Annotated in this window: 101 protein-coding genes, 2 tRNA genes and 9 pseudogenes (2 of these 112 running past the window's edge); 72 read left to right on the forward strand and 40 right to left on the reverse strand. The window is 60.8% G+C overall.

The annotated features are described in order from the left end of the window. From WGT02_RS05090 to WGT02_RS05110, 5 genes are all read left to right on the forward strand, one after another. Positions 1–478, forward strand: partial view of a short-chain fatty acyl-CoA regulator family protein gene (locus WGT02_RS05090; protein WP_208248797.1) — the end only. 935 nt of this gene lie to the left of the window's left edge; only the last 478 of its 1,413 coding nucleotides appear in the window; its start codon lies off the left edge, out of view; it ends in the stop codon at positions 476–478. Between the two features lie 129 nt (positions 479–607). Then, on the forward strand, positions 608–1,708 hold the full coding sequence (locus WGT02_RS05095; RefSeq protein WP_208248795.1) for a polyamine ABC transporter substrate-binding protein: 1,101 nt from the start codon (positions 608–610) through the stop codon (positions 1,706–1,708). Between the two features lie 92 nt (positions 1,709–1,800). Further along, on the forward strand, positions 1,801–2,943 hold the full coding sequence (locus WGT02_RS05100) for an ABC transporter ATP-binding protein (RefSeq protein WP_208248793.1): 1,143 nt from the start codon (positions 1,801–1,803) through the stop codon (positions 2,941–2,943). 2 nt (positions 2,944–2,945) lie between these two features. After that, positions 2,946–3,857, forward strand: coding sequence for an ABC transporter permease subunit (locus WGT02_RS05105; RefSeq protein ID WP_208248790.1), 912 nt, complete (start codon positions 2,946–2,948; stop codon positions 3,855–3,857). A 2-nt stretch (positions 3,858–3,859) separates the two neighbouring features. Next, positions 3,860–4,678 carry an ABC transporter permease gene (locus WGT02_RS05110; RefSeq protein ID WP_024312968.1) on the forward strand — a complete coding sequence of 273 codons (819 nt, stop codon included), beginning with the start codon at positions 3,860–3,862 and terminating at the stop codon, positions 4,676–4,678. On the opposite strand, the gene WGT02_RS05115 is transcribed toward WGT02_RS05110, so the two are convergent. Next, entirely contained in the window at positions 4,679–6,559 is a 1,881-nt protein-coding gene (locus tag WGT02_RS05115) for an AsmA-like C-terminal region-containing protein (protein ID WP_208248788.1), read from the reverse strand. Between the two features lie 160 nt (positions 6,560–6,719). Between WGT02_RS05115 and WGT02_RS05120 the strand changes: the two genes are divergently transcribed. Next, positions 6,720–8,672, forward strand: a complete 1,953-nt coding sequence (locus WGT02_RS05120; RefSeq protein ID WP_208248786.1) for an acetoacetate--CoA ligase — start codon at positions 6,720–6,722, stop codon at positions 8,670–8,672. Between the two features lie 383 nt (positions 8,673–9,055). Here the strand turns inward: WGT02_RS05120 and WGT02_RS05125 are convergent, their stop codons facing one another. Beyond that, complete coding sequence (locus tag WGT02_RS05125; protein WP_024312965.1) at positions 9,056–12,799, reverse strand: PAS domain S-box protein; 3,744 nt, start codon at positions 12,797–12,799, stop codon at positions 9,056–9,058. A 214-nt stretch (positions 12,800–13,013) separates the two neighbouring features. Between WGT02_RS05125 and WGT02_RS05130 the strand changes: the two genes are divergently transcribed. Both WGT02_RS05130 and WGT02_RS05135 read left to right on the forward strand, forming a co-directional pair. Next, positions 13,014–13,463, forward strand: a complete 450-nt coding sequence (locus WGT02_RS05130; protein ID WP_024312964.1) for a phasin — start codon at positions 13,014–13,016, stop codon at positions 13,461–13,463. A gap of 127 nt (positions 13,464–13,590) precedes the next feature. Further along, positions 13,591–13,667 (forward strand) — tRNA-His (locus tag WGT02_RS05135). Positions 13,668–13,777: 110 nt separating this feature from the next. Here the strand turns inward: WGT02_RS05135 and WGT02_RS05140 are convergent. Together WGT02_RS05140 and WGT02_RS05145 are read right to left on the reverse strand one after the other, a co-directional pair. Then, positions 13,778–14,265, reverse strand: a pseudogene (locus WGT02_RS05140) (RidA family protein). Beyond that, positions 14,259–14,662, reverse strand: a pseudogene (locus WGT02_RS05145) (SDR family NAD(P)-dependent oxidoreductase); the annotation flags it as partial. The pseudogenes WGT02_RS05145 and WGT02_RS05140, both read right to left, overlap by 7 nt. Before the next feature lie 53 nt (positions 14,663–14,715). Here WGT02_RS05145 and WGT02_RS05150 point away from each other — a divergent pair. Continuing rightward, a complete protein-coding gene (locus WGT02_RS05150; RefSeq protein WP_339151147.1) occupies positions 14,716–14,922 on the forward strand; it encodes a LysR substrate-binding domain-containing protein in 207 nt (68 codons plus the stop codon). A 41-nt stretch (positions 14,923–14,963) separates the two neighbouring features. Here the strand turns inward: WGT02_RS05150 and ppk2 are convergent, their stop codons facing one another. Then, on the reverse strand, positions 14,964–15,881 hold the full coding sequence (gene ppk2 / locus WGT02_RS05155) for a polyphosphate kinase 2 (protein WP_024312961.1): 918 nt from the start codon (positions 15,879–15,881) through the stop codon (positions 14,964–14,966). A gap of 58 nt (positions 15,882–15,939) precedes the next feature. Continuing rightward, positions 15,940–17,540, reverse strand: a pseudogene (locus WGT02_RS05160) (inorganic phosphate transporter). Between the two features lie 722 nt (positions 17,541–18,262). On the opposite strand from WGT02_RS05160, the gene WGT02_RS05165 reads away from it, so the two are divergent. The 3 genes from WGT02_RS05165 to WGT02_RS05175 all read left to right on the forward strand — a co-directional run bounded on the left by WGT02_RS05165 (position 18,263) and on the right by WGT02_RS05175 (position 19,745). Next, positions 18,263–18,508, forward strand: coding sequence for a helix-turn-helix domain-containing protein (locus WGT02_RS05165; RefSeq protein ID WP_024312958.1), 246 nt, complete (start codon positions 18,263–18,265; stop codon positions 18,506–18,508). Positions 18,509–18,748: 240 nt separating this feature from the next. Further along, on the forward strand, positions 18,749–19,213 hold the full coding sequence (locus tag WGT02_RS05170; protein ID WP_024312957.1) for a hypothetical protein: 465 nt from the start codon (positions 18,749–18,751) through the stop codon (positions 19,211–19,213). 64 nt (positions 19,214–19,277) lie between these two features. Continuing rightward, on the forward strand, positions 19,278–19,745 hold the full coding sequence (locus WGT02_RS05175; protein ID WP_024312956.1) for a DUF4174 domain-containing protein: 468 nt from the start codon (positions 19,278–19,280) through the stop codon (positions 19,743–19,745). Between the two features lie 22 nt (positions 19,746–19,767). Here the strand turns inward: WGT02_RS05175 and WGT02_RS05180 are convergent, their stop codons facing one another. Next, on the reverse strand, positions 19,768–20,649 hold the full coding sequence (locus WGT02_RS05180) for a LysR family transcriptional regulator (protein WP_208248784.1): 882 nt from the start codon (positions 20,647–20,649) through the stop codon (positions 19,768–19,770). Beyond that, a complete protein-coding gene (locus WGT02_RS05185; RefSeq protein ID WP_208248782.1) occupies positions 20,646–20,960 on the reverse strand; it encodes a putative quinol monooxygenase in 315 nt (104 codons plus the stop codon). The genes WGT02_RS05180 and WGT02_RS05185 overlap by 4 nt, the downstream gene beginning before the upstream one ends. 191 nt (positions 20,961–21,151) lie before the next feature. Here WGT02_RS05185 and WGT02_RS05190 point away from each other — a divergent pair, with 191 nt between their 5' ends. The 10 genes from WGT02_RS05190 to WGT02_RS05235 all read left to right on the forward strand — a co-directional run bounded on the left by WGT02_RS05190 (position 21,152) and on the right by WGT02_RS05235 (position 29,929). Continuing rightward, the gene (locus WGT02_RS05190) at positions 21,152–22,648 is read left to right on the forward strand and encodes a CoA-acylating methylmalonate-semialdehyde dehydrogenase (protein WP_037069087.1); all 1,497 of its coding nucleotides are present in this window, start codon (positions 21,152–21,154) and stop codon (positions 22,646–22,648) included. 172 nt (positions 22,649–22,820) lie between these two features. Then, positions 22,821–22,952: a DUF898 family protein gene (locus WGT02_RS05195; RefSeq protein ID WP_225039795.1), complete on the forward strand. Its 132-nt coding sequence runs from the start codon at positions 22,821–22,823 to the stop codon at positions 22,950–22,952. Continuing rightward, entirely contained in the window at positions 22,953–23,159 is a 207-nt protein-coding gene (locus WGT02_RS05200; protein WP_375679161.1) for a hypothetical protein, read from the forward strand. Positions 23,160–23,248: 89 nt separating this feature from the next. Continuing rightward, entirely contained in the window at positions 23,249–23,734 is a 486-nt protein-coding gene (gene rirA / locus WGT02_RS05205) for an iron-responsive transcriptional regulator RirA (protein WP_024312952.1), read from the forward strand. Between the two features lie 332 nt (positions 23,735–24,066). Next, on the forward strand, positions 24,067–25,662 hold the full coding sequence (locus tag WGT02_RS05210) for an ABC transporter substrate-binding protein (RefSeq protein WP_208248780.1): 1,596 nt from the start codon (positions 24,067–24,069) through the stop codon (positions 25,660–25,662). 90 nt (positions 25,663–25,752) lie between these two features. Beyond that, a complete protein-coding gene (locus WGT02_RS05215; RefSeq protein ID WP_037114015.1) occupies positions 25,753–26,757 on the forward strand; it encodes an ABC transporter permease subunit in 1,005 nt (334 codons plus the stop codon). Positions 26,758–26,766: 9 nt separating this feature from the next. Further along, positions 26,767–27,657, forward strand: a complete 891-nt coding sequence (locus WGT02_RS05220; protein ID WP_024312949.1) for an ABC transporter permease subunit — start codon at positions 26,767–26,769, stop codon at positions 27,655–27,657. 1 nt (position 27,658) lies between these two features. Then, entirely contained in the window at positions 27,659–28,495 is an 837-nt protein-coding gene (locus WGT02_RS05225) for an ABC transporter ATP-binding protein (RefSeq protein ID WP_024312948.1), read from the forward strand. Then, positions 28,492–29,331 (forward strand): dipeptide ABC transporter ATP-binding protein, encoded by an 840-nt coding sequence (locus WGT02_RS05230; RefSeq protein WP_208248779.1) that lies wholly within the window; start codon positions 28,492–28,494, stop codon positions 29,329–29,331. The genes WGT02_RS05225 and WGT02_RS05230 overlap by 4 nt, the downstream gene beginning before the upstream one ends. A gap of 55 nt (positions 29,332–29,386) precedes the next feature. After that, a complete protein-coding gene (locus WGT02_RS05235) occupies positions 29,387–29,929 on the forward strand; it encodes a gluconokinase (RefSeq protein WP_208248776.1) in 543 nt (180 codons plus the stop codon). Positions 29,930–30,105: 176 nt separating this feature from the next. Here the strand turns inward: WGT02_RS05235 and WGT02_RS05240 are convergent, their stop codons facing one another. From WGT02_RS05240 to WGT02_RS05250, 3 genes are all read right to left on the reverse strand, one after another. Continuing rightward, the gene (locus tag WGT02_RS05240; protein ID WP_208248773.1) at positions 30,106–31,353 is read right to left on the reverse strand and encodes an FAD-binding oxidoreductase; all 1,248 of its coding nucleotides are present in this window, start codon (positions 31,351–31,353) and stop codon (positions 30,106–30,108) included. A 74-nt stretch (positions 31,354–31,427) separates the two neighbouring features. Further along, a complete protein-coding gene (locus tag WGT02_RS05245; protein ID WP_024312944.1) occupies positions 31,428–31,931 on the reverse strand; it encodes an isoprenylcysteine carboxyl methyltransferase family protein in 504 nt (167 codons plus the stop codon). Continuing rightward, complete coding sequence (locus tag WGT02_RS05250; protein ID WP_024312943.1) at positions 31,928–32,980, reverse strand: type III polyketide synthase; 1,053 nt, start codon at positions 32,978–32,980, stop codon at positions 31,928–31,930. The genes WGT02_RS05245 and WGT02_RS05250 overlap by 4 nt, the downstream gene beginning before the upstream one ends. 163 nt (positions 32,981–33,143) lie before the next feature. Here WGT02_RS05250 and WGT02_RS05255 point away from each other — a divergent pair, with 163 nt between their 5' ends. From WGT02_RS05255 to WGT02_RS05280, 6 genes are all read left to right on the forward strand, one after another. Then, on the forward strand, positions 33,144–33,722 hold the full coding sequence (locus WGT02_RS05255; protein ID WP_024312942.1) for a tetratricopeptide repeat protein: 579 nt from the start codon (positions 33,144–33,146) through the stop codon (positions 33,720–33,722). Between the two features lie 59 nt (positions 33,723–33,781). Then, positions 33,782–34,387 carry an RNA polymerase sigma factor gene (locus tag WGT02_RS05260; RefSeq protein ID WP_208248770.1) on the forward strand — a complete coding sequence of 202 codons (606 nt, stop codon included), beginning with the start codon at positions 33,782–33,784 and terminating at the stop codon, positions 34,385–34,387. Further along, on the forward strand, positions 34,384–35,169 hold the full coding sequence (locus tag WGT02_RS05265; RefSeq protein ID WP_024312940.1) for an anti-sigma factor: 786 nt from the start codon (positions 34,384–34,386) through the stop codon (positions 35,167–35,169). Before WGT02_RS05260 ends, WGT02_RS05265 begins: the two co-directional genes overlap by 4 nt. 222 nt (positions 35,170–35,391) lie before the next feature. Further along, positions 35,392–36,786: a selenium-binding family protein gene (locus WGT02_RS05270; RefSeq protein WP_024312939.1), complete on the forward strand. Its 1,395-nt coding sequence runs from the start codon at positions 35,392–35,394 to the stop codon at positions 36,784–36,786. A gap of 28 nt (positions 36,787–36,814) precedes the next feature. Continuing rightward, positions 36,815–37,447: a membrane protein gene (locus WGT02_RS05275; protein WP_024312938.1), complete on the forward strand. Its 633-nt coding sequence runs from the start codon at positions 36,815–36,817 to the stop codon at positions 37,445–37,447. Between the two features lie 731 nt (positions 37,448–38,178). Continuing rightward, entirely contained in the window at positions 38,179–38,661 is a 483-nt protein-coding gene (locus WGT02_RS05280) for an isoprenylcysteine carboxylmethyltransferase family protein (RefSeq protein ID WP_208248768.1), read from the forward strand. A gap of 31 nt (positions 38,662–38,692) precedes the next feature. Here the strand turns inward: WGT02_RS05280 and WGT02_RS05285 are convergent, their stop codons facing one another. The 4 genes from WGT02_RS05285 to WGT02_RS05300 form a co-directional block, all read right to left on the reverse strand. Beyond that, the gene (locus WGT02_RS05285; protein ID WP_208248765.1) at positions 38,693–39,367 is read right to left on the reverse strand and encodes a protein-L-isoaspartate(D-aspartate) O-methyltransferase; all 675 of its coding nucleotides are present in this window, start codon (positions 39,365–39,367) and stop codon (positions 38,693–38,695) included. Positions 39,368–39,745: 378 nt separating this feature from the next. Beyond that, on the reverse strand, positions 39,746–40,246 hold the full coding sequence (locus tag WGT02_RS05290; RefSeq protein WP_141652632.1) for an alpha/beta fold hydrolase: 501 nt from the start codon (positions 40,244–40,246) through the stop codon (positions 39,746–39,748). A 92-nt stretch (positions 40,247–40,338) separates the two neighbouring features. Then, positions 40,339–40,482, reverse strand: coding sequence for a hypothetical protein (locus tag WGT02_RS05295; protein ID WP_375679169.1), 144 nt, complete (start codon positions 40,480–40,482; stop codon positions 40,339–40,341). 292 nt (positions 40,483–40,774) lie between these two features. After that, positions 40,775–40,848 (reverse strand) — tRNA-Gln (locus WGT02_RS05300). 257 nt (positions 40,849–41,105) lie between these two features. On the opposite strand from WGT02_RS05300, the gene WGT02_RS05305 reads away from it, so the two are divergent. From WGT02_RS05305 to WGT02_RS05315, 3 genes are read left to right on the forward strand one after another with little or no spacing between them, the layout of a single operon-like run. Continuing rightward, on the forward strand, positions 41,106–42,647 hold the full coding sequence (locus WGT02_RS05305) for a Ppx/GppA phosphatase family protein (protein WP_024318875.1): 1,542 nt from the start codon (positions 41,106–41,108) through the stop codon (positions 42,645–42,647). Positions 42,648–42,656: 9 nt separating this feature from the next. Beyond that, complete coding sequence (locus WGT02_RS05310) at positions 42,657–43,376, forward strand: RlmE family RNA methyltransferase (RefSeq protein WP_024318876.1); 720 nt, start codon at positions 42,657–42,659, stop codon at positions 43,374–43,376. 58 nt (positions 43,377–43,434) lie between these two features. Next, complete coding sequence (locus WGT02_RS05315) at positions 43,435–43,818, forward strand: VOC family protein (protein ID WP_024318877.1); 384 nt, start codon at positions 43,435–43,437, stop codon at positions 43,816–43,818. Between the two features lie 3 nt (positions 43,819–43,821). Here the strand turns inward: WGT02_RS05315 and WGT02_RS05320 are convergent, their stop codons facing one another. Then, entirely contained in the window at positions 43,822–45,246 is a 1,425-nt protein-coding gene (locus WGT02_RS05320; RefSeq protein ID WP_208248761.1) for a DHA2 family efflux MFS transporter permease subunit, read from the reverse strand. Between the two features lie 217 nt (positions 45,247–45,463). On the opposite strand from WGT02_RS05320, the pseudogene WGT02_RS05325 reads away from it, so the two are divergent. From WGT02_RS05325 to WGT02_RS05345, 5 genes and pseudogenes are all read left to right on the forward strand, one after another. Beyond that, a pseudogene (locus WGT02_RS05325) lies at positions 45,464–46,455 on the forward strand (MBL fold metallo-hydrolase). A 178-nt stretch (positions 46,456–46,633) separates the two neighbouring features. After that, positions 46,634–48,118, forward strand: a complete 1,485-nt coding sequence (gene guaB, locus WGT02_RS05330; RefSeq protein ID WP_024318879.1) for an IMP dehydrogenase — start codon at positions 46,634–46,636, stop codon at positions 48,116–48,118. Between the two features lie 2 nt (positions 48,119–48,120). After that, positions 48,121–48,681 carry a hypothetical protein gene (locus WGT02_RS05335; RefSeq protein WP_024318880.1) on the forward strand — a complete coding sequence of 187 codons (561 nt, stop codon included), beginning with the start codon at positions 48,121–48,123 and terminating at the stop codon, positions 48,679–48,681. Between the two features lie 322 nt (positions 48,682–49,003). Beyond that, the gene (locus WGT02_RS05340; RefSeq protein ID WP_208248756.1) at positions 49,004–49,426 is read left to right on the forward strand and encodes an MAPEG family protein; all 423 of its coding nucleotides are present in this window, start codon (positions 49,004–49,006) and stop codon (positions 49,424–49,426) included. 98 nt (positions 49,427–49,524) lie between these two features. Then, positions 49,525–50,400 (forward strand): dienelactone hydrolase family protein, encoded by an 876-nt coding sequence (locus tag WGT02_RS05345; RefSeq protein WP_208248754.1) that lies wholly within the window; start codon positions 49,525–49,527, stop codon positions 50,398–50,400. On the opposite strand, the gene WGT02_RS05350 is transcribed toward WGT02_RS05345, so the two are convergent. Next, entirely contained in the window at positions 50,401–51,306 is a 906-nt protein-coding gene (locus WGT02_RS05350; protein ID WP_024317763.1) for a hydrogen peroxide-inducible genes activator, read from the reverse strand. 374 nt (positions 51,307–51,680) lie between these two features. Here WGT02_RS05350 and WGT02_RS05355 point away from each other — a divergent pair, with 374 nt between their 5' ends. Then, a complete protein-coding gene (locus WGT02_RS05355) occupies positions 51,681–52,313 on the forward strand; it encodes a TetR family transcriptional regulator (protein ID WP_024317764.1) in 633 nt (210 codons plus the stop codon). A 6-nt stretch (positions 52,314–52,319) separates the two neighbouring features. Here the strand turns inward: WGT02_RS05355 and WGT02_RS05360 are convergent, their stop codons facing one another. Then, positions 52,320–53,276 carry a LysR substrate-binding domain-containing protein gene (locus tag WGT02_RS05360; RefSeq protein WP_208248752.1) on the reverse strand — a complete coding sequence of 319 codons (957 nt, stop codon included), beginning with the start codon at positions 53,274–53,276 and terminating at the stop codon, positions 52,320–52,322. Positions 53,277–53,477: 201 nt separating this feature from the next. On the opposite strand from WGT02_RS05360, the gene WGT02_RS05365 reads away from it, so the two are divergent. Beyond that, complete coding sequence (locus WGT02_RS05365; RefSeq protein WP_024317766.1) at positions 53,478–53,777, forward strand: DUF1127 domain-containing protein; 300 nt, start codon at positions 53,478–53,480, stop codon at positions 53,775–53,777. An 87-nt stretch (positions 53,778–53,864) separates the two neighbouring features. Here WGT02_RS05365 and WGT02_RS05370 read toward each other — a convergent pair whose 3' ends face one another. The 5 genes from WGT02_RS05370 to WGT02_RS05390 form a co-directional block, all read right to left on the reverse strand. Next, positions 53,865–54,728, reverse strand: a complete 864-nt coding sequence (locus WGT02_RS05370) for a DUF937 domain-containing protein (protein WP_024317767.1) — start codon at positions 54,726–54,728, stop codon at positions 53,865–53,867. An 85-nt stretch (positions 54,729–54,813) separates the two neighbouring features. Beyond that, the gene (locus WGT02_RS05375) at positions 54,814–56,187 is read right to left on the reverse strand and encodes a glutamate--cysteine ligase (protein WP_208248750.1); all 1,374 of its coding nucleotides are present in this window, start codon (positions 56,185–56,187) and stop codon (positions 54,814–54,816) included. 149 nt (positions 56,188–56,336) lie between these two features. After that, a complete protein-coding gene (locus WGT02_RS05380) occupies positions 56,337–57,074 on the reverse strand; it encodes a 16S rRNA (uracil(1498)-N(3))-methyltransferase (RefSeq protein WP_024317769.1) in 738 nt (245 codons plus the stop codon). A gap of 13 nt (positions 57,075–57,087) precedes the next feature. Then, entirely contained in the window at positions 57,088–58,587 is a 1,500-nt protein-coding gene (locus WGT02_RS05385) for an inorganic phosphate transporter (protein WP_024317770.1), read from the reverse strand. 61 nt (positions 58,588–58,648) lie between these two features. Continuing rightward, positions 58,649–59,161 carry an NUDIX hydrolase gene (locus WGT02_RS05390; RefSeq protein WP_208250504.1) on the reverse strand — a complete coding sequence of 171 codons (513 nt, stop codon included), beginning with the start codon at positions 59,159–59,161 and terminating at the stop codon, positions 58,649–58,651. A gap of 255 nt (positions 59,162–59,416) precedes the next feature. Between WGT02_RS05390 and WGT02_RS05395 the strand changes: the two genes are divergently transcribed. Continuing rightward, positions 59,417–60,307: a LysR substrate-binding domain-containing protein gene (locus tag WGT02_RS05395; protein WP_029710343.1), complete on the forward strand. Its 891-nt coding sequence runs from the start codon at positions 59,417–59,419 to the stop codon at positions 60,305–60,307. A 92-nt stretch (positions 60,308–60,399) separates the two neighbouring features. Continuing rightward, complete coding sequence (locus tag WGT02_RS05400) at positions 60,400–61,557, forward strand: adenosylhomocysteinase (protein ID WP_208248747.1); 1,158 nt, start codon at positions 60,400–60,402, stop codon at positions 61,555–61,557. A 35-nt stretch (positions 61,558–61,592) separates the two neighbouring features. Here the strand turns inward: WGT02_RS05400 and WGT02_RS05405 are convergent. Further along, positions 61,593–62,267 (reverse strand): annotated as a pseudogene (locus WGT02_RS05405) (zinc-binding dehydrogenase); the annotation flags it as partial. A gap of 158 nt (positions 62,268–62,425) precedes the next feature. Here WGT02_RS05405 and WGT02_RS05410 point away from each other — a divergent pair. Then, positions 62,426–63,277 carry a LysR family transcriptional regulator gene (locus WGT02_RS05410; protein ID WP_208248745.1) on the forward strand — a complete coding sequence of 284 codons (852 nt, stop codon included), beginning with the start codon at positions 62,426–62,428 and terminating at the stop codon, positions 63,275–63,277. Positions 63,278–63,432: 155 nt separating this feature from the next. Here the strand turns inward: WGT02_RS05410 and WGT02_RS05415 are convergent, their stop codons facing one another. Then, a complete protein-coding gene (locus tag WGT02_RS05415) occupies positions 63,433–64,338 on the reverse strand; it encodes a LysR family transcriptional regulator (RefSeq protein WP_024317775.1) in 906 nt (301 codons plus the stop codon). A gap of 132 nt (positions 64,339–64,470) precedes the next feature. Between WGT02_RS05415 and WGT02_RS05420 the strand changes: the two genes are divergently transcribed. From WGT02_RS05420 to WGT02_RS05435, 4 genes are read left to right on the forward strand one after another with little or no spacing between them, the layout of a single operon-like run. Continuing rightward, on the forward strand, positions 64,471–65,910 hold the full coding sequence (locus tag WGT02_RS05420) for an FAD-linked oxidase C-terminal domain-containing protein (RefSeq protein WP_024317776.1): 1,440 nt from the start codon (positions 64,471–64,473) through the stop codon (positions 65,908–65,910). After that, positions 65,907–67,112, forward strand: a complete 1,206-nt coding sequence (glcE, locus tag WGT02_RS05425) for a glycolate oxidase subunit GlcE (RefSeq protein WP_208248743.1) — start codon at positions 65,907–65,909, stop codon at positions 67,110–67,112. The genes WGT02_RS05420 and glcE overlap by 4 nt, the downstream gene beginning before the upstream one ends. A gap of 4 nt (positions 67,113–67,116) precedes the next feature. Continuing rightward, complete coding sequence (glcF, locus tag WGT02_RS05430; RefSeq protein WP_208248740.1) at positions 67,117–68,430, forward strand: glycolate oxidase subunit GlcF; 1,314 nt, start codon at positions 67,117–67,119, stop codon at positions 68,428–68,430. Positions 68,431–68,466: 36 nt separating this feature from the next. Further along, entirely contained in the window at positions 68,467–68,907 is a 441-nt protein-coding gene (locus WGT02_RS05435) for a hypothetical protein (protein WP_024317779.1), read from the forward strand. 33 nt (positions 68,908–68,940) lie between these two features. Here the strand turns inward: WGT02_RS05435 and WGT02_RS05440 are convergent, their stop codons facing one another. Both WGT02_RS05440 and WGT02_RS05445 read right to left on the reverse strand, forming a co-directional pair. Next, on the reverse strand, positions 68,941–69,621 hold the full coding sequence (locus WGT02_RS05440; RefSeq protein WP_037069091.1) for a L,D-transpeptidase: 681 nt from the start codon (positions 69,619–69,621) through the stop codon (positions 68,941–68,943). Positions 69,622–69,756: 135 nt separating this feature from the next. After that, complete coding sequence (locus WGT02_RS05445) at positions 69,757–70,497, reverse strand: L,D-transpeptidase (protein ID WP_024317781.1); 741 nt, start codon at positions 70,495–70,497, stop codon at positions 69,757–69,759. A gap of 210 nt (positions 70,498–70,707) precedes the next feature. On the opposite strand from WGT02_RS05445, the gene WGT02_RS05450 reads away from it, so the two are divergent. Both WGT02_RS05450 and WGT02_RS05455 read left to right on the forward strand, forming a co-directional pair. Then, positions 70,708–71,337 (forward strand): DNA-3-methyladenine glycosylase I, encoded by a 630-nt coding sequence (locus WGT02_RS05450; protein ID WP_024317782.1) that lies wholly within the window; start codon positions 70,708–70,710, stop codon positions 71,335–71,337. Further along, the gene (locus WGT02_RS05455; protein WP_024317783.1) at positions 71,334–71,819 is read left to right on the forward strand and encodes a hypothetical protein; all 486 of its coding nucleotides are present in this window, start codon (positions 71,334–71,336) and stop codon (positions 71,817–71,819) included. Before WGT02_RS05450 ends, WGT02_RS05455 begins: the two co-directional genes overlap by 4 nt. Before the next feature lie 7 nt (positions 71,820–71,826). On the opposite strand, the gene WGT02_RS05460 is transcribed toward WGT02_RS05455, so the two are convergent. Beyond that, positions 71,827–72,531: an HAD family hydrolase gene (locus WGT02_RS05460; RefSeq protein WP_024317784.1), complete on the reverse strand. Its 705-nt coding sequence runs from the start codon at positions 72,529–72,531 to the stop codon at positions 71,827–71,829. 237 nt (positions 72,532–72,768) lie between these two features. Here WGT02_RS05460 and WGT02_RS05465 point away from each other — a divergent pair, with 237 nt between their 5' ends. Further along, positions 72,769–73,818: an aldo/keto reductase gene (locus tag WGT02_RS05465; RefSeq protein ID WP_024317785.1), complete on the forward strand. Its 1,050-nt coding sequence runs from the start codon at positions 72,769–72,771 to the stop codon at positions 73,816–73,818. A gap of 56 nt (positions 73,819–73,874) precedes the next feature. Here the strand turns inward: WGT02_RS05465 and WGT02_RS05470 are convergent, their stop codons facing one another. Continuing rightward, complete coding sequence (locus WGT02_RS05470; RefSeq protein ID WP_024317786.1) at positions 73,875–74,234, reverse strand: DUF305 domain-containing protein; 360 nt, start codon at positions 74,232–74,234, stop codon at positions 73,875–73,877. An 843-nt stretch (positions 74,235–75,077) separates the two neighbouring features. Between WGT02_RS05470 and WGT02_RS05475 the strand changes: the two genes are divergently transcribed. The 3 genes from WGT02_RS05475 to WGT02_RS05485 are packed head-to-tail and all read left to right on the forward strand — an operon-like array spanning position 75,078 to position 78,683. After that, positions 75,078–76,217: a TRAP transporter substrate-binding protein gene (locus tag WGT02_RS05475; RefSeq protein WP_024317788.1), complete on the forward strand. Its 1,140-nt coding sequence runs from the start codon at positions 75,078–75,080 to the stop codon at positions 76,215–76,217. A 58-nt stretch (positions 76,218–76,275) separates the two neighbouring features. Further along, positions 76,276–76,944 carry a TRAP transporter small permease subunit gene (locus WGT02_RS05480; RefSeq protein ID WP_024317789.1) on the forward strand — a complete coding sequence of 223 codons (669 nt, stop codon included), beginning with the start codon at positions 76,276–76,278 and terminating at the stop codon, positions 76,942–76,944. Continuing rightward, complete coding sequence (locus WGT02_RS05485) at positions 76,941–78,683, forward strand: TRAP transporter large permease subunit (protein ID WP_208248738.1); 1,743 nt, start codon at positions 76,941–76,943, stop codon at positions 78,681–78,683. The genes WGT02_RS05480 and WGT02_RS05485 overlap by 4 nt, the downstream gene beginning before the upstream one ends. A gap of 231 nt (positions 78,684–78,914) precedes the next feature. On the opposite strand, the gene WGT02_RS05490 is transcribed toward WGT02_RS05485, so the two are convergent. Then, positions 78,915–79,673, reverse strand: coding sequence for a hypothetical protein (locus WGT02_RS05490; protein ID WP_024317791.1), 759 nt, complete (start codon positions 79,671–79,673; stop codon positions 78,915–78,917). Between the two features lie 138 nt (positions 79,674–79,811). Here WGT02_RS05490 and hisS point away from each other — a divergent pair, with 138 nt between their 5' ends. The 3 genes from hisS to hisG are packed head-to-tail and all read left to right on the forward strand — an operon-like array spanning position 79,812 to position 83,162. Beyond that, positions 79,812–81,347 carry a histidine--tRNA ligase gene (gene hisS / locus WGT02_RS05495; protein WP_024317792.1) on the forward strand — a complete coding sequence of 512 codons (1,536 nt, stop codon included), beginning with the start codon at positions 79,812–79,814 and terminating at the stop codon, positions 81,345–81,347. Position 81,348: 1 nt separating this feature from the next. Continuing rightward, complete coding sequence (locus tag WGT02_RS05500; RefSeq protein WP_024317793.1) at positions 81,349–82,467, forward strand: ATP phosphoribosyltransferase regulatory subunit; 1,119 nt, start codon at positions 81,349–81,351, stop codon at positions 82,465–82,467. Continuing rightward, a complete protein-coding gene (hisG, locus tag WGT02_RS05505) occupies positions 82,467–83,162 on the forward strand; it encodes an ATP phosphoribosyltransferase (protein ID WP_024317794.1) in 696 nt (231 codons plus the stop codon). The genes WGT02_RS05500 and hisG overlap by 1 nt, the downstream gene beginning before the upstream one ends. Before the next feature lie 81 nt (positions 83,163–83,243). On the opposite strand, the gene WGT02_RS05510 is transcribed toward hisG, so the two are convergent. Next, positions 83,244–83,666 (reverse strand): DoxX family protein, encoded by a 423-nt coding sequence (locus WGT02_RS05510; RefSeq protein WP_024317795.1) that lies wholly within the window; start codon positions 83,664–83,666, stop codon positions 83,244–83,246. A 216-nt stretch (positions 83,667–83,882) separates the two neighbouring features. Here WGT02_RS05510 and WGT02_RS05515 point away from each other — a divergent pair, with 216 nt between their 5' ends. Then, positions 83,883–84,593, forward strand: coding sequence for a glutathione binding-like protein (locus tag WGT02_RS05515; RefSeq protein ID WP_024317796.1), 711 nt, complete (start codon positions 83,883–83,885; stop codon positions 84,591–84,593). Positions 84,594–84,659: 66 nt separating this feature from the next. On the opposite strand, the pseudogene WGT02_RS05520 reads toward WGT02_RS05515, so the two are convergent. The 3 genes and pseudogenes from WGT02_RS05520 to groES form a co-directional block, all read right to left on the reverse strand. Next, positions 84,660–85,105: pseudogene (locus WGT02_RS05520) on the reverse strand (hypothetical protein). A 684-nt stretch (positions 85,106–85,789) separates the two neighbouring features. Continuing rightward, complete coding sequence (gene groL, locus WGT02_RS05525) at positions 85,790–87,439, reverse strand: chaperonin GroEL (RefSeq protein WP_208248733.1); 1,650 nt, start codon at positions 87,437–87,439, stop codon at positions 85,790–85,792. A 73-nt stretch (positions 87,440–87,512) separates the two neighbouring features. Then, positions 87,513–87,809, reverse strand: coding sequence for a co-chaperone GroES (groES, locus tag WGT02_RS05530; RefSeq protein WP_004675403.1), 297 nt, complete (start codon positions 87,807–87,809; stop codon positions 87,513–87,515). 296 nt (positions 87,810–88,105) lie between these two features. Here groES and chrA point away from each other — a divergent pair, with 296 nt between their 5' ends. From chrA to WGT02_RS05545, 3 genes are all read left to right on the forward strand, one after another. Further along, on the forward strand, positions 88,106–89,566 hold the full coding sequence (chrA, locus tag WGT02_RS05535; RefSeq protein WP_208248731.1) for a chromate efflux transporter: 1,461 nt from the start codon (positions 88,106–88,108) through the stop codon (positions 89,564–89,566). A 103-nt stretch (positions 89,567–89,669) separates the two neighbouring features. Then, a complete protein-coding gene (locus tag WGT02_RS05540) occupies positions 89,670–90,518 on the forward strand; it encodes a TIGR01459 family HAD-type hydrolase (RefSeq protein ID WP_024314341.1) in 849 nt (282 codons plus the stop codon). Positions 90,519–90,545: 27 nt separating this feature from the next. Next, a complete protein-coding gene (locus WGT02_RS05545) occupies positions 90,546–91,529 on the forward strand; it encodes a bifunctional riboflavin kinase/FAD synthetase (RefSeq protein WP_208248728.1) in 984 nt (327 codons plus the stop codon). A gap of 75 nt (positions 91,530–91,604) precedes the next feature. Here WGT02_RS05545 and WGT02_RS05550 read toward each other — a convergent pair whose 3' ends face one another. Next, positions 91,605–91,874 (reverse strand): hypothetical protein, encoded by a 270-nt coding sequence (locus tag WGT02_RS05550; RefSeq protein WP_024314339.1) that lies wholly within the window; start codon positions 91,872–91,874, stop codon positions 91,605–91,607. A 230-nt stretch (positions 91,875–92,104) separates the two neighbouring features. Between WGT02_RS05550 and ileS the strand changes: the two genes are divergently transcribed. Beyond that, a complete protein-coding gene (gene ileS, locus WGT02_RS05555; protein WP_208248724.1) occupies positions 92,105–95,011 on the forward strand; it encodes an isoleucine--tRNA ligase in 2,907 nt (968 codons plus the stop codon). 133 nt (positions 95,012–95,144) lie between these two features. After that, the gene (locus WGT02_RS05560) at positions 95,145–95,774 is read left to right on the forward strand and encodes a hypothetical protein (RefSeq protein WP_024314336.1); all 630 of its coding nucleotides are present in this window, start codon (positions 95,145–95,147) and stop codon (positions 95,772–95,774) included. Positions 95,775–95,792: 18 nt separating this feature from the next. On the opposite strand, the gene WGT02_RS05565 is transcribed toward WGT02_RS05560, so the two are convergent. Both WGT02_RS05565 and WGT02_RS05570 read right to left on the reverse strand, forming a co-directional pair. After that, positions 95,793–96,095, reverse strand: a complete 303-nt coding sequence (locus tag WGT02_RS05565; protein ID WP_208248721.1) for a hypothetical protein — start codon at positions 96,093–96,095, stop codon at positions 95,793–95,795. Next, a complete protein-coding gene (locus WGT02_RS05570) occupies positions 96,085–96,522 on the reverse strand; it encodes a nucleoside deaminase (protein WP_024314334.1) in 438 nt (145 codons plus the stop codon). The genes WGT02_RS05565 and WGT02_RS05570 overlap by 11 nt, the downstream gene beginning before the upstream one ends. 90 nt (positions 96,523–96,612) lie before the next feature. Between WGT02_RS05570 and WGT02_RS05575 the strand changes: the two genes are divergently transcribed. From WGT02_RS05575 to WGT02_RS05585, 3 genes are read left to right on the forward strand one after another with little or no spacing between them, the layout of a single operon-like run. Then, on the forward strand, positions 96,613–98,592 hold the full coding sequence (locus WGT02_RS05575; RefSeq protein ID WP_208248719.1) for a pseudouridine synthase: 1,980 nt from the start codon (positions 96,613–96,615) through the stop codon (positions 98,590–98,592). Next, positions 98,573–99,133 (forward strand): 16S rRNA (guanine(966)-N(2))-methyltransferase RsmD, encoded by a 561-nt coding sequence (gene rsmD, locus WGT02_RS05580; RefSeq protein ID WP_024314332.1) that lies wholly within the window; start codon positions 98,573–98,575, stop codon positions 99,131–99,133. The genes WGT02_RS05575 and rsmD overlap by 20 nt, the downstream gene beginning before the upstream one ends. 23 nt (positions 99,134–99,156) lie before the next feature. Continuing rightward, positions 99,157–100,053, forward strand: coding sequence for a patatin-like phospholipase family protein (locus WGT02_RS05585; RefSeq protein ID WP_024314331.1), 897 nt, complete (start codon positions 99,157–99,159; stop codon positions 100,051–100,053). 47 nt (positions 100,054–100,100) lie between these two features. On the opposite strand, the gene WGT02_RS05590 is transcribed toward WGT02_RS05585, so the two are convergent. Beyond that, on the reverse strand, positions 100,101–101,909 hold the full coding sequence (locus WGT02_RS05590) for a monovalent cation:proton antiporter-2 (CPA2) family protein (protein WP_208248716.1): 1,809 nt from the start codon (positions 101,907–101,909) through the stop codon (positions 100,101–100,103). A gap of 118 nt (positions 101,910–102,027) precedes the next feature. Between WGT02_RS05590 and WGT02_RS05595 the strand changes: the two genes are divergently transcribed. The 6 genes from WGT02_RS05595 (at position 102,028) to lpxK (ending at position 107,836) form a co-directional block, all read left to right on the forward strand. Next, complete coding sequence (locus WGT02_RS05595; protein WP_024314330.1) at positions 102,028–103,374, forward strand: TldD/PmbA family protein; 1,347 nt, start codon at positions 102,028–102,030, stop codon at positions 103,372–103,374. 17 nt (positions 103,375–103,391) lie between these two features. After that, positions 103,392–104,201 (forward strand): 3'(2'),5'-bisphosphate nucleotidase CysQ, encoded by an 810-nt coding sequence (locus tag WGT02_RS05600; protein WP_024314329.1) that lies wholly within the window; start codon positions 103,392–103,394, stop codon positions 104,199–104,201. A gap of 61 nt (positions 104,202–104,262) precedes the next feature. Then, on the forward strand, positions 104,263–104,508 hold the full coding sequence (locus tag WGT02_RS05605) for a DUF4170 domain-containing protein (protein ID WP_024314328.1): 246 nt from the start codon (positions 104,263–104,265) through the stop codon (positions 104,506–104,508). A gap of 134 nt (positions 104,509–104,642) precedes the next feature. Further along, the gene (gene waaA / locus WGT02_RS05610) at positions 104,643–105,962 is read left to right on the forward strand and encodes a lipid IV(A) 3-deoxy-D-manno-octulosonic acid transferase (protein WP_208248715.1); all 1,320 of its coding nucleotides are present in this window, start codon (positions 104,643–104,645) and stop codon (positions 105,960–105,962) included. 13 nt (positions 105,963–105,975) lie between these two features. Beyond that, on the forward strand, positions 105,976–106,689 hold the full coding sequence (locus WGT02_RS05615) for an HAD family hydrolase (protein WP_208248713.1): 714 nt from the start codon (positions 105,976–105,978) through the stop codon (positions 106,687–106,689). A gap of 106 nt (positions 106,690–106,795) precedes the next feature. Then, positions 106,796–107,836 (forward strand): tetraacyldisaccharide 4'-kinase, encoded by a 1,041-nt coding sequence (gene lpxK, locus WGT02_RS05620; RefSeq protein ID WP_024314325.1) that lies wholly within the window; start codon positions 106,796–106,798, stop codon positions 107,834–107,836. A gap of 51 nt (positions 107,837–107,887) precedes the next feature. Here the strand turns inward: lpxK and WGT02_RS05625 are convergent, their stop codons facing one another. Together WGT02_RS05625 and mutL are read right to left on the reverse strand one after the other, a co-directional pair. Further along, positions 107,888–108,118, reverse strand: a complete 231-nt coding sequence (locus WGT02_RS05625; protein ID WP_007799169.1) for a DUF2093 domain-containing protein — start codon at positions 108,116–108,118, stop codon at positions 107,888–107,890. Positions 108,119–108,186: 68 nt separating this feature from the next. After that, positions 108,187–109,998 carry a DNA mismatch repair endonuclease MutL gene (gene mutL, locus WGT02_RS05630; RefSeq protein WP_208248709.1) on the reverse strand — a complete coding sequence of 604 codons (1,812 nt, stop codon included), beginning with the start codon at positions 109,996–109,998 and terminating at the stop codon, positions 108,187–108,189. Positions 109,999–110,174: 176 nt separating this feature from the next. Here mutL and WGT02_RS05635 point away from each other — a divergent pair. The 3 pseudogenes from WGT02_RS05635 to WGT02_RS05645 all read left to right on the forward strand — a co-directional run. Continuing rightward, positions 110,175–111,895 (forward strand): annotated as a pseudogene (locus WGT02_RS05635) (response regulator). Positions 111,896–112,120: 225 nt separating this feature from the next. Then, positions 112,121–112,501, forward strand: a pseudogene (locus WGT02_RS05640) (diguanylate cyclase domain-containing protein); the annotation flags it as partial. Beyond that, positions 112,496–112,982 (forward strand): annotated as a pseudogene (locus WGT02_RS05645) (putative bifunctional diguanylate cyclase/phosphodiesterase) (it continues 394 nt past the right edge of the window). The pseudogenes WGT02_RS05640 and WGT02_RS05645, both read left to right, overlap by 6 nt.

Here is a 112,982-nt window from a genome sequence, read left to right on the forward strand (position 1 = left end):
GGTCATGCTGCAGAGACCCGGCGCATCTGGCATTCCGTTCTTCATGATTGAAATCGATGCCGCCGGTCACCGGCTGCGGCGTGCCGGAGCTCAAGGGTTCCCGCATTCGCGTTTCGGCGGCGGCTGTCCTAAGCTGAACATTCATGCCGCCTTCCTGCAGCCGGGCCAGATTCTTGCCGAAACGGTCGAAATGCCAGATGGCGCCAGCTATCTCACAGTCTCCCGGACGCTCGAGGGGCCGAACGTGGCGTTTTGCGAGCGCGTCAGGCGCACCGCTCTGCTGATCGGCTGCGAAGCTGCTGCCGGCGAAGCATCGGTCTACGGCCAGGTTGCAACGGCTCAGCGGCCGGTCGCGATCGGACCTGCTTGCCGCCTTTGCGAACGGCGCGGTTGCCTTGCGCGCGCCGAGCCGCCCGTCACACGGCCGTTGGGCCTCGATGAGATGGTTGCGGGCCTCAGCAGCTTCGATTTTCAATGACTGTGAAATGATTGAGACTGCTGGTTTTTGCGCTTGTCGGCTCCCGAAAACCTTTCTAGTCTGCCTCCAAAACCAGAGGGCAGGGCGTCCGCAGAAGCGGCGCCGAACAAGAACAATACAGGAGATATCATGAGGGCAACAATCGCAAGACTTGCAGCAAGCGCCTTTGTATTCGCGTTCGCCGCTGCGCCGTCCCTTGCGCAGGAGCGTGTCGTCAACGTCTACAACTGGTCGGATTACATCGACAGCTCAATCCTCGAGGACTTCACCAAGGAAACCGGCATCAAGGTCATCTACGACACCTTCGATTCCAACGAGACGGTTGAAACCAAGCTGCTTGCCGGCGGCACCGGCTACGATGTGGTCGTGCCGAGCGGCGACTTCCTGCAGCGCCAGATCCAGGCCGGCGTCTTCCAGAAACTCGACAAATCCAAGCTGCCGAACCTCTCCAATATGTGGGACATGATCCAGCAGCGCACCGCCATGTACGACCCCGGTAACGAATACGCGGTCGACTACATGTGGGGCACCAACGGGATAGGCTACAACAAGAAGAAGCTCGCCGAAATCCTCGGACCAGACGCAAAGGAACCTGGCCTTGAAGCAATCTTCGATCCGAAGGTTGCGGAAAAGTTCAAGGATTGCGGCATCTATGTCCTCGATGCACCGAAGGACGTCATGCCGTCGGCCTTGACCTATATCGGACTTGACCCCAATTCGAGCAAGCCGGCCGATCTGCAAAAGGCCGGCGAACTGCTGGAAAAGGTACGGCCCTTCGTTCGCAAGTTCCATTCCTCGGAATATATCAACGCCTTGGCTAACGGCGACATCTGCATCGCGTTCGGTTACTCCGGCGACATCTTCCAGGCTGCCAACCGTGCGACCGAAGCCAAGAACGGCGTGGAGATCGGCTATTCCATTCCGCCACAGGGCGCGCAGATGTGGTTCGACATGATGGCGATCCCTGCTGATGCCAAGCATGTTGCTGAGGCGCATGAATTCCTCAACTACATGATGAAGCCGGAAGTCATCGCTAAGGCCAGCAACTACGTCTACTATGCCAACGGCAACAAAGCGTCGCAGCAGTTCATCGACAAGGCAGTCTTCGAAGACCCGTCGGTCTATCCGAGCGAGGACGTGATGAAGAAGCTCTATAGCGTCACTCCATGGGATCCGAAAACGCAACGCACCGCGACCCGGATCTGGACGAAAGTCGTCACCGGCCAGTAATTAAAATCAGGCCCGGTCGGCAACGTCCGGGCCTTTTCTTGCGCCGATCGCAGGGGACCGTCGGCTTCCAAAATAATACTTCGGGGCACAATATGAAGTCACTCGGCAATATCCGCCGCTCCTTCGCACCGTGGGCAGACCCTGTGTCGAAGCCCTTCATATCGTTCAACAACGTCACGAAGCGGTTCGGCGATTTCACGGCGGTCGACGACCTGTCGCTGAACATCTATCATCGCGAATTCTTTGCCCTGCTGGGGGCCTCGGGATGCGGAAAATCGACATTGCTGCGCATGCTTGCAGGCTTCGAACAGCTGACCTCGGGCGAAATCGTCCTCGACGGCACCGACCTCGCCGGAACGCCGCCGTACAAGCGACCCGTCAACATGATGTTCCAATCCTATGCGCTTTTTCCGCACATGACGGTGGAGAAGAATATCGCCTTCGGTCTGCGCCAGGATGGCATGCCGAAGGAGGAGATCGCCGAGCGCGTCCTGCAGATGCTCAAGATGGTGAAGCTGGAGAAATTCGCTGCGCGCAAGCCGAACCAGCTATCCGGCGGCCAGCGCCAACGTGTGGCCCTGGCGCGTTCGCTCGCCAAGCGGCCGAAGGTGCTGCTGCTCGACGAACCGCTCGGCGCGCTCGACAAGAAGCTGCGCGAAGAAACGCAATTCGAGCTCATGGATCTGCAGCAAAACCTCGGCATGACCTTTGTCGTTGTGACACACGACCAGGAAGAGGCGATGACCATGGCCGATCGCATTGCGGTCATGAGCCACGGAAAGGTGATCCAGGTCGCGACGCCGGCCGAGATTTACGAGGCGCCGAATTCCCGCTTCGTCGCGGACTTCATCGGCGACGTCAACATCTTCGACGGCAAGGTCGCCAGCGCGAACGACAGCACCGTCGAGATCGCCGTCGACGAGGATTTCTCGATCAGCGTCATCACCCCCGAAAAGCCGGCCATGGGCTCGTCGGTCGGTTTTGCGATCCGCCCGGAAAAGCTGAAAGTCTCACGCAAGCCGCCAGCCAATCCAAAGGTGAACGCGGCGTCTGGGGAGCTATGGGACATCGCCTATCTCGGCGATATGACGGTCTTCCACGTGAAGCTGAAGAACCGCAAGGTGGTGAAAGCCTCGCTCCTGAATGCCCAGCGCGCCGTCGACGACCCGTTCACCTACGACCAGGAAGTCTGGATCACTTTCGCAGAGGATGCCGGCGTCCTCCTCAAGGATTGAAAATGGGCAAGCTCGGTTCCGCCTTCTACAATCGCCTGGTCATAGTCATTCCATATGTCTGGCTGCTGCTGTTCTTCCTGGCGCCGTTCTTCATCGTCTTCCGTATCTCGCTGTCGACCACGGCAATCGCCATGCCGCCCTACGAGCCGGTTTTTTTCCTCGGCGACGGCTGGGCCGGATTCTGGGAGAAGGTGAGCAGCTTCTCCTTCGAGAACTACAGCTATCTGATCGATGATCCGCTCTATATGAACGCCTACATATCGAGTCTGGTGATCGCCGGGATATCGACCTTTCTTACGCTGCTGATTGCCTATCCGATCGCCTATGGCATGGCAAAGGCTCCACGCACCATCCGCCCGACACTGCTGATGCTCGTCATCCTACCGTTCTGGACGAGTTTCCTGATCCGTGTCTACGCCTGGATCGCAATCCTGAAGCCGGAGGGGTTGTTCAATCAGCTGCTGCTGTCGCTGCATGTCATCGACAGCCCGTTGATCATCCTGAACACGAATGTCGCGGTCTATATAGGCATCGTCTATTCCTATCTGCCGTTCATGGTCCTGCCGCTCTATTCCTCGCTGGAGAAGATGGACGGTACCCTGATCGAAGCCGCGCAGGATCTCGGCTGCACGCCGATCACCGCGTTCTGGCGCGTGACCTTCCCGCTGTCGCTGCCCGGCGTCGTGGCCGGCTGCATGCTGGTGTTTATCCCGGCGGTCGGCGAATTCGTTATCCCCGACCTGCTTGGCGGATCGCAGACGCTGATGATCGGCAAGACGCTGTGGAACGAGTTCAACGCCAACCGCGATTGGCCGGTGTCCTCGGCGGTGGCGACGATCCTGCTGCTGATCCTGGTGATCCCGATCGTGTTCTTCCAGAACGCGCAGGCCAAAGCCGACGAGCAAGGGAGATAGACATGTTGAGATGGACCCGCTTCAACGTCGCCTCCGTCGTGCTCGGCTTTGCGTTTCTCTATCTGCCGATCGTTCTTCTGGTCGTGTTTTCCTTCAACGAGTCGAAGCTCGTGACTGTCTGGGGCGGCTTTTCGACCAAATGGTACGCCTCGCTCCTGCACAATCAGGCTTTGCTCGATGCCGCCTGGGTAACTGTTCGCGTCGGCATACTCTCGGCCACCGCGGCGACGATCCTTGGAACGCTCGCTGCAATCACGCTGGTGCGCTACACGCGCTTCCGCGGGCGGATGTTGTTTTCCGGCATGGTCTACGCGCCGCTGGTCATGCCTGAAGTGATCACCGGCCTGTCGCTTCTGCTGCTGTTCGTGGCGATCGGCCTCGACCGCGGCTTCTGGACGATCACACTGGCGCATACGACGCTGACCATGTGCTTCGTTGCCGTCGTCGTGCAGTCGCGACTGCTGAGCTTCGACAGTTCGATCGAGGAAGCGGCACAGGATCTCGGCGCACCGCCGGTGAGGACCTTCTTCGAAGTGACGCTGCCGATCATTGCGCCTGCGGTGTTCTCCGGTTGGATTCTCGCCTTCACATTGTCGCTGGATGACCTCGTCATCGCGAGCTTCACCTCCGGTCCCGGGGCGACGACGCTGCCGATGAAGATCTACAGCCAGGTCCGCCTCGGGGTAACGCCCGAAATCAACGCGGTCTGCACCATTCTGATCGGGATCGTGGCGATCGGCGTCATCTGCGCCTCTTTGATCACGAAACGCCGCGAACTGCAGCGCGAGCGCGATGAGCGTGCAGCGGCAAACGCGCCGTGATTACTTGGTCGATCCCTGCTGCGTGACGGGAGCCGGCGAGATGACTGGCTCCGGCCAGGCGCCGCCAACGAAGAACGGCAGAGGCGGGAAGCTCGTTGACGCCGTCGGGTCCGTCGCTTCGATCGTTCCCGACAATGCCAATCCATTCGATTGGTACGGGATGACGCCGGAAAGGATTAACGTCTGCTGCGGTCCCTCGATCCGTCCGCCGTGGATTGTCGCCGCGCCATCCGCGAGATCGGCGGCGATGTCGAAATTGTCGAAGGCGAAGGCTCGGTGGGATACCGCGTTCAAAGGGAAGAAGTCGGCCCGTGCGGCCTCTTCGCGTACGGCCTCCGCATCGAAGCCCGGAAGCGAGCCCGAGCGCGCGCGGAAGGCGACCCTGCCGGTCACGTCGCCCGCGCCGGCCTTCCAGAGCGGCATTGTTGTCTTGAGCGACATGTCGAGAGAGCCGGTGGCAAGGGGCAGCGGTCCCTTTAGCTGAAGCCGCTCGATCAAGCCGGCAAAGTCGGCGCCGCGGATCGACAGTTGCAGCTTGCCGCCGCCGTCGAAATCCCCGCGCATCGCCTCCAGATGAGCGGACAGCGCGCCACCTTCAAACTGGCTGTCGCCGATGTCGAACTTCGCCTCGTTGCTGGAAACGATGATGCTCGCGCCGACATCCGAAAGCGTGAAAGGCTCGATCAGCGCTTGTTTCGCGGAAAGCCGGAGGTCGAGATCCAGCTTCTGCAGCGCACCGCCATCCGCTGGCCCATTTGCTTCCCCGGCCGCCAGGCGAAGTATGAACGCATCGAAGAGCGATCTGAAGTTCATCTGGTCGAAAGCCAGCGTGCCGCCAAGCTTGGCGCGTTTGCCTGGCGGAAAGGCCACGTCCATCACACCCCTCGCATTCGATCCGTTCATGCTCATGGTGACATTGTCGAAGCGAAATCCGTTCGGAACCGAAGCGACATCGGTCTCGATCGCGAAGGTCTTTAGAGTCGCGAGACCGGGCAGTGAACGGTCGGCCCATGTTAGAAGAGCAGGAAGATCGCCGATGCTGAGGGACATGTTGCCGGCAAGGTCGAAGAAGTGCGAAATGTTCGCCAATCCCTGGAACCGTGCCGTGAGCAGGCTCGAGGTCAGCGATGCGCTCATTTCGGCCTTGCTGCCGCCGAAGATGAGCAGCGGACTGGGGGATGAGAAATCGAGTTTGAGGTCCTGTCCGCTCGTCCGCGCGATCAGCACGGCAGTGATTGGACTCGATAGTTTGCGCCAGCTGACGTCGGCGGTCACGCCGTCGAAACGGTAGGTCCGGCCGCTTGCGACATCGGCGACATTGACCGTCCCGTCCTCAACGGTAATGGCGCCGACGCTGGCATCCAGTTTTTTGTCGAGGACCTCTCTCCCACCTTCTTCGCGTGCGCCTGCAATCGCCCGCGCCAGAAGCCCCTCATTGGTCCAGTCGATCACGCCGCTGCTTTCGCGGGTAAGCTGCAAGTTGGGGCGGAGAAGGTGGAACTCGTGGAAGCTCGCACGCCCCCTGATCGCATCAATCAGGCTGAACTCGGCGGATAGGCTTTCGATCGTTCCCAGGAGCTTGTTGCCGTTGCCTTGCTGATGAACCGAAATCTTGCTGAGGGTGATGCGAGGCGTCGGCCAGAATTCGATCACCGGCTTGCCGGCGATCTCCGCACGATAGCCGGCCCAATTGGAGAGCGCATCCTCAATGCCAGAGCGAACGAGGCCGGTGGAAATCAGATAGGGGGCGGCGACACGAAGTGCCACGAAGATCGACAGCACGACAAGCAGCGTGACCGTGGCCAGCCTCGCAAAGCTCGGCAGCCAGCGGATCACCGGCCTGATTTTTCTCCGCCATCGCGGTTGTCGTGACGTCCCCATACAATCCGCCAGTCTCTTCGGCCACTGCGCTTAATGCTCTGAAAGGCCGGATATATCAAATGCCGCCTGCTTGCAAATGCACGCCGCTGGCTATGCTCGTCACTCCCTTTATAAGCTGATATTGCATGGTATATAGGCGAACGAACAGGAGGAGTGTCGAATGCACGACGATAAGCCACTTTGGGTGCCCTCGCGAGCATCGATCGAGGCAAGTCCGATGTATGCCTTCATGCAGAAGTGCAATCGCGACTTTGGGCTCTCACTGGCAGGCTATGACGATTTGCACGCCTTTTCGGTCGCTGACAGGCAGCGGTTCTGGACATCAGTCTGGGAATTCTGCGGCGTCAAGGGCGAGCGAGGAACGTCTGCGCTCCTCAACGGCGATGCCATGCTCGATGCACGCTTCTTCCCCGACGCCACCCTGAATTTTGCTGAGAACCTGCTTTCCGGAGAAGGTGCAGGTGATGCACTGATCTTTCGGGGGGAGGACAAGGTTGCCGATCGCTGGAGCTGGGACAGGCTCCGTAGTCTGGTTTCCAGGCTGCAGCAAGCATTCAAGGCAATGGGTATAGGTGCCGGAGATCGGATTGCGGCGATGATGCCGAACATGCCGGAAACGGTGGCCTGCATGCTGGCGGCCGCTTCGATCGGCGCAATCTGGTCGTCCTGTTCGCCAGACTTCGGGGAGCAGGGTGTACTTGATCGTTTTGGTCAGATCGAGCCGAAGCTTTTCATCACCTGCGACGCTTATTGGTATGGCGGCAAGCTGCAGGACGTGAAGGCCAAGGTGGCGACTGTGACAAAGCAACTTGGCGCCCCATGCCTCGTCATTCGCTATGCCGGCGATGCCTCTGCCGTCGTCAACGAGACGCCCGGCGCGAAGACACTGGAAGACTTCATCGCGCCGTTCGAACCGCGTTCTATCGAGTTTGTACGCCTGCCATTCTCGCACCCTCTCTATATTCTCTTCTCGTCGGGAACGACCGGCGTTCCGAAGTGTATCGTTCATTCCGCCGGCGGCACATTGTTGCAGCATCTCAAGGAACACCGGCTGCATTGCGGAATTCAGCCTGGGGAGAAGCTTTTCTATTTCACCACATGTGGCTGGATGATGTGGAACTGGCTGGTGAGCGGTTTGGCGGCCGGCGCCACGCTTTGCCTGTTCGACGGTTCACCTTTCGCGCCAGACGGTAACGTCCTCTTCGATTTTGCGGCAGCCGAGAAGTTTGCCGTCTTCGGCACGTCGGCGAAATATATCGACGCGGTTCGCAAGAGCGGGCTGACACCGCGCACCAGCCACGACCTCTCCAGTCTTCGGCTGATGACGTCCACAGGGTCGCCACTCTCGCCTGAGGGCTTCACCTTTGTCTACGAAGGCATCAAGCAAGACGTGCAGCTCGCCTCCATTTCGGGTGGCACCGATATCGTCTCCTGCTTCGTTCTCGGCAATCCCTTGCAGCCGGTATGGCGTGGCGAAATCCAAGGGGCAGGCCTCGGCCTGGCAATGGATGTGTGGGACGACGAGGGCCAGCCGGTGTGCCAGGAGAAAGGCGAGCTCGTCTGTACAAAGGCCTTTCCGTCGATGCCTGTGATGTTCTGGAACGATCCCGACGGCGCGAAGTACAAGGCGGCTTACTTCGAGCGTTTCGACAACGTGTGGTGCCACGGCGACTTCGCCGAATGGACCGAGCACGGTGGCATCGTCATCCATGGACGGTCCGACGCTACGCTCAATCCTGGCGGCGTTCGCATTGGAACCGCGGAGATCTACAACCAGGTCGAACAGATGGGCGAGGTCGCGGAGGCGCTCTGCATCGGCCAGGAATGGGATGACGATGTCCGCGTGGTCCTCTTCGTGCGTCTGGCGCCCGGCGCAGCCCTTACCGACGAGTTGGTGAAGGCGATCAAGAACCGTGTTCGCACCGGCGCCTCGCCACGTCACGTTCCCGCAAAGATCATCGCCGTCAGCGATATTCCCCGCACCAAGTCCGGAAAGATCGTCGAGCTTGCGGTTCGCGAGGTCGTCCACGGCCGGGCGGTAAAGAACAAGGAGGCCCTCGCCAATCCGGAGGCGCTGGAACTCTTTGCGGGGCTTGCGGAATTGCGCGTGTGACCGACGGACCGCACCGGCTGATTACAAGCTTTCACCTTTGAGAGATTGAAGGCTGCGGCAACCTTTCGTTAATAAACGTTGGTCAGAAGTAAATCTAACTTGGGGCTGCATATGAACGAGGCAGCCGGAGCCTGTGGCTCCCAAAACATGATGTTAGATTGACTAAGCCCTTGTTGAACAGCACCCGAACTCTCAGGCAGCCTTTTGGCTGCCTTTTTTCGTGTGCGCTTAGTATGGGCGCACTCTTGCGGGTGCAAGTCTCACCGCCCGCAACAGGACAAACCGAATGCAGGGAAACCTCAACTCCTCGAACCGCCCGGTGCGGACGCGCATGCCGGGTGGTGTGGGAGGGGTGAAGCCGAGAGGCTTCCCCCTATCCCGATTCAGCCTGCCAGGACCCGCTGCGACGGGAAGGCGATCTCGACCAGCGTGCCTTCGTTGGGTGCGGAGCTGATCGCGAAGATTGCCCGGTTCGCGTCGACCATCGCCTTGGTCAGCGGCAGGCCGAGCCCCGTGCCGTCGCCACGGTGGCGCGACTGTGCGGAAACCTGACGGAACGGCTTCATGGCCTGGTCGAGTTCGCTCCGGGTCATTCCGACGCCGGTATCACGCAGTCGCAATACGACGCTGCCGTTTGCCTCGTAGGAGGTGGAAACGACAATTTGCCCACCCGCCGGCGTGAAGCGTATCGAGTTGGAGAGGATGTTGAGCGCGATCTGCTTGATCGAACGAAGGTCGGCAACGACATCAGGCACGGCTTGGGAGAGAGCGGTGCGGATGATCACGCGCTGGCTGTTGGCCTGCGGCTGGAGCAGCGAAACCGCCTCGGAAACCGCCTCGTTAAGATCAATGGCGCTGAAATCCAGGTCCATTTCGCCGGCCTCGATCTTCGAGATATCGAGCAGATCGTTGACGATATCGAGGACATGGCGTCCGGACCGACCGATGTCGTTGGCATATTCGACATAGCGCGGATGCCCGATCGGACCGAAACGCTCGGTTGCCATCATGTCGGAGAAGCCGATGATCGCATTGAGCGGCGTGCGGATCTCGTGGCTGACCCGCGCGAGGAAATCGGTCTTGTGTTCGTTGGCGGTCTCGGCTGCGCTCTTGGCGCTGCGCAGTTCGTCCTCCGTGCGTTTCCACTGGGTGATGTCGCGAATGACCGCGCAATAGCCGCTCGAGGAGGTGAGACGTCCCATCGTCATGAAGAGCGGCACGAAGCCGCCGCCGGCCTCGCGGCCGATGACTTCCCGGCCGTCGTTGAGCACGCTTGCGACACCGTGATCTGACAGACCGCCGAGGTAATCAAGCACAGCCTTCTGGCTCTCATGCGCAAAGAGCATGACGAACGGCTTCCCGCGGGTCTCTTCTTCGTCGTAGTTGAACAGCGCGCTCGCCGAGCGGTTCATCGAGCGGATGTCGCCCTCGGCGCCAATTGTGACGACCCCGTCGGTTGCCGTTTCCAGGATCGAACGCAGTTCTTCGACTTCCACCTGCAGCTTGGCGACCTTCTCCAGCATCCTGTCGAAGGAGCGGGGCTCTGCCGGCGGTGCGGGGCGCGCGGGAACCGCCGCGTCGATTGCTGCCGGCATCAGCGCGAGCATCAAGGCACTGCTTTCCTCCCAGCGAATGGACTGCAGCCGCGCCGTAACCGGAACGAGACTATCATCGACCGTTACCAGCATCATCGAGCCGGCACGGCTGGCACTTCCTTCGAGCTCGGAGCGCTGCAGCAGTGCATCGATACCGCCGACCTCGCTCAGTTCCTCCAGCGTCTTGTAGCCGGTCAGTCGCATGAATTCCGGGTTGGCGTGGATCAACTGGTCGCCCGCATGCACGAGGACGGCGACGGGCAACTGGTCGATCGTGGCGGCGGATAGCCCGGTGGCCATTTTGGCGCGCGGCGGGATGAAGCTCGCCAGCATGTCCATTTGGCTGACGGTTTCTTCCAGCCCTTCGGTCACACCGTCGTCGGACGCGGAGGTCGCATCGATCGTCTCGGGTTCGTCAGCTACAGCCTGTGCCTCGTCGGTTTGTTCCACTTCGGACGAGGCGTCGATGATGTCGTCTTGGAACCCGGGCGAATCATCATCGTGCGTGCCGACCGTCGGCATCTCCATCGCCGGGAGGTCGCGGTCTTCGGTCTCGCTCACCGCAGGCTCGTCGTCGCGCGGTTCCGGCTCGCGGACGCCAAAGGCTTCGAGACGCTTGGCGATCTCGCGGAAATTTGCCTGCTCGGCCGAGGTGAGCTGCGGTCCGGCGCCGTGGAGTTGCACGATCTTGTCGGTCAGGCGGCGGCTTGGATTTTCGACCATCCGCAGGGCCGGAGGCTCTGCAGGTGGTTGTGGCTTTGTCGGCTCGGTCGTCGTCTCGATGTCAGTTTCGGCGGTTGCAGCCTCTTCTGCAGGCGGCTCGGAAGCGGGGGCGACCGTCTCCGCCACTGTCGGGTCGCTGGTCGCCACTTCATCGGCGAGCGCTGACAACGCGGTGTCTTCGGAGGCCTCGACCGGCTGATCGAGTGCTGCCACGTCATTGATGATGCCGTTCGGGCCAAGTGTCAGTCCGAGCGCCAAGGGATCTTCGGCGGCATCGGACAGGCGCACGACGCCGAAGCCGCGAAAGCCGTCGAATTCCCGGCTTCGGGTGTAAGTGGGTAGAGCCGCGAGGTCGACCGGCACAGCCAGGCTGGTTCCTTCGATCGGCCAGTTGATCGTCTTGCCCGACCAGGTGTCGCGGCGCGCCAGGGCTTCGCTGATCTTGCCTTCCGGATCGAGGTTGAAGAGGGCCGAAATATCGCTGAACGGCGTGCCGATAATGTCAGCCGCATGCGGCCCCACCGCCTCGGCAAATTCATTCGACACTTCGCTGAACCGTCCTGCCGCGTCGATCTTCCAGACGAAACGGGTCGCGCGACTGTTCGGATTGAAAACGAAGACGCCCGCCTTGGCGACCGTTTCCGGCTCCGACTGCTCTGTGCCAAGGGCGACGACGGCATCCTGATCGGCTGCCGCGACATTTCCGGCAGCTGGTGCCTCCGCTGGACTATCTTCGACTGCGGCGGCCACTGCTTCATCGTCTAGGGCGGTCACAGCCGGTTCATCCGTCAGGCCGTCCGGCGTGGTCTCGATTGCATGTGCCTCCGTGTGTTCTGGGGAGGGCTGTTTGCCTGCGTCGTCCGTCGCCACCGCCGGCAGCTGTCCGTCTTCCTGGCTGACCTCCTCAGGTGCTGGCTCAGCGTCCATCGCTGCTTCGGCGATTGCGACAGCTTCCGTGGTCATCGCTTCGGCTGCATCGCTCTCATGGATGTCCTCTTCGGGAGGCTCTTCCATGTCTTCGATGCCGGCGATGGCATCGATTGCGTCGACGAAGCTTGCGGCTTGTGGCGCCCCGTTATGGTTAACGGCGGCTGTGGATAAGTCGTCTGCGGGGGCCGGCGCGTCGATCGGGTCGAGATGCCCGATGACGGTTTCAACGGCGAAAAGCAGATTGAGCACCGGCTCGTCACTGAGTCGTCCAACGGCGGCCGGAAGGTAGCCTTTGCCGGTGGCGACGGGTCGTTTCACCAATCGGTCGGCATGATCGCTGGCGAGCGTCGTCATGGCCTTGGCGGTCTGCTGCGTGACGCCGAGCGCGGCAAAGCCGGGCGAGGCGGCGATGATCTCGCCGTTAGCGCCAATCACGGCCATATGCGTATCGGGGTCGTCCAGTCCCTTGAGCATCTGTTCTGCGGAAGCTTTGATCGAGAGGGTGCGGGTCGCAATCGGCAGGGACAGAAGAACAGCACGCTCGCCCGAGGAAAGGCGGATCAGTTCGACTGTCGCCTGTGCGGCAACGCGCTGGAAGCCCCTGGCAATACGGATCACGAAGTTGCGGCTGTCGCCGACATCTGCAAGCTGCCGTGCCGTTGCCTCGAGCTGGCGAAAGGTGATGTTGGCTGCGTCTATGCCTTGGTCAAGCAGGTCGTAGACTGCCGATTGCCCGAAGAGTTCGGCGCCGGCGCCGTTTGCCCAGAGCGCGCGGCCGAGATCTGCCGACAGCAGGACCATAGCTTCGCCACGCGAAAAACGTTCCCGCACGCGTGGATGCACGGCGATGTCGATGAACGGATATTGGACTGTGGGCATGATCGAACCTTCAGCTTCGGTCATTGTGAAATTAATAGTCTATTAATAACGATAGGCCGGAATTGGGTCCAGAACAGCGCCCGGTTTTCGGCTGGAAAGGTTAACGCGTTGTGCGCCGCACAAACATGTTGCAATGCACAAAAATCTGCGCTATATAATGAACACCTAACCTACGAGGCAATCACGCATGCCGAGGCAAAAGGAGCGCAAACCAATGGCTAGCATAAAGATGGACGACGTTTTTTCAATGTCGTCTTTTGATCCTTCCAAGTTCACTGAATCCTTCCGCGATTTCGCGGAAAAGGGCGCGCAGCAGTCGCGTGAAGCCTACACGAAGATGAAGACCGCTGGCGAAGAAGCGAGCAAGACGCTTGAAGCGACTGTTCAGACCGCCCAGGCAGGCGCCATTGAGATCGGCCACAAGGCGATCGACGCTCTGCGCACGAACGCTGAAAACTCGCTGACGCATATGGAAGCGCTGCTTGCAGTCAAGTCGGTCGCCGAACTCGTCGAGCTGCAGACCACCTTCCTGCGCAAGCAGGTCGAGCTGACGATCGAGCAGGCCAAGACCATGCAGGAAACCTCCAAGCAGGTTGCCGAAAAGCTCGCGAAGCCTTCCAAGGAAGCAGCTGAAAAGGTCATGGCCTCCTTCAAGACGGCCTGATTTTTCGACACGATACACGAAGGGGCTGGACCATTTGTCCGGCCTTTTTGTATATTGGGGAGAGATAGGGCTTGAATTAATTTGCAAGTCCTCGTATGTGACCCCCGTCGCGTCGGACGCGATTTGTGCGGTTGTAGCTCAGTTGGTTAGAGCGCAGGTTTGTGGCACCTGAGGTCGGAGGTTCGAGACCCCCCAACCGTACCATTCTACTCCTCTCGTAAATATCTGAATTCCCAATGCGAAGTTCATCGCGTTTGTTCGCACAAGCGGACCGGGCGCGGAGTGAGACGTACCCGGCCGGAACGATGGACGGCTCAGTCTGCGACCGGGACCACCAGCTCGAATTCGACAGGCAGGCCGAGCGGAATGCTGACGACACCGAGGACCACTCGGCCGGAAAGCATGTCCGACCCCGAAGACCTTGGCGAGGATGTCGGAGGCACCGTCCGCGACCTTCGCATGGTCGCGGAAATCACCTACCGTCGCAATGCAGAGCCAAGCTTTGCCACCGCACTCACTTTGTCGAACGATCCGAGATGCGCCCGAATCGCCGCAACAGCGCTCAGGGCGGCAATTTCGACCGTCTTTCGTCCATCCTCCGCCGATAGCTCGGCGCCAACGCGGCCGATGACTTGCGGCTCGTGGCCGACGACGGACACCATTGCGCTCAGACAGGGGAGATTGCCGATCTTCACGCTCTCACGTAATTGCCAAAGGGCGTTGGCGCCGGAGGTAGCGTAATTCCGAGATCTTTCAGCCGCCGTTCTGCGCCAGCGGTGGACGCTTTGCCAGGGGTTACCATTTGCCCAAATGTGCGCCGCCGTCGACGTTCAGCACCTTCCCGGTTGTGCCGGAGCCTTCGTCAGAAACAGCACCGCGTCGACGATTTCGTCGACGCTGGAGATGCCCGCCATGGGTGACCGCGTCTTCAGGAAGTCTTTTGGGTTATCCTTGTGAAGCGGCGTCTCGACAACACCGGGCGCCACCGCACGCGGATCCCATTCTTGGCATATTCCATTGCGACGTTCGTCGAGATCGCCTGGATGCCGCCCTCGGTGAGCATCGCAACCGAGGCATTCATGCCGGCAATAGGATGATCGAGCAGCGGTGTGGGTGATGCTGACGATACTGCCGCGGGTCTTCTGCGCCAGCATCTGCCGGACAACGAGCTGCGTCAGATGGAGAAAGCCCTCGAGGTGTCCACGACCTCCAGTCCATCAGGGCTTTTGCCTGCAGGGGACACGGGATCAGTCTGCTGCCTTCAAACTATTGCGAGGATCAGATTGCCAGCGGCGATCTCGTCCGCGTCCTTCCGGAATGGTCGCCGCCGACGGTTTTCGTGCACCTCGTCTATCCCACCCGACGGTTTCTTCCGTCGAAGCTGCAGGTCTGCCTGGAGGAGCTGAAGCGCTGGAAAAGCCGGGCGGGACGCCGCTTCGATGACCGCGCTCGGGACTGACGGACGGACGCATGGACCGTCCGCCAGGAGGCGTTTATCGATCAATACTTCGATGGAACATAAAGCTGCGGCGGCAATACCTTACGCTCGTAGTCGGGATTGAAGACGCGGTCCGGCAGCGTGATTTCCTCGTGCGGAACGTCACCATAGGGGATCTGCTGCAGCAGGTGATCGATGCAGTTCAACCGCGCCCGCTTCTTGTCGTTGCCTTCGACGATATGCCAGGGCGCTTCGGGAATGTTGGTGCGCGCGAAGGTCTCTTCTTTTGCCTTGGTATAGCCTTCCCAGCGGACGCGCGATTGCAAGTCCATCGGCGAAAGCTTCCACTGCTTCAGCGGGTCGTGGATGCGCACAAGGAAGCGCATCTGCTGTTCTTCGTCGGTAATGGAGAACCAGTATTTAACGAGCCTGATGCCCGAGCGGACGAGCATGCGCTCAAACTCCGGCACGTCGTTGAAGAATTGGTCGACCTGATCCTCGGTCGCAAAACCCATGACCCGCTCGACGCCGGAGCGATTGTACCAGGAGCGGTCGAAGAGAACGATTTCGCCGCCGGCAGGCAAATGCGGCACGTAGCGCTGGAAGTACCACTGCGTCTTCTCGCGGTCAGAAGGGGCGGGCAATGCGACGGCACGAACGACGCGCGGATTGAGGCGCTGCGTGATGCGTTTGATCACGCCGCCCTTTCCTGCGGAATCGCGGCCCTCGAAGATCACGACGACCTTCTCCTTGTTGTAGACCACCCAATCCTGAAGCTTGATCAGCTCTGCCTGCAGCGACAGCAGCGCACGAAAATAATCGAGCCGCGGAATCGATGCCGGGTGCGCGGTGCGGTAGATTTTGCGGATCGCGTCGGAGAGCGCCGGCTCCGAGAGCTCCAGCTCATAATCCTCGTCGAGGGTGTCGGCCAGTTCGGCCTCGAGCCAATCGGACTGGTTGTTGTCGGATATGTTGTTCATGGACGTTTCCCCTCGATGCATTCGTGGCAAGATTTGAAATACAGGTACCTAGCCGGCGTCAGAACAACTGGCGCAAGACGACAAATAGAAGAAAGGCGATCAGGATCGAGGCTGGCAGCGTCAGAATCCAGGCCATCAGCATGTTCCTCACCGTCGACCACTGAAGCCCCGAGCCGTTCGCGGCCATCGTGCCGGCAACGCCTGATGAGAGTACATGGGTCGTGGACACCGGCAGGCCCAGAGGGTCTGCCGCGCCGATCGTCGCCATCGCCACGACCTCAGCCGCGGCACCCTGGTCATAAGTGAGATGCGTCTTGCCGATCTTCTCGCCAACGGTGACGACGATCCGCTTCCAGCCGACCATCGTGCCGAGCGCGAGCGCCAGGGCAACCGCGATCTTGACCCAAAGCGGAATGAACTTCGTCGCGTTGTCGACGGCCTTGTGATAGTTCGTCACTGCCTGCAAATCTGCGACATCCATGGGAAGAAGCTTTTTCTTGTCAATGAGTTTCGGCGCTTCGCCGATGAGATAGATGTCGTTGCGGACGTTACTGACAAGGCTGGTCGGAACCGCCTCGAGGCTCGGGAAGGCAGCAACCTCGGCGCTGGTGGCATGTATGAACTCTTGCAACGCAGGGGTGGTTTCATCCGTCCAGGTCTTGTTCTTGACGGCATTGCTCACTTCGGCTCGGTAGTCGGGGACCTGCACGCCGGGTCTGATGTACTTGCCAAGGGCCGTCTCGACCTGCACGGAAGCAGACTTGTAAGCCTCGAGATAGTTGACATCAGGCGTGCGGTTCAGGGCGAAGGCCGTCGGAACGAGACCGATCAGGATCAGCATGATCAGCCCCATTCCTTTCTGACCGTCGTTGGAGCCATGCGCAAAGCTGACGCCAGTGCATGTGAAGATGAGAAGGGCGCGGATCCACAGTGGCGGCGGGTTATTGCCTCTGGGCTCCTCGTAAAGGGCCTTGTTGCGGATCACGAACTTCATGACCAACAACAACAGCGCCGCCATACCGAAGCCGATGAGCGGAGAAATCAGCAGGGAAAGGCCGATATTCGTGGCCTGCGACCAGTCGACGCCACTCGTGGCGCTGCCGGTAGGCGCGAGGAACTGTTTGCGAGCCCGACACCGATGATCGAGCCGACGAGTGTATGCGAGCTCGATGAGGGAAGGCCGAGATACCAGGTGCCGAGATTCCAGACGATCGCTGCCAGAAGCAGCGCAAAGACCACGGCAAGGCCCGATCCCGAGCCGACCTGCAGGATCAATTCCACCGGCAGAAGCGCCAGGATGCCAAAGGCGACGGCGCCGCTCGACATCAGGACGCCGAGGAAATTGAAGACGCCCGACCAGACGACGGCCAGTTCCGCCGGCATCGAGCGGGTATAGATGACGGTGGCAACCGCGTTGGCGGTGTCATGGAAGCCGTTTACAAATTCGAAGCCAAGGGCAATTAACAGCGCTATCCCGAGCAGGATCCAGGGAACGGCAACTGCGCTCGTTAGGTCCCGGCCGAGAGCATAGGCAACATAGCCAAGTCCTACGAGAAGCAGGATCAAGAATACGGGGACGAACCATCGTCCTGAGCTTGTCCCCTCAAGTGGATGGCTGGGACGATCATGACGATGTTCTTCACCCTGAACTATTGTCATCTTCCGGCTCGCTCCCATCTCGCCTGGTCCTTAGTCGGGTCTATTCCCTTAGAATGAACCTCCTGTGACATTGGGTGCGTGGCTCGTGCATTGAGTTTGAAGAATTGCTCGCTTTATACGTGCGTTCGTCAATGGATCAGACATAGATAAATTGCGATATCGCTAACTGGACGCGGTTCGGCCACGTTCTTGCCGCGCTTTGTTCATTCTTTGCTAATAAATCGGTCCGCCGGGGCGGGTGATCTTCGCGCCGCGCGCTCGCATGATCCTCTGGCCTGGCGGTATCGTTGGATCCGACCTATATCCGCTGCTGCCAGACTTGCTTCGGGAAATGCCTCGCGCTTTCGAAGCAAATCCGGCGATGCTTCGGCTTTCGCCGATGCGCTTTGACGGAGGCCTCATCGCCCGAACCTTGTGGTCTCATTTGCCCAATTTCGATCGCAATGATTCGTCCTCAAGCCCATGCGGACGCCTAAAAATAGGTGACAAATCGCCGCGTGCGAGACGTTATTTGGACACATGGCTGCCTCTACGCGCAGGACGAGGCGGTCAGGCAAATGTGCTTTGCTTACAAAGGACAACGAAGTTTTGCGAACTTAACCGCGCTCCTGTCGCCGGGCTCTCGTCGATCACGGATTAACCATACTGCATTGCAATTCGTGATCGAGAGTGCCATTTTCCCGCCGGGGGCTAATTCAGAGTGATTTCAGAAGGAGACTTAAATGTCCATTTCGCTCAGCAATCTGGATGCATCCAAGGCTACCGCCGTTTCGGCCATGAATGTAGCCGCTGCTGTACGTGCCGCTCGTGAGGCGGTCGGCTATAGCGTCGATGACCTCGCAGTGACCTGCGGCCTGGTCGTCAATGAGATTGAGGAAATCGAGGGTGGCGAGGATGCTGATCCCGCCAAGCTCAAGCGGATCGCCGCTGCTTTGCAGGTGCCGCTCTCATCGTTGGTTCCGATGTGATCATGACCTCAGGGCCGGGCAGGCATTTGCCCGCCTGGCCTTGCCTTCCCTTCAAACTGCCTGAAACGACCTCCTTCATTTCTTTTTAACTATCCCCTCCGAACAGGCTGAATGCTTTTGCCCGCAAAGGGTAGTTTTACCGTCGCTGATTGTGCGGTGCGTTAGCAACTTCATAGCAAATGTCCCTCGAAGAGCCGAGCGCCTGTGCGCTGCGGCGGATTCCTGTATCGGGGAGATAGAATGAGCCGGGTTCGTCGCATTGGCGCCACGCGGATTGATTTGAACGAATTTATCAAGCGCAGCGCGCTTGCCGTCCTTTCCATTCTCGCGGTTTTGCTGCCGATCCTGAAGGTCAGCTTCACGAGCGAGTCGGACGAGATGGTTCTCGGGGATTTTCAGCTGCTCGGCGGGGCGGCTTATCTCTTGCCGGTGGCATTTCTCTGCGGTCTTGCGACCGTTGTCATCGATGGCATGCGGGCACACGCTCGCTTCATCGACATGGCCGGATTGATCATTGCGCTGGTGGCTGTCTCGCGCGGCGCATATGCTCTCGGCTCAAGCCTTATGCAGGACGTGGCGCCAGTTGATGAACCTTCGCAAAGGCTCGATCAATTGGCGCAAGTCTCCTTGTCCTACGGCAGCATTCCCTTGCTGCTGGTGCTCTTCGGCGCCTTTTGGCAATTGCGGAAGTCCTGGCGCAACTGAGCTGCATGCCTGCGGATGGAACCGCTCCCGCTCCCTAGACGTTTCGTCGATAGGAGAAATATACATGTCTAAAGCGCTTCTATATGGTGCGACCAAGGTGGACGAAGACAATAGCGCTTATTCCGCCATAGCAAGCCTCGAGCAATTCCAGTGGCGCAACCGCGTCCTAGTCGTCTTTGCCGACAAGAAAAACGCGCGAGCCGCGCGCCAGGAAAATCAGCTTCTCGCCAATCGCGATGCCTTGCAGGAACGCGATATCGTCATTCTCAAGATTACCGGCGGCAGTGTGAGGGTCCTCTTCGGAGCCGGCGAAAATCTCGATGCTGCGGCGATTGCAGGCGAGGTGGGCGATCCCACTGTCGGAGAGTTCGCGGCCTTTCTCGTGGGCAAGGACGGGACGGTGAAGCTCAAGGTCAGCGAACCGATCACCAGCGGCGAACTGTTCGCCATCATCGATGGCATGCCAGTGCGCGCAGCAGAAGTTGCCGCAGAGAAGCAGCAGACGAGCGAAGAGCCTGAGAAGCGCGGCTGATCCTTGTGCTGCTGAGCCTACATCACAGGAATATGTGGCGCTCGGCGGCGACGAGTTCCTGCAGGAAATCGGAAACGGTGCGTACCCGCACGAGTTCACGCGCACTTTCGTGAAACGTCGTCCAGTATGCCCGCCGGATCGAAATATCCGGCAGGATGCGCACCAGTTGGGGATGCTGCCGGGCAATATAATCGTGCAGGATCCCGATCCCGGCGCCCGAAAGTACAGCTTCAGTCTGCCCGGTCGCCGAGGAAATCTCGAAGGCCGCGTTCCAGTTGCGCATCACCTCGCCGGTGAAGTTCAGCGATTGGGAAAAGATCAGATCCTCGACATAGCCGATCCGCCGGTGCTGCTTCAGGCCCTCTGCGTCAGCAGGCAGGCCGTTGAGCTCGGCATAGCGTTGCGAGGCGTAGAGACCGAGCGTGTAGTCGGTAAGCTTGGCCGAGACGAGGCGGCCCTGTTCGGGCCGCTCCAGCGTGATGGCGATATCCGCCTCACGCTGCGACAGCGAGAAGGACCGCGGTACCGGCACGAGCTGGATCTTCAGTTCCGGATGGCGTTCGATCAGGCGGCCCATGCGGGGCGCGAGAAAGGAAACGCCGAAACCGTCAGGCGCGCCGACACGCACCGTCCCCGCGATCGCCGTATCGGTGCGGCCGAGATTGGCCTGCACGGACAGCATTTCGGTTTCCATCCGCTCCGCAGATGCGAGGAAAACTTCGCCCTCGGCCGTCAGCTCGCAGCCGTTTGTGCGGCGGACGAAAAGGCGGCTCTTCAGCGCCTCTTCCAACGAGGTGAGCCGCCGTGAGAGCGTGGCGTGGTTGAGCCCCAACCTTTTTGACGCGGCAAGGATTTGCCCAGTACGAGCAACCGCGAGGAAGATGCGGACGTCGTCCCAGTTCATGGCTTTGCTCGCATCATGACGGGTTCGACATCGACCAATGTCAGCGACGTCACCATCCCAGCAGTTCCGCTCTTATATTTGAGGAAATGCGGCGTCCTCAGATGCACCTCGTACGCCTTCGAGCTGGCATAGACCTCAAGGATGCGGATTTTGTGCGGACTATCCTTGATGGAGACCACATGCAGGGAAAGGACGCCGTCCTCCAATGTGACAGATGCCTCGATCTCCTCAGCCAATAGAGCGCGATAGGCTTCAAGCTGGTCCGGATCGATCTCGAGCTCCGCCATTCTGACGACAAGTTTGCCGCTCATTGAAGTACTGCCTCCTCTTGAGTTCGGTTTGCCCGCTGCGTGCCGGGCCAAGCCTCGGAATAGAACTTGGGAGAAGCATCGGCTCTCGGCTGAGCTTCAATTCATGCACAACGGTTGCTTATCTTAGCTTATTGATTTGTGCAAATTGAAGTGCGATTGTTGGTCATCCAAAAAAACAGGAGGAGCATCCTATGCGTGAGATTGGTCATTTCATCGGCGGTAAGCATGTCGCTGGCACCAGCGGCCGCACCAGCAACATCTTTAATCCGGCAACCGGCGAAGTTCAGGCGACTGTGGCGCTGGCAAGCGTCGAGGATTTGCGCGCCGCCGTCGAGAACGCCAAGGCCGCTCAGCCGAAGTGGGCAGCCACGAACCCGCAGCGCCGCGCCCGCGTCTTCTTCAAGTTCGTCGAGCTGCTGAACAAGCACATGGATGAACTCGCGACACTTCTGTCCACCGAGCACGGCAAGACTGTCGAAGATTCCAAGGGCGACATCGTCCGTGGTCTTGAAGTCTGCGAATTCGTCTGCGGTATTCCGCATCTGCAGAAGGGTGAATTCACGGAAGGCGCCGGTCCTGCTATCGACATGTATTCGATGCGTCAGGCGGTCGGTATCGGTGCGGGCATCACCCCGTTCAACTTCCCGGCCATGATCCCGATGTGGATGTTTGCGCCGGCAATTGCCTGCGGCAACGCTTTCATCCTGAAGCCGTCCGAGCGCGATCCGTCCGTACCGCTGCGTCTTGCAGAACTGATGATTGAGGCTGGCCTCCCGGCAGGCATCCTGAACGTGGTCAACGGCGATAAGGCTGCGGTTGACGCCATCCTGACGGATCCGGATATCGGCGCGGTCTCCTTCGTCGGTTCCACGCCGATTGCCCGCTACGTCTATGGAACGGCTGCCATGAACGGCAAGCGCGCACAGTGCTTCGGCGGCGCGAAGAACCACATGATCATCATGCCCGACGCCGACATGGACCAGGCCGTCAACGCTCTGATGGGCGCAGGCTACGGCTCTGCCGGCGAGCGCTGCATGGCGATCTCGGTCGCCGTCCCGGTCGGTGAGGATACCGCCAATCGCCTGGTGGAGAAGCTGGCGCCGAAGATCGAGTCGCTCCGCATCGGTCCTTACACCGACGAGAAGGCCGACATGGGTCCGCTCGTCACCAAGGAAGCCTATACCCGTGTCAACGGGCTTATCGACCGTGGCGTGGAGCAGGGTGCAAAGCTCGTCGTCGATGGCCGCGGCTTCAAGCTGCAGGGCTACGAGGACGGCTATTTCGTCGGTGGCACGCTGTTCGACCATGTCACGCCTGACATGGATATCTACAAGACCGAGATCTTCGGGCCGGTCCTCTCCGTCGTTCGCGCCAAGAACTACGAGGAAGCCCTGGATCTGCCGATGAAGCACGAATATGGCAATGGTGTCGCGATCTACACCCGTGATGGCGATGCCGCCCGTGACTTCGCCTCGCGCATCAATATCGGCATGATCGGCATCAACGTTCCGATCCCGGTTCCGCTTGCCTACCATTCCTTCGGCGGTTGGAAGGCATCGAGCTTCGGCGACCTCAACCAGCACGGTTCGGACTCGATCAAGTTCTGGACCAAGACGAAGACGATCACCGCCCGCTGGCCCTCGGGTATCAAGGACGGCGCCGAATTCGTCATGCCGACGATGAAGTAAGCGAACAACGATGTAATTGAATTGGGGGGCTTAGGCCCCCAATTTGCTCTTTTAAGTTGCTGAATTCGAGCGTGCGCGCTTCTCAATCCGCGACCGAATAGCTAGGTCCGACCTCGAGCCGTCAGTACGACTGGCCGAGGGGTAGGGAAAACACATGCTCTTTACGAATCAAATGCTGGCGGAAGCCCCAGCAAACCCGTTTGTACGCGCGAAATTCACCGGCAGCGCGTCTAAATATTTCGGCATCTGGATCGTCAACGTACTTCTGACAATCGCGAGAGAGCGGTCTTGTCGAGCGTGCTGAGTGCGATCAGTCGATCTCATGCGCAACGTAGGAATGGACCCGGTTGCGCTCGTTCGCTTCTTCGGCGCGCTCGAAGAGAAGCTCGCGGATCATTCCAGAACAAGCATGCTATCCACCCATCCTGGAACGCCGGACCGCAAGGACGCCATCCTGAAGTATCGGGCGGTTCGGACTGAAATAACCGTCGCGGCAATCCGTCTCACATAAGGTGAATATGAATTTCATATTTTGGAATTGTTCAAAACTACCAAAGCCACTATATAGACCACTTGCAACTGACGATTCTGGAGATCGGCATGCGTTTGACCAAGCAGACCAACTATGCGGTTCGCATGTTGATGTATTGCGCTGCCAATGATGGGCAGCTGAGCCGGATTCCGGAGATTGCCAGGGCATATGGCGTTTCTGAACTCTTTCTGTTCAAGATCTTGCAGCCTCTCAACAAGGCCGGCCTGGTCGAGACGGTTCGCGGCCGCAACGGCGGTGTGCGGCTCGGCAAACCGGCGAAGGACATTAGCCTCTTCGACGTGGTTCGCGTCACGGAAGATAGCTTTGCGATGGCGGAGTGCTTCGAGGACGACGGCATGGTCGAATGCCCGCTTGTCGACAGCTGCGGCTTGAACTCCGCCTTGCGCAAGGCGCTCAACGCCTTTTTCGACGTGCTGGCGCAATATTCGATCGACGATCTCGTCAAGGCGCGGCCGCAGATCAACTTCCTGCTGGGCCTGACGGGCGATCGTGAACCTCGTCGCAAGCCGACGATTGCCGCTCCGGCGGCCTAACCCGCGATGACGAATTTTTGATGCGACCGTGGCAGAGTTTCGTGCCGCGGTTGTTCTGTTTTAGGGGAGTTTGGGCTAAAAATTCGCGCGTGGCGTGTGCAGCAATGCTCTTGCCGACGCGAAATTATACCAAATGCGACAGGAATCGAGTTTATCCAGTCCGTTTATTTCTAAATGCGGCCCATTTTTGGCGGAAAATTACTAAAGTTGTCCATCTGGAAAAATTTTCCACTTCGGTCGTTGATTTCAGCAAATAAATGTCGTTCCATCTGCCGTCATTCCGGAGGGTTTCCGGGATCTCAAAGAAAAGAACAAACCTGGGAAACGATATCATGAAAAAGATGTCTGTCTTGTTGGCCGCGACGGTCCTGGCTTCGGCCATGGCATCCGCAGCCTGGTCCAAAACGCTCGTTTACTGCTCCGAGGGCTCGCCGGAAGGCTTCGATCCCGGCATTTACACTGCAGGCACCACTTTCGACGCTTCCTCGCGCACGGTCTACAGCCGTCTCGTCGAGTTCCAGCACGGCAAGACCGAAATCGAGCCGGGCCTGGCCGAAAGCTGGACGGTTTCCGACGACGGCATGGTCTACACCTTCAAGCTCCGTCCGGGCGCCAAGTTCCAGACGACCGAGTTCTTCACGCCAAGCCGCGATCTGAACGCTGATGACATCGTCTTCTCATTCGAGCGCCAGTTGAAGGCTGATAGCCCGTGGGCGAAGTATGTCGCTGGCGTTTCCTACGAATATGCGGCAGGCATGGGCTTCCCCGACCTCATCAAGTCGGTCGAGAAGGTCGACGACCTGACCGTCAAGTTCACGCTGAACCATCCGGAAGCACCGTTCCTCGCTGACCTCGCAATGGACTTCGCCTCCGTTCTGTCGAAGGAATATGCCGACAAGCTGCAGGCTGACGGCAAGATGGAGCAGATGAACCAGATGCCGCTCGGCACCGGTCCGTACACCTTCGTCGCCTACCAACCGGATGCCGTCATCCGCTACAAGGCCAACGAAACCTACTTCAAGGGCAAGGAAAAGATCGACGATCTCGTTTTCGCGATCACCCCGGACGCTTCCGTCCGTGCCCAGAAGCTGAAGGCCGGCGAATGCCACATCATGCCGTACCCGAACGCGGCTGACATCAAGGATCTGCAGACCGACTCGAGCCTGAAGGTTCTGGAACAGCCGGGCCTGAACGTCTCCTACCTCGCCTACAACACGCTTCAGGCTCCGTTCGACAAGGCCGAAGTGCGCAAGGCGCTGAACATGGCGATCAACAAGCAGGCGATCGTCGAGGCCGTCTTCCAGGGCGCCGGCCAGGTTGCCAAGAACCCGATCCCGCCGACGATGTGGTCGTATAACGACGCCATCAAGGACGACGCCTACAACCCGACCGAGGCCAAGGCCCTGCTCGAAAAGGCTGGCGTCAAGGATCTCAGCATGAAGATCTGGGCAATGCCGGTTTCGCGTCCGTACATGCTGAACGCACGTCGCGCCGCTGAACTGATGCAGGCTGACCTCGCCAAGGTCGGCGTCAAGGTCGACATCGTTACCCACGAATGGGCTGAATACCTGAAGCTCTCCAAGGACAAGGCCCGCGACGGTGCTGCGATCCTCGGCTGGACGGGTGACAACGGCGACCCGGACAACTTCCTTGATACCCTGCTCGGCTGCGAAGCCGTCGGCGGAAACAACCGCGCGCAGTGGTGCAACAAGGAATTCGACGACCTCGTGAAGAAGGCCAAGAAAACCGCTGACGTCGCTGAGCGCACCAAGCTCTACGAACAAGCTCAGGTCGTCTTCAAGAAGGAAGCTCCGTGGGCGACGATCGATCACTCCACGGAATTCGTACCGATGAGCGCCAAGGTTTCCGGCTACGTGCAGGATCCGGTTGGTGTTCACCGCTTCGACGGCGTTGATATCGCCGAGTAATCAAAATTATGCAAAGATGCCCGGCAATCCCGGGCTTGGCCGGCGGTCAGGTTTGATACCTGACCGCCGGAACACTATGGACACTTGCCAATGTTGCGATTTCTCATCGGACGCCTCGCGATCCTGATCCCAACCTTCATCGGCGTTTCGCTCATCGCCTTCTCGTTCATCCGTCTGCTGCCCGGCGATCCGGTCATGCTGATGTCGGGCGAACGTGTGATGGCGCCGGAACGTCATGCCCAGGTCATGCATGATCTCGGCCTCGATCGTCCGGTCTACGTGCAATACCTGGATTACCTCGGCAATGTGGTGCAGGGTGATCTCGGTTCGTCGATCGTCACCAAGCGCCCGGTTCTGCAGGAGTTCGGTTCGCTGTTTCCGGCGACGCTCGAGCTCTCGCTCTGCGCCATCCTGTTTGCCATCGTGCTTGGCATCCCCGCTGGCATCTTCGCAGCCGTCAAGCGGGGAACATGGTTCGACCAGGGTGTGATGGGCGTGGCCCTTGTCGGCTATTCGATGCCGATCTTCTGGTGGGGGCTGCTGCTCATCGTTCTCTTCTCGAATACGCTGCACTGGACCCCTGTGTCTGGCCGCATCTCGCTGATGTATTTCTTCAAGCCGGTCACCGGCTTCATGCTGATCGACAGCCTGCTGTCCGGCCAGGCCGGCGCATTCAAGTCCGCGTTCGTTTCGTTGATCCTGCCGACGATCGTTCTCGGAACCATCCCGCTTGCCGTCATCGCGCGGCAGACACGCTCGGCCATGCTTGAAGTGCTGGGAGAAGACTATGTTCGCACCGCACGCTCCAAGGGCCTCGCACCGATACGCGTCGTCGGCCTGCATGCGCTGCGCAACGCCATGATACCGGTTGTGACTTCGATCGGTCTGCAGGTCGGCGTCCTGCTCGGCGGCGCAATCCTGACGGAAACGATCTTCTCCTGGCCGGGTATTGGCAAATGGATGGTCGATGCCGTCTTCAAGCGCGACTACACCGTCGTTCAAGGCGGGCTGCTGCTGATCGCCGGCATCATCATGATCGTCAATCTGATCGTCGACCTCATGTACGGTCTCATCAACCCACGTATTCGTCACTAGGAGCGGCTTATGAGTGTGATAACCACCAAGTCGACCCAACCGTCGGGGCTCTCTGAGTTCTGGTACTACTTCTCTCGCAACAAGGGCGCCGTCATCGGCCTCGGCATCTTTCTGCTGGTCCTTTTTATGGCGATCTTCGCGCCGTTGATTGCCCCGCATGATCCGAACGTTCCTTTCGACGGCATGCAGCGCGTGCCGCCGGTGTGGTCGGAAAAGGGCAATTCGATGTTCCTGCTCGGAACGGATGCCGTCGGTCGCGATATGCTTTCGCGTCTGATTTATGGCACGCGCTTCTCGCTGTTCATCGGCCTCGTCGTCGCATCGCTGTCTGCTGTCGCCGGCGTCCTGCTCGGCCTCGTTGCCGGCTATTTCCGCGGTCGCGTCGACACCTTTATCATGCGCGTCATGGATATCATCCTGGCCTTCCCGTCGTTGCTGCTGGCCCTCGTGCTGGTCGCCGTCCTGGGTCCCGGCCTGCTGAACGCCATGATCGCCATCTCGATCGTCAATCAGCCGCATTTCGTGCGCCTGACGCGCGCTGCTGTGATCAGCGAGCGCGAGAAGGAATATGTCGTAGCATCACGCGTGGCGGGCGCCGGTACGTTCCGTCTCATGTTCAAGACCATTCTGCCGAATTGCTTGGCGCCGCTGATCGTCCAGGCGACGCTCGCATTCTCTGCCGCGATCCTGGATGCCGCGGCTCTCGGCTTCCTCGGCATGGGTGCCCAGCCCCCGACATCAGAGTGGGGCACAATGCTTGCCGACGCGCGTGAATTCTTCCAAAGCTCGCCATGGCTCGTTACTTTCCCGGGTCTCTGCATCCTCATCACCGTTCTCGCCATCAACCTGATGGGCGACGGTCTGCGCGATGCGCTTGATCCCAAACTGAAGAGGTCCTGAGATGGCACTTCTTGAAATTGAAAATCTCGCCGTCGAATTCCAGACGTCTACGGGTCCGTTTCGCGCCGTTGATGGTGTGTCGCTGAAGGTAGATGCTGGTGAAGTTCTTGCAATCGTTGGGGAGTCTGGCTCCGGTAAGTCGGTCTCGATGCTCGCAGCGATGGGGCTTCTGCCGTGGACGGCAAAGGTGACGGCCGACAAGATGGTCTTCGACGGCCGTAATCTGCTTGGCATGTCGGCAAGCGAACGACGCAAGATCATCGGCAAGGATATGTCGATGATCTTCCAGGAGCCGATCGCCAGCCTCAATCCCTGCTTCACGGTCGGCTTTCAGATCGAAGAGGTTCTGCGAATCCATCTGGGTCTCGACAAGGCTGCGCGGCGCAAGCGCGCGATCGAGCTGTTCGAGGCCGTTGGCATTCCCAACCCTGCCGAGCGGCTCGGCCATTACCCGCATCAGATGTCGGGTGGCCAGTGCCAGCGCGTCATGATCGCCATTGCGATCGCCTGCAATCCCAAGCTTCTGATCGCCGACGAACCGACGACTGCGCTCGACGTGACCATTCAGAAGCAGATCCTCGATCTCCTGATGCGGCTGCAGACGGAGCATCGGATGGGCCTCATCATGATTACGCACAATATGGGCGTCGTCGCCGAGACGGCCGATCGGGTGATCGTTCAATACAAGGGCCGCAAGATGGAAGAGGCCGACGTTCTGTCGCTCTTCGAGTCCCCCAAGAGCGATTATACCCGGGCACTGCTTGCCGCCCTGCCGGAGAATGCCACCGGCGACCGGCTGCCGACCATCGGCGAGATTTTCAAGGGAGCGGCCCAATGACGCCAGTCCTCGAAGCAAAGAACATTGTCCGCAACTATTATCTGCCGGGCGGCCTCTTCAAGAAGGAGAGAACCGTACATGCCGTCAAGGGCGTCAGCTTCAAGGTGGAGCAGGGCAAGACGCTGGCGATCGTCGGCGAAAGCGGTTGCGGCAAGTCTACCCTTGCCCGCATCGTCACGATGATCGATCCGGCGAGTGGCGGAGACCTGTTCATCGATGGAACGAAGGTCGATATCGCTGCGGGCGATATGACACCGGAAATTCGCCGCAAGGTCCAGATCGTCTTCCAGAACCCATACGGTTCGCTCAACCCGCGCAAGAAGATCGGCGACATCCTGATGGAGCCGCTGATCATCAACACCGATACGCCCGCCGCTGAGCGGCGCGAATTGGCGATGGCGATGCTCAAGAAGGTCGGCCTCCAGGAGATCCATTTCAACCGCTATCCGCATATGTTCTCCGGCGGCCAGCGTCAGCGCATCGCGATCGCCCGCGCTCTGATGTTGAAGCCGAGGCTCCTGGTTCTCGACGAGCCGGTGTCCGCGCTTGATCTCTCGGTCCAGGCACAGGTGCTCAATCTGCTCGCAGACCTGCAGGACGAACTGAACCTCACCTATGTCTTCATCAGCCACGACCTGTCGGTCGTCCGCTATATGGCCGACGATGTCATGGTGATGTATTTCGGAGAGGCTGTGGAATACGGCACGCGGGATCAGGTTTTCAATGATCCGCAGCACAGCTACACGAAGACATTGTTTGCGGCCACGCCGCGCGCCGATGTCGAAACCATCAGGGCGCGTATTGCCCGTAAGAATGCCGCCCTGGTAGCTTCGTAGGCAGGGTTCGCCAGCGTTGGCGGCACCGGTGCCGGAGTGATGAGCGAGATGAGCGATGCCAGAGACTAATGGGACCCCTTACGCCATCATCGTCATGGGTGTCAGTGGTTGCGGCAAATCGTCCATTGGCCTGAGAATTTCGGAAGCCCTCGGCATGCAATTTGTCGAGGGCGACCAGCTTCATCCGGCATCGAATGTCGAGAAGATGTCGAAGGGCATTCCGCTGACGGACGACGACCGCATGCCTTGGCTCGATCTGATCGGTCAAACGATGAAAGCGTCGCTTGATCGCGGACAGGGCGTTGTCGTTTCCTGCTCGGCGTTGAAGCGCACTTATCGCGACCGGCTGCGCAAGGCGGTGAATGGCAATCTGTTTTTCGTCTATCTGTCGGGCTCGAAGGAGCTGTTGACGAAACGAATGGGCGAGCGCAAGGGCCACTTCATGCCCCCATCGTTGCTGGAAAGCCAACTCGCGACACTCGAAGTGCCAACCGGTGAGCCCGGCGTCGTGACCGTCGATATCGACGATACGATCGGAGGGATCGCGGAGACAGCGCTCCGCGATCTCAATATCTTAAGCCGATGGCCTAAAATCTGAATCCTGATTTAGATAAAGAGATAGAGCAGGATTTCAGCGGAAAACCGCTCACACTTTCGGCATCCCGCTCTCGCCGTCGGTCCGTAGCAGGACTGTCTTCTCGAAGAAGAAATGCGGCCGCAGGCGGACCCCGATGACGTTGCCGGCAAATGCCGCCACTGCATAGCGGCTGCCCGCTATGCGTTGAAGCGCTGCGGCGAATAGGCAGAAATGTCGATGAACGGCGCCCCACCGGTGATCACTTCCGCTAGGACGCGGCCGGTGACCGGCCCGAGCGTCAACCCGTGATGTGCGTGGCCGAATGCGAACCATAATCCGTCGTGTCGGGGCGCCTTTCCAATGATGGGCAACATATCAGGCGTGCAGGGGCGGGCGCCCATCCATGGCTCCGGATCAAGCCTTTCGCCGAGCGGAAAGACCGTTCGTGCCACCTTCTCGGCACGGTCGAGCTGCACGGGTGTCTTCGGCGCATCCAGCGCGGCGAATTCAGCACCAGTCGTCAGCCGGATACCGCGGCTCATCGGTGCAAGGAAGTAACCCCGCTCAGCATCGAGCGTCCAGTTGTTGAGGGTCGCATTGTTTGCCGCGGCATAGTGCATGTGATAGCCGCGCTTGACGCCGAGCGGGAAGGCGTAGCCGAGCCGACGTGTCGCAACCGCGGCCCAGGGGCCGAGCGCCAGGACCACATCCTCCGCGTCCAGCGGGCCTTCGCTGGTCACCACCCGCCAGCTCGCGCCGGAGCGACCAAGGGAGTTGGCGTCACCGCTGACACACCTGCCGCCGAGGCTCTCGAAATAGGAGCGATAGGCTATCGTCAAGCCGTGCGGGTCGAGCACCGACCATGGATCACGCCACCGCAGGCCGCCGAGGAAATCTCCCTTGATATGGGGTTCGAGCCGCGCCACGGCGGCGGCGTCCAACTGCTCGTGCATGACCCCGAACTCGGCCCGCAGCCGCTCGGCCTCGGCGAATTCGGCATCGCGCCGGCCGGCCGTGCGGAAGATTTCCATCCAGCCATCCTTGCGGATCAGATGCTGCGCATTGGACGCTTCGATCAGATCGTTGTGCTCGGAAATCGAGTGCTCGATGAGCGGGGCATAGGCGCGGGAGATCATCTCGTGGCGCTTGGCATTGGAATTCCACCAGTAGCGGGCGAGGAAGGCAAGCTGCCCGGGCAACGCCGTGAGGTGATAGTGGGCGTCGATACGGTTGTTGAAGGCGTAGCGTATCAAAAGGCCGAACTGCTGCGGAAAGCCATATGGCACGACGCCTTCGCGCTGAATGAGACCGGCGTTGCCGAACGAGGTTTCATTGCCTGGCGCCTTGCGGTCGATCAACGTCACCTGCAGCCCCCGGCGCTGCATGTGAATGGCCGTCGATACGCCGACGATGCCGGCGCCAAGTACAATTGCGTTCTTTGTCATTGCAGGGCAGTCCACTTATTGCAAGCAATGAAAATGCCGCTCCGACGCGCTGCAAGCAAACGAAAAATCTCGTTTCATTTCAAAAACATTGTCGTTTTCAGCGCCTCGTTTTCGGCTTTGATGCGGACATAAAGCACTGCCGCGTTGAGCACCGAGAATATCGCCGCGTAGACGGGCATCCCGAAGGCTAGAGGAAGCACGGCGATCTCGCCTACCACGACAGCATAATTCGGATGGGCCATGAACCGGTAGGGACCGCTGCTGACAAGTGGAGCGCTCGGCAGCACGATAATGCGTGTCGTCCATCGCCCCTTGAGCGTGCCGATGACCCAGAGCCGGCCTGCCTGTAGAACGATGAAAATGGCAAACCATATCGGGTCGACCGGGCGGCCCATCGCCAGCAACCACAATCCGGCTATCCAGCAGCTATGCAGGGCCACCATGTAAGGATAGTGCTGCGGCGCGACCTCCTTCGCACCGCTGCTCAGAAGCAACTGCGTATTGTGACGGGCAAGGGCAAGTTCCGCGAGGCGCTGTGCCGTCACGAAGGCGAGGAGTGCAACGGAGGGCCACATCATGCAACCCTCTTCAAGGTCACACAGCTTGCGGTAAAACCCGGCCCCATGGCGACCATCGCGCTGCGCTCCGGTAGCCCTGCCTTCAGGGCACGCTCGAGCACGAAGAGAATCGTGGGCGACGACATGTTGCCATATTCGGCAAGTACCGCGCGCTCGTGATCCAGAGTTCCCGATTCAAGCGACAGCGCGCTTTCCAGGGCTGCAAGCACCCTTGTGCCGCCGGGATGGCAGATGAAGCGATCTATATCCCGTCGCGAGAGGCCGTTGCGCGCTAATATCCCGTCAACGGCCGGGCCGAGTTCCGCCTCGGCAAAGGGCGGCAGCGATTGGGCAAGAACCACGCCGAAGCCGGTGTCGTCGATCTTCCAGCCCATGATGCCAAGCGTATCGGGGAAAAGATGTTCGCCCGTCGACTCAACCTCAGCCTTGCCCTCCGGTCCCGCCCGGAGAATGCAGGCGGCGGCGCCGTCGCCGAAAAGCGCCGTGGCGATGATGTTCGCGCGCGTCAGCTCGTCCAGCCGAAACGCCAGCGTGCAAAGTTCGACTGTTACGAAAAGCACTGTCTTGCCTGGCCGATCCTGGGCAAACCGCGAGGCAATGGCGAAGCCGGAAACGCCCGCGGCGCAGCCGAGCCCGAACACGGGAACGCGTTCGATGTCCGAGCGAAAGCCCATCCTCTGTGCGAGCTGTGCATCGAGGCTCGGTGTCGCAATCCCGGTGGACGAGATGGTGACGATGCAGTCGACGTCGCGTCCCTGCAGGCCCGCCTGCTTCAGTGCATTGGTGGTTGTCTCGAAAAACAGGCTGCGCGCCACCTCGCCATAGGCTTCCATCCGGTCCTGCCAGCCATGCGGCTCGATGAACCATTCCAGGGGACGGGCGGCATAGCGTTTCCGGATGCCCGCATTGTCAAAGACGCTGGCGAGATGCGAAAAGTCCCTGAAGCGGGACGAGAACAGGCGAGCGGAGGTCTCCGCTGCTTCCTTTTGTGTAATGACATGCTCGGGCGTCGCGACGGCAAGGCTCAGTAATTTTACGGTATCGCTCACGGAATACTCCTTCTGGCCGGCGCGTGAGCGGCTAACACCTCAGCCCTGCATTTATTCGGTGGCGCCGGGACCGCGCGACGAGAAAAAGAAGAGCCGCCATCGAATAAAGTTCCGGGCAACAGTGTTCATTCGGCGCCAACGTCATTTTCCTAGGAGATATCCCATGACGATCGCGACTGTTCGTATTGCTTCCATCCTCGTCGGCGGCTGCATTGCCGCTTTTGCGCTTTCGGCCCCTGCTTTCGCGATAGGCGGCGGTGGCAGCGGCAGTGGTAGTGGCTCAAGTGGCGCCGGTAGTTCTGGCGGCAGCAGCGACACGATGCCGACCTGCAAGAAGGGCCAGATGTACGACAAGAGGACGAAGAGGTGCGTCAAGCAGAGCAGCGCCAACGTGACGGAAGAAAACCGCACGGACTATGCCTATTCGCTGGCGAAGGCCGGACGCTATGAAGAAGCGCTTGCCATGCTCGATACGTTGAAGAACCCGAATACTGCCGAGGCCCTGAATTATCGCGGCTACGCCACCCGCAAGCTTGGCCGCACGGATGAAGGAATTTCCTACTACCTGAAGTCTGTCGAACTTGATCCCAAGTATGCGCAGGTGCGCGAATATCTCGGCGAAGCGTACGTCATCAAGGGGCGCCTCGATCTCGCCAAGGAGCAGCTCGAAACGATCAAGGCGATCTGCGGCACAGAATGCGAGGCGTATCGCGATCTCAACGAAGCGATCCTCAAGCCCTAGAAGCTGTGACCCTGACGAAATGCGGGAACGTGCAATCTCGGTTGAACGGGAACTACCAAATGCCGGTCGCGTACACCACATTTCCTGCCTATAGTCACGCAATACCGAAGCCGCCGGTGCAACCGGCGGCTTTGGAAGGAAAACCCGTGGCGGAGGTTCTCATCGCAAGCGAAGCCGATATCAGAAGCGGCCTGGCGGACAATCTGTTGCGGCTTTGGCGCTATGGCCTTGTGCTCTCGCATCGCCGCGACGTTGCCGACGATCTCGTGCAACAGACCTGCCTGCGCGCCCTCGAGCGCGTCGAGCAGTTCGAGGCAGGAACGCGGCTGGACCGCTGGCTGTTCTCCATCCTGCATTCCATCTGGCTGAATGAGATCCGGTCACAACGTGTGCGCCTCGGTCAGGGCTTCGTCGATGCAGACGAGGCCTTGGTCGTCGATGGCGCCCGCGACACGGAAATGCATGTCATGGCGAACCAGGTTCTGCGGCTGGTCAATGCGCTGCCGGATGCGCAACGGGCCGCGGTCTTCCTCGCCTATGTGGAGGGTCTTTCCTACAAGGAGGTGGCAAGCGTTTTGGATATCCCGATTGGTACCGTGATGAGCCGCCTTGCCGCCGCGCGCGCCAAGATCGCAGCCAGCGTCTCGGGAGAGGGGGCCACATGAACGACAAGAACCCAATCCCCACCGATGAGGAATTGACGGCCTATATCGACGGTGAACTGTCGGGGATCGAAGTATCGCGCATCGAAGCGCTTCTCGGTTCGAACGAGCGTGTGGCCGCAAGATTGGAGTTCCTGTCGCAGAGCAGCCTTGCGTTCAAGCAAGCCTTCGAGTCGCTGCTTGCCGCAGCACCCAAAGCAGAGCTCGATGCCATGCTTGGCATTGTGCCGGTCGCCGCAAAGCCCGCGCGCTCCAGTCGCCGCGGCTTCCTTGGCGCGCTTGCTGCCTGCCTCGTCGCCGGTGTCGTGGCCGACCGGGCCTTGATCGGGATTCGCAATCGCGTTCATGCCCCTGATGAAAGCAGCGAATGGCGCGCTGTCGTTGCAGGATACATCGCCCTCTATACAGCGGATACTTTGGCCGGCCCGTCGCCGTCCGATGACGCGCAGGCTGAACAACTTGCCCGCTTCGACGATAAGCTTGGGCTTTCCCTGTCACCCGAAGCTGTGTCGCTGCCGGGCATCGAGTTCAAGCGCGCCCAGCTGTTGCAGTATGACGACAAGCCGCTGGCGCAGATTGCCTATCTGGACCCGGAGACGGGCCCGTTGGCACTCTGCATCGTGCGCTCGGATGTTGGCACGAAGGAGCCTGACGTCGAAGGCCGGCACGGCATGAACGTTGTCTACTGGTCAAACACAACGCACGCCTTCATGTTGATCGGCCGCATTCCGATCGACCTCATGCAGGAACTTGCGGAGGATGTCAGGAAAAAGACCTCGGCATGAAGCGATGAGGGAGGCGGCGAAAAAGGGACTGCCCAAACCCGCCATTATTTGAGACAATTGCCTGGGGAGGACTGCCTCTACGGCTCGCTCAGCCGGTTTCGAAACGGTATCTCGTCGAAACATCCTTGGATCCTGCCCCGTCCGCAGCGGTCAGTCGGCTGTCGGCAAGCATCGAGCGAACATTTTTCATTGTTCAGCAAACGCGAGCCAGGAGCACTGCACATGGTAACGTGGAAACCCGATCCAAGCTTTTATCCGTCACCGCGAATGGCCATGAAGGCCGCGCCGGAGACACTCGCCTACGTTGTCGCCTTCGATCCGGCGCGAGCGGTTCCCGACGAGCTCGCGGTCGTCGATGTCGATCCGAAATCGCCCTCTTACGGACAGATCGTAAATACTCTCGCGATGCCCAATGTCGGCGACGAATTGCATCATTTCGGCTGGAACGCCTGCTCGTCCTGCTTATGCCCGAACGCACCACATCCGCACGCCGAGCGCCGTTATCTGGTCGTGCCGGGACTGAAATCCTCGCGCATCCATATCATTGACACCAAGCCGGATGGCAGGAATCCGTCCATCGTCAAGGTGATCGAGCCCGGCGACGTGGCCGAACGGACCGGTTACTCCAGGCCGCATACCGTTCATTGCGGACCGGAAGGGATCTATGTTGCCGCACTTGGCAATGCCGAAGGCAAAGCCCCAGGCGGCGTTTTTCTGATGGATCACGAGACCTTCGAGGTCCGCGGCCAGTGGGAAATGGATCGGGGGCCACAACAGCTTTCGTATGACGTCTGGTGGCATCTTGGCCACGATACGCTCGTCACCAGCGAGTGGGGCACGCCGGATACCTTCGAAAATGGTCTAGTCCCCGAAATCCTACTCGGCGCGAAATACGGCCGCCGTCTGCATTTCTGGGATTTGCACAAGCGCAAGCACCTGCAGACGATCGATTTCGGCGACAAGTATCAGCTCGTATTCGAACTCAGACCCGCGCACGACCCGACCAAAGCCTATGGGTTCGTCAACTGCGTGCTCAGTCTGGAGGACCTCTCCTCCTCGATCTGGGTCTGGCACCGCGACGGCGAGAAATGGGGGGTGACAAAGGTGATCGACATTCCGGCGGAGCCGGCCGATGCTGACCAATTGCCGCCGATGCTCAAGGGTTTCAATGCCGTGCCGCCGCTGGTCACCGACATCGATCTTTCAATGGATGACAGATTTCTCTACGTGTCCTGTTGGGGAACCGGCGACCTTCATCAATACGATGTCTCCGACCCGTTCAAGCCGCAGCTGACAGGCAAGGTCCGGATCGGCGGCATCGTTTCGCGTGCGTCGCACCCAGGTGCGAAGAATGGCGCGCTGAACGGCGGCCCGCAGATGGTCGAGATCAGCCGCGACGGTCGCCGCGTCTACTTCACCAACTCGCTCTATGGCGCGATCGACGAGCAGTTCTATCCCGATGGCGTCTCTGGCTGGATGGTGAAGCTTGACGCGCAACCGGACGGCGGCATCGCCTTCGACGAGAAATTCTTCGTCGAATGGCCGAAGTCGCATCGCCCGCACCAGGTCCGTCTCCAAGGTGGCGATTGCTCGTCAGATTCCTATTGTTATCCGTAGGGAGCGAGGAGCAGGCGATGAGGCGCCGATGAACGAGCTCTGGCCCTGGATACTGCTGGCGGGACTAGGCGCCTTTCATGGTCTCAATCCGGCGATGGGATGGCTGTTCGCCGTCGCGCTTGGCGTTCACCGGCAGAGCTCCGCCGCGGTGGTTCAGGCAGTGCCAGCGATCGCTGTCGGACACGCCGTATCCATCGCACTGGTGGCAGGAGCCGTGGTCGCGGCCGGTCTTTTCGTGAACCAAGATGCGGTGCGCACGGCCACCGGAGGGGCGCTGATTGCATGGGCTATCTGGCATCATGCTTTCGGGCACCGGCACCGCGTTCGCATCGGCTTGCGCACGGGGCTCGCCGGTCTTGCGTTCTGGTCGTTCCTGATGGCGACGGCCCACGGTGCGGGGCTCATGGTCCTGCCGGCCTTGATACCCCTCTGTCTCACCCAGTCGCCATTAGGCGAAATCGGCAGCGTTGGGTCCGCGGCGATGGCGCTCGCAGCGGTCGGCGTCCACACTCTTGCCATGTTGGCGGTCACAAGCCTCGTTGCCCTGGCGGTCTATCGCTGGGTCGGGCTCGAGATATTGCGCAGCGCCTGGATCAACGTGGATCTCGTATGGACGCTGGTTCTGCTTGTCACCGGTGTCGTGCTGCTGATCGTCGGGTGAAGGGGCCTCCTAACCCGTCGATGTGATCACCTCGGTCGCTGTGCGTTTCCATGCCAACTGCCCCACGCGACAAATGAGGTTCTCGACGTCGTGGCGGACCGTCATGGATAACTGCCCTTGCTCGCCACCGGCGGCGCCCTGCGTGCCCATCACCTGTGGGCGACACTTCTGGGCATCAAGTCGCCATTGACGTCAAAACGGGATCCGCACGTCCGAAAAAACGAGGAACTAAGGGAATTTTGCGAAAATTGCCTGTGGAACCTTTGATTCTCAAATGATTTCAAAGGCTTATCGAAATCGCCTTTGAATTCCCTCTGTTTTTCCGTCGTGAGCGACCGTGGATGCCACCTTTGTGCCCTGGGTTAGGGCGTCAATCAACAAGAGGATTGAGCGGCTTGATGGGCAATCGTCCCGTCACGGTCCAAAACACAGATGTGCGTCTCGTCCATCGAGACGTCCAATCCGGAACGGGTGGCAAGCGGAAGGTCTCATCCAGCACCTGAACGGGAAAACGTGCACCTGGTCTAAGTCAAATTCCGTTTCTTCTTTGAAGCTGACATTTGCATGGCGAGAAATGTCGGCTGAACTCGATCCTTTAGCTGTCCGCGCCTTTCTGCCTTCAAATCTCTTTCGAAGCGACATAAACTCCCACCGGTGGAGGGGCTTTGGCAAAACACGCACTCTTACGCCAGAATTCCGGGGGCCGGGGAGCGGATCGGACGGGTGGTGGCATGAGCGAGGCGACGGGGAATTTGCGCGACAGTTCAGGCGCGGCAGTACGGCCGCCGATCGCCTGGGCGCTCGCGGCGATCGCCGGGCTCGCGCTCGACTGGCTCTATCCGCTGCCGTTCCTGCCGGCGGCAGTGCCGGGCGGCTGGCTCGGCGGCATCGTGTTCCTCGCCGGCCTGGCGCTGCTGATCTGGGCGGCGGCGACCTTCCGCCGCGCCGGGACGCAGGTCCCGACCACCCAGCCGACAACGACGATCGTCGACGCGGGCCCCTACCGCTTCACGCGCAACGCGATCTATATCGGCATGTTCCTCGGCCTCATCGGCCTCGCCGTCGCCTTCGACAGCCTGTGGCTCATCGCCCTATTGGTGCCGTTCTATCTCGTCATCCGCTACGGCGTGGTCGCCCGCGAGGAGGCCTATCTCGAGCGGAAGTTCGGTGACGTCTATCTCGCCTACAAGGCCCGCGTCGGACGGTGGCTGTAGCGAGACGAAGAGCGGTCAACCTGCTGGAATGTTAGACCGTTTCGAGCAGACCAAACTGAACCGGGATAAGTTTGCGGATCTTGAGTTGCCCTGCCGCATTTTTGTCAATGACAGTCAGGAGCTGTGCTTTTTCAGATCCCAACGGCATAACCAGGCGTCCGTCGGGCTTGAGCTGCTCAAGTAATGCCGGCGGCAACCGCTCGGCCGCCACCGTGACCAGTATCTTGTCGAACGGGGCGTGCTCAGGCCAGCCGCGAGATCCGTCTCCGACACGAATGCCGACATTAATATAGCCCAGGCCCCGCAGCAGAGCCTCGGCACGGCTTGCAAATTCCTCGATGATTTCGGCGCTCCAGACCTGCCCGGCGAGCTCGGCGAGGATTGCGGATTGGTAGCCCAGGCCGGTGCCGATCTCGAGCACTGCCTCGTGCGGTTGGGGCGCGAGGAGATCGGTCATGAGAGCGACGATGAAGGGCTGCGAGATGGTTTTATCGAAGCCGATCGGCAGCGGCGTGTCCTGGTAGGCATACGGCGCAAGCGGGGCTGGCACGAAGAGATGCCGCGGCACCCGCTGCATCGCAGCCAAGACCCGCTCATCGAGCGACGCCCTGCCAAGCTCTTCGCTCGCAAGGTCGACGTGGATTGCAATCAACTCGACCATGTGCCTGCGCAGGACCGCGAGGTGCTCTTCATTCATTGGTTTCATGATCACGGGCTTTCCTCAGACAGTTTATTCCCAGATAGCTCTATGATCAAACTCAGGAATGATCGGAATGGAGTCCACTTGTGCCATAGCGCGAGCAAACCCCAGTGGCCGCAACGGGTCGATACGCGGGACTTTGGAAACATCATTAGCGAAGGTCCCGATGTGGTGCATTTGAGCAGTGACGGCATTCGGCCCCAAAGCGAACCTCGTCTCCTATCCAGTTTTCCAATCGGTAACCGAATTCCAAACGTGGATTCATGAAATCACGCGATCGACGCGGACAGCTTCTGAAGTCGAGGAACCTTCGAGAAAGCGGCGGTTCGACCCCAATTGACCGAGTGAGCGCTGGCGAATCCGGGAAAGCCAGCGCCCCCTCGATCAAGGATTTTTCTGCCAGAACGCGAGAACCGCCGTCGTGAACTCATCGGGGGCCTCCTCCGGCAGGAAGTGCCCGCTACCCGGAGTCGCAACGCCCTCGACATGATCTCCGATCTTCGCGACAGCCGCGCGCAGCCCGTCGCCAAGTCGATCGCCGCCGCCGAGCGCGAGCACCGGCATCGTCAACCTGAGCTTTCGCGCGCTCTTCCTCCTGAGCGATCCCTTCGGGACTGAAAGCGGCGCGGTGCCATTCGATCCCGGCGCGGGCCGCGCCGGGAGCAGAGAACATCCGGACAATTCATCGACAGCGGCGGGGTCGATCGCATAGTTGCGCGTGCTTTTGGTCTGGAATAGCCAAGTGAGATATGCGCGTTCATGCCCTTGAACGAGCACCTCGGGGAGGTCGTGCAGCCGGTTGAAACCGAACTGCCAGAGCTTCAGGTTGACCGCCTCGCCCGGAATGCCGGAAGGCAAGGGAGAGACGCCCAGGGTAGTCAGCACAGCCTTTGACGTCGCCGGGATAGTTTACAGCATACGGATGTGCGTCCATGGGCCGACATCATGCGCCACGATATCGACGCCACCGGGACGGTTCAGCCCCGTCGCCACCAGGAAATCGTGCAGGTCGCGAGCCGCAGTATCGAGTCATAGCCCGTCTGAGGCTTGTCGCTGTCGCCGAAGCTGCGTGGCTCTAGCACATAAACCTGCCGCCCAGTGGCGGTGAGGAGCGGAATCATCTTCCGCCACGAAATCCCACTTTCCGGCCAGCCAGGGAGTAGCACCACCGGTTCGCCCGACCCAGCGACCACATAGTGTACATGCACGCTGTTCACACGCACAACGTGACGCAGGACATCGGCAAAGGGATCGGTTTTTGGCGCATGGGGTGTGCCCTTGCCTGCCACCTGCGACGCCGCCCATTCCTTTGCGTGGGCATCACCTGCGGGCTACGGTCCTGGGCATCAGGTCGATATTAACGCCGAAACGGGATCCGGCACGTCCGAAAAACTAAGGGAATTTAACGAAAATTGGCTGGGGAACCTGGACTCGAACCAAGATTAACGGAGTCAGAGTCCGTCGTTCTACCATTGAACTATTCCCCAGCAGAAGCTGCCGAAGCATGGCTTGGCTGCTGTGCGGCGCTTATAACCAAAACATCACGGATTGCAAATACCCGTTTCGAAAAAAATCCACAGCGACTTGGTGATGTGTTTTTGATGCGCGCCAAAAGGTCCGTTCTCCCCCCGTGGCAAAAAGAATTTGGCGATTTCGCCATGCGCTGGTATCTTCGCGGCAACGCAAAATCGAATGAGCGCCTGCTGCATACCTTTGGACTTGCGCGGCGCGATGGAAAAAGAACGTGGAAGACCCCGAAGGCGGCTCAAAGCCGCAAGGTAACGGGGCGTTGGCGGCAGGGCGCAAGGACGGCAAGAAGTCCAGGCGCCGCAAGGGCAAGCGTGGCGGGCAATCCCGCAATGCGAACCAGGCCGCTCAGCATGTCCTCTCCGGCGATACCGGAGAGGCGGCACGCCCAATCGAAGCCGGCAACGCGGCGCACAAGCGAAAGCGTCGCCGTCGTGGTGCGAGCGCCTCCGGCGAAGCCGGGCAGCAGCCGCAACGGACAAGCAACGAAATCTCCGCAACCGCCGGACAAGGCGTTTGCAGCGACAGCGAATCCGTGCCGAGCCGCCGCAATCGCCGCAAGCATCGCGGCAAGCGCGGCCTCCAGGGACGTCCGCTGGTGCATGAAAAGCCGGTGGGACATCCGGCCCAGCCGCAGCAGCCAGCGCCAACCGGGCGGAACGGGGTCGCTGAATCGCGAACCGGCCAGAACGACAATCGTGCGGCACGCCAGTCCGACGGCGGGCAGCGCAGCCAAGGCGAACATCCATGGCCGGATGAGCTTTATGCTGCTCTCGATCTCGGCACTAACAATTGCCGTCTGCTGATCGCCCAGCCAACGCGGCCGGGCCAGTTTCGCGTTGTTGACGCCTTCTCCCGAATCGTCCGCCTTGGTGAGGGATTGGCGGCAAGCGGTCGCCTCTCCGACGACGCCATGGATCGCGCCGTCGATGCGCTGCGCGTCTGCGCCTCCAAGTTGAAGAACCGCGAAATCCGCCGCATGCGGCTGATCGCGACCGAAGCCTGCCGGCAAGCGAGCAATGGGGCGCAATTCCTCGAGCGCGTGGTTGCCGAGACCGGCCTTGAACTCGAGATTATCGATCGGGAAACCGAAGCGCGGCTCGCCGTTTCCGGCTGCTCGTCGCTCGTCGGACGGGAGACGCGCTCGGTCGTCCTCTTCGATATCGGCGGCGGCTCCTCTGAAATCGCGGTCATCCGCATCGGCGACAACCGTTTCAATCGCCTCGCCAATCACATCACCCACTGGACCTCGCTTCCCGTTGGCGTTGTCACGCTTTCGGAGCGCCATGGCGGACGCGATGTCACGCCGGATGTCTTTGAAGGCATGGTCGTGGAGGTGGAAGGCATGCTTGGCAGCTTCGATTGCCCTGCAATCGATATCGGTCATGCGGATGACTTCCATCTCATCGGCACCTCGGGAACCGTGACGACGCTTGCCGGTGTTCATCTGGACCTACCGCGCTACGACCGGCGCAAGGTCGACGGCATCTGGCTTTCAGATGACGAGGTCTCGGCGATGCAGGCAAAGCTGCTGTCGTGGGATTTCGCCAGCCGCGCCGCCAATCCCTGTATTGGGCCCGATCGCGCCGATCTGGTGCTGGCCGGCTGCGCCATTCTGGAGGCGATCCGCCGCCGCTGGCCGAGCCCGCGCATGCGTGTTGCCGATCGCGGCTTGAGGGAAGGCCTGCTCACGGACATGATGGCGGATGACGGCGTCTGGCGGCGCCATCGCAACCGCCGCGGCCAGCGCGGCAAATAGGGGACAAGCATGGCGAAGCCAACGATTGCGGGTAACCGCACCGGCCGCAAACTCGGCCAGCGCGTCAAGAATAAGAAGATGAAGGCGTCGTCGCGGCAATGGCTGCAGCGCCACATCAACGATCCCTATGTGCAGCGTGCACAGCTGGAGGGGTATCGCGCGCGCGCCGCTTTCAAGCTGCTCGAGATCGACGAGAAGCACAGCATCCTGAAGGGCGCTCGTCGCATCATCGATCTAGGTGCTGCACCCGGAAGCTGGTCGCAGATCGCTGCCAAGGTAACAGGCTCCACCGATGATGATATCCGCGTCGCAGCGATTGACTTTTTGGAGATGACTCAACTGCCGGGCGTGAAGATCCTGCAGTTGGACTTCCTGGATCCCTCAGCGCCGGCTCAGTTGATCGAAGCCGTCGGCGGCACCCCGGATCTGGTCATCTCAGACATGGCGGCGCCCACCACGGGCCACCATCGCACGGACCATCTGCGCACCATGCACCTCTGCGAAGTGGCGGCCCAGTTTGCCGTCGAAGTGCTGGGTGAGGGCGGTCACTTCCTGGCAAAGACCTTTCAGGGCGGCACCGAACGCGATCTGCTCAATATGCTGAAGCGACATTTCAAGCAGGTCGTCCACGTCAAGCCAGCGTCGTCGCGCGCCGAATCCGTCGAGATGTTCCTGCTGGCGAAAGGCTTCAAGGGCCGCCAAGCGGAGCCCGACGTCACGGAAGCTTGATCTTTGGGCTGGTCTTGAGTGATGATCGGCCTCCCAAGACTTGGAACGCCCCGGTACCATGCTCTTATACGTCACCCTCGGAACCAACGACATCGATCAGGCGCGGCGGTTTTACGACATCGTCCTGCCGCTGCTCGGCTACCGCCGCCAACGCTACTCCGAAGAGGAAATCGGCTACGCGGCAGATGGTGACACCCGCTGCCGACTCTGGATCGTCACCCCATTCAACCGCCGACGGGCGTCGAGCGGAAATGGTTCGATGGTCGCGCTTCATGCCGCGCGCCGCGCGGATGTGGATGCATTCCATGCCGCAGCGCTTGCCGCCGGCGGTGTCGATGAAGGCGAGCCGGGATTGCGGCCGTTCCATGCCAATTTCTATGCCGCCTATGTTCGCGATCCGGACGGCAACAAGCTCAGCGCCGTCTGCGAGACTCCCGAATAGCCCTTACTTCACGGCCTGTTGCTCTGCCTCGATCGTCGCCGGGGCGAGGCGCTTTGCCTGGTGGCCAGAGACCAGCGCGCCAGCGCTCGTGTCCATCCGGATGAAGGGGATAGTCGCCACGACGGTCAGGATCGCGATCACGTAAAAGGCGATGTGGAAGTCGGCAACCTGCAGCGCCTCGCCGCGGAAGTAGATCGACGTCTCCAGGATCGCGGCGGCAACCGCGACGCCGAGCGCCAGGCTGATCTGCTGCATCACCGAACTCATCGACGTTGCCTGGCTCGCCTGCGCATCATCGATATCGGCAAAAGCCAGGGCATTGACGCCGGTAAAGAAGAACGAGCGCGAGAAGCCGCCGACGAGAAGGATGGCGATGATGACGAGGTGCGGCGTCTGTGGCGTGAACAACCCGGTCGCGACAGTCACGATCGTCGTCACTCCTGCTGCCGAAAGCAGCGTGGTGCGGAAGCCGGCCGCGGCAAAGACGCGGCGCGCCATGAACTTGGTGGTGATCGCACCGATCGCGCCCGCAAAGGTGATCATGCCCGATTGGAACGGTGTCAGACCGAAGCCGAGCTGCAGCATCAGCGGGGTCAGGAAGGGCATCGCGCCGATACAAATGCGAAACAGCGTGCCGCCGGTTGTCGATGCGCGGAAGGTCGGATTGCGGAACAGGTTCAGGTTGAGGATCGGCGCCGGATGTCGTTTGGCGTGGCGCACGTAGACAAAGCCGCAGACGAGACCGATTGCCGTCGCGGTGATGCCGATAACGGGCGGCAAGGCCGGCAGGCTGACGACGGAAAGGCCGAAGACGACGCCGGCGGCCGAAAACGATGTCAGCAAGAAGCCGATGAAATCCAGCCTCGGCGGCGCTGTCGCTTCAACCTCAGGCAGGAAGATCGTTGCGAGCCAGACACCGATGATGCCAACCGGCACGTTGATCAAAAAGATCCAATGCCAGGTGAAATAGGTTGTGATGAAGCCGCCGAGCGGCGGGCCGGCCAACGGACCGACGAGTGCCGGAATAGTCAGCAGCGCCATCGCCGAGACAAGCTCGCTTCGTTTCGTCGTTCTTAGAAGCACGAGGCGCCCGACCGGCGTCATCATCGCGCCGCCCATGCCCTGCAGGAAACGCGCGACGACGAACTCGATCAGGCCGGATGAGATCGCGCAGAAGATGGAGCCGATGACGAAGACGCAGATGGCCAGGCGGAAGATGCGCTTGGCGCCGAACCTGTCCGCCATCCAGCCGCTGATCGGAATGAAGACCGCGAGTGACACCATGTAGGAGGTCAGCGCCAGCTTCAGCGTGATCGGCCCGACGTGGAGGTCGTTGGCGATTGCGGGCAGGGCGGTCGATATGACGGTGGAGTCCATCTGCTCCATGAAGAGAGCGACGGCGAGGATCAGCGGAACGATGCGGTTCATGCGCGAAATGCCTTGGAGGTCGTGCGAAGGCGGCTCGGGAAGCCAGTGCTCTGTATTCCTAGGGAAAGGCTCTGCCAACCCCTCATTCCGCTTCTGAAAGACGTTTGCATCACGTCTGCGTGAGGCCGTTTGCTCAGCAATTTCAACGATCGGGATTGACCTATGTTTGTTTGGGGCTGTGCGACAAAGATGCCGCGCGTTATCAGAAGGATGGGAAATGCGAGTAGCGTCGGGGATGACGCGGCGTGCGTTGTTTACAGTGGGCATCGGCCTGCTGGCGGCGCCGATGATTTTGAAAGAGACGGCCGCAATGGCCGCAAGTGGAGAAAGACCAAGATGGATGCGACGACGCAGCCCCAATTTAATCAATTCAAGCTCGGCTCTTATAGATTTACTGTCTTCAAGGACGGCGCCAGCATTGGTGAAAAGGCCTATGAGACCTTTGGGGCCAACCAGAAGCCAGAGACTGTCCAGGAACTGCTCGCGAGGAATTTCCTGCCGACCGATAAATTCGTCAATTCCTATGCGCCGACACTGATCGATACCGGATCGGATGTCATCCTCGTCGATACCGGCTTTGGTGAGGGCGGCCGTGCCCGCGGCAGCGGCCAGCTTCGCGATGGGCTTAAGGCTGCCGGCTATTCGGCAGACGACATCACGCTGGTGGCGCTGACCCACCTGCATGGCGATCATATCGGCGGCCTGATGGAAGCTGGCACTCCAGCTTTCAAGAATGCGCGGTATGTCATCGGCCAGATTGAATACGATTTCTGGACTGACAAGGTCCGCGAGGCCACGCCAGCCGAAGGCGGCCACAAAGCAGTTCTGGCCAATGTCGTGCCTCTTGCCGAGAAAGCGACCTTCATCGGTGACGGCGGCAAAGTTGCAGGCGGCATCACGGCGATGCTGGCGCCAGGCCACACGCCCGGACACATGGTTTTCCATGTCGAATCGGAAGGCAAGCGCCTGATCGCGACGGGCGATACCGCCAATCACTACATCGTGTCGCTGCAGAAGCCCGACTGGGAGGTTCGCTTCGACGCGGACAAGACACAGGCAGCAGCCACGCGGCGGAAGGTATTCGACATGATCGCCACCGATAGGATCGCTTTCCTGGGCTACCACATGCCGTTCCCGGCGGTCGGCTTTGTCGAGACGTACGAGGATGGATATCGCTTCGTTCCGAAGACCTACCAGTTCGACCTGTGAGGTCGCTGCATGGCAGCCATACCAAGCCCGGCGGACACCTCGGGCTTTTTGCTATTCCCTTCCTGTCATAGACGTGTTACCAGCCCTCGCCAACTTCCAAAGCAACCCTTGCACACCGCCGGTGCGGACGATTCGTTCCGGGAGGCGTTGCATTTTTCTTAATTGAAGGAAATTGGCCATGGCTCGCATCATAGAAACGCCAACCGGTTTGGACGCACTCACCTTCGATGACGTGCTCCTGCAGCCCGGTCATTCCGAGGTCTTGCCCGGTCAGACGAGCGTCGCAACGCGGATTGCGACCGACTTCGAGTTGAACATCCCGATCATCTCCTCGGCGATGGACACCGTCACGGAAAGCCGCCTTGCCATCGCCATGGCGCAGGCGGGCGGGCTTGGCGTCATCCATAAGAACCTGACGCCTGCCGAGCAGGCCGAGCAGGTCCGCCAGGTCAAGAAGTTCGAAAGCGGCATGGTGGTCAACCCGGTGACAATCGGTCCCGATGCGACGCTGGCCGATGCGCTCGGGCTGATGAAGACCTACAGCATCTCTGGCATTCCGGTCGTCGAAAAGTCCGGCCGTCTCGTCGGCATCCTGACCAACCGCGACGTCCGCTTCGCCTCGGACCCGAAGCAGAAGATCCACGAGCTGATGACCCATCAGGGCCTCATCACCGTCAAGGAGAACGTCGATCAGCAGGAAGCCAAGCGCCTGTTGCACGCGCACCGGATCGAAAAGCTGCTGGTGATCGACGGCGAAGGTCGTTGCGTCGGTCTCATCACCGTCAAGGACATTGAAAAGTCGCAGCTGAACCCGAATGCATCCAAGGATGCGCAGGGCCGCCTGCGCGCCGCTGCCGCCGTCGGCGTCGGTGATGATGGTTTCGAGCGGGCTGAACGCTTGATCGAGGCAGGCGTTGATCTCCTCGTCGTCGATACCGCGCATGGCCATTCGGCCCGCGTTCTCGAGGCTGTCACCCGCGTGAAGAAGCTTTCCAACTCCGTGCGCGTCATGGCCGGCAACGTGGCAACATCGGAGGGCACCAGGGCATTGATCGATGCCGGTGCGGATGCCGTCAAGGTCGGTATTGGTCCGGGCTCGATCTGCACGACGCGCATCGTGGCCGGTGTCGGCGTTCCCCAGCTCGCCGCCATCATGTCGGCCGTCGAGGCTGCGCAAGCGCAGGATGTTCCCGTCATCGCAGACGGCGGCATCAAGTTCTCGGGTGACGTCGCCAAGGCGATTGCATCAGGCGCCTCCGCTGTCATGATCGGTTCGCTGCTCGCCGGCACCGATGAAAGCCCCGGCGAAGTGTACCTTTACCAGGGCCGTTCCTTCAAAGCATACCGCGGCATGGGCTCGGTCGGTGCCATGGCGCGCGGCTCGGCAGACCGCTATTTCCAGGCTGAAGTGCGCGACACGCTGAAGCTCGTGCCTGAGGGCATCGAAGGCCAGGTTCCCTACAAGGGCCCGGTCTCTGGCGTCCTGCACCAGCTTGCAGGCGGCCTCAAGGCCGCCATGGGTTATGTCGGCGGCAAGGATATCAAGGACTTCCAGGAGCGCGCGACCTTCGTGCGCATCTCCGGCGCCGGCCTTCGCGAAAGCCATCCCCACGACGTGACGATCACCCGCGAGAGCCCCAACTATCCGAGCTCCGGCGGCTGAAAATGAACCCGGGCAGCCGTATTCCGCTCTGGATTATCGCGCTGCTCGCAGCCATCTGCCTCGGCGCGCTTGCGTGGACGACATTCGGCTTTGTCGTCCCCTTTAAACATGAGACCGGGCAGGCCGTTCTCGATGTCTATTTCGGCGGTTATGACGAATTGACCGTCGGCCGGATGCGCCAGCTTCTCGACCACAACGAGATCGCCAGCAATTTGCTGCAGGCGATGTATGCCGGTCCGGAGATGATCTTCCCGGCGCTTCTGACCGCACTCCTGCTGCTGGTGTTGATGAGGTTGAGACCTAGCGGCCCCCACTTCAATCGCCCGATCCGTCCTTCCCTGATCGCGCTCGTCTATGCGCTTCCCTTCATTTATGGCCTTGCCGACTACGGCGAAAACATCTCCAGCCTGATTGCTTTTGGAGACAGCGCCTGGACGGATCATGCCGCTCGCCTGTTGCCGTGGATGACGCGAGTGAAGTTCGCGAGCCTCGCCATCTGCCTGATCGTCATTGCCCGCTTCGGCATCGTTCGCGCGATGCATCGCGAAGAAGGCGAGACATAGTCTCACTGCCACCGCAATGCCCGGCCCGGCGGAAACAACCGCCTGGTCGACTTCGCCGGCAAGGACAAGGCGCAACAGCAGGGCCTCCTTGGTTACCTCAGTTCGCAGGTACCGATCGGTCGCGTCGACGAGATAGCCGCCGCATTTTTTCTAGCGTCGGACGAACCAAGCTTCCTCACGGGTGCCGAGATCTTCGCCAATGGTGGCATCGCCAAGGTCTGATGCAGCCTTGCCCGCCGCTGAGTTGCGGCGAGCATTTGCGGCGCCGACGCTTTTCCTCTACAGCACGGAAACCAAACGGAAAGCGGCAGGAAGAGACAGCATGACCGGCTACGAAATGTTCTGGCCCATCATTGCCCACGTAGCCCTAGTCTATTTCCTCTACGTGCTTCTCGGCTTTCGCCGCCGGAAACTGGTTCAGGCGGGAAAGGTTCGCCGGTCGAACTACCGCGAAAACCGCGATGAACCGCCGGAAGGCCTCTTCGTCAAGAATTGCCTCGCCAATCAGTTCGAGTTGCCGGTGCTGTTTTACGCCTGCTGCGTCCTCCTCTACATCACGCAAGCCGACAACCTCGTTGCTGTCGTGCTTGCCTGGGTCTTCGTGGCGCTGCGCTATCTGCATGCCTTCGTGCATGTCACCAGCAACAACCTCCGTTACCGCAGCCCGCTCTTTGCAGCCGGCTATGTGGTGCTCGGTGCAATGTGGCTGTGGCTTGCCGTCTGGATAGTCTTCCCGAACGGCTGAGCGACTTGAAGTAACGCAGTTTTGTTCCTGCGTTACCGGCCACTGACCTATCTTCCCTCGCAGGTGAAAGCCGACAGGTAGGGAACAGGAGGACTCCAATGGACAGGCCGGAAATCACGCAGGCGATGATCAACGCCTACGACGAATACACGCATCTGACACTCGACCGCCGCGGCTTCATGGACAAGCTGACGAAGTTGGCCGGTTCCGCCGGCGCCGCCGTCGCCATCGCGCCGATGCTCGCTGCCAACAAGGCAAGTGCGGAAATGATCGCCGCCGACGACCAGCGACTGGTGGGGAAGGACGTAACCTATCCCGGCGGTGCCGGTGAGATGAAAGGCTATCTGGTCGAACCGAAGGGTGCTTCGGGCAAACTTGGCGCGGTGATCGTCATCCACGAAAACCGCGGCCTCAACCCGCATATCCGTGATGTCGCGCGCCGCATGGCACTGGAGGGCTTCATCGCGCTGGCGCCGGATTTCCTTTCGCCCCAGGGCGGCACACCGCAAAATGAGGACAAGGCCCGCGAGATGTTCAGCACGCTCGATCGGGCCGCCACCGTGGCGAACGCCGAGGCGACGCTCGCCTATCTGACCAAGCTCGACAACTCCAATGGCAAGGTCGGCGTGATCGGATTTTGCTGGGGTGGTGGGCTGGTAAACGACTTCGCCACCAAATCGCCGGAGCTGAAGGCCGGCGTCGCCTATTATGGGGCGCAGCCGCAGGCGGCCGACGTGCCGAATATCAAGGCAGCGCTGATGCTGCACTATGCCGGTCTCGACGACCGCATCAATGCCGGCATCGACGCCTACAAGAAGGCGCTGCAGGAGAACGACAAGGACTTCCAGATCTTCGTTTATGACGGCGTCAATCATGCCTTCAACAACGATACATCGTCGGCCCGCTACGACAAGAAGGCCGCCGATCTGGCCTGGAGCAGGACGGTCGAATTCCTGAAGAAGAATCTCGCCTGATCAGGCAGCCAGTTCGTGCGGGGCAGGGGCGACGGCGATGATCGCCTCTGCCAGCGCCTCCATCTCCTTGCCGCGATGATTGCTGCGCCGCCAGGCAAGGCCGATTTCGCGCGACGGCTGCGGATCGGTGAACGGCAGTATGCGAATGGAATTGCGGCTGGTTTCCGTGGGAATGGCCATTTCAGGAATGAGCGTCATGCCCATGTCGTGCGACACCATCTGCAGGAGCGTTGCCATCGACGTCGCGCCGAAATTCACAAGGCTGCGCTTGCCGGCGCTGCAGACGGCGAGCGCCTGATCGCGTAGGCAATGTCCTTCCTCGAGTAACAGGAGCCGGTCGACGTTCACCTCATGCTCGGTCAGCGGCGACATCAGCACTGCCTCTCCGTTGTCGGCCACCGCCATGAAGAAGCGGTCGGTGAAGAGCGGCCGCGTCTGGATGCCTTCGATGTCGAGCGGCAACGCCGCGATCACGGCATCCAGTTTCCCTGTCAGAAGATCTGCCATCAGTCGATCGGTCACCGCCTCCCGCAGTTCCACCTCGACGCTGGGGTATGTCCTGCGCAGATGTGGAACGAACTGCGGGACCAGGTAAGGTGCGACGGTGGGAATAATTCCGATGCGGATCAGACCTTCGAGTGTTCCGCCGCCTTTTCGTGCCGTCTGCTCGAGCAGGTCGACTTGATGCAGGATGGCGCGGACGTAGTGCAGCACCTCTTCGCCCTTCGGCGTCAGAAAGGTGTTCTGCCGCGTGCGCTCGACGAGCTTGGCGCCGAGATATTCTTCCATCTCCATGATCTGGGTCGACAGCGCGGGCTGGCTGATGTGGACCATTTCGGCGGCCCGGCCGAAATGGCGCGTCGTTGCCAGCGCATCGAAGTAGCGCATCTGTCGAAGTGTCAGCATGATAATTTCTTCCAATCGAATGTCTCAATAAATACGACTGGAGATTATCGAAGGTCAATGGACAACTCCGGTGGTGCTGGGCGGACAATCATCAATGGCCGACTTCAAGCGCGCCCACGCGGATGCGAACCGCGCCTGCGTCGAGGACGGCTATAAGATCGATACGATCAGCGCTGAGCCGGAGGCAGCCGGGTAAATTCGCGACCTGAAGATGACAAAATCGGGGCGTATCACCCCGATTTTTTTATACTTTTCCCGATTCAGACAATCCGATCTATCTCGTTTACGAGTCGTGAAGACCTGCATGTCATATCGGCCAAATGGCGCCGGCATGAACCACCTCCGTCGCTCCAAATAGAACAAATGGGAACGACATGAAGGTCGGAAGTTTGGATCGTATTGGCCTCCGCCGGAAGCCGAAGCAGGAACGCAGTATTCAGAGGCTCGACCTCATCTTGGCGGCCGCGGCGGCAATCATTGCCGAAAAGGGTGTGAGCGCCATGCGGATGACGGAACTGGCCGTCGCCGCCAAGGTGCCGATCGGCTCCGTCTATCAGTATTTTCCCGAGAAGGCCGCGATCGTCAAAGCTCTCTTCGACCGCCATGCGTTGACGATCCAGACGCGGATAGCCGATGCCTTTGCATCCGTGCACTCCGTCGATCATGCGCTCGATGTGCTCACCGCAACGATTGACTGGCACTATGACGACTATCGCAGAGACGCTGCCTATCTCGGCATCTGGATGGGCACCGAGACCGACCACGACCTGCTGCGGCTTAACATCGAGCACAGTAAGCGGATTGCGGACATTTTCCAGGACGCCGTCCGCCGCGTCGCACCGGAACTGTCCACAGCTGACATGCAGGCCCGCACCTACCTGTTCAGCCACCTGCTTGGGGCCTCGATCCGCCTTGCGGTCGTCAGCGAGGATTCCCTTGCCAGGCGCATTCTGGACGAGTGGAAGCGCGTGATCCGCACGGCCTTCCTCTCGCCTGTTGCTGCCTGAGCGCGCCTACCAGCTGGGTACGGCGTTGGCGATCTTGAGGCGGGGTTGCACCCGCCCATAGGCGTTCTTCACATCAGGCTCGAGATTGTCGTCGACAACGGCGGGCGTGATGTTGTCGAGGCAGGCGGTGATATGCGCGGTAATGGCGTTCATCAGCGAGATCGAGACACCGGGCCGCTTCATGATGCCGATCTGAACCGGGGGCAGGGCGGGGAAACCATCCGCCTGGCTCAGTACCTTCATTCCCGTGCGCAGCGCCGATTCCGGCATGACGGAAACGGCCATGCCGGCGAGGACTGCGGCCGCAACCACGGTGCATGACCAACTGGTGAACAGGATCTGGTGCTCGCGTCCGACCGCATCGAGCGCCGAGCAGGCGAGCTGGCGCCACTGGCAGTCGCGGCGACCGACGGCAAGTGGCACCGGCCCATCGTCACGGATCGGATGGTTGGCCGAACCAACCCAGCAGAGCGGTTCGGTCCGCACGACGTCTGACATGCGCTCGCGCGGGTTATGCGTCACCAGCGCCATATCGAGCTCGCCGCGATGAATGCGCTCGGCAAGGTCCACCGAGGGCTCGCAGACGATGTAAAGCTCGACATTCGGATGCGTCTTGGCGAAGCGGCCGATGATCTCCGGCATGTAGCGGTCGGCGTAGTCATCGGGCGTACCGATGCGCAGCGTGCCCTCGAGACGGTTGTCGTCAAAGGCTGCGATCGCCTCGTTGTTCAGCCGAATCATGCGCCGCGCATAGTTCAACAGCTTTTCGCCCTCGGCGGTCAGGCGGTTGCCGCGACCGTCCTTGATGAAAAGCTGCTTGCCGATGCGTTCTTCCAGCCGCCGCATCTGCATGGAAACGGCCGACTGCGTCTTGTAGACCCTGTCGGCAGCCTTGGTGAAGCTGCCGGAATCGACAATCGCGATAAAGGTCTGCAACTGATCAATATCAAGAGGTGCGGACATGAGTTCACCTATAACAATCTCTGATGCTAATCATTAGAAACATTCGTTGGACTGATCAATAGGTGTTTGGCATCTTCGGGGTGCAAATCAAACAAAGTGAAGGACAGACACCCTGCCTGTCCGCTCCGATTTCAACCCGATGCCTTCCCGCTCGACCTCGCGGGAGGGGTGGGTTGTTGCGCGCCAATGAAAGGATCAACCATGCGCACGACAGACCGGATAATCGAACTCGACTGCAGCCAGACTACGCTGACGTTTTCCCAGCGTCTCGCAAATGGCTTTGCAACGTTGTCATCCGTACTGCGCGTGTTCCGCAACCGTATGGAGATCAACCGGCTGCACGAGCTCGATGACAATCAATTGAAGGATATCGGCCTTAGCAGAGCCGATCTCACCTCGGCGTTCCTGGCGTCCACCTTCTTTGAAGATCCGTCGGAACATCTGACGCGTTCCGCGCACAATCGCGGACCAAAGTCGCTCTTCCGGTCCCGAAAGGATTAAGGCCGGCTCAGTTTTTCCCCGCAGGGTGATAGCCAATAGCCCTGCCTCTTGCCCGGTGACCGGCCTCCCAGCCGTCTCCGGGTTTTTTTATGCCTTTGGGGGAGTGGAAGGAGGTGTCTTCGGCATATAGGTCTCAAATATGGTTTCCATGCTTTTCTGGTAGCTCTTCTGCACCTCGAGCCCGCTGTCGAACATGCTGTTCAGCATGTCCATATAGGTTTCAGTCTCTGCCTTTGCCTGCTCCTTCGGAGCGTCCGCGGGTTTCGGCTCGACCGGCTTTCCGAGCGAGCCCATCATTTCCTGAAAGGCTTTTGCGAAAGGGTTGTCGAAAAACGGGTTGGTGACCGTCCTCTCTGCCTCCGGTTTCCGCATGCCGAACATCAGTTGCATGGCCTGAGTGAAGGGGTTATCGAAGATGCTGGGCTCGGGACTGGGCTTCTGCTTCGGTGCAAAGCCGGTGTTTTCGAGCCATTTCTGGATGGTTTCGCCCATCGCCGTGTCGACGAACGGGTTGACCGGGGTCGTCATCTGTCCCATCGACTGCTTGAACAGGCCGCCCATCAGCGTATCGGCCATCACCGGCAGCATCTGCTTGTAGATTTCCTGTCCGATACCCGTCATCTGGGCCGCCTGCGCCGCCACCGCGCGCGAGACCTCCTTGGAGCCGAACAGCTGTCCAAGGATGTTGTTGCCGTCCGATATCCCCTGCGGCGTGAAGGCCTTGCTCATGTCCTCGAAATATTTGGCATAGTTGCCGGAGGCGACCGCCTGCATCAGACCCATGAAGTCGTAAGGGTTGCTGGTGCTGCGCTTCAGGCCGGCGGAAAACGCCGGCATGAGCGCTGCCATCGCCTTGGCGGCCTGCTCCTGAGCAAGATTGAACTGCTTGGAGACAGCATCCATCGCCGCGCCGTTTTGTGCCTGCATCATCATGTCGAAGAGTGGCAGCATGGAAATCCCCTTCCCGGTTCGCAACGCGCAATTGCGTCACTATAGCCGGAAAAAGGAATGCGCAAACCGCTTTTTGCAGAAGCGCTTAGTATTGATATTCTTCGAAGACCGGCTCCACGGAACCGTTCCAGCGGCCGTGGTAAAGCGCCAGCAGATCCTCGGCCAAAGTCGCCTTCTTGGCCATGACTTCGTCGAGCGGCGCAAGGAAGATGGTTTCGTCCTGGCCTTCCCTGTTGAGCTTGTTGCGCGTCCTGAGACCCGCCTTCGAAACGGCGATGACCTCACGCGCGGTCTCATAGAGTTCATGCCCGCGGAACTTTGCCCTCAAACCCTGCGCCGGCACGGCATCGCGCAAGGCGTTGACCTCCTCGAACGTCCAGTCCTTGGTCAGCATATCCGCATCTTCGAGCGCTGCGTCGTCATAGAGAAGCCCGACCCAGAAGGCCGGCAACCCGCAGATGCGCCGCCAGGGGCCGCCATCCGCGCCACGCATCTCGAGGAAGCGCTTCAGCCGCACATCCGGGAAGAGCGTCGAGAGATGGTTCGTCCAGTCTCCCATCGTCGGCTCCCAGGCGGCGATTTCGCCCTTCAGTGCGCCGTTCATGAACTGCCGGAAGGTAACATGGGTACAGTCGTGATAATGCCCGTCGCGCACCACGAAATACATCGGCACGTCGAGGGCCCATTCGGCATAGTCGTGAAAACCGAAGTCGTCGCGGAAGGTGAAGTCCAGCAGACCGGAGCGATTGTTGTCGGTATCGCGCCAGATATCGCCGCGCCATGAAAGCAGGCCGTTGAGCTTGCCTTCGGTAAAGGGCGAGGAGGCAAAGAGGGCGGTTGCCAGAGATTGAAGCTTCATCGAGACGCGCATCTTCTTGCGCATGTCGGCTTCCGAGGAGAAGTCGAGGTTCACCTGGATCGTGCAGGTGCGGTACATCATGTCGAGACCCTTGGCTCCGACCTTCGGCATGTAGCGGGTCATGATCTCGTAGCGTGATTTCGGCATCGCGGGCGTTTCGGCCAGCGTCCATTTGGGGCTGCCGCCGATGCCGAGGAAGCGGATGCCCATGGGCTCGGCGATTTCGCGCAGCGTCGCCAGGTGCGTGTTCGATTCCTTACAGGTCTCGTGGATCGTTTCCAGCGGTGCGCCGGACAGTTCGAACTGGCCGCCGGGCTCGATCGATATCGCGCCCATTCCCTTCGGCTCGCCAAGGCCGATGATGTTGTCGCCGTCCGTGATCGGGTCCCAGCCGGATTTCTTCTGAAGGCCTTGCAGCAGCGCCGAAATGCTGGCCTCGCCGAAGTACGGCACGGGGCTGTTGTCGGCCCGGAAGAAGGCAAACTTCTCATGCTCGGTGCCGATGCGGAATTTTTCCCTCGGCTTGTTTCCCGCGGCGAGATAATCGGTCAGCTCCTGAACCGAAGAGAGCGGGGTCTGGTCGGTGGTATCGCGAGCCATTCAAGTCTACCTGCAATGGGAGAGCGCCTGGGAAAACCCGGGCAATTGGAAGGGTGATTAGGACCGCTCCCACGTATGTTGCAAGTGAAATTGTTTCAACGGCCCATCAAAAAAATAGCAGCATATTTCGGCCGCAAGCGATCCTAAGGTTAATTCCAGTCGCCGATCGACGCCTGAATGACTGCCATGGCAGCAACCGCAGCTGTATCCGCCCGCAGGATCCGCGGCCCAAGCGGGATTGCGGTGATGAAATCGAGGCTGCGCAGCCGCCCGCGTTCCTCCTCGGAAAAACCGCCCTCGGGGCCGACGAGCAGCGCCAGCTTGCGTTCGCTGATTCCGGACAGCAAAGGCAGCGGGTTCTGCCCTGCGTCGCCCTCGTCGCAATAGATGATGCGGCGGTCGCCCGGCCAGGTATCCAGGAGGTCGAACAGCTTCACAGGCTCGGCAACATCAGGGATGTCAAGTATGCCGCATTGCTCCGCCGCCTCGATGACATTTGCCTTCAGCTTGTCGCGATTGGTGATCTTGCCCTGCACATGCTGGGTCATCACTGGGCGCAGAATGCCTGCTCCCATCTCCACCGCCTTCTGCACAAGGTAGTCGAGGCGCCCGACCTTCAGGGGGGCAAAGAGATAGTGCAGATCGGACGGCGCGGGTTGCGGCCGCGTCTGCTCCTCGGCAATCAGCACAATGCGCTTTCGCGTCGGAAAGGAGAGACGCGCCTTCCACTCGCCATCGCGGCCGTTGAAGACAAGCAGCTCGGCGCCCTCGGCCATACGCAGCACGTTGGCGAGATAGTTGAAGTGATCTGCCGTCGTCTCGACCGTCGCCCCGGCACCGAGGGGAGCCTCCACGAACAGCCGTTGCATCCGAAAATTGGCGCGCATTGAGAAGTCCTGCTCAAACAAAGAGCGCGAACATAGCCCAATAGATGACGGCTGCAAGCGCTGCCGAGGCCGGCACAGTGATGATCCAGGCGGCGATGATCGTCATGAAATGCGACCGGCGGACGAGATAGCGCCGGCGAACTTCGTGCGTGTTCGGATCTTCCGGTTCGTCGAGCGCCCAGCTCTCGGCCCTGCGGTGCATGTATTCGATACGACGCTTTGAATGCCGCGTGTACCACTCGCGGAAGAAGCCGACACCAAACACGGAACCTACAGCGATATGCGTTGTGCTGACCGGCATGCCAAGCCATGAGGCGACGATAACGGTGAAGGCCGTTGACAGCGCCACGCAATAGGCGCGCATGGGGTTGAGCTTGGTAATCTGCTCACCGACAAGCCGGATCAGGCGCGGCCCGAAAAGCAGAAGGCCGACGGAGATACCGAAGGCACCGATCAAGAGCACCCAGACAGGGGGATTGCCGTGCGCATCTCCGGCGGACGCGCCGACCGCACGCACGATTGCCGAGAGCGGGCCGACGGCATTGGATACGTCGTTCGCGCCGTGCGCAAAGGAAAGCAGTGCTGCCGAACCGATCAAGGGGATTTGAAAGAGAACGCGCAGCGAGCTGTTGCGGTTTTCCAGTCGCACAGCCTGCCTGCGGACGAACGATCGTGCGGCAAGCCATCCGAGGCAGCCGACCGCGATGCCGAAGAGAATGATTGTAAACGGCGAAAACTCGTTGGTCGCTTCGATCTGCAGGACCATGTACGACGCGAAGCCGCCGATCATCATAGCGATCAGCACGGGCACCCAACGCCGCGCCGCAGCGATCTTGTCATCACGGTAGATGATGAAGGTCTTGACTATGAAAAGCAGACCAGCCGCGATCACGCCGCCAAGCAGGGGCGATGTCACCCAGGCCGACGTGATCTCGATCATGACGCGCCAGTTCACCGGGTCGGGGCCGACCGCGCCGACACCCGCTCCTATCACCGCTCCGACGATCGCATGCGTGGTCGAGACCGGCGCATTCAGCCAGGTGGCGAGGTTGATCCACAAGGCGGCGGCCATCAGCGCCGCCATCATGATCCAGCTGAGCGTCCCCGGCGGAACCTGCACCGTATCGACGATGCTTGACGAAATCGTCTTGACGACCTCGCCGCCGGCAACCGCCGCACCGAGAATTTCGAAGATTGCGGCGATGACAAGCGCTTGGCCCATGGTCATCGCGCGCGCACCGACCGCGGCGCCCACGTTGTTGGTGACGTCATTTGCGCCGATGTTCATGGCCATGTAGGCGGCAAGTGCTGCTGCGGCGATCACGAGGACGGCGCTTGGCCGGTCGAAGACGTACACGCCCGCAAAAAGCATGGCCAGTCCGAGGAAGATCAGCCCGAGGCCCGGGGCCACCAGTTTGCGCGACACAAACTTCGTCGCGTCCTCAACATGCGTAAGCTTGTCGAGATCCTTGTCGAGAGTTCGTTTCGTGAGGACGGCTGGTCGGTCGGGCATGCTATTCCTTGGCGTTCAATCCCTTTAACGTCGCCAAGGTTAGCAGCGCAAGATGGCAGCATCATTCCGCGGGAATTTGCTTCGGCATCCTTGCCGAAAGCTGCTCCGCCATACGGCGCTTGAAGAGCAATAAGATCTCCCGCAGCTCGGGCTCGTAAACCCGCTTCGCGGCTTCGGCACAGGAAACCCACTCGGTCTTGCGCTCGCCTTTCTCCTTGAAATTCTTGGCGATGTTGACGACCTCAAGTGCATAGACCTGAACCTTGCAGGTTACGCTGAGCCCATTCTTCAAAGCCTTCGGATACGAGTAAGTGCCAAGGATTTCGTTCTCGACCGTCCCGCGCACGCCCGCCTCCTCAAAGGCTTCGCGGGCGGCAACCTCGTAGGCTGTACGCCCATCCATCGGCCAGCCCTTGGGAATGACCCACCGGCCGGTATCGCGGCTCGTCAGCAAAAGCACCTCAAGCTCGCTTGTCTTCTTCTTCACTCGATAGCAAAGCGCAGCATATTGTTGACGCGGTGGGCGTCGAAACATCAGCTGTACGTCTGAAGCGAGGCGGGCAAGAAGAGTCAACGGTCGGGTCACCTTTTTAGGTCGGCTCCTTGAAGCGGCTATATTAGTATCCACTCGAAAGCTTGCGCAATCCATACGTGTTTCAAGTTTTCCAGTGGGATTTGATACTTATCAATAGGCGGCTTCCGTTTCGCCACGGTTCGGAAAACCCGCCAAATACCATCCTGATTCCGCCATTGCACAGGCGTTCAATATGGGCCTGTCTTGCATTTCAATCAATGACGGCGTCATGTCGTGCACTGTTATGTCAATACTATGGTACCCATGCGTCTTCCTCCCTTAAAAGCGGTCCGGGCCTTCGAAGCCGTCTGCCGCCACGGCAGCATTCTCGGCGCTGCCGCAGAACTTGGTGTCGTGCGCGGCGCCGTGCGCCAGCAGCTTGCCATCCTGGAGAGCTATTTCTGCGAGAAACTGTTCGAGCGCGATGGACGGAAATTGACTGCTACGGCGAAAGCGGCACGGTTCGCGGAGGCAGCCAACGCGGCCTTGGTTGCGCTCGAGCGCGCCGCGGCCGAATTTGCGGGCGGTGAGCATCGCCGCATCCGCCTCGGCGTGCCCTCGGCCTTTGCTATATGGTGGCTTGTGCCGCGACTTGCAAATATGCAGGCTGCACTCGGCAGCGTCGATGTCGATATCGTGCCGATGTCGATCGTCGAGCCGTTGTCGCTGCATCCGGAGCTTGATGCGGTCATCATGGGCGGTGAATACCGACCGGCGGCGGGCGTGACGGCGGTCAAATTCATGGAGGATGAATTCGGACCCGTTGCCACGCCGGATCTTGCCGACGGAATCGCCGACGATCCCGCGCACATGGCGGAGATCACCGCTGTCGTCAGCCGTAGCGCGCTAAGTCTCTGGCAGCAATGGTTTGCAGAAAGCGGCACTCAGGCCGTGACGTTCCGGCGCAAGCAGGAGTTCGAGGATTTGCCGCTCGCACTCGGGGCGGCGCGATCGGGTGTGGGTGTCGTGCTCGCGCCCCGCGCCGCCATTGAGGATGATTTGCAGCGCAATCTGCTTGCGGCGCCCTATGGCTTCGTTCGCCGTCCGGCGGGCTATAGCCTGACTTGTCGCAACGCCGACGCCAAGATGCCCGCGTTCACCGCTCTTCGCGACTGGCTGCTCCGTTCCGGCGTGTCGACGCAATAGGGCAGATTTTCTGCCCTATTGCGAAGAATTATCTCCATGGCCGAAAGTCGCTGCCGGGTCTAACACTGCGTTGAGAGCAGAAGGACACGGATATGCACAGAGACGCAACCCGCATCGAATGGATCGGCAACAGCTGCCGTTTGCTGAAGGCAACGGCGGCAGAGTTCGCGAAAACCCAGCCGTTCGGCGGCTTGACCATCGGTACGGGTATCCATCTGGAGCCGAAGACCGTGGCGCTTCTGATGACGCTGAGGGCCGGCGGTGCACGGCTCGTCTGCACCGGCAATCTGAACAGCACGCAGCCCTCGACCGTCGCGTTCCTCCGTTCGCAGCGGATCACCGTGTTTGCAACCCAGACGACGGACCCGGTCGCCCATCACAAGTGCCTGGAGGCGGTTGTTGCCGAAAGGCCGGATCTGCTGCTCGACAATGGCGGCGACCTCTTTACCATCGCGGCCGAGTCTCCTTACGCCGGCCTTCTCGGTGGCACCGAGGAGACGACATCAGGCCGCACGCGCCTGTTGCCGCTGCGCGAGAAGCTCGGCATGCCGATCTTGATCATCAATGATAGCCCTATCAAGCAGTTCGCTGAAAACAGGCATGCGGTGGGGCAGAGCCTTTTCGAAAGCTACATGCGCTTCACCAACCGCTCCACCAACGGCAAACGCGTGACCGTCTTCGGCTACGGCGCCTGTGGGAAGGGGACCGCAGCCTGCTTCCGCAACGCGTTTTCAAGCGTCAGCGTCGTCGATATCGACCCCGTGACAGCGCTGGAAGCAAATCTCGACGGCTTCTCCACGCCGCTGCGCGGTGCGGCGATCTCCTCCGCCGACGTGCTCGTCACGGTTACGGGCGTCGCCGGCATCGTCACTGCAGCCGACCTTCCTTTGATCAAGGATGGTGCCATCCTGATGAACGGCGGGCATTTCCCGCATGAAATCGACGTTGCCGCGTTCCGGCAGCACCCCGATGTGGTGCGGATCGATCGCTACGAGGCTGATCGTATCGAGAGCTTGCACCTGAAGGATGGTCGCTGCTTCCATATTCTCGGTGGTGGGCATATGGCGAACCTTGCTGGTCCGCGCCCGCTTGGCAATTCCGTGGAGTCGATGGACCTCGGCTTCACGCTGCAGGCGCGCTGCCTCGAGCGTGTCGCCAGGCGCGAAGTCGGCGCCGAGAGCTGCATTGTTCCGGTGCCGAAGGATATCGATGCCATGGTGGCAAGCGCCTATCTCGATCTGGCGCGGTAGGAAAGTGCGGCAAACTTAGGCCGCACTTTGTGTACTCAAGCGATCTCAACCACCAGCTTGCCGTTTGCCTTGCGGGTTTCGATCAGCGCATGTGCCTCGGCCACATCGGAAAGTCCGAAGCGGTGCGCGTCCAGCCTCGGCATCACCTTTCCGGCCTCGACGAGCTTGCTCACCTCCCGCAGGATTTCGCCGTGATGGCTGCGCCCTTCGCCGGTCAGAAGCGGCAGCAGCGTGAACACGCCCGAATAGGTCGCCGCCTTGAACGACAGAGGGGCGAGGGCATGGGTCCCCCATCCGAGCGCGCTGACGACGTGACCGAACCGACCGACAGCCTGGAAGGCTGTATCGAGGCCGGTGCCGCCGACGGTGTCGTAGACGACATCGAAGCCTTTGACGCCCGCATGATTGCGGACATAGTCCTCGACGGTCGCTGCCTTGTAGTCGATCGGCGTTGCTCCAAGGCGTGCGAGGTAGTCAGCCTTGGAAGCGCTGTCGACAGCAAAGACATCGGCGCCTGCGGCTTTTGCGATCTGCACGGCAATGTGCCCCACACCGCCGCCAGCGCCGAGGACAAGAACCTGCCAGCCAGTCCGGACATTGGCGCGATCGACCAGCCCTTCCCAAGCTGTAATTGCGATCAGCGGCAGGGCCGCTGCCTCACGCATCGAGAGGTTGTGGGGCTTCGGCGCGATCAGTCGAGCGTCGACGGCCGGCTTTCGGCGCGTCAATCAGCAGCGCCTTCACCGTAGTCGTCGCAGACATGCAACTCTCCTTTCGTCCGTGTGGGAAGGAGAATGCACCGTTGAAATTCGAATGGGAATGAAAGAGATTGCATGAAGTCCATGCGCTTGTGTTTGGGAGATGGGTCATGGAATGGAGCGATCTCAAGCTGTTCCTGGCGATTGCGCGCCAGGGCACTCTGGGTGCGGCCGCTCGCAGCCTTGGCCTGACGCAGCCGACGATGGGCCGCCGTCTGCGTGCTTTGGAAGTCTCGCTGGGCCAGACCCTGTTTCAGCGGACGGCGGACGGCTTCGTGCTGACGGATGAGGGCGCAGCCGTCTTTGCGCACGCCCAGCGCATGGAAGAAGAAGCACTCGGCCTTGAGCGGGAACTCGCCGGGCAGAACCGGCAGTTGAGCGGCTTTCTGCGCTTGTCCTCTTCGGATTGGTTTGGTGCGCATGTGCTTGCGCCGGTGCTTGCGGAATTCTCGCTGAGCTATCCGAAGATCGTCGTCGAATTGCTCACCGATAGCCGCCTGCTGAGCCTTTCGCGCCGAGAGGCGGATATCGTTTTTCGGATCGCGCCCTTCACCGAGCCGGAGGTGATATCGCGCAAGCTGTTCCACATCGACTATCGGCTCTACACTAGCCGTGGCGAGGAGCATCCCAAAGCAGGCGATGGCACAGGCGCGCGTCTGGTAACGATGGACGAGGCCTTTGGCGGCATGCCGGATGTCGCATGGCTGACGCGCCTGCTGCCAAAGGCCGAGATTGCCATGCGTAGCAACAATCGCGATGTGCAGGCGACGCTTTGCAGGAATGGCGCCGGCCTGGCCGTTTTGCCGCGCCCTCTTGGCGATTCAATCGCTGACATCGAGCCGGTCGACCTCGGCGAGGCTCCGCCCGGGCGCGACACCTGGGTCGGTTATCACCGGGACATGAAGCGGCAGGCGCGCTTGCGGGCACTTCTCGATCTCGCAATCGGGAGGCTGGCGAATTGAGCGTCTTCTGTAACGGGTTCTCCCGAGTCAATCCCTTGTGAGCTTAATCCCTCGCCGAGTGCTTGCTTCTGTGTCCGCAGTCGCCGCTTCCGCGACACCATCATTGTGAGGGACGACCACCAGCCATTCGAATCTAGCTGGCTGGGCTGCGTCCGTTACACCATTGAGCGTTCCCAATAGGGAACCGGTCCGTAAACCTCGGCGAGATAATCGATGAACAGCCGCACCTTTGCCGGCAGGAACTGGCGGCTCGGGTAAACCGCGGAAAGCGTCACGTTGCGCGATCCTTCGTAGGCCGTAAGGATGTGTACGAGCCGGCCATCCTTCAGTTCCCGGCTGATGTCCCAGGTGGAGCGCAGCGCGATGCCAAGCCCTGATATGACAGCCTCCCGGACGACCTCGCTTGAATTCGTGACAAGCATCCCTTCCGGCCGCAGGGAAAGCGGGCCTTCGGGCCCTTCCAGCCGCCAGGCGTCGTTGTTGTGCGCGGGCAGGCAACGATGTTGCTTCAGGTCTTCGATCGTCTGCGGTGTACCGTTGGTTGCGAGATAGTCTGGCGAAGCGCAAAGCAGGCGGCGCACAGGCGCAAGTCGCCGCGCGACCAGGCTCGAGTCCGTCAGTTCCGCGATGCGGATCGCAAGGTCGAAGCCTTCGCCCACGATGTCGGTGAATTCGTCACTGAGTACGAGATGAATCGCAAGCCCAGGATGCATATCCATGAAGGACTTCAGGTGCGGGGCGACATGCGTGCGTCCGAACGAGGTCGGTGCCGTCACCTTCAGGGTTCCGTGCATTTGCGCTGAGCGTCCGGAAATGTAGTATTCTGCCTCCTCGATGCCGGCGAGAATGCCGAGCACGCGGTCGTAGAAGCCCTGGCCCGCCTCGGTCAGCGAAATCTGCCGGGTCGTGCGCTGCAGGAGCCGCGTGCCCAGCCGATCCTCAAGCCTTTTGATCCGCTTCGAGACAACTGCCGGCGAAAAGCCGAGGGCCCGGCCGGCGAGCGACATGCTTCCCGTCGAAACGACTTTTGCGAAAATTTCGAGGTCACCGAGATTGGTCATGCGCCTGATTGTTTATCCTTTTGGAATAAGTGCTTAGCATTTGCGCCACAATCGGGAAAGTGCTAAGCCCGATTGAGCCGGAAGCGTGGAGGATGCGTCCGGTTTCGCTGTCGCGAGCGAAGGGAGAGAGCCATGTCCAACACCATTTCGTTTCTCGCCCCGCGTGCCGATGTGCTTGCCCGCCGCCGGCAGATCGTTGCTGATCTCATCGACCTATTACCGCCGGAATGCCTTGTGCACGAGGCTCGCGAACTGATGCCGTTCGAGACGGATGCCTTCGTTTCCTATCGCCGGATGCCGCTGGCGGTTGCCTTGCCGCGGACGACCGCCGAGGTGGCCGCAGTCATGAAGTACTGTCATCGCTATGGGGTTCCCGTTGTCCCGCGCGGCGCGGGGACCTCGCTCTCGGGCGGAGCGATCCCGCAGGAAGATGCAGTCGTGGTTTGCGTCTCCAAGATGAACCGCATTCTCGAAATCGATCTCCCCAACCGTGCGGCGGTCGTCGAAGCCGGCGTCACCAATCTGAATATTTCCGAATCCGTCTCGGCGGACGGTTTTTTCTATGCTCCTGACCCGAGCTCGCAGCTGGCTTGTACGATCGGCGGCAATGTCGGCATGAATTCGGGCGGCGCGCATTGCCTGAAATATGGGGTGACAACCAACAATCTGCTCGGCGTAAAGATGGTCCTCATCGACGGCACCGTCATCGATCTCGGAGGCAAGGCACTGGATGCCGCAGGCTACGACTTGCTTGGCCTCGTGTGCGGGCACGAAGGCCAGCTCGGGATCGTCACGGAGGCGACGGTCCGGCTGATCGCCAAGCCGGAGGGCGCGCGACCGGTCCTTTTCGGCTTCGATACCTCGGAAGAGGCGGGATCCTGTGTCGCCGATATCATTGCATCAGGCATCATCCCCGTCGCCATCGAATTCATGGACAAGCCGGCGATCGAAATCTGCGAAGCCTTTGCCAAGGCCGGCTATCCCCTTGATGTCGGCGCGCTGCTGATCGTGGAGGTCGAAGGATCGGAAGCAGAAATGGACGACATGCTGAAGAGCATCGTCGAAATCTCGCGCAGGCATGGCGTGAAAACTGTCCGTGAGTGCCAGTCGGCAACCGAGGCGGCGTTGATCTGGAAGGGCCGGAAGTCTGCCTTCGGTGCAACCGGCCGCATTGCCGACTATATCTGCATGGATGGAACCGTGCCGCTCAGCCAGCTTTCGTATGTACTGAGGAAGACGTCCGAGATCGTCGATCGCTATGGGCTTCGGGTCGCGAATGTTTTCCATGCCGGCGATGGCAACATGCATCCGCTCATCCTCTTCAATGCCAACGATCCTGAAGATGCCGCCCGCGCAGAAGCTGCGGGGATGGAAATCCTGAAGCTCTGTGTCGATGCTGGCGGTTGTCTGACAGGCGAACATGGCGTCGGCATCGAAAAGCGCGATCTGATGCGCCACCAGTATTCCGAGGCGGATCTCGCACAGCAGATGGCAGCACGCGCTGCATTCGATCCGGCCTGGCTCCTTAATCCGTCCAAGGTCTTCCCGCTCGAGGGACGTCCGGCCGCATGATCGATCTATCGCCTATGACGGACGAAGAGGCTGCGGCAATCGTCCGCAGTCATGCGCGGGAAGGCAAGCCGCTTGCGGTCTGCGGCGGCAACACCCGCTCCGGTTTCGGAAATGCCGTCGCCGCGGAAAACCGCCTGCGTTCGTCCAATCTCAGCGGCATCACTGCCTACAATCCCGGAGAGATGGTTTTGACCGCCCGTTCCGGAACGCCGCTCGCCGAAATCGAGGCTGCCCTGGCAGAGAATGGTCAGATGATGGCCTTCGAGCCCATGGACCATCGTCCGATCATGGGCACATCAGGTGAGCCGACGATCGGCGGTGTCTTTGCCGCCAATGTCTCCGGCCCGCGCCGTTTCGTGGCCGGAGCCGCGCGCGATAGCTTGCTTGGCGTGAGCTTCATCAATGGCAAGGGCGAGGTGATCAAGGCCGGCGGCCGCGTCATGAAGAACGTCACCGGGCTGGACCTCGTCAAGCTGATGGCCGGCTCGCACGGCACGCTGGGCTTCCTCACCGAAGTGACCTTTCGCGTGCCGCCGCGCCCGAGAACCGAAGCAACGATCGTCATCTCCGGCCTGAACGACGCCGAGGCTGCGAACGCCATGGCGGCGGCGATGGCACTGCCCGCTGAAGTCTCCGGTGCCGCGCATTTGCCGATGACCGTCGCCTGGAAATTTCTCGACAGCACGCTCTCCGAAGGCGAGGGGACCTGTCTGCGGATCGAAGGCCTACCCGGCTCCGTCGATGCCAGGGCAACCAAACTCGCTGCCGCCATGGGGGCGTTCGGATCCGTCACGCGCCTCGAGCAAGAAGAGAGTGTCCGTCTCTGGAGAGATATCCGGGATGTCGCTCCTTATGCCGACCGTACGCCGCGACCGGTCTGGCGCGTCTCCGTCGCCCCAGGCACCGGCCATCAGCTGGTCGCCGCGCTTCGCCTCGAAGCCGGAGTCGATGCATTCTACGACTGGCAGGGCGGCCTGATCTGGATGCGGATGGAGGCCGACGCGGATGCTGACCTCCTGCGCCGTTTCATCAAGGCGGTGGGCGGCGGCCACGCGACGCTCATCCGCGCATCTGAACAGATGCGGGCAATGACCGCCGCCTTTCAGCCACAGCAGGAGGCGGTGGCCTTGCTGTCGCAGCGGCTGAAACTGAAATTCGATCCAGCCGGCATCTTCAATCCTGGGAAGATGGCAGGAGCCTGAGGCAATGCAGACCAATTTCACGCCGGCCCAGCTTACCGATCCGCACGTCGCCGAATCTGAAAAGATCCTGCGCAAATGTGTGCATTGCGGCTTCTGCACCGCGACTTGTCCGACCTATGTGACGCTCGGCAATGAGCTCGACAGCCCGCGCGGGCGCATCTACCTGATCAAGGATATGCTGGAAAATGGGCGCCCGGCAGACACTGAAGTCGTCACGCATATCGACCGCTGCCTCTCATGTCTGGCCTGCGTAACGACCTGTCCCTCCGGCGTCGACTACACGCACCTCGTCGACCATGCGCGGGCGCATATCGAGAAAACCTACAAGCGTCCTTTCATGAACAGGCTCGTGCGCGCCATCCTCGCTGCTGTTCTGCCTTATCCCGATCGATTTCGCCTGGCGCTCAAGCTGTCGTCGGCGGGCCGTCCGTTCGCAGGCCTTCTGCGGCGCACGCCCGCATTGAAACCATTTGCCGCGATGTTGGCGCTCGCGCCGCGTCGCATTCCTCCGGCTTCCGTCTATGCCGTGCCGGCGAGCCACCCGGCGGTCGGTGAGAAGCGTGGCCGCGTGGCGATCCTGACCGGTTGCGCGCAACCGGTGCTGGATCCCGGCATCAACGAAGCGACGATCAGCCTGCTCACGCGGTTCGGAGTCGAAGTCGTCGTTCCCGACGGAGAGGTTTGCTGCGGCTCGCTCGTCCATCACATGGGACGCGAGGAGCAGGCATTGGCGAGCGCCCGTGCCAACGTTGACGTGTGGACGCGGGAAATCGAGAGGGGCGGCCTCGACGCGATCATCATCACCGCCTCCGGCTGCGGCACGACCATCAAGGACTACGGCCATATGCTGCGGCTGGATGCGGCCTATGCCGAAAAAGCGGCGCGCGTCTCGTCCCTGGCGAAGGACATCACCGAATATCTCGTATCGCTCGAGCTGCCCGTGCAGATGCCGAAGGGCATCACCGTGGCCTATCATTCGGCTTGCTCGATGCAGCACGGCCAGAAGATCACAATGGCGCCGAAGCAGCTGTTGAAGGCTGCGGGCTTCAATGTCCGTGACCCTTCCGAAGGTCACCTCTGTTGTGGCTCCGCCGGCACCTACAACATCCTGCAATCGGATATTTCCGATGCGCTCAGGGCCCGCAAGGTGAAGAACCTCGAAGCGACGAAGCCGCATGTGATCGCAAGCGGCAATATCGGCTGCATGATGCAGATCGCGACGGGGACGGCCGTTCCGATCGTTCACACAGTCCAACTGCTGGATTGGGCTTATGGCGGCGATGTATCGGAAAAATTAAAGGGTTTGCCCCTAGCTTAGCGGCGCCGGATCGTCCGGCGATCTCGGGAGCCCGATATGCATCGCACAATCCTCGCGCTTACGGCTTTCTGCAGCGCGGCTGGAGCCGCCCACGCAGACACTCGCTTTTTCTGCTCGGCGGATGACAAGGATGTGCGCTTCACGGTGGAAAGCGGCTTCGAGGCTGGTGGCGGCCACAAGCTCAATCATTTTCGCGGCGCCCTGGTGATGAAGAGCGGCGATATCCCGCAAGCGCTCAAGAAGATTGCCGTCAATTCGGAAAACCTGACGCACCATTGGTCACATGATGGCGAACTGCGGCTGGAGGTGTTCTATGACGGCGGCGACGATGCGAAAGGCCAAGGTCTCAGCCTGATCGTAACGGCCGGCCAGCGCGGCAAATCCATGACCGCGTTCTCAGGGACCTATGAACTGGCTGTCGAGGGCGGTGCGAAGCCGCTTGCGGCCAGCGGCAAGGTTAGCTGCGGATCGAAATAGGCGACCGGTTGCCCGGCCGCCTTGTCGCTTGCCTCAGCCGCCGAACAGCGTCCGTAGCACGTCGATGCCGCGATCCTCGAAGCTGACCTCGCCCTGCTTGTTGCCGGGGCCGATGACGATGACCTTCGTGCCGACAGGGGCACGGTCGTAGAGATCGATGACATCCTTGTTCATCATGCGGATGCAGCCGGACGACATGTTGAGGCCGATCGTCCAGGGTTGGGTCGTTCCGTGAATGCGAAAGATCGTATCGCGGCCGCCCTGGTAGAGGTACATGGCGCGCGCGCCGAGCGGATTGTCCTCGCCGCCTTCTTGGAAGGCCGGGATGATATGACCCTTCGCCGCCTCGCGAACGCGCATCTCAGCCGGCGGCGTCCAGGTCGGCCACTCTGCCTTGCGGCCAATCTTGACCACACCGGACCAGCCGAAGCCTTCACGGCCGACGCCGATGCCGTAGCGCGTCGCGCGGTTCTTGCTTTCGACCAGGTATAGGAACTTGTTGTTGGTATCGATGATGATCGTTCCGGGCGCTTCATTCGTGACGAGGTGCACGCGCTGGCGCTTGAACTGCGGCTTGACCGACTTCGGCGGCGAGGCGACCCGCACGACAGGGGCGCCATCGTGAGCAGGCGTGATCGGCTGCGCAAAAGCCGATGCGGACATGGAAGAGACCAGAAGGCCGGCGGCTGTAAGAGCCGTCGCGAATTTCAGCATGGTTGATTCCCTCAAAGCAAAACCGGACCGAAGCTACCCGAACTTCGATCCGATTCAAGATATTAGACGTCGAATGAAGCAGTGGAGATGTTTAATTGCAACTGTTCTTGACGACGCGCCTGTATTGATGAGCCTTTACATGACGATGACGCGGGTTCCGACGTTTACGCGTTCGTAAAGGTCAACGACGTCTTCATTGCGCAGCCGGATGCAGCCGGAGGAAACGGCGTTGCCGATCGTCCACGGCGCATTGGTTCCATGAATGCGATAGAGCGTCGAACCGAGATACATGGCGCGCGCGCCAAGCGGGTTCCCAGGACCACCGTCCATGCGCGCCGGGAGATAATGGCCCTTGGCGGCTTCGCGGCCGATCATTTCCGACGGCGGCGTCCAGTCCGGCCATTCGGACTTGCGGGTGATCTTGTGCACGCCGGCCCACTCGAAGCCTGGCTTGCCGACGCCGACGCCGTAACGCCGCGCTTTGCCGCCGTCCATCACCAGATAGAGGAAGCGGTTGTTGGTATCGATGACGATCGTGCCAGGCCGCTCCTTGGTGTCGTAGGTGACGATCTGCGGCAGGTATTGCGGCTCAAGCTGGCGACGGATGACGGGAACGCCAGGGTTGATGGCGGATACCGGCTGCGCCGTGGCGGCGGGAGCGCGGCGGAAGGCGCCGGACGTGAACAGCCCGCGCTGCGCGACGACCGGCCGCTGGTAGACGACGGGGCGAACCTTGCCGCCGAGCTGCATGATCCAGGGAGCTGCAAGGTCTGGGCTCAAGACGACCGGCGGGCGCGTTGCGTAACGGTCGTCGCCAAGCGCGGCCGTGGAAAAGACGCCGAGCATCGCTGCGGCGAGCAGAAGGGATTTGATCATCGGACGGACTCTCTACAAATGGCCGAACATGTGCGGACGGCGGCGGCCGCCTGCCTTCAAGCTGCCATCGTTCCCGCCAGCGAATGGTAAATTTGAATTCATTCAAGTCAGAAGCGAGAGATAAACTTTTCGTCAGGGTTATCGTTCGGTTTGGAAACAGAGTTTGCAAATGGTAAAGCCGGATTCGGAGCAAGAAAGCGAAGCGGGATCATGAGCGATACGGGCATCATCATCGGCGAAGACGGCAAGGGCCGCTGTCACTGGCACGCCAACCTCCCGGATTATCTCAGATATCATGACGAGGAATGGGGACGGCCGGTAACGGATGATCTCCGCCTGTTCGAAAAGATCTGCCTGGAAGGGTTCCAGTCCGGCTTGTCCTGGCTCACCATCTTGCGCAAGCGCGACAATTTTCGCGCTGCCTTTGCCGGCTTCGATTTCGAGAAGGTTGCGCTCTTCGAAGACAAAGATATCGACCGTTGCCTTGCCGATCCCGGCATCGTCCGGCATCGCGGCAAGATCGTCTCGACGATCAACAACGCCCGGCGTGCGATCGAACTCCGCGCGGAATTCGGGTCGCTGGCGCATTATTTCTGGAGCTTCGAACCCGGTCACAACGAACGGCCGAAGGTGGTCGATCGTGCCGCTGTCATGGCGAACCCGACGACACCGACATCGGTCGTCATTTCCAAGAATTTGAAGAAACGCGGCTGGACGTTTGTCGGGCCGACCACAGTTTATGCCTTCATGCAAGCAATGGGACTTGTCAACGATCACATCGAAGGTTGCTTCTGCCGCGCCGAGGTTGAGGCGATGCGCGACGCGTTGGTGCGCCCATGAAGCGGCTCGCGGTCACCGTTGCCTTCTGCGCCCTTATGGCGTCTGTGTCATTTGCTCAACAACAACCAGAGCTGCAGCCAGGAGAGCGACTGGAGAAGCTGCAATTCCCGGCCGCGACCATGGAACTCAAGGGATGGACAAAGTTCGGCAACGGCCGCGTCTACACGCTGCCCGTCAAGGCGGGCCAGCATGTGAAGGTCAGCTTCGCGACAAAGAGCAAGTTTGCCTTTCTCTCGATATTCGATCTCGCGATGCCTGATGAGGAGGCAATCTTCGGTACCGACGAGGATGGCAGCAGCTACACTATCACTGTCAAGGACAGCACAACCTGGCTGCTGCGGCCTTACTATTCCAAGGTATCGCCGCGCCGCGGCCTCGGCGCACCCTACAGCATTCTCGTCGAGCCGCAGGCAACGCCGCCGCAACCCACCGCTCCGACCGAAAAGCAATCGCCGTCGCCGCTCTTTCCCTCAAGGCAGTGACAACGGGTTAGTCTATCCCCTCGATCAGGCCGCGCAGCTCTCCGAGATGTTCGATCTTGCGAAAGCGCGGTGCGTCCTTCGGTTCCTCGACATGCTCGACGACCCAGGTGAGTTCATGCGGCACGAAGACCCCGTAGCTGCCGGCGGCGATTGCGGGGACAATGTCTGATTTCAGCGAGTTGCCGACCATCATAGCCCGTTCCGGACCGCCGCCGACTTTGGAGAAGATCCGGCGGTACGTTACCGCGGTCTTGTCGGAGACAATCTCGACGGCGTGAAAGAAGTCGCCGAGCCCGGATTGCGCAAGCTTGCGCTCCTGATCGAACAGGTCACCCTTGGTGATCATCACCAGCAGGTAGCTTTCCGAGAGCGCCGCCAGGGTCTCCTGTACGTGCGGTAGGGTCTCGACCGGGTGGGAAAGCAGGTCGCGGCCGGTGTCGAGAATACCGGCAATGACGCTGGCAGGAACCTTGCCCTCGGTGATCTCGATCGCTGTCTCGATCATCGACAGGGTAAATCCCTTGATGCCGAAGCCGTAGTGGCGGAGATTGCGCTTCTCTGCCTCCAGCAAGCGCTCCGAGATCCTAGGGCCGTCTGCAAAATCGGCGAGCAATTCGGTGAAATGCGCCTCGGTAAGCCGGTAGTATTGCTCATTCTGCCAGAGCGTGTCGTCGGCATCGAAGCCGATGGTCGTCAGCGTACGGGTCGTCATCGCCCACCTCCGAGTGATCTGATTGGAATCTATTGAAAGATGGCTGCGAAACAAGGGGATCGCAAAGCCGTGAGGCGTGTACACGGTGTGTTGAAATGCCGCTGTCTCGCCTTACATCGATAGTGCCTCCCGCGCAGCCGCATTCCGGCTGTTCCTGTCATGGGCAGGCCAATAACCAAAAAATGAATTCATCTGTCCGTGGACAAGCCCGCGGCCGTCACAAGGAAATGTTCGATCATGCGTTACAACCAACTTGGAAATACGGGCCTATTCGTCTCCGAAATCTGCCTTGGCACGATGACGTTCGGTGCCGCAGGCGAAGGCAATATCTGGGGCGCGATTGCCGACGTCGATCAGAAGGTAGCCGACCGGATCGTCGAAAGATCGCTTGCCGCCGGCGTGAATTTCATCGACACGGCTGACGTTTATTCCTTCGGGGAATCCGAAAAGCTGCTCGGCCAAGCCCTGACGAACCTGGGTGTTCCTCGCAAGGACGTCGTCGTTGCCACGAAGGTCTACGGCCTCATGGGCGACAAGCCGAACGATCGCGGCGCCTCGCGTGGCCACATCATGGATTCGGTCGAGGCAAGCCTGGAGCGCTTGCAGACCGATCATGTCGATCTCTATCAGATCCACGCCACCGATACGGTTACGCCGATCGACGAGACGTTGCGCGCGCTCGACGATCTCGTGTCCCGTGGTCTTGTGCGCTATGTCGGCGTCTCGAACTGGCAGGCATGGCGCATCGCCAAGGCGCTCGGTATTTCGGAGCGCCGCGGCTTCGCGCGGTTCGAGGCCGTGCAGGCCTACTATTCGATTGCCGGCCGCGACCTCGAGCGCGACATCGTGCCGATGATGCAGGAAGAAAAACTTGGTCTGATGGTCTGGTCGCCGCTGGCTGGCGGCCTCCTTTCCGGCAAATACGGGCCGGGAGCACCCGGCAACGGGGAAGGTCGCCGTGCCTCGTTCGATTTTCCGCCGGTCGACAAGGATCGCGCTTGGGCCTGCGTTGCCGTCATGCGCGAGATTGCCGAGAAGCACGGCACGAGCGTCGCGACCGTGGCGCTTGCGTATATTCTGGCCAAGCCTTTCGTGACGACGGTCATCATCGGTGCCAAGCGCGTCGAGCAGCTCGACCAGAACCTGGCGGCTGTCAATCTGAAACTCGATACCGCCGACCTGACGAAGCTGGACGAGGTCAGCGCGCTGGCGCCTGAATATCCGGGCTGGATGCTTGCGCGGCAGGAAGCCGGCCGCCGGCCAGAGCCATTCCAGCCGAAGGCCTGATCTGCCGTCTTGTGGATGCGGACGCCGGGGCTTGCTGCTCCGGCGTCCTTCGCATGCTACTTGCCGTGTGCCTTCAGCCAGGCCAGCATGTCGGTGATCTCCGCCTCCTGGGCCTTGATCACGGCTTCTGCTAGCTTGCGAATTTCAGGATCCTTGCCGTATTGCAGCTCGATCTTCGCCATGTCGATTGCGCCCTGATGGTGCGGGATCATGCCGCGGACGAAGTCGACGTCGGTGTCGCCGGTATACTCCAGCGTCATGTCCTTGTGCATCTTTGCGTTCGCCTCCGCAAAGGCGTGGCTTGCTGCGCTGTGGTCGCCCGTCGGCTTGCTCATGTCCATCTGCATATCTTCCGCGAAGGCAGACGCGGTGGAGAGTGCAAGAGTTGCAGCAATGGCGAGAACTTTCAGAGACATGGGATTTCCTTCCTCTGTCTGATATTGGAATTCAATGCGCGGCCTTGGACCGCAGCTGTTCATGAAAACCGTCAGACAAGCCGGGGAGGCGGCGCCAGCGGCGCAGGGCGCGCATCCCGCATGGCATGAGCCGGTCCGGGAGCAGGATAGGAAAACACTTGCTTGCCGGCCGCGGCGACAACGCTCGACGGCGGAATGACAAGACAGGCCGAACAGAAGGGCATGTGCACCATGCCACTGGCTGAGCAGGGATCCTGTTGTGGGGGCGGCGATTTGGCTTTCTCGTCCACATCCATCCCGGTCATGTGCTGATGCTCACCGCTGACATTCGAAGCGACCGTCTGCATGGATAGGCATGTCGGACAGCCAGCCCAGGCTGACATGGTGCCGTAAGCGAGCCAGGCGAATACCATCGCTATGATTGCAAGAAAGCGCATTCGGTCAAGATAGGAACACGACGCGAGGATGCCAAGGTGCTTTTTGCGGATTTGGCAGACGCTCCCAGTGCGGCGGCGGCATTCGGCCCCCAAGCGGCCATCCCATTGGGCGATGGGCAGAGGATGATAAAAAATATCAAGAGTTGTCGGCAAGACAGCCGTGGAACGGCCTCTGAGGTGCCGGGGTTGACGTCGGGCGGTTCTAACGGGGCCAGCCAGATAGCAGCTTCGAAAGCACGTGGTTCAGGGAAAGGTACGGACGCACGGTGTTGTAGTTGGAGCTCATTGGGGAGTATTATTCAAAGCTAAAATAGAAGCTCGTGAGCGGGATGCGAGCGGAGAGCTGCAGAACCCTTTTCCGCATCTCGCCATAAGCGCGAGGAAGCCCATGCTTCGGGAGGAAAAGATGAAACATACGGAGACCAGAGGGAGACCGTCGCGCCGCAAATTTCTAATGGGGACAGCCATGGCCGGTGCGGCGATGATCGCGGCACCAAGCGTCGTCAAGGCGCAGGGACCGGTCAACATGCGTTGGCAGAGCACATGGCCGTCCAAGGACATCTTTCACGAATTCGCGCTTGATTTCGCAAAAAAGGTCACCGACATGACTGGCGGCGATCTCAAAATTGAAGTGCTGCCGGCGGGTGCCGTGGTGCCCGCATTCGGTCTGCTCGACGCGGTCTCCCAGGGGACGCTCGACGGAGGGCACGGCGTCGTCGCATATCACTACGGCAAACAAGCGGCGCTGGCATTGTGGGGCTCGGGGCCGGGATTTGCCATGGATGCCAACATGTTGCTCGCCTGGCACAAATACGGCGGCGGCAGGGAGCTCCTCGTAAAGCTCTATGAATCGATCGGGGCCAATGTGGTTTCGTTCCTCTATGGGCCGATGCCGACACAGCCGCTCGGCTGGTTCAAGAAGCCGGTCGCCAAGGTCGAGGATATTCAGGGACTTAAATTCCGCACCGTCGGCATTTCCATTGATGTGTTCACCGGCCTCGGTGCCGCGGTCAATGCGCTGCCGGGTGGCGAGATCGTGGCGGCATTGGACCGCGGCCTGCTTGACGCGGCCGAGTTCAACAACGCGTCGTCCGACCGGGCTCTCGGTTTCCCGGACGTCTCCAAGATCTGCATGCTGCAAAGCTATCACCAGAATGCCGAGCAGTTCGAGGTGCTGTTCAACAAGGCGAAATATGATGCATTGCCTGACCAGATGAAGGCGATCATCTCCAACGCCGCGGAGGCGGCCTCCCAGGACATGGCCTGGAAGGCGATCGACCGCTATTCGACTGACTACGCCGAGATGCAGACCACCGAAAAGGTCAAGTTCTACAAAACGCCGGAAGCGATCCTCAAAAGGCAACTGGAAGTCTACGACGAGGTCGTGAAGAAGAAGGCGGCGGAAAACCCGCTGTTCAAGGAGGTCATCCAGTCGCAAATAGCTTTTGCGGCGCGGGCAACGCGGTGGGAACAGGATACCGTCGTCAACCGCCGACTGGCCTTCGATCACTACTTCGGCCCGAACGGGGTTGCGAAGGAACTATAACGTCATCACCGGACAACGATGCTTCTGACGAAGGTATGGGCTATCTCGGGGGGCACCCGTGGACGTTCAGCAGTTTCTCATCAGGATCGATGCGATCAGCGTGTGGGTCGGCAAGGCTGCGGCGTGGCTGATCATCGGCCTGATGACACTCGTCTGCATCGAAGTCTTCAAGCGCTACATCATGAACATGCCGACGGCGTGGATCTTCGATGTCAGCAACATGTTCTATGGCACCCTGTTCATGCTCGCCGGAGCCTATGCTCTGGCGCAGAATGCCCATGTACGCGGCGACTTTCTCTACAGCTCGCTGCGGCCTCGCATACAGGCGACGCTCGATCTCCTCCTTTATGTCCTATTCTTCCTGCCGGGCGTCGCCGCGCTCATCTATGCCGGTTACCACTATGCGGCGCTATCCTGGCGGATCGGCGAGCATTCGACTGTCACGGCGGAAGGCCCGCCGATCTACTACTTCAAGACCGTCATTCCGGCAGCGGGCGTGCTCGTCATGCTTCAGGGGCTTGCCGAGATAGCGCGCTGCATCATCTGCCTGAAGACCGGAGAATGGCCGCGCCGGCTCAAGGATGTGGAGGAAATCGACGTTGTCGCCGAACAGCTTGCGCATAGCGAGCACATAGACGCGCAGACGCGCGAGGACGCGATCGAGCGCGCCCAGGATATCGATAGGGCGGCGCGGCAACGGGGCCGGGGGGGAGACATCGAGACGTGAGCGATCCGTTCCTCGGACTGACGATGCTAATTCTCATCGTGGTCGTCATCGTCATGGGATTCCCGACAGCTTTCACGCTGATGGGGCTCGGCATGCTGTTCGGGTTCTATGCATTCTACAATCCGGCCGAGCACTGGATCGACAACCGCGTCTTCGACCTGATGGTTCAGCGCACCTATGGGGCGATGACCAACGATGTCCTGATCTCCATCCCGCTGTTCGTGCTGATGGGCTACGTCATGGAGCGCGGTGCGCTGGTGGACAAGATGTTCTACAGCATCCAGCTTTCCTTCCGGCGGGTCCCCGCCTCGCTTGCCGTTGCAACACTCATCGTCTGCACCTTCTGGGGCATTGCCAGCGGCCTTGTCGGCGCCGTGGTGGTGCTGATGGGTGTCATTGCAATGAACCCGATGCTGCGCGCCGGCTATGACGTCAGGCTTGCCTCCGGGGTGATTACCGCCGGCGGCACGCTGGGCATTCTGATCCCGCCATCCGTGATGATCATCGTCTATGCGGCGGTTGCTGGACAATCGGTCGTCAAACTCTACGCCGCCGCGATGTTTCCCGGCTTCTTCCTCGCGCTTCTCTACCTTGCCTACATCCTCGGTTGGGCGACGATCAGTCCGAAGATCGCGCCCGCATTGCCCGAGCAACAGACGAGAGTCCCCGTGCCCACCTGGATGAAGAGCTTTCAGGCGCTCTATTCCCACAACATGCTGGTCGGGCTTCTCCGCGCATTGCTCTCGCCATCAAAGGCGATGGCGCTCGAGACTGGCGAGGGGCGACTCAGCTACTGGGAGCTGGTCAAGAATGCTTGCGCCGCGCTCGTGCCCTTCTTGCTGACGGCATTCACCCTGGCGCTCGTTTGGTGGTATGTCGTCATCTATCCTCAGGCATCGGCGGAGGCGGAAGCACCGGAAGGGCTGGAACAACTCGGCGCACCCGCATCCGACGCCGCACCGGTGGCGGTGAACGGGCCAGCTACCACTTTCTACGTGGCCTTCGGGATCATCGCCGTAATCGCAGCGGCGGTGCTCGTGCGCTACTACAGGAATATGAGTGCGGAGCGGCTGCAGGTTGTGAAACTGCTGGTTTCCTCGGTCATGCCGCTCGGGATCCTGACCGTCGTCGTGCTCGCCGTCATTCTGTTCGGCATCACGACGGCGACCGAGTCCGCCGCGGTCGGTGCCGCCGGAGCCTTTCTGCTGGCGTTCCAGGCCCGGACGCTCGACTGGAAACGCACGAAGGAGGCGGTCTTCCTGACAGCGAAGACCACGGCCATGGTTTGCTGGCTCTTCGTCGGTTCGGCGCTCTTCTCCGCTGTCTTCGCCATCCTCGGCGGCCAGGCGCTGGTTGAAGAGTGGGTGCTGGCGCTCGATCTCACGCCTGTGCAATTCATGATCCTGTCGCAGGCGATCATCTTCATTCTCGGCTGGCCGCTCGAATGGACCGAGATCATCGTCATCTTCGTGCCGATCTTCCTTCCGATGCTGAGGCACTTCGATATAGATCCGATCCTCTGGGGCGTGCTCGTCTTCGTCAATCTGCAGGCGGCGTTCCTGTCGCCGCCGGTGGCAATGTCGGCCTATTATCTCAAGGGGGTCTCACCACCGCACGTCACCCTCAACCAGATCTTCGCCGGCATGATGCCCTACATGCTGATCGTCATCCTCTGCATGATTATCATGTATGTGTGGCCGGGCATGACACTCTGGCTTCCGGAATATCTTTACGGCTAAGAGACATTGCCGTTCACGGCGGCCCGTGCCGCAACCTTCACGACAATGCCCTGTGCTCTGAGGTTGCTCGGACTTCACCGACCGTGCCCAGCTGTCGGATGGCTATCCGGGCGTAGCCGCTTTTGGCGCGTTCCGACCGTCTGCGACTTTTGGCGGAGAGTGGTTGCATTTGCCAACTCGGCCGCAGATTTGGCGAGGAACCTCGTGGCCGCCGAGGTGGGGACACCAACCTCAATAAGCAGCAACGACCTCGTGGACGATCTGATAGTCCGCGCTCTCTTCTCCGAGCGGCGCCACGGGCCATTTCCAGTTGGCTTGAACCGATGACAGCGACACGCCGTGCAGCAAGTCAGGCTCCTCATGAACCTTCCCATTGCGGTCGATGACGGCATAGGAGATATCGGTAATCAGGCAAGTTCTGCAGGGCGCTGCCTTCAACGCCGACCGGTGCGCCTCGATCAGTTGCGTGACGGTATCGGCGGGCATGGCGCCTTTCTCTTCCGCCTCGTAGCGGCGTTTTGCGCCGCGACCGATCTGGGAGAGGAGGTTGGCCGAGACGACGAAGTCGAGATACGGAATTGTTCTGAGAAAGGCGAGCGGCTCCGGCTGCCTACCCGCGGCGAGCTCGTCATAGCCCGAGAGATCGCGCTCGATCAGCCGAACATTGCTGTAGCCTTTAAGCCGGAGCCACAGGCGCACCGAGGCAAGATGCACGAGGTCGACGAGCACAACGGTGTCGAAGTTCTCGCACAGTTCCTCGATCGGGACGTCGCGTAGCAGGCCTGACCCCAGGACGAGCGCGGTCCTTTTCTGCCGCAGGCCCGCCATGGCGCTCGTTACAGCGTTTCGGCTCCGCTCCTCGTGCTCCGCCCATTGCCGGCTGCAGCGGCCGGCGCGGGACCATAGATTAACGGAGTATCGGATGAACCGGCGATGCTCCTTCAATGTCATCGGAACGGTCGCAGCATAGAGAAGCGCCTCGGCGATCATGATAGAGCTCCTGCCATTCGATCCATTCTCTCTCGTTCAATCGATTCTGTGTTCCGGATCAAGGGCCTTCGCCCTTGCCGCACCGGGCCCAATCCGCTAGGAAACCGCCACTGTCACAGTGAGCGGAAGACGTTGGAAATGAACGACAAGCAGAAGAAACCACAAAAGCTCAAGGCCAGACTTCCCCGCGGCTTCGTCGATCGTTCGGCAAACGATATTCGCGCCGTCAACGAGATGACCGCGAAGATCCGGGAAGTTTATGAGCATTATGGTTTCGATCCTGTCGAAACGCCCCTGTTCGAATACACCGATGCACTTGGCAAGTTCCTGCCGGATGCCGACCGGCCGAACGAAGGCGTTTTCTCGCTGCAGGACGACGATGAGCAGTGGATGTCATTGCGTTACGACCTGACGGCGCCGCTCGCCCGTCACGTCGCCGAAAACTTCAACGAGATCCAGCTTCCATACCGCACCTATCGCGCTGGCTATGTCTTCCGCAACGAAAAGCCAGGCCCGGGCCGCTTCCGCCAGTTCATGCAGTTCGACGCCGATACCGTCGGCGCGCCCGGCGTTCAGGCCGACGCGGAAATGTGCATGATGATGGCCGATACGCTGGAAGCCCTCGGCATCAAGCGCGGCGACTACGTCATCCGCGTCAACAACCGCAAGGTTCTCGACGGCGTGCTGGAAGCGGTCGGCCTCGGCGGCGACGACAAGGCAGGCCAGCGTCTCAACGTGCTGCGCGCCATCGACAAGCTCGACAAGTTCGGGCCGGAAGGTGTGCGTTTGCTTCTGGGCCCTGGCCGTAAAGATGATAGCGGCGACTTCACCAAGGGCGTTGGACTAGACACCACAAACATTGAGTTTGTCATGTCGGTTGTTGAAAAGCAGCCATACGTGGCTGTTGGCAATCGTTCAGCAGAACAAGTTACGAAATTGAATGAGCTTACCGAAAGAAGCTTCTCCGCGAAGGAAGGCTTCTCGGAACTCGATATGATTCATGGGCTCGTTACTGCGGCGGGCTATCAGTCCGATCGCATCAAGATCGACCCATCGGTCGTCCGCGGCCTCGAATACTACACCGGCCCGGTCTATGAAGCCGAACTTCTGTTCGACGTTACCAATGAAAAGGGCGAAAAGGTCGTGTTCGGCTCCGTCGGTGGCGGCGGGCGCTATGATGGTCTCGTCTCCCGCTTCATGGGCCAGCCGGTTCCGGCCACCGGCTTCTCGATCGGCGTCTCGCGCCTGATGACGGCGCTGAAAAACCTTGGCAAGCTCGGCCAGGCCGATGTCATCGAGCCTGTTCTGGTCACGGTCATGGATGGCGACGTCGTTTCCATGGGCCGCTACCAGCGCATGACACAGGAACTACGCAAGGCCGGTATCCGGGCCGAAATGTATCAGGGCAACTGGAAGAAGTTCGGCAATCAGCTGAAATACGCCGATCGCCGCGGCTGCCCCGTTGCCATCATCCAGGGCGGCGACGAGCGCGCCGAGGGCGTCGTGCAGATCAAGGACCTGATCGAGGGCAAGCGCCTGTCGGGCGAGATCGAGGACAACGCCAGCTGGCGCGAGGCACGCGTCGCCCAGGAGACCGTTGCGGAAAGCGACCTCGTCGCGAAGGTGAAGGAAATTCTGGCGGCGCAGGCCGAAGACCGGAAGAGGGCGGGCTGAGATGGCCCTGATCAACCTGCCGGACTTCTCCGGCGAACTTCTGTCAGAGTTTGCGGCGCGAAAGACGGAGCGGGTCGATACGCCCGTCATCCAGCCGGCCGAACCGTTTCTCGATATCGCCGGTGAAGATCTTCGCCGGCGGATCTTCATGACCGAGAGCGAGACGGGCGTCAGCCTTTGCCTGCGTCCCGAGTTCACGATCCCGGTCTGTCTGCGGCACATCGAGAGCGCGACCGGCACGCCGAAACGCTATTCCTATCTCGGCGAAGTCTTCCGCCAGCGGCGCGAAGGCGGCAACGAGTTCTATCAGGCCGGGATCGAGGATCTCGGCGATATCAACATCGCCGCTGCCGATGCGCGTGCGATCGGCGATGCAATCGGTGTGCTGGAGTGCGTCGTTCCTGGCAAGCACCTTTCAGTCACGCTCGGTGACCAAGCGGTCTTCGAAGCGGTCGTGCAGGCACTTGGCCTGCCGCTTGGCTGGCAGAAGCGGCTCATCCACGCCTTCGGCAACATGAGCCAGCTCGAGGCTCTGCTGGCGAGCCTTGTCAGCCCTCAGTTCGTCACCGGACTGAGTGACGAGATCGCGCATCTGATTGCCGCCGACGACGAAGCCGCGCTGGTCACGCACATCGACGCGACGATGCAGGCGACGGGCTATTCGACGAATGCAAGCCGCTCGCCGCTGGAAATCGCGCGTCGCTTGAAGGAGAAGCTCATTCTCTCCGAAACGCGCCTCGATGATGCAGCCTTCCGCGTGCTGGAGGAATTCCTGTCGCTGAATGTGCCGCTCATCAATGCTTCGGCGGCGCTGGCCGGCTTTGCCGATGCCGCGGGCCTCAAGCTCGGCAACGCGCTTGCGCGTTTCGACGGTCGCGTCGCCGCTCTGGCGAATGCCGGCGTCGATCTCTCGCTGATCGACTACCGCGCAGCCTTCGGACGCCCGCTGGATTACTACACCGGTCTGGTTTTCGAGATCGGGGTCAAGGGCATGTCGCCCGTTCTGGCCGGTGGCGGCCGTTTCGATCGGTTGATGACCTTGCTTGGCGCCAAGGACCGCATTCCGGCAGTCGGTTTCTCGCTGTGGCTGGATCGCATCGAAGCTGAGAGGGCTGCCTGATGACGATCACCATTGCACTGCCCTCAAAGGGCCGCATGAAAGACGATGCCTCGGCGATCTTTGAACGCGCCGGGATCAGGATCACCGCTGTTGGCAACGACCGCTCCTATCGCGGACGCGTCGAAGGCTGGGACGACGTCGAAGTCGCCTTCCTCTCCGCTTCCGAGATTTCCCGCGAGCTTGGCAACGGCACGGTCGATTTTGGCGTCACCGGCGAGGACCTTGTCCGCGAGGGCCTGGCGGATGCGGACAAGCGTGTCGAGTTCTGCGCGCGTCTCGGCTTCGGTCATGCCAATGTCGTGGTTGCCGTTCCTGAAATCTGGCTCGATGTCGACACCATGGCCGATCTTGGCGATGTCGCGTCCGACTTTCGCGCCCGCCACGGCCGACGCCTGGCGATCGCCACGAAATACTGGCGGCTGACGCAGCAGTTCTTCTCCAGCCAGCATGGCATCCAGCTCTACCGCATCGTCGAAAGCCTTGGGGCAACGGAAGGGGCGCCGGCCTCAGGCTCGGCCGACATCATCGTCGATATCACCTCCACCGGCTCGACCCTTCGTGCAAACAACCTGAAGATCCTGTCCGATGGTGTCATTCTTCGCTCCGAGGCGTGCTTCGTCAGGGCGCGCAAGGAAAGCCATGTGAACGACCCCACAGTCCAGCGACTGGTAGACGCCGTTCGTTCGGCGCTCTGACCATCGCTAAAATCGACGCACGAAAAACCCGCCGTCTGATGTGACGGCGGGTTTTTCGAGCTTGGGAGGATGCTTGATCGCTTAGGCTGCTGCGTAGGCGCCGCGGCGTGCGTCGAGCGAGTAGACGCCCGGGCCGAAAGTGGCGAGGAAGATGTAGGCGCCAGCCAGCGTGAAGTTCTTCATGACCATGATCTGGTTCAGAATGTTAACCAGTTCGGTGCCGCTGGCGTACGGCAGGTGGAAGAGGATGGCCGTAAAGACACAAAAGCCAGCCAGCAGCCAACCGACGATCTTCGTCTGGAAGCCGGCGAGAACGGCAAGGCCAGCCACGAGTTCGAAGGCACCTGCGAAATAGGCGAGGGCGGTGGACGCCGGAAGACCAGCACCGGCGATCATGCCAGCGGTGCCGGCGGCGTCGGCGAGCTTGCCGAAGCCGGCAAGGATGAACATGAAGGAAAGGAGGACGCGAGCGACAAGAATGATGGCGTTGTTGGTATTCGACATGGGACATTGTCTCCGTTTGAATGGCATTTGAGGTCTTTGTGCCCCCCGGCACGGTTTCAACCTCGTTGCCGCTTTGTCGCCTTTTTTTGCCGTTGTGGAAAGATAGACGGGAGGGGACGCTTCGTTCGCTAATATTGAACGACGGATCTCTGGCGAAGTCGGCTTGCCATCGGCGACGCCCCTCTCTTATGTTGGCCGCCCAAGATGGAGACCCCTATGGCAGATCTTTCCGCTTTTCCGATCACGACGCGCTGGCCAGCAGCGAACCCGAACATTATCCAGCTCTACTCGTTACCGACGCCGAACGGCGTGAAGATATCGATCGCGCTTGAAGAACTCGGCTTGGCCTACGAGCCGCACCCCATCTCGTTCAGCACAAATGACCAGAAATCTCCGGAATTCGTGTCGCTCAACCCGAACGGCCGCATTCCGGCGATCATCGATCCCAATGGCCCGGATGGAAAGCCGATCGGTATTTTCGAATCCGGTGCAATCCTGCTCTACCTCGCGGAGAAGACGGGCAAGCTCATTCCGACCGACGCGGCGGGGCGCTACGAGACGATCCAGTGGGTCTTCTTCCAGATGGCCGGTGTCGGACCGATGTTCGGGCAGTTCGGGCATTTCTACAAGTTCGCAGCCGACAAGGTCGCCAACAACTCCTACCCGATGGAGCGCTATCGCGACGAATCCAAGCGGCTGCTCAGTGTGCTGGAAGGGCGGCTGCAGGATCGCCAGTGGATCATGGGCGACCTTTACACGATCGCCGATATCGCCACCTTCCCGTGGCTCCGCGGCGCCGACGTGTTCTATGGCGGCCGCGAAGTGCTGGACTATAAAAGCTTCCCGGCAGTGATGGCCTGGCTCGAGCGTTGCATCGCCCGGCCGGCATCCGAAAAAGGATTGAATATACCTCAGCGCCCCGCGTGATACCGAGGCGGCCAATGAAAAAAGCCGGTCCTGAGAGGCCGGCCTTTTTGGTTGGGGGCGGAGCTTCTATTGGCGCCGCGCAAATTCGCCGCCGGCATTCGTCTTGAATCGAGGAAAGACGAAGACCCCAAGCATGCTGCCGTTATAAGCATCGTCCTGACCGTTCGACTCTCCCATGCAGAACAATGGCTGACGGAAGCCGTTCGGCATCATGATCGTGGTCGAGAAGCAGAAGGATGAAGAGAGCGTCGCAGCCTGCTCGAAGAGTTCCAGGATGTGGTCGTGATCCTTCGGATCGTAGCAGCGCATGAGGCTGAGAAGGCCGCAGTCGCGGGCCGGCAGCCCGTGCAGCATGGCGCTCCATTCCTTGAGGCAGATCACGCCGCTGCAAAAATCTCCGACCCAGGTTTCCGAAAAAAAAAACTGCGCCAGCATTTCAGGATCATGGTTGCTAACATCCAATGAGCCCGGCATCAGCGGTGCGGCGGGTTGGTTTTTGCGATTTTGAACAAATTTTTCCCCAGCTTAGGTGCAGCTTCCCCCGCTGCACGTCCGGCAAAAATGAACAGGTTCATGCTGCGCCGCGCATCATGCTCGGGCGACCGAGAAATGGGGTTTGGTGTGCTGGTCCCTCTAGCGGAACCGCGTCCAATTTCTTGGCAGGTTACACAACTTATGATGTATTTCGGGAGGGGTTTTTCCCGAACTCGGTCTCGCGCTCTCGTGGTCAGGATCGATATGGGACCGCGACCGTCGGCTGATGAACGCGCGCCGAATGCAGCGCGGATTTACAGGGATTTTTACGAAACGGCAATCGGCTTTTTGCGTGCCGCAGACCTCTACTGTGAGTGGAAAATCCATCGCCAAGCTCTGCTTGATAACACGAAATGGCAAAAAAGCGCCAAATCTTGAAGTGGAAGCGGTTTCACCGCGGTTATTTGCGACCAGATGTGCAGAAAATTGCACTGCGAGAGAAATCAGCCTGTGAAAGAAAAAATACAACACCACAAGTTTTGCGAAAGCTTCGCTCAATGCGAGGGTTGCTCACAACTCTGATTAAACGTTTCAGCTGCCGATTGAAATACCCTCGAAGCCGAGGTCTGGCGAATCAGTCGCGAGAGACAAAAAAGGGCGGTCCGAAGACCGCCCTTCCTATTCCGGGATACCGGAAGTGGACTAGTGAAGGCTTTCGCCTATCACATCATGTCCATTCCGCCCATTCCGCCCATTCCGCCCATGCCGCCAGGCATGCCGCCAGGAGCATCCTTCTTCGGCAGTTCAGCGATCATGGCTTCGGTGGTGATCAGCAGCGAAGCAACCGAAGCTGCGTTCTGCAGAGCCGTGCGCACAACCTTGACCGGGTCGACGATGCCCATGGCGATCATGTCGCCATACTCGGACGTCTGGGCGTTGTAGCCATAGTTGTCTTCGTTCTTTTCGAGGATCTTGCCGACAACGATCGAGGCTTCGTCGCCTGCGTTTTCAGCAATCTGACGCACCAGCGACTGCAGCGCCCTGCGAACGATGTTCACGCCGGCTTCCTGATCCTGATTTTCACCCTTGGAGGTGATCTTCGTGGACGAACGCAGCAGAGCGACGCCGCCGCCCGGTACAATGCCTTCCTGAACAGCAGCGCGCGTCGCATTGAGCGCGTCGTCGATGCGGTCCTTCTTTTCCTTCACTTCGACTTCCGTCGAACCGCCGACGCGGATCACGGCAACGCCGCCAGCCAGCTTGGCAAGGCGCTCCTGCAGCTTTTCGCGGTCATAGTCCGAAGTGGTTTCTTCGATCTGAGCCTTGATCTGTGCAACGCGGCCTTCGATGTCGGACTTGGCGCCAGCGCCGTCGACGATCGTCGTATTTTCCTTGGAGATCGAAACCTTCTTCGAACGGCCGAGCATGTCGAGCGTTACGGATTCGAGCTTGATGCCGAGGTCTTCGGAGATGACCGTACCACCGGTCAGGATCGCGATGTCTTCGAGCATGGCCTTGCGGCGATCGCCGAAGCCCGGAGCCTTGACGGCAGCAATCTTCAGGCCGCCGCGCAGCTTGTTGACGACGAGCGTAGCAAGCGCTTCGCCTTCGACATCTTCAGCAATGATGAGGAGCGGCTTGCCGGTCTGAACGACAGCTTCGAGAACCGGAAGCATTGCCTGCAGGTTCGACAGCTTCTTTTCGTGCAGCAGGATGAAGGCGTCTTCGAGGTCGGCAATCATCTTTTCCGGGTTGGTGACGAAGTAGGGGCTGAGGTAGCCGCGGTCGAACTGCATGCCTTCGACGACTTCGAGTTCGGTTTCGGCGGTCTTGGCTTCTTCAACCGTGATGACGCCTTCATTGCCGACCTTCTGCATGGCTTCGGCAATGTCGAGACCGACCTGCTTTTCGCCGTTTGCCGAGATCGTCCCGACCTGGGCAATCTCTCCAGACGTGTTGATCTTCTTGGCCTTGGCCTGGAGATCCTTGACGACTTCGGCAACGGCGAGATCGATGCCGCGCTTCAGGTCCATCGGGTTCATGCCAGCTGCGACCGCCTTGCCGCCTTCGCGAACGATCGCCTGGGCGAGAACCGTTGCAGTCGTGGTGCCGTCGCCGGCGATGTCGTTGGTCTTCGAAGCAACTTCGCGGACCATTTGGGCGCCCATGTTTTCGAACTTGTCTTCAAGTTCGATTTCCTTGGCGACCGAAACGCCGTCCTTGGTGATGCGCGGAGCGCCGAAGGACTTGTCGATGATGACGTTACGACCCTTCGGGCCGAGTGTTACCTTCACTGCGTCAGCGAGAATGTCGACGCCCTTGAGCATCTTTTCGCGCGCGGTGCGGCCAAACTTGATTTCTTTAGCTGCCATGATTGAAACTCCTGAATTCGAGTTGTCCGGGCTTTAGGGCCCGTGGCTAAAATCGGAAAGGGAACCGGCTGGATCAGCCGATGATGCCCATGATGTCGGCTTCCTTCATGATCAGAAGGTCTTCGCCGTTGATCTTGACTTCGGTGCCGGACCACTTGCCGAACAGGACGCGGTCGCCAGCCTTGACGTCGAGAGCGACGACCTTGCCGGACTCGTCACGAGCGCCGGAACCGACGGCGACGATTTCGCCTTCCTGCGGCTTTTCCTTGGCGGTGTCGGGAATGATGATGCCGCCCTTGGTCTTTTCTTCGGACTCAACGCGGCGAACAACGACGCGATCGTGAAGGGGGCGGAAGTTGGTGCTTGCCATTGTCTAATCCCTCGATCAAATGACACTCGCAGGCCGGGAGCGGCCCGCACGGATGGGTGTTAGCACTCGTCCTTGGTGAGTGCTAGCGAGGCAGCATTTAGGAGTGGCCCGGCGGGGAGTCAAGAACGGCCGCAATTTTTCTTCGCCGGACTTCGCGACAGCCTTAACGGCATATCCTTGATGGAAGTAAGACGGGCTGCGCTGTCGCCGAGGTTTCCGAACGTCCTGGCGCTGGAAAGCCGTGTACTCTTTGAACGCTTTCAGCGCCTCGCTTGATGGCGGCAGGATTGCCGCGCATGCACGCAGATGGTATCGAGCCGCTTGGAGCGGGAGGGGCAGCAACCGTGGACAAGGCGATCGCGGCAGGCGACATCGTGGCGACACCGACGCCGCGAGAGGCGGTTCGCGTCTGGGCGCGCATCGGCTGTCTGAGCTTCGGCGGGCCAGCCGGTCAGATCGCCCTCATGCATAAGACCATTGTCGACGAGAAGCGCTGGATTTCCGAGGACCGCTTCCTGCACGCGCTGAATTTCTGCATGTTGCTGCCGGGCCCGGAGGCCCAGCAACTGGCAATCTATATCGGCTGGCTCATGCATGGCGTCCGCGGCGGCTTCATTGCTGGTCTCCTGTTCATTCTGCCGGGCTTCCTTGTCATCCTGATACTGTCGAGCCTCTACGCCGTCTTTCAGGCGGCAGCATGGCTTCCCGCCCTTTTCTTTGGGGTGAAGGCTGCGGTTCTGGCCATCGTCATCGAGACACTGCTTAGGGTAGGGCGCCGAGCGCTCAAGAGGCGCTTTCACTACTGCGTGGCGGGCGCGTCGTTTCTGGCGCTCTTTTTGCTGAACCTGCCGTTTCCTCTGGTTGTCGTCCTGGCCGGAGCAGCCGGGCTGCTATGGATGAAGCATCGCCAAAGTCGATTGGCAGCGCCATCCGTGCCGCAAGCCCCTCCGCCCCGGTTTGTTCCTGCGGTCACGACGCATGCGATCGCAAGGCCGCTTGTGGTGCTCGTGTTCTGGATCCTCGTCTGGCAGTCGCCGCTTCTTTTCATTCGTGGCCTTGACGCGCCGACGGACCTGATCGCTGAAACGTTGAGCGGCGAAACCAATGTTTTCGGTGCGGTCTTCATCTTCTTCTCCAAGATGGCCGTCATTACCTTCGAAGGCGCCTACGCCGTCCTTTCCTACGTCGCTCAGGTCGCCATCGGCCACTACGCCTGGCTCCAGCCCGGCGAGATGCTCGACGGGCTGGCACTTGCCGAAACGACGCCCGGGCCGTTGGTCCTTGTCCTCTGTTTTGTCGGTTTTCTCGCCGGCTATCGCAACCCCGTCCTGATGGCGCCGCTTGCCGGCGGCGTTCTCGGCGCCTTCCTCGCCGCATGGGCGACCTTTGTGCCGAGCTTCATCTGGATCTTCGCCGGAGCTCCCTACATCGAGACGCTGCGCAACAACGAGAACCTCGCGGCCGCCGTTTCGGCGATCACCGCGGCAGTCGTCGGCGTCATTCTCAATCTTGCACTGTGGTTCGGCCTGCACGTGCTCTTTGCCGAGGTTGGGCGCGTGGGGCTCCTCTCCGGGAAGACCGGTCTGCCGATCGCCAGCTTCGCCTGGCCGCAGTGGTGGACGCTCGATATCGCGGCACTCGGGATCTTCGTGCTGGCATCCGTCCTGCTCTTTCGCTTCAAGGCGGGCATTCTCACGGTCTTCGGTGTCTCCACCGCCGCGGGTCTGTTGGTCAAGGCTGCCGCCGCCGTGCTCTAGTCGGCGGCTTCCGGTTTTTTGCAGCAGGCCACCGCAAAATGCCTTGCCATCCCGGCATGCCTTTGCGATGTCACCCGTGACTTAACGAGATCGGGAAATCGGAATGGCCAAGCGGATCGAGAACTTTGCGGAAATCACCAGCCAATATGATGCGGTGTTTTGCGATGTCTGGGGTGTCTTGCACAATGGCGTCGATCCTTTCCCGAAGGCGGCTGCAGCGCTGGAGGCAGCGCGCGGGGAGGGGCTGACGGTCGTTTTGATCACCAATTCGCCGCGCATCGCTCCGCAGGTCGTGACTCAGCTTCGCCAGATCGGCATCCAGGATGGCGCCTACGACCGTATCGTCACATCGGGCGACGTCACGCGGGGCCTGATTGCAGAGGGGCCAAAGAAGGTATTTCTGCTTGGACCGGATCGCGACCTAGCGATTATCGAGGGGCTTGGTGTGGAGCGCGTCGGCGCCAAGGATGCCGACTCCGTCGTCTGCACCGGTTTCTTCGACGACGAAACCGAGACCCCGGAAGATTACACCGAGATGCTGAAGACGTTCCAGACGCGTGGCGTGCCGATGATCTGCGCCAACCCCGATCTGGTTGTCGAGCGCGGCCATAAGATCATCCCTTGCGCCGGCGCGATGGCCGCCTACTACAATCAGCTCGGTGGTGAGACGCGCATTGCCGGCAAGCCGCACAAGCCGATCTACGAGGCCGTCTTGTCGGTCGCCCGCGAGGCCCACGGCGACTTTCCGCCGAGCCGCGTCCTTGCAATCGGGGACGGCATGCCGACAGATGTTCGTGGCGCTCTCGATTACGGCCTGGACCTCCTCTATATCAGCGGCGGCATCCACGCGAAGGAATACACGCTGAACGGAAAGACCGACGAGGCGATCCTCACGGCATATCTGGACCGCGAAAAAGCGACACCGAAGTGGTGGATGCCTCGTCTCGCATAAAGAGCCTCGCATAAGAAAAGCCAGCCGATGACCGTTTTTCACCGCAACGAAACCCGTGAACCCCTGCCGGCCCGCCTGCGTGGCGGCGTAATTGCCATCGGCAACTTCGACGGTGTGCATCGGGGTCACCAGTCCGTCCTGAACCGGGCCTTGGAGATATCGAGGCAGCGCGGCATTCCGGCGCTGGTCCTGACATTTGAACCACATCCCCGCACGGTCTTTCGCCCTGACCAGCCGGTCTTTCGCCTGACGCCGGCACCGCTCAAGGCGCGTATCATCGAAGCGATCGGCTTCAACGCAGTCATCGAATATCCCTTCGACAGGGAGTTTTCGCAGCGCTCGGCGGACGATTTCATCCATTCGATCCTGAAGGATTGGCTAGGTGCATCCGAAGTCGTAACGGGCTTCAACTTTCATTTCGGCCGTGGCCGGGAAGGCGGTCCGGCCTTCCTGATGGATGCCGGTCAGAAATATGGCTTCGGCGTGACGTTGATCGACGCCTTTCGCGACGAGAATACAGACGTGGTGTCCTCGAGCCACATTCGCGAACTGCTGAAGGACGGCAATGTCAGCGAGGCGGCTGCCATGCTCGGCTATCACTATACGGTGGAAGCGGAGGTGATCGGCGGCGAGAAGCTTGGCCGCCAGCTCGGCTTTCCGACCGCGAATATGCAGTTGCCCGCTGAAGCCGACCTCAGGGCGGGTATCTATGCCGTTCGCTTCCGTCGTGTCGATGGCACTCTCCGCGATGGTGTCGCCAGCTATGGCCGCCGACCGACGGTAACCGACAACGGCGCGCCACTGCTAGAGACCTACGTCTTCGATTTCAGCGGCGACCTCTACGGGCAGACCTGTTCTGTATCCTTCTTCGGCCACCTGCGGCCGGAACTGAAGTTTGACGGCCTCGATCCTCTTGTGGAGCAGATGCATCGGGACAAGGAAGAGGCGAGGGCGCTGCTTGCGGGCGTGCAGTCGCTCGGCGAGCTCGACCGGAAGATCTGCTTCACCTGACGTTCAGCCGCTTTCGAAAATTGTGGCTCTTTCAGGGCGGCGGCGCTGCCGCGCTCGCTCATGGGGATATGTCATCTATTTGATAAGACGCGGATTCGCTGCGCCCCAGCGCCGAAAGGCAATCATCACATGGATAAAAGGTTTGGAACGGCAGCCTGCTGGCTGCCGGGTGCCTCTGGGTACCCGTCCGTAACTTTCACGACCTTTTTCTCTTCTACCCGCATTGGCGCTGAACATCATCGTCGCTGTCGTCGTCAATGTGCTGACCCCGGCAAAGGTGCCGGCGCGCGCCTGATCGTCGCTCGAAAACGGAAGCTGCGGATGAAAATGCCCGCGGTTTTCCATGCGACGACGTCATGGAATCCCTCTTCCTTTTCACTGCAAAAGCGCCTATGAACCGGCGCGATGAACACGTTCCGGCTGGCGATCACGATACGAATTATCGGCCCGGCCTTCCGCGCGCGCTAAGCGGCCGGAAGGTCCGGGTTTTCGGCGCTTGGACGACGAGCGCCTCCGTCACCAATTTTCAAGCCCGTTGCGCCCGCTCCCGTGGCGCCTAGAGACGATTGCTAGACATGACCGATACAGCCGAAAAAATCGACTACTCGAAGACCCTCTATCTGCCGGAAACAGACTTCCCGATGCGCGCCGGCCTGCCGCAGAAGGAGCCGGAAACCGTTGCCCGCTGGCAGCAGATGGGTCTCTACAAGAAGCTTCGGGCGTCCGCAGCCGGCCGCGAGAAGTTCGTGCTCCACGACGGCCCTCCCTATGCCAACGGCAACATCCACATCGGCCACGCGCTGAACAAGATCCTCAAGGACGTCATCAACCGCTCGTTCCAGATGCGCGGCTTCGACGCCAACTACGTTCCCGGCTGGGACTGCCACGGCCTCCCGATCGAATGGAAGATCGAGGAGAAGTACCGCGAGAAGGGCAAGAACAAGGACGAGGTTCCGGTCAACGAATTCCGCCAGGAATGCCGTGACTTTGCGGCTGGCTGGATCAAGGTGCAGTCGGAGGAGTTCAAGCGCCTCGGCATCGAGGGCGACTTCGAAAACCCCTACACGACGATGAACTTCCACGCGGAATCGCGCATCGCCGGCGAACTGCTGAAGATCGCGAAATCTGGCCAGCTTTATCGCGGCTCGAAGCCGATCATGTGGTCGGTCGTCGAGCGCACGGCGCTCGCTGAAGCCGAGGTCGAATACGCCGATGTCGAAAGCGATATGATCTGGGTGAAGTTCCCGATCGCGGAAGGCCCCAGCGAACTCAAGGGCGTCTTCGTGGTAATCTGGACGACCACGCCGTGGACAATCCCAGGCAACCGCGCGATCGCCTATTCCTCGCGCTATGGTTACGGCCTCTACGAGGTCGAAACGGCTGAGAACGACTTCGGACCGCAGCCCGGCGAGAAGCTGATTTTTGCCAAGCGCCTCGCCGAGGAGTCAGCTGCCAAGGCGAAGGTGACCCTCAAGTTCGTCCGCGATGTCGCGGCGGTGGAATTTGCGGCGATCACCTGCGCGCACCCGCTGCACGGGCTCGGCGGCGGCTACCACTTTGGGGTGCCCCTCCTCGACGGCGACCATGTCACCGATGAGACGGGAACCGGCTTCGTCCATACCGCGCCGAGCCATGGCCGCGAAGACTTTGACGCCTGGATGGACAACGCCCGGGCCCTCGAAGCACGCGGCATCTCCTCTGCGATCCCGTTCCCGGTCGACGACGCGGGCTTCTTCACTGTCGACGCACCCGGCTTCGGCCCGGATGCGGAAGGCGGTGCGGCGCGCGTCATCGACGACAGCGGCAAGAAGGGCGATGCCAACGAGCGTGTCATCAAGGCGCTGATCGGCCGTCATGCCCTGTTCGCGCGCGGCCGTCTCAAGCATTCCTATCCGCACTCGTGGCGGTCGAAGAAGCCGGTCATCTTCCGCAACACGCCGCAGTGGTTTGTCTACATGGACAAGGAGCTTGGCGACGGAACGACGTTGCGTTCCCGTGCGCTGAACGCGATCGACGAGACCCGCTTCGTGCCTGCTGCCGGCCAGAACCGTCTACGCGCCATGATCGAGCAGCGTCCGGACTGGGTGCTTTCGCGTCAGCGCGCTTGGGGTGTGCCGATCTGCGTCTTCGTCGATGAGCAGGGCGAAATCCTGCAGGACGATGGGGTCAATGCGCGCATCCTCGATGCCTTCGAAAGGGAAGGCGCCGATGCCTGGTTCGCGGACGGCGCACGTGAGCGCTTCCTCGGCGAGAAGGCAAACGAGCCCTGGACGCAGGTCATGGACATCCTCGACGTCTGGTTCGACTCGGGCTCGACCCACACGTTCACGCTCGAAGACCGTCCGGATCTCAAGTGGCCGGCCGACGTCTATCTGGAAGGCTCGGACCAGCATCGGGGCTGGTTCCATTCGTCTCTGCTGGAATCGGCCGCTACGCGCGGCCGCGCGCCTTACAATGCCGTCATCACCCATGGCTTCACCATGGATGAGAAGGGCGAGAAGATGTCGAAGTCCAAGGGTAACGTCACATCGCCCCAAGAGGTGATGAAGGACGCCGGCGCGGATATTCTGCGCCTTTGGGTGATGACCTCGGACTACGCGGAAGATCTGCGCGTCGGCAAGACGATCATCCAGACCAACATCGATGCCTATCGCAAGCTGCGCAACACGATCCGCTGGATGCTCGGCACGCTGGCACATGATAAGGGCGAAGTCATTGCGCTTGCCGAACTGCCCGAGCTCGAGCAGCTGATGCTGCATCGCCTGTCGGAACTCGACCAGCTCGTCCGCGAAAGCTACGACGCCTTCGAATTCAAGAAGATTGCCCGTGCGCTGATCGACTTTGCCAACGTTGAACTCTCGGCTTTCTACTTCGACGTCCGCAAGGATGCGCTCTACTGCGATGCGCCGTCGAGCCGGCGCCGTCGTTCGGCCCTCCATGTCATCCGCAATATCTTCGAATGCATGGTGACTTGGCTGGCGCCGATGCTGCCCTTCACGGCGGAAGAGGCTTGGCTGTCGCGCAATCCTTCGGTTGTCTCGATTCACCTCGAGCAGTTCCCCGCCATTCCGGCGGAATGGAAGAACGACGCTCTTGCCGAGAAGTGGAAGAAGATCCGGGCCGTCCGCACCGTGGTCACCGGTGCACTTGAAATTGAGCGCAAGGACAAGCGCATCGGATCCTCGCTGGAGGCAGCCCCCGTCGTCCACGTCGCCGATGCGGAGCTTCTGAAAGCACTGGAGGGTCAGGACTTCGAGGAGATCTGCATCACCTCTGCAATCGTTATCGATAGCGCCGAAGGTCCGGCCAATGCCTTCCGTCTCCCCGAGGTATCGGGTGTCAGCGTCGAGCCGAAACTGGCCGAAGGCACCAAGTGCGCCCGCTCCTGGCGGATCACGACGGATGTCGGCTTGGATCCGGCCTATCCCGATGTCTCGGCGCGCGATGCGGCCGCTCTGCATGAACTTGCGGTGCAAAACTGAAGAATATTACCGGGTGAATTGCCTAAACGTGGTTCATCCGGTAAAAGCTGCCTGAAAATGGCCGGATTTTTACGTCAGGGGGACGATTGTCCGGGTGGGCGATGATTGCACCGGCATGGCTGGAAGGGTTTTCATGTTTTCAACGCGTTGGTTCCGTGTCGGCGTCTGCCTGACGGTTGCTGTGGCAGGCGGCTCGATGATCACCGGCTGCATGGGGAGCCCCCGCTACGGAACGGACAAGACCGCAATGGAGCAGTTGACCGACGATCTTGGTCAGTCCGTTTCCCTGACCGGCGACGGACCGAAGAACAAGGGCGTCAAGTACAGCGCGCGCCCGGGCCTCGTTCTGCCGTCTGACACCGCCAAGGAAGCTCTCGTCGAGCCGCAGCAGAGCATCGCCAGCAAGGAAAATCCGCAGTGGATCGAATCCCCGGAAGAAACCCGCGCGCGTCTCGTCAAGGAAGCTGACGAAAACAGCGACAACCCGGGCTACCGCTCGCCGCTCGCAAGCAACCAGGTCGAGGGAGGCCGAGGCACGACCGAAGCCCAGACCAAGGCCTATCGCGAAGCCCGCGCCATCCAGAAGGGCGCCTATATCGATCAGCGCCGCTACATCTCGGATCCGCCGACCGAGTATCGTCAGGTCGATGATGCCACGAAGCTGGACGATCTCGGCGAACCGGAGCTGAAGAAGCAGAAGAAGCGGAAGAAGGAAGCTGCGATTGCCGGTTCCGGCAAGCAGTGGTGGAACCTCCTTCAGTAGAGTTTCGAGCGGGGCCCATCAGCCCCGCTTTGCTTTTGACCACCTGTCAACCGGCAAGACGTGTAGGATCTGGCAGGCGAGGAAGATCCCGCCCGCCAAGCCGAGGGCTGACGGATCGATCGTTCCGCTTGATGGCATCGCCGCAAGAGCAAGTATCGGTATGAAGGTAAAGGCGAGCAGCCGAGGCGCCGACCAGTTTCCATTTACCGTAAGCGACCATCGCATCGGGATCGATCCGCTATCGGGGGCGATCTTCCGATGGGCATAGATGGCGACGGCGACCATGAGAACGAATTCGCCGGCGAGCACGTCATGGCACATCCCGTTTTCGCGCGAAGAACGTCCGCAGGATATCGGCGGATGTCGTCTCCTGCAAACCGGAATACACGTCCGGCGCGTGATGGCATGTCGGTTGCGTGTAGAAGCGTACGCCGTTGTCGACGGCCCCGCCCTTCGGGTCCTCCGCACCGTAGTAGAGCCTGCGAATGCGGGCGAAGGAAATGGCCGCGGCACACATCGTGCACGGCTCCAGCGTCACATAGAGATCGGCGCCGGTCAGGCGCTCTTGGCCAAGCTCGTCGCAAGCCATGCGAATGACGGCGACTTCGGCATGCGCGGTCACATCGTTGAGCTCGCGCGTACGATTGCCGGATGCCGCGATCACGGCCCCGTCAATCACCAGAACCGCTCCGATCGGCACCTCGCCGCGCTCTCCGGCGGCGCGGGCCTGGTCGAGCGCCAGCTCCATAAATTGATTTGTCTTCACGATCCGACAATTTCCACTTAACCGCAGGGGCGCGACCTGATAGGAAGGCCCGAAAAGGCAGGCAAACAACAAATGACATTCAAAGACAAGCCAAAACGGCCGGGCGGCAAGCCATCTCCGCGCAATGCCGGCCCGAAATCCGGCGAAAAGCCGGCAAAGGCGCTCGTCAAGACCGAGGCGAGCGACGTTGCCGAGGGCGACTCCAAGGCCGAGCGCATCTCGAAAGTGATGGCGCGCGCTGGCGTTGCATCCCGCCGCGACATCGAGCGCATGATCATGGACGGCCGCGTCAAGCTGAACGGCAAGCTCCTCGACAGCCCGGTCGTCAACGTGACGCTGGCAGACAAGATCGAAGTGGACGGCGTTCCGATCCGCGGAATCGAGCGCACGAGGCTGTGGCTCTATCACAAGCCGGCCGGCCTCGTGACCACGAATGTGGACCCGGAAGGGCGCCCCACGGTTTTCGACAATCTGCCGGACGACCTGCCGCGCGTCATGTCGATCGGTCGCCTCGACATCAACACCGAAGGCCTGCTGCTGCTGACCAACGATGGCGGCCTGGCCCGCGCGCTGGAATTGCCGACGACAGGCTGGCTGCGCCGCTACCGTGTGCGCGCCCACGGCGAGATCGATCAGGAGGCTTTGGACAAGCTCAAGGACGGCATTGCCGTCGATGGTGTCCTCTACGGCTCGATCGAAGCAACGCTCGATCGCACTCAAGGGTCGAATGTCTGGCTCACGATGGGCCTGCGCGAAGGCAAGAACCGCGAAATCAAAAACGTGTTGGGTGCACTCGGTCTCGACGTCAATCGTCTGATCCGCATCTCTTACGGCCCCTTCCAGCTCGGCGACCTGCCGGAGCGGGATGTGGTCGAAGTCCGCGGACGCACCTTGCGCGACCAGCTCGGCCCACGCCTGATCGAGGATGCGAAGGCTAATTTCGACGCGCCGATCTACAACTCGCCGGCCGTTGCCGCCGACGAGGAGGTCGAAGCGAAGCCGGAGCGACGCGAGCGCTCGTGGAAGCCGGAAGACAAGCGCGAGCGTGCACTGAGCCGCCTCGACACCAAGCGTGACGATCGCCGCGATGACCGCCGCGACGGCGGCCGCAAGGAAGATGACCGCCCGAAGCGCCCTGCGCTCGGCAGCCGCCGCAATGCGAATGTCTGGATGGCTCCCGGCGCGCGCCCGCTTGGCGAAAAGGCAGCCGCCAAGGCCGAAAAGAACGCCCAGACCGCGCTTAGGCGCGGCGAGAAGCCCGGCCGCTCCAAGCCGCAGCCGACCCGCTACGACGACACCGGTCCGCGCGTCCAGATCAACCGCGCCCGCGATGACGAAGGGGAGTGGATCCGTTCCAGCGAAGTGACGAGCAAGGATGAAGGCGGCCGCAAGCGCTCTGGCAACCGTCCCGGCGGCGACCGCACGGAGCGTGGTGACAGATCTTATGGCGACCGTCCTCCCCGTGGTGACAGGCCAGCCGGTGATCGCCCCTCGCGAGGCGACCGTCCGTTCGGCGATGGGCCCCGCGGTGATCGCAAGCCGCGCGAAGAAGGGGCCGAACGCCCGCGCTCCTACGGCGACCGTCCGGCGCGCAGTGACCGACCTTACGGTGACCGCCCAGCGCGCAGCGATAGGCCATCCGGCGATCGTCCTGCACGGGGTGACCGCCCGTTCGGTGCAAAGCCTCGCGCAGACCGCAAGCCGCGCGAAGAGGGCGACGAGCGTCCCCGCTCTTTCGGGGATCGTCCTGCACGCGGAGACCGTCCGTTCGGCGACAAGCCGCGCGGCGATCGCCGGCCACGTGCAGAGGGGGACGAGCGTCCGCGCACCAAAAGCTTCTCCGGCGAAACGCGGTCCGAGCGTCCAGCTGGTGACCGACCCTTTGGCGATAAGCCGCGCGGCAAGAGCTTCGGCGGCAAGCCCGGCGGCGGCAAGAATTTCTCCGGCAAGCCCAAGGGCGACAGGCCGGGCGGCGGCAAGCCTTCCGGCGGGCCGTCGCGGGGTGGACCGAAGGGAAAGGGAATGACGCGCGGTGCGGATCGTCGGCGGTGAGTTTCGCGGACGGCCGCTTGCCGTACCGAAGTCAAACGACATCCGGCCGACTGCCGACCGGACGCGTGAGAGCCTGTTCAACATTCTAAGCCACGCCTATCCGGAATGCGTCGATGGCACCCGGATACTGGATCTTTTTGCCGGTACGGGCGCCGTCGGCCTGGAAGCCGTTTCTCGCGGCTGTCGCCACGCGCTGTTCGTTGAAAACAGTGTCGAGGGCAGGGGGCTCCTCTGGGAAAACATCGATGCGCTCGGCTTGCATGGTAGGACCCGCATCCTGAGGCGCGATGCGACCGATCTTGGCAGCGTCGGCAACCTCGAGCCTTTCCAGATGCTATTTGCCGACCCGCCTTACGGTAGGGGTCTTGGCGAAAAGGCGATGGCAGCCGCCGCCAAGGGCGGCTGGTTGCAACCGGGTGCGATTGCGGTTCTTGAAGAACGCGCGGATGTTGCTGTTTCGGTCGACCCTTCCTATCTGTTTCTGGAAAACCGGACGTTCGGCGATACCAAGGTTCATTTCTTCCGCTATCAGCCTGAGTAAGGCCGCGGAAATCGGGGGCAGCGGTGCAGCAGGCAGAGAAGATCGAAACCGAGTTGCCTGCCCCCTGCGAGACGTCACGGCGACAGACGCCAACTGTCGCGGTTGCCTTCGGCGGCGGCGGCGCGCGGGGCCTGTCCCACATCCACATCATCGAAACGCTGGATGAGCTCGGCATTCGCCCCGTGGCGATTGCCGGTTCCTCGATCGGCTCGATCATGGGAGCGGGAATGGCGGCCGGAATGACGGGCGAAGCCATTCGTGAGCATGTCATGATGACGGTCGGCAACAAGGCCGCGGTGGTCAGTCGCCTGTGGGGCTTGCGTCCGCAGACAGTGCGCGATGCCGTCGCCAATGGCGTGCGCATCGGCCAGTTCAATCTCGAGCGTATCTTGAAAGCCTTCCTGCCCGCCGATTTGCCGGATCGCTTCGAGGATCTGCCGATCCCGATGACCGTGACCGCGACCGACTATTACGGTCAGTGCGAGGTGCTGACGAGCGAGGGCGCGCTGTTCCCGGCGCTGGCCGCTTCCTCGGCCATTCCCGCCGTGTTCATGCCGGTACGGTTGCACGGCCGCGTGATGATCGATGGTGGCATCAGCAATCCCGTGCCTTACGAATGCCTGATGGATCGCGCCGACATTGTCATCGGCATCGACGTCGTCGGTGCGCCAGAAGGCGACGGGACCCACATTCCAAACCGAATGGAGAGCATCTTCGGCTCCGGCCAGTTGATGATGCAGACCGCGATCTCGCTGAAACTGCGGTTGCAGGCGCCGCATATCTTCCTGCGCCCCGCGGTCGGGCGCATCGGTGTAATGGACTTCCTCAAGGCGCGCGCGGTCCTGTCCATGTCGGTCGGCATCAAGGACGAACTCAAATTCGCGCTCGATCGCGAGATCGAAGCGCGCATCACGTCTTAGAGCGGGATGCCGAAACGTGTGAGCGGTCTTTCGGCTGAAATCCTGATCTACGCATCGGCGGTTACCTCTGCCGTGCCCGCCAACGGATCCTCGTCGAAGTTCGCGGCGCGCTTTGGTTTGACGAGAGGTTCGGGTCGAACCGGCTTGGAGAAAAGCATGTCGCGACCGGCCTGCAGTCCTTCCGAGACCTGAAGCACAAGGCGCTGCTCGTCGCGCTTGCGGATATCCTCGCCGATTTCATAAGCGTCCGCTTCGCTGACGCCCAATGCCTCGAGCGTTCGCCGGCCGAAGAGCAGACCGGACTCCAGTGTTTCGCGCAGTTCATAGTCGACGTTGAGGTTGCGCAGCGCGATCGAATGGATGCGGTCATAGGAGCGCACGAAGATCTTGGCGTGTGGATAGTCCGCCTGCACCAGTTCGATGATCTTGTCGGTGATCTCGCGCTTCTGCGTGCTCACGACGACGATCTTCGCACGATCGATGCCGGCCGCCCTCAGCACGTCCTTGCGGGTGCCATCGCCAAAATAAATCCGGAAGCCAAAGGACGAAGCCTGCCGGATGCGATCGGCTGAAAAGTCGATGACGGTCACGTCGCGACCGCCCGCAAGCAGGATCTGAGCGGCGATCTGCCCGAAACGCGAGAAGCCGACCATCAGCACGTCGGCGCCCGCTCCCTCGAAATCCTCATCCAGCGTTTCCTGCTCTTTGCCCGACAACAGCCGCTTGGCCAGCATCGTTCCGATCGGGGTGAGCGCCATGGAAAGAGTGACGATCGCTATCAGCAGCGAGGCCGTGCTCGTTGGCATCAGGCCCGCAATACCGGCGGCCGAAAACAGGACGAAGCCGAATTCGCCGCCTTGCGGCAGTAGGAAAGCGATGCGAATGGCGTCGTCATGAGGCGAGCCGGTTGCGCGGCAGAGAAAGTAGATAACCAGCGCCTTCGCGGCCATGACGACCGGTACGGCGACGATGATGAAGAGCGCGTTGTCGCGCAGCACCTGCAGCTCGATCGACAACCCCACCGCAATGAAGAAGATAGCGAGTAACACGCCGCGGAAGGGCTCGATATCGGCTTCCAGTTCGTGCCGATACGAGGACTCGGCCAGCATCACGCCGGAAAGAAAGGCGCCCATCGCCATCGAAAGTCCGGCAAGTTGCATCAGACTTGCCGACCCCATCACCACGAAAAGGGCAGCGGCGATCATTGCCTCGCGGGCCCCCGTACGGGCAATGATCTGAAAGAGCGGGGTGAGCAGATAGCGCCCCATGACGATCATCGCGGCAACGGCGGCGATCGCAATCGCGAAGTCCAGCAAAGGCGTTCCGCTGCTTTTGCCGCCGTCGAGGATGCTGACAAGGGCAAGCAATGGTACGATCGCAAGATCCTGGAACAGCAGCATCGAGAACGAACGCTGCCCGTAACGGGTATTCACGTCGCCTTCATCCTCGAGAATCTGCATGGCAAACGCGGTGGAGGAGAGTGCAAGCCCGAGACCTGCGACGATGCTGCCGCGCCAGTCGAGAACGCCGGAGAGATAGGTCAGCAGCGTTAGCAACAGGCCTGTCGTCACCACCTGGGCGGTTCCGAGCCCGAAAATGTCGCGTCGCATCTGCCAGAGACGCCTAGGTTTCAGCTCCAGTCCGATGATGAACAGCAGGAAGACGACGCCGAGTTCGGCAACGTCCAAGATTTGCTCGCCATCCGTCAGCCCGTGGAAGATCGGGCCGATCACGACGCCGGCGGCCAGATAGCCGAGCACTGTGCCGAGCCCGAGGCGCTTGAAGATCGGCGCTGAAACGACGGCGCCACCGAGCAGCAGGATAGTCTCTGTAAAAAGAGTGTTGGGCTCTGACATGCGGCGAGTTTCTTTCAACGCGGGGAGGCATTCAAGCGGCGGGCAAAAGAATCGGCGCACGCGGCCTTGATGCTTTTCGTAGTGCACAATAAATGGAACGCGAAGGAAAGGCCAAATCATGTCCTCAGAAATCGACTCCTCGACGCTTCTTTCCCGCGCCAGCCAACTGATCGACCTGGCAAAGAAGGCTGGTGCCGACGCCGCAGATGCGGTGGTCGTGCGCTCACGATCGCAATCGGTCAGCGTGCGCCTCGGCAAGGTCGACGGCACGGAATCGTCCGAAAGCGACGATTTCTCCCTGCGCGTCTTCATCGGCAAGCGCGTTGCAAGCGTGTCCGCAAATCCCGGCTTCGATCTCTCCGCTCTCGCCGAACGCGCCGTGGCGATGGCCAAGGTGTCGCCGGAAGACCCGTTCGCCGGCCTGGCGGATGCGGACAAGCTCGCGAAGTCCTATGCGGACCTTGAGCTTCTCGATACGACCGAGGTCTCCTCCGATCAATTGCGCGACGCCGCCCTTGAGGCGGAAGCTGCGGCACTTGCGGTCAAGGGCGTGACCAATTCGTCCGGTGCCGGGGCTTCTGCCGGCACGGGCGGCCTTGTGCTCGTTACCTCCCACGGTTTCGAAGGCAGCTACATGGCCTCGCGCTTCGGCCGATCCGTCAGCGTTATCGCTGGCGAAGGCACGGCCATGGAGCGTGACTATGATTTCGACAGCCGCATCTATTTCGGCGAGCTGGATGATGCCGCGGAGATCGGCCGCAGAGCAGGTGAGCGCACGGTCAAGCGCATCAACCCGCGCCAGGTGGATACGGGCAAAGATGTCACGGTTGTTTTCGATCCGCGGGTTGCGCGCGGCTTTGTCGGACACATTGCCGGGGCCATCAACGGCGCTTCCGTCGCGCGCAAGACGAGCTTCCTGCGCGACAAGATGGGCCAGCTGGTCTTGAAAGCGGGGCTTTCGATCTCGGACGATCCGCTTATCGTCCGGGGCCCGTCGTCGCGACCATTCGACGGCGAAGGCGTATCCGGTGAACGATTGTTGATGATCGAGGACGGTATCCTCAAGCACTGGTTCCTTTCCACTTCGACTGCCCGCGAGATCGGAATGGAAACCAACGGCCGCGGCGTGCGCGGCGGCAATTCAGTGACGCCATCGGCGACGAACCTTGCTCTCGAGCCAGGCGACATCTCCCCGGAGGACTTGATCCGCAGTGTCGGCAGCGGCTTCTACGTGACCGAGTTGATCGGTCAGGGAGTCAACATGATCACTGGTGAATACAGCCGCGGTGCAACCGGCTTCTGGATCGAGAATGGCGAACTGACCTTTGCCGTGTCTGAGGTGACGATCGCTTCGAACCTCAAGGACATGTTCATGCGGGTTACGCCTGCAAACGACATCGACCGCAAGTTCGGTGTCGCCGCTCCGACGCTTGCGATCGAAGGAATGACGCTCGCCGGGCGCTGATGGATTGGATTGCCGAAATGACTGACGAGGACACAGCCCTCTGGCGGAGCGATCTGGGACTGATCGCAGATGCTGCCAGGCAAGCCGGCGATGTCGCACTCGGTTACTTCAATCAATCGCCGGAAGTCTGGTGGAAGAACGAGGGGCGATCGCCCGTCAGCGCCGCCGATTTCGCAGCCAATCAGAAGCTCGAATCCATCCTCCGTGCAGCCCGGCCGGATTATGGCTGGCTCTCCGAAGAAACCGATGACGATGGCGATCGCCTGTCACGGGAAACACTCTTCATCATTGATCCGATCGATGGCACGCGGGCATTCCTGGCCGGCCAGGATCTATGGTGCGTCAGTGTCGCGGTGGTGCGCCATGGCCGGCCTGTCGCCGGAGTTCTCTACGCTCCGGCTTTGGAAGAATTTTATGAGGCGGTCGAAGGTGGCGTGGCGTTGAAGAACGGTCGACCGATAACCGTATCGACAACACCGCTTGATGCACCGGGGCGCTTTGCGATCGCCGAAGACGTGCTCAAGGCATTTCCGGAAGCGCTCAAGCATCGTATCGAGCGCGTCAGGCACGTACCGTCCTTGGCGTATCGCATCGCCATGGTTGCCGACGGGCAGATCGACGGAACCTTCGTCAAGCACAATTCACACGATTGGGATCTCGCCGCCGCCGATTTGATCTTGGAGCGCGCCGGCGGCCGGCTTGTCGACCTCCAGGGTGAGGCGCCGCTCTATAACCGCATTCAGGTCAGCCACGGCGAACTCTGCGCCGCCACCGCCCCGCGACTCGCCGATCTCTTGAGGGGGATCGGTGAACGACGAGGCAGTTGACGTTTCCGTCAAAATCCCTCAGATGAAGCGGCGGAGGAGAATAGAGCAGAAAGAGAAGAAAATGACGGAATCCGGCGGCAAAAAGCAGCTCTTGCATCTCGTGTTCGGCGGCGAACTGGAAAGCTTGGACGAAGTTCAGTTCCGCGATCTGAAGGACCTCGATATCGTCGGCATTTTTCCGGACTATGCCAGCGCACTGACGGCCTGGAAGGCCAAGGCGCAGTCGACCGTGGATAACGCGCACATGCGCTACTTCATCGTCCACATGCACCGTTTGCTGGACCCGGAAAGCAAGTCTGCGCAGTAACCTGGTGGCGGCTCATCGAGAGCCGCGAACCGACCGACTGCCTGACGCATTCTGGACAAACTGATCGGCCATTGCGGCCGCAACAATAATTGGGAATGGGTGATGTCGATCATTTGTGATCGGAGAATTGGCAGATGAGCGGTCGCATGGCGCGTTTTGCGCTGGGCGCCTATCAGGCAACGGGAACGTTGCTGACGCCGTTCGTCGGGGGATACCTCGCCTATCGGGCGGCCAAGGGCAAGGAAGACCATGCGCGCCGGCTGGAGCGCTCAGGCTACGCCAGCGCCGACCGCCCGGCCGGACCGCTGGTCTGGTTTCATGCCGCAAGCGTCGGTGAAACGAACGCCGTCATTCCGCTGATCCGGGAAATTCGCCGCCGCGACATCCACGTCATTCTGACGACGGGAACGATCACCTCCGCCAAGTTGGCCGCTGAGCGTATCGGCAACGACGCGATCCACCAGTATGTGCCGCTCGACCTGAAGCCGGCCGTCAGCCGCTTCCTCGAATACTGGCAGCCGGACTGCGCGCTGATCGCCGAATCCGAAATTTGGCCAGCGACCCTGATGGAACTCGGCCGCCGCCGTATCCCGCAGATACTCGTCAACGCTCGCATGTCCGATCGCTCCTTCGAGCGATGGGGCAGGCGTCCGGCACTTGCCGAGGCCTTGTTCGAAAACCTTGCGCTCGTCATTGCGCAGTCAGATGTCGACGCCGAGCGCTTCCACGATCTTGGCGCGCGCCACGTCATGATGTCGGGCAATCTCAAGGTCGATACCGACGCTCCGCCTTATGATGCTGAAGTATTCGCCGACTACAAGAAGCAGCTCGGCGGCCGCAAGACCTGGGCGGCAATCTCCACCTTCGACGGTGAGGAAAAGGCCGCAGGCATCGTTCATCGGGCGCTGAAGGAACGAAATGGGCAATTGACGATCATCGTTCCCCGCCATCCGGAGCGCGCCGAGGAGATTGAAGCCGAGCTCGTCAAGCTGGGTCTCAAGGTGGCCCGCCGCACCCGCGGCGATGCGCTTGCGCCTGATGTCGATGTGTTCCTCGGAGATACGATCGGCGAAATGGGCCTCTACCTGCGCTTGACGGAGGTTGCCTTCGTCGGCCGTTCGCTTTTTGCCGAGGGTGGGCAAAATCCGCTGGAGCCGGCGATGCTGGGTTGCGCGGTCCTGTCGGGCAGCAATGTGCAGAATTTCCGAGAAGCCTATCAGAAGCTGGCGCGCCGTGGCAGCGCGCGCATGGTCCGCGATACGGAGATGCTCGCCAAGGGTGTCCATTATTTGCTCACCAACGACGACGCACGCCGCAACATGATCGAGGCCGGGATCGGCGCCGTGCAAGAAATGCGTGGCGCGCTGACAGCGACGGTCAAGGGCCTTGAGCCCTATATCAATCCGCTGACGGTGAAGGCGAGGCTGTTGCCGAAGGCGGCTGTGCAGCGCTGAGGGCGGGGCGGACATGAAAGCGATCAAAGGGATTCTCTTCGACAAGGACGGCACGCTTCTCGACTACGACGAGAGCTGGCTGCCGGTAAACCGCGAACTGGCGCGCATCGCTTCAGAAGGCGATCCCGAACTTGCGGACCGGCTGCTCCTGGCTTGCGGGATGGATCCGGTCACTGGCCACATCGTCCCCGACAGCCTGCTTGCTGCCGGCAACACGCGTCAGATTTCGGAAGGGTTGATCGCTGCCGGTTCGAAGCTCGACGCAATAGAGCTCACGATCAAGCTGGACGATCTCTTTTCTCACGCCGCCGAGTTTTCCGTCGCGGTCACCGATCTTGCCGCTTTTTTTGGTCGCCTGCATGCGCGTGGCTTTCGCCTTGGCGTTGCCTCGAGCGACAACGAGCGCTCGATCAGGCAGACCGCCCAGCGTTTTGGTTTTCCGCCGTTCATCGATTACGTGGCCGGATACGACAGTGGCTTCGGCACCAAGCCGGAGCCGGGCATGGTGCTTGGTTTCTGCGCGGCGACCGACCTTGACCCCTCCGCGGTCGCCGTCGTCGGTGACAACAACCACGATCTGCATATGGGCCGCAACGCCAAGGTCGGCGTCACCGTGGCCGTGCTGACGGGCACCGGCTCGCGCGAATCGCTCGCCGCCGCATCCGACTACTGTCTAAACGACATCACCGAGCTCGAAGGCTTGCTGCCCGATCTTCAGCCTGCCTGATGGACCAAGGGCTTGCTTTTTCTTGAAAATTACCTTCTCTTTCCGCCCGGTCGAGGACGTAGCCCGTCAGCATGATGCTCGGGGTCCGAAAGGCAGGACGGGGAAAATGGTATCCGAAGCGCCACCCTTCTGGTGGTCGAAAGCCGATTGGCGTGCCTGGACGCTTTATCCGATTTCCTTCCTGTATGGGCGCATTGCCGGCTATCGCATGGCCAACGCCAAGCGCGCCTCAGTTCCGGTGCCCGTCATCTGCGTCGGCAATTTCACCGTCGGCGGTGCTGGCAAGACGCCGACGGCGCTGACCATCGCCCGCGCGGCAAAGGCGAAAGGGCTGAACCCCGGTTTCCTGAGCCGCGGCTATGGCGGTTCGCTCGACGTCACAACGGTCGTCGATCCGGCGCATCACCGTGCACTAGCGGTCGGTGACGAACCCCTGCTGCTTGCCCGCGAAGCTCTGACCGTGATCTCCCGCCGCCGCGTGGAAGGCGCCCAGCGCCTCGTCAAGGAGGGTGCGGACCTGATCATCATGGATGATGGCTTCCAAAGTGCGCGGCTGGCGATCGACTACGCGCTGTTGGTCATCGATGCGACGCGCGGGCTGGGCAACGGCCACATCGTTCCGGGCGGCCCTGTGCGCGCGCCCATCCGCCAGCAGTTGCGCTATGCCACGGCGCTCCTCAAGGTTGGCGTGGGCGAGGCCGCCGACAACATCGTTCGGATCGCCGCGCGCGCCGCCAAGCCGTATTTTACGGCCTCGCTGAACGTTTGCGACAGCGCCGATCTCTCAGGCCGCAGCGTGCTGGCCTTCGCAGGTATTGCCGATCCGTCGAAATTCTTCCGCACGGCCGAATCCGTCGGCGCGCAGATCGTCGCTCGCCGCTCGTTCGGCGATCACGAGCATCTGACTGATGATGAGATCGACGACATACTTTCAACGGCAGAACGCGATGGCCTTCAGATCGTTACGACCGCAAAGGATTTCGTTCGCCTCGCCGGCCATCATGGCAAAGCCGCGGAGCTTGCTTCAAAATGCCGGGTGATCGAGGTGGAGATGGCGTTCGCGGACACCCTGGCGCCAGGGCTTATCATCGACCGGGCGATCAACGCATGCCGCGACCGGCGTTTGAGGGAAGGGCGGAAGGCCTAAACAGCATGTCTTTTCGAAGGCGTGGCAAGCGAATCTGCCGCCGCGCTGCGCTCAACGCTTCTGGTTGGGCAAAACGCCAGCGCGCTTGTCTGCCTCCAGCGAAGCCACGGCATCGGCATAGGGTTCCTGGCGCGCGACACTCCAGTAGCGCAGTTCATCAAGCGGGATCTGCCTGCCGGTAATCGCGCAGACGACGTAGGAGCCCGGCGACAGGATCTGAAAATCCGCATCGAGATAGCGTATCTGCGCTTCGCGGTTTCCATTCCCTTCGAACAAATTCATGCGCTCCGTTTCCTTACAGGCTGTCACATCCCTGCCATAACGCGCCGCCGCGGCCTTTTCCAGCTTTTTCAACTGCGGCCGAACAACCGCTCGATATCCGAAAGCTTGAGCTCAATATAAGTCGGGCGTCCGTGATTGCACTGTCCGGAACCGGGGGTGACTTCCATCTGGCGCAGAAGCGCGTTCATTTCTTCCGGGCGCAGTCGCCGTCCTGAGCGCACGGATCCGTGGCAGGCCATGGTCGCGGCCACATATTCGAGCTTTGCCGACAGGCCGGAGGCCGTATCCCATTCGGCGATCTCGTCCGCCAACTGCCGGATGAGCCCCGTGGCGTCCACTTCGCCGAGCATGGCGGGTGTCTCGCGCACTGCGATCGCGCCTGGGCCGAAGCGTTCGATCGCCAGCCCCAGCTCGCCGAGCTCCGTGGCAAACTGCATCAGCCGATCGCAATCCTCTTCAGGCAGATCGACGATTTCAGGAATGAGAAGCACCTGCGAGACAAGCCGCTTCGAGTGCAGTGCCTTGCGCATCGCCTCGAACACCAGGCGTTCATGCGCAGCGTGCTGGTCGACGATGACGAGACCATCATCCGTCTGCGCCACAATGTAGTTTTCGTGGATCTGCGCCCGGGCGGCACCCAGCGGATAGCGCTGCGGCGGCTCTTCTGGCGCGGGCATTCTCGGAGGCGTCGCGGCGTCGCTGCGTGCGGTGGGCGTCGCCAGTCCGTCGAAGGAAGCCTGCGGGCGTTCCCCGAAGCCGCTGTTCGCGGCCTGGTCAAATGGGCGCGAGGGGGATGTCGCGGCCGACCAGGGCTGTTGCGGCCGTTGGACGCCTGCGTGGAACCCGGGCCGGAAGGAACGCAGCATCCCGTCTGCGCCCGTTGTCGCTGCTCGACTGCCGCCACGTGCCAGCGCTTCGCGCACGGCCCCGACGATTAGGCCACGCACCAGTTGCGGGTCGCGGAAGCGCACGTCCGATTTGGCCGGATGCACGTTGACGTCGACAAGCACCGGATCGAGTGCGATCGACAGCACGGCGACCGGATAGCGGCCAGCCGGGATCGTCTCGGCATAGGCGCCGCGGATCGCCGACAGGATCAGCTTGTCCTGCACCGGGCGGCCGTTGACGAAGGCGTATTGGTGGGCCGAGTTGCCGCGGTTGAAGGTCGGTACGCCGGTAAAGCCGGTCAGCGATATGCCTTCCCGCTCGGCATCGATCTCGATGGCATTGTCGCGGAAGTCCTTGCCCAGGATCTGCGCCATGCGCGCCAGGTGGTCGTCGCCCGTCGCCGGTAATTCCAGCGTCGTGCGGTCAGTCCCGGAGAGCACGAAACGCACTCCTGGAAAGGCGATCGCCATGCGCTTGACGACTTCCGTGATCGCCGCAGCCTCTGCCTTCTCGGTCTTGAGGAATTTCAGGCGGGCGGGTGTGGCGAAGAAGAGATCGCGAACCTCGACGATCGTGCCCGGATTGCCGGGCGATGGTCGCAGATACGCAATCCTGCCGCCCTCAACGGCTATCTCGTTGCCACCTGCGCTGTCGCGGCGGCGGCTGGAAATGCTGAGCCGGGCCACCGAGCCGATCGATGGCAGCGCCTCGCCGCGAAAGCCGAGCGTGCGGATGTCGTTGAGCGTATCGGAGATCTTGGAGGTGCAGTGCCGCCGTACGGCAAGCTCCAGATCGGCAACATCCATGCCGGAGCCGTTGTCTGAAACCCGCAGCAGGCTCTTGCCGCCGCCGGATGTCGCAATCTCGATGCGCGTCGCCCCTGCGTCAAGGGCGTTTTCGATCAGTTCCTTGGCAGCGCTCGCCGGCCGCTCGATGACTTCGCCGGCGGCGATTTGGTTGATGAGGGTCTCTGAAAGCTGTCTGATGGCCATCCGCCTATTGTCTTGGATTCGCGGCGCCGAGGGAAGTGTGAAAGCGTCGGCGATCACTGTTCTGCACGCTCCAATTCCGGCTGCTTAACGTTAAGCGCGCCTTAAGACAAAGGTGCCATTTTGCGACTTAATTCCGAGGACTGGGTTTAAATCGGACAGATGTGGGACGCGTAAGAATGAGTGCCGGCTTCGAAAAAGCGGACACATCATCTGTGGGCAGCGAAATGCCGGCTGGCACCAGCCTGCAGACGGCGTTATTTGACGCGGTTTGCGAGAGCCTCGACGCCGCTTTCATCGTCTACGACAAGACCGACCACATGATCTTTGCGAGCCGTCAGGTCCTCATTTCTTTCCGATATCGGCGACCATGCTGAGGCCGGGGACGCGGTTGCGAGACTTCCTGGGCGCGATCTACGACACCGGCATCCGCACGCCGTCGGCCAGCAATCAGGGTGCGCTGAGCCGTGAGGATTGGTTGTCCCAGAAGATCGCCTCGCATTGGCGCGAACGCTTCGAAGCCGTCGAACGGCACGGTACCGATCGCTGGATTCGGTTTGGCAAGCGACGCCTTGCAAGCGGCTATGGCGTCTGCGTCATCCAGGACATCTCCGAGGACAAGAAGCGCGAGGAACAGTGGCGCTCCGATCTCGAGCGCGTGCAGCTTACCGAGGATATCCTCGACAATTTGCCGTTCCCGCTCTTCGTCAAGGACCGCAATCTGAATTACGTCGCTATCAACATCGCCTTCTGCGAGAAGTACCAGACGACGGTCGATGAAGTGCTCGGCCGTAAGAGCGGCGACCTGTTCTCCAAGGAGGTGGCCCAGCGCTTCGAGGAAAGCGACTGCCATGTTCTGGAGACCGGTGAGATGTCGGTTTCCCGCCAGCGGCAGGTCTCCCGCGACGGCGTGGAACGCGATATCGTCACGCGCAAGCACCGCATCGGCAAGCCAGGCCGCTATTTCCTCGTCTCGACAATGCAGGACCTGCCGCGCGACGGCGCCGATCTCGATGAATTCCGGTTCGCATCGACGGTCATAACGTCGAGCAAGAATTCCTATCGGCGCGCCTACGTTCCCATGAACGGCAGCGGCGAGCGTCGCGAACCGGCGGCCATGGAGGCGATCGTCCCGGAGAACTTCTCGGGCCGCAAGATCCTGGTGGTGACGTCGGATGTCGTGGCTGAAGCAGCGGCGCTACGAACCCTCGCCAAATACGGTTTCGAGGCCTGTTCGGTCCGTGGCGAGGACGAGGAGGAGCACTTCCTGGAAATCGCGAGCTCTTCCGGCATCTCGCTCGACCTGCTCGTGATCGACAATCAGCTTGGCATGCGTTGCCTGGAGCTCGCCAAGCAATACGGCCTCCCGGTGCTGGTGATGGATGGCTTCCAGCTCGCGAATGAGCTCACCTTCCAGATCGCGCGCCATTTCAATCGCAGCAATCACGGCCAAGTCGCCGAGAGCGTCGACGCCGATTGGGAATTCACGACCGTCGAGGAGATGAACACGCTCGACGTGCTCGTCGCCGAAGACAACGACATCAACCAGATCGTTTTCTCGCAGATCCTCGAGGGTCTCGGCTACCGATATCTGATCGCTCCAAGCGGCGATGAAGCGGTCCGCCTATGGACCGAGCATCAGCCGAAAATCATCCTGATGGACATATCGTTGCCAGGCTTCAACGGTTTCGAAGCGGCGCGGTTGATCCGCCAGACAGAGGAAGGTGGCAGTTCAAGAACGCCGATTATCGGCGTTATTACTCAGGCTTTCGAGCGTGATCGAGCCGAGTGCGCAAAGGCCGGAATGGACGATGTGATCATGAAACCGGTGAGCCCCGATATTCTTCAGGGGATCTTTCAGAAATACCTTGCCGGGGATATCAGACAGGCCAATCTGTGACGAACAAAGCGCGTCAACTCCCTAAATCTTGGGACAGAACACGGTTTCAACGCGGCCGCTCCACTATCGAATTCTTAAGACTTGCCCGCCATCCTTTCCCGCATTGGTGCAGTCTGGGTCTGAATAATGATGTCGGCTGAAATGCCTTTGGTGCCCGTAAGTCAGAATGAACTTCAGACGATGGCCTATACCGATCCGCTGACCGGGCTCGGCAACCGTTACCGCATGCGCGACCGGATTGCCCAGATCGCCGCGGAACGCGCGAGCGATCCGGCACCCTTTACGATCGGCATCGCCAATCTTGATTCCTTCAAACCGATCAACGATCTCTTCGGCTCATCGGCGGGCGACGAGATTCTCTGCCAGGTCGCCCATCGCCTGAAGGCCTGCATTCCGGATGGCGCCCTGGTCACGCGTCACGACGGCGACGAATTTGCCTTTGTCCTGCCGCTTGTGTTCGAGCGGGCCAGCGCCGAGAAGTTCGGCCAGATGATCCGCGAGGTGCTATCGGCGCCATACGATCTTGGCGACCGCAATGTGAGGCTGTCGGCATCTTTCGGGTTTTCGATCTATCCCTTTGCCGGCGAGGAGTTCGAGGAATTGCTGAAAAGCGCTGAGACCGCACTCTACCGGTCAAAGCGGCGCGGCCGTGGCCAGATCACCGTCTATTCCCGCGAGATCGCCCAGGAAATGAAGCGCGCGACGCAATTGGAACAGGCGCTGCGCAACGCCATCATCTCCGACGCGATCGACGTGCATTTTCAGCCGATCGTCGCACTCGGCAACAGCCAGGTCGTGGGCTTCGAAGCTCTGGCGCGATGGAACGATCCGGATCTGGGCTTCGTTTCACCGGGTGTCTTCGTCCCGCTCGCGGAAGAACGCGGTTTCATCGACGCTTTGTCTGAGGCGCTGTTACGCAAGGCGGCGGAAGCGGCACTTTCCTGGCCGCGCGAACTCTTCCTCTCCTTCAATCTCTCCTCGGCGCAGTTGATGGATCCGGGCACGAGCAGCAGTGTCCTGTCGATCCTCGGCCGGGTCGGTTTCGACCCCCACCGGCTCGAACTGGAGATCACCGAAACTGCGGTGA

This window comes from Rhizobium sp. T1470 (assembly GCF_042140505.1).
Lineage (GTDB): Bacteria > Pseudomonadota > Alphaproteobacteria > Rhizobiales > Rhizobiaceae > Rhizobium > Rhizobium favelukesii.

What these genes read in the sequence shown, in the direction of transcription:
- WGT02_RS05095 (WP_208248795.1), top strand. Translation starts at nt 608, where the DNA reads ATGAGGGCAACAATCGCAAGACTTGCAGCAAGCGCCTTTGTATTCGCG.
- WGT02_RS05100 (WP_208248793.1), top strand. Translation starts at nt 1,801, where the DNA reads ATGAAGTCACTCGGCAATATCCGCCGCTCCTTCGCACCGTGGGCAGAC.
- WGT02_RS05105 (WP_208248790.1), top strand. Translation starts at nt 2,946, where the DNA reads ATGGGCAAGCTCGGTTCCGCCTTCTACAATCGCCTGGTCATAGTCATT.
- WGT02_RS05110 (WP_024312968.1), top strand. Translation starts at nt 3,860, where the DNA reads ATGTTGAGATGGACCCGCTTCAACGTCGCCTCCGTCGTGCTCGGCTTT.
- WGT02_RS05115 (WP_208248788.1), bottom strand. Translation starts at nt 6,559, where the DNA reads ATGGGGACGTCACGACAACCGCGATGGCGGAGAAAAATCAGGCCGGTG.
- WGT02_RS05120 (WP_208248786.1), top strand. Translation starts at nt 6,720, where the DNA reads ATGCACGACGATAAGCCACTTTGGGTGCCCTCGCGAGCATCGATCGAG.
- WGT02_RS05125 (WP_024312965.1), bottom strand. Translation starts at nt 12,799, where the DNA reads ATGCCCACAGTCCAATATCCGTTCATCGACATCGCCGTGCATCCACGC.
- WGT02_RS05130 (WP_024312964.1), top strand. Translation starts at nt 13,014, where the DNA reads ATGGCTAGCATAAAGATGGACGACGTTTTTTCAATGTCGTCTTTTGAT.
- ppk2 (WP_024312961.1), bottom strand. Translation starts at nt 15,881, where the DNA reads ATGAACAACATATCCGACAACAACCAGTCCGATTGGCTCGAGGCCGAA.
- WGT02_RS05165 (WP_024312958.1), top strand. Translation starts at nt 18,263, where the DNA reads ATGTCCATTTCGCTCAGCAATCTGGATGCATCCAAGGCTACCGCCGTT.
- WGT02_RS05170 (WP_024312957.1), top strand. Translation starts at nt 18,749, where the DNA reads ATGAGCCGGGTTCGTCGCATTGGCGCCACGCGGATTGATTTGAACGAA.
- WGT02_RS05175 (WP_024312956.1), top strand. Translation starts at nt 19,278, where the DNA reads ATGTCTAAAGCGCTTCTATATGGTGCGACCAAGGTGGACGAAGACAAT.
- WGT02_RS05180 (WP_208248784.1), bottom strand. Translation starts at nt 20,649, where the DNA reads ATGAACTGGGACGACGTCCGCATCTTCCTCGCGGTTGCTCGTACTGGG.
- WGT02_RS05185 (WP_208248782.1), bottom strand. Translation starts at nt 20,960, where the DNA reads ATGAGCGGCAAACTTGTCGTCAGAATGGCGGAGCTCGAGATCGATCCG.
- WGT02_RS05190 (WP_037069087.1), top strand. Translation starts at nt 21,152, where the DNA reads ATGCGTGAGATTGGTCATTTCATCGGCGGTAAGCATGTCGCTGGCACC.
- WGT02_RS05195 (WP_225039795.1), top strand. Translation starts at nt 22,821, where the DNA reads ATGCTGGCGGAAGCCCCAGCAAACCCGTTTGTACGCGCGAAATTCACC.
- rirA (WP_024312952.1), top strand. Translation starts at nt 23,249, where the DNA reads ATGCGTTTGACCAAGCAGACCAACTATGCGGTTCGCATGTTGATGTAT.
- WGT02_RS05210 (WP_208248780.1), top strand. Translation starts at nt 24,067, where the DNA reads ATGAAAAAGATGTCTGTCTTGTTGGCCGCGACGGTCCTGGCTTCGGCC.
- WGT02_RS05215 (WP_037114015.1), top strand. Translation starts at nt 25,753, where the DNA reads ATGTTGCGATTTCTCATCGGACGCCTCGCGATCCTGATCCCAACCTTC.
- WGT02_RS05220 (WP_024312949.1), top strand. Translation starts at nt 26,767, where the DNA reads ATGAGTGTGATAACCACCAAGTCGACCCAACCGTCGGGGCTCTCTGAG.
- WGT02_RS05225 (WP_024312948.1), top strand. Translation starts at nt 27,659, where the DNA reads ATGGCACTTCTTGAAATTGAAAATCTCGCCGTCGAATTCCAGACGTCT.
- WGT02_RS05230 (WP_208248779.1), top strand. Translation starts at nt 28,492, where the DNA reads ATGACGCCAGTCCTCGAAGCAAAGAACATTGTCCGCAACTATTATCTG.
- WGT02_RS05235 (WP_208248776.1), top strand. Translation starts at nt 29,387, where the DNA reads ATGCCAGAGACTAATGGGACCCCTTACGCCATCATCGTCATGGGTGTC.
- WGT02_RS05240 (WP_208248773.1), bottom strand. Translation starts at nt 31,353, where the DNA reads ATGACAAAGAACGCAATTGTACTTGGCGCCGGCATCGTCGGCGTATCG.
- WGT02_RS05245 (WP_024312944.1), bottom strand. Translation starts at nt 31,931, where the DNA reads ATGATGTGGCCCTCCGTTGCACTCCTCGCCTTCGTGACGGCACAGCGC.
- WGT02_RS05255 (WP_024312942.1), top strand. Translation starts at nt 33,144, where the DNA reads ATGACGATCGCGACTGTTCGTATTGCTTCCATCCTCGTCGGCGGCTGC.
- WGT02_RS05260 (WP_208248770.1), top strand. Translation starts at nt 33,782, where the DNA reads ATGCCGGTCGCGTACACCACATTTCCTGCCTATAGTCACGCAATACCG.
- WGT02_RS05265 (WP_024312940.1), top strand. Translation starts at nt 34,384, where the DNA reads ATGAACGACAAGAACCCAATCCCCACCGATGAGGAATTGACGGCCTAT.
- WGT02_RS05270 (WP_024312939.1), top strand. Translation starts at nt 35,392, where the DNA reads ATGGTAACGTGGAAACCCGATCCAAGCTTTTATCCGTCACCGCGAATG.
- WGT02_RS05275 (WP_024312938.1), top strand. Translation starts at nt 36,815, where the DNA reads ATGAACGAGCTCTGGCCCTGGATACTGCTGGCGGGACTAGGCGCCTTT.
- WGT02_RS05280 (WP_208248768.1), top strand. Translation starts at nt 38,179, where the DNA reads ATGAGCGAGGCGACGGGGAATTTGCGCGACAGTTCAGGCGCGGCAGTA.
- WGT02_RS05285 (WP_208248765.1), bottom strand. Translation starts at nt 39,367, where the DNA reads ATGAAACCAATGAATGAAGAGCACCTCGCGGTCCTGCGCAGGCACATG.
- WGT02_RS05295 (WP_375679169.1), bottom strand. Translation starts at nt 40,482, where the DNA reads ATGATTCCGCTCCTCACCGCCACTGGGCGGCAGGTTTATGTGCTAGAG.
- WGT02_RS05310 (WP_024318876.1), top strand. Translation starts at nt 42,657, where the DNA reads ATGGCGAAGCCAACGATTGCGGGTAACCGCACCGGCCGCAAACTCGGC.
- WGT02_RS05315 (WP_024318877.1), top strand. Translation starts at nt 43,435, where the DNA reads ATGCTCTTATACGTCACCCTCGGAACCAACGACATCGATCAGGCGCGG.
- WGT02_RS05320 (WP_208248761.1), bottom strand. Translation starts at nt 45,246, where the DNA reads ATGAACCGCATCGTTCCGCTGATCCTCGCCGTCGCTCTCTTCATGGAG.
- guaB (WP_024318879.1), top strand. Translation starts at nt 46,634, where the DNA reads ATGGCTCGCATCATAGAAACGCCAACCGGTTTGGACGCACTCACCTTC.
- WGT02_RS05335 (WP_024318880.1), top strand. Translation starts at nt 48,121, where the DNA reads ATGAACCCGGGCAGCCGTATTCCGCTCTGGATTATCGCGCTGCTCGCA.
- WGT02_RS05340 (WP_208248756.1), top strand. Translation starts at nt 49,004, where the DNA reads ATGACCGGCTACGAAATGTTCTGGCCCATCATTGCCCACGTAGCCCTA.
- WGT02_RS05345 (WP_208248754.1), top strand. Translation starts at nt 49,525, where the DNA reads ATGGACAGGCCGGAAATCACGCAGGCGATGATCAACGCCTACGACGAA.
- WGT02_RS05350 (WP_024317763.1), bottom strand. Translation starts at nt 51,306, where the DNA reads ATGCTGACACTTCGACAGATGCGCTACTTCGATGCGCTGGCAACGACG.
- WGT02_RS05355 (WP_024317764.1), top strand. Translation starts at nt 51,681, where the DNA reads ATGAAGGTCGGAAGTTTGGATCGTATTGGCCTCCGCCGGAAGCCGAAG.
- WGT02_RS05360 (WP_208248752.1), bottom strand. Translation starts at nt 53,276, where the DNA reads ATGTCCGCACCTCTTGATATTGATCAGTTGCAGACCTTTATCGCGATT.
- WGT02_RS05365 (WP_024317766.1), top strand. Translation starts at nt 53,478, where the DNA reads ATGCGCACGACAGACCGGATAATCGAACTCGACTGCAGCCAGACTACG.
- WGT02_RS05370 (WP_024317767.1), bottom strand. Translation starts at nt 54,728, where the DNA reads ATGCTGCCACTCTTCGACATGATGATGCAGGCACAAAACGGCGCGGCG.
- WGT02_RS05375 (WP_208248750.1), bottom strand. Translation starts at nt 56,187, where the DNA reads ATGGCTCGCGATACCACCGACCAGACCCCGCTCTCTTCGGTTCAGGAG.
- WGT02_RS05380 (WP_024317769.1), bottom strand. Translation starts at nt 57,074, where the DNA reads ATGCGCGCCAATTTTCGGATGCAACGGCTGTTCGTGGAGGCTCCCCTC.
- WGT02_RS05385 (WP_024317770.1), bottom strand. Translation starts at nt 58,587, where the DNA reads ATGCCCGACCGACCAGCCGTCCTCACGAAACGAACTCTCGACAAGGAT.
- WGT02_RS05395 (WP_029710343.1), top strand. Translation starts at nt 59,417, where the DNA reads ATGGTACCCATGCGTCTTCCTCCCTTAAAAGCGGTCCGGGCCTTCGAA.
- WGT02_RS05400 (WP_208248747.1), top strand. Translation starts at nt 60,400, where the DNA reads ATGCACAGAGACGCAACCCGCATCGAATGGATCGGCAACAGCTGCCGT.
- WGT02_RS05410 (WP_208248745.1), top strand. Translation starts at nt 62,426, where the DNA reads ATGGAATGGAGCGATCTCAAGCTGTTCCTGGCGATTGCGCGCCAGGGC.
- WGT02_RS05415 (WP_024317775.1), bottom strand. Translation starts at nt 64,338, where the DNA reads ATGACCAATCTCGGTGACCTCGAAATTTTCGCAAAAGTCGTTTCGACG.
- WGT02_RS05420 (WP_024317776.1), top strand. Translation starts at nt 64,471, where the DNA reads ATGTCCAACACCATTTCGTTTCTCGCCCCGCGTGCCGATGTGCTTGCC.
- glcE (WP_208248743.1), top strand. Translation starts at nt 65,907, where the DNA reads ATGATCGATCTATCGCCTATGACGGACGAAGAGGCTGCGGCAATCGTC.
- glcF (WP_208248740.1), top strand. Translation starts at nt 67,117, where the DNA reads ATGCAGACCAATTTCACGCCGGCCCAGCTTACCGATCCGCACGTCGCC.
- WGT02_RS05435 (WP_024317779.1), top strand. Translation starts at nt 68,467, where the DNA reads ATGCATCGCACAATCCTCGCGCTTACGGCTTTCTGCAGCGCGGCTGGA.
- WGT02_RS05440 (WP_037069091.1), bottom strand. Translation starts at nt 69,621, where the DNA reads ATGCTGAAATTCGCGACGGCTCTTACAGCCGCCGGCCTTCTGGTCTCT.
- WGT02_RS05445 (WP_024317781.1), bottom strand. Translation starts at nt 70,497, where the DNA reads ATGATCAAATCCCTTCTGCTCGCCGCAGCGATGCTCGGCGTCTTTTCC.
- WGT02_RS05450 (WP_024317782.1), top strand. Translation starts at nt 70,708, where the DNA reads ATGAGCGATACGGGCATCATCATCGGCGAAGACGGCAAGGGCCGCTGT.
- WGT02_RS05455 (WP_024317783.1), top strand. Translation starts at nt 71,334, where the DNA reads ATGAAGCGGCTCGCGGTCACCGTTGCCTTCTGCGCCCTTATGGCGTCT.
- WGT02_RS05460 (WP_024317784.1), bottom strand. Translation starts at nt 72,531, where the DNA reads ATGACGACCCGTACGCTGACGACCATCGGCTTCGATGCCGACGACACG.
- WGT02_RS05465 (WP_024317785.1), top strand. Translation starts at nt 72,769, where the DNA reads ATGCGTTACAACCAACTTGGAAATACGGGCCTATTCGTCTCCGAAATC.
- WGT02_RS05470 (WP_024317786.1), bottom strand. Translation starts at nt 74,234, where the DNA reads ATGTCTCTGAAAGTTCTCGCCATTGCTGCAACTCTTGCACTCTCCACC.
- WGT02_RS05475 (WP_024317788.1), top strand. Translation starts at nt 75,078, where the DNA reads ATGAAACATACGGAGACCAGAGGGAGACCGTCGCGCCGCAAATTTCTA.
- WGT02_RS05490 (WP_024317791.1), bottom strand. Translation starts at nt 79,673, where the DNA reads ATGATCGCCGAGGCGCTTCTCTATGCTGCGACCGTTCCGATGACATTG.
- hisS (WP_024317792.1), top strand. Translation starts at nt 79,812, where the DNA reads ATGAACGACAAGCAGAAGAAACCACAAAAGCTCAAGGCCAGACTTCCC.
- WGT02_RS05500 (WP_024317793.1), top strand. Translation starts at nt 81,349, where the DNA reads ATGGCCCTGATCAACCTGCCGGACTTCTCCGGCGAACTTCTGTCAGAG.
- hisG (WP_024317794.1), top strand. Translation starts at nt 82,467, where the DNA reads ATGACGATCACCATTGCACTGCCCTCAAAGGGCCGCATGAAAGACGAT.
- WGT02_RS05510 (WP_024317795.1), bottom strand. Translation starts at nt 83,666, where the DNA reads ATGTCGAATACCAACAACGCCATCATTCTTGTCGCTCGCGTCCTCCTT.
- WGT02_RS05515 (WP_024317796.1), top strand. Translation starts at nt 83,883, where the DNA reads ATGGCAGATCTTTCCGCTTTTCCGATCACGACGCGCTGGCCAGCAGCG.
- groL (WP_208248733.1), bottom strand. Translation starts at nt 87,439, where the DNA reads ATGGCAGCTAAAGAAATCAAGTTTGGCCGCACCGCGCGCGAAAAGATG.
- groES (WP_004675403.1), bottom strand. Translation starts at nt 87,809, where the DNA reads ATGGCAAGCACCAACTTCCGCCCCCTTCACGATCGCGTCGTTGTTCGC.
- chrA (WP_208248731.1), top strand. Translation starts at nt 88,106, where the DNA reads ATGCACGCAGATGGTATCGAGCCGCTTGGAGCGGGAGGGGCAGCAACC.
- WGT02_RS05540 (WP_024314341.1), top strand. Translation starts at nt 89,670, where the DNA reads ATGGCCAAGCGGATCGAGAACTTTGCGGAAATCACCAGCCAATATGAT.
- WGT02_RS05545 (WP_208248728.1), top strand. Translation starts at nt 90,546, where the DNA reads ATGACCGTTTTTCACCGCAACGAAACCCGTGAACCCCTGCCGGCCCGC.
- WGT02_RS05550 (WP_024314339.1), bottom strand. Translation starts at nt 91,874, where the DNA reads ATGGAAAACCGCGGGCATTTTCATCCGCAGCTTCCGTTTTCGAGCGAC.
- ileS (WP_208248724.1), top strand. Translation starts at nt 92,105, where the DNA reads ATGACCGATACAGCCGAAAAAATCGACTACTCGAAGACCCTCTATCTG.
- WGT02_RS05560 (WP_024314336.1), top strand. Translation starts at nt 95,145, where the DNA reads ATGTTTTCAACGCGTTGGTTCCGTGTCGGCGTCTGCCTGACGGTTGCT.
- WGT02_RS05565 (WP_208248721.1), bottom strand. Translation starts at nt 96,095, where the DNA reads ATGTGCCATGACGTGCTCGCCGGCGAATTCGTTCTCATGGTCGCCGTC.
- WGT02_RS05570 (WP_024314334.1), bottom strand. Translation starts at nt 96,522, where the DNA reads ATGGAGCTGGCGCTCGACCAGGCCCGCGCCGCCGGAGAGCGCGGCGAG.
- WGT02_RS05575 (WP_208248719.1), top strand. Translation starts at nt 96,613, where the DNA reads ATGACATTCAAAGACAAGCCAAAACGGCCGGGCGGCAAGCCATCTCCG.
- WGT02_RS05590 (WP_208248716.1), bottom strand. Translation starts at nt 101,909, where the DNA reads ATGTCAGAGCCCAACACTCTTTTTACAGAGACTATCCTGCTGCTCGGT.
- WGT02_RS05595 (WP_024314330.1), top strand. Translation starts at nt 102,028, where the DNA reads ATGTCCTCAGAAATCGACTCCTCGACGCTTCTTTCCCGCGCCAGCCAA.
- WGT02_RS05600 (WP_024314329.1), top strand. Translation starts at nt 103,392, where the DNA reads ATGACTGACGAGGACACAGCCCTCTGGCGGAGCGATCTGGGACTGATC.
- WGT02_RS05605 (WP_024314328.1), top strand. Translation starts at nt 104,263, where the DNA reads ATGACGGAATCCGGCGGCAAAAAGCAGCTCTTGCATCTCGTGTTCGGC.
- waaA (WP_208248715.1), top strand. Translation starts at nt 104,643, where the DNA reads ATGAGCGGTCGCATGGCGCGTTTTGCGCTGGGCGCCTATCAGGCAACG.
- WGT02_RS05615 (WP_208248713.1), top strand. Translation starts at nt 105,976, where the DNA reads ATGAAAGCGATCAAAGGGATTCTCTTCGACAAGGACGGCACGCTTCTC.
- lpxK (WP_024314325.1), top strand. Translation starts at nt 106,796, where the DNA reads ATGGTATCCGAAGCGCCACCCTTCTGGTGGTCGAAAGCCGATTGGCGT.
- WGT02_RS05625 (WP_007799169.1), bottom strand. Translation starts at nt 108,118, where the DNA reads ATGAATTTGTTCGAAGGGAATGGAAACCGCGAAGCGCAGATACGCTAT.
- mutL (WP_208248709.1), bottom strand. Translation starts at nt 109,998, where the DNA reads ATGGCCATCAGACAGCTTTCAGAGACCCTCATCAACCAAATCGCCGCC.